We start from the raw sequence: 112,818 nt of genomic DNA, 5'->3' as shown, positions 1-112,818 counted from the left end.
AGGTCAGCGCGGATCGGTGACTCGAAGACCATCGGGACACCGTCGACCACGCGTGTCTCCTTACCCTCGGCCAGCGGGGTCCCGAAGCCGGTCGGGGTGAAGAAGCCTCCCAGGCCGGCGCCGGCCGCGCGGATCCGCTCGGCGAGGTTGCCCTGCGGCACCAGCTCGAGCTCGATCCGGCCGGCGCGATAGGCCTCGTCGAAATGCCACGAGTCCACCTGCCGGGGGAACGAGCACACGATCCGGCGCACGCGGCCCAGGTGGATGAGCCGAGCCAGAGCGTCCTCCCCGTTGCCGGCGTTGTTGGAGACGACGACGAGATCGCCGGCGCCCTGCGCCAGGAGTGCCTCGATGAGCTCGACCGGCTGACCGGCAGGCCCGAACCCGCCGATCATCACCGTCGAACCGTCGGCGACGTCGCCCACCGCTTCCAGGGCGGTCCGTGCGAGCTGGACGGTCATACGGTGGCTCGCACGTTCTCCAGCACCACTGCCATGCCCTGTCCCACGCCGATACAGATCGCGGCGACGCCCCACCGCTGGTCCTCCGCGACGAGCCGGCGCGCGAGCGTCCCCAGGATCCGGGTGCCCGAGGCGCCGAGCGGATGGCCGAGCGCCGTCGCGCCGCCCCATGCGTTGACGATGTCCAGGTCCACGCCCCAGGCGTCGATGCAGGCGAGCGACTGAGCGGCGAACGCCTCGTTGAGCTCGACGGCGCCGACGTCGGCCCAGGCGATACCGCTCTTCGACAGCGCGCGGTCGACGGCTTCCACAGGGGCGTACCCGAAGTACTGGGGCTCGTTGGCGACCGACGCTCGGCCCGCGATACGGGCGAGCGGTTCGAGGCCGGTGTGGTCGGCCGCGGACTCCGAGCCGATCAGCGCGGAGCTGGCGCCGTCCGTCAGCGGCGAGGCGTTCCCCGCGGTGATGGTGCCGCCCTCGGCGCGGAACGACGGCTTCAGAGCGGCCAGCTGCTCCACGGTGCTGCCCGGGCGAACGGGTTCGTCCCGCAGCAGATCGGTCTCGGGGTACGCGGTGACCAGGTCGTCGTACCGGCCGGCCTCCCAGGCCTCGTGCGCCAGCCGGTGGCTGCGCAGGGCGAACTCGTCCTGGCGCTCTCGCGTGACGCCGTACTTCTCCCGCAGGCGTTCGGTGGCCTCGCCGAGGGAGACGGTCCAGTCGGGCTGCATCCGCGCGTTGACCAGCCGCCAGCCCAGCGTGGTCGAGACGAGCTCGCTGTTGCCCGCCGGATAGGCGCGCTCGGGTTTGCGCATCACCCAGGGTGCGCGGCTCATCGACTCGACCCCGCCCGCGACGACCACGTCGGCGTCGCCCGACTCCACGGCGCGAGCCGCCTGGACGACTGCCTCGAGCGACGAGCCGCACAGCCGGTTCACGGTGGCCCCGGGAACCGTCAGGGGCAGCCCGGCGAGCAGGACCGCCATGCGCGCCACGTTCCGGTTCTCCTCGCCGGCGCCGTTCGCGTTGCCCAGGATGACGTCGTCGATCCGGGCCGGATCCAGGCCGGGCGCCCGGCGCGTCTGCTCCCCGACGACGAAGGCCGCGAGATCGTCCGGGCGGATCGCCGACAGCGCCCCGCCGTACCGGCCGAAAGGAGTGCGCACCGCGTCATAGACGTATGCGTGTCTCATCGATCCAGACCCCTGTCTGTTCGCTGTGCGCACACAAGTTCCATATGCGCACACTCACGCTAGCAGCCGGGCTCAGGTCCGGGTACGGGCCAGATCCGCCTCGATCTCGCGGGCCGCTCGGAGCAGCGCAGGGAGGATCTCGGTGGCCATGTGCTCGACCGGCCCACGACGGACGGGGGCGGAGACGTTGACGGCTGCCACCACCCGGCCCGTCCCGTCGCGCAGGGGTGCGGCGACGGAGCGCAGGCCCTCCTCGAGCTCCTGGTCGACGAGCGCCCAGCCTTGCTCCCGGACGGTGGCCAGCTCAGCCCGCAGTACGCCCTTGTCCGTGATCGTCCGCGGGGTGAGCGGCGCGAGGGTGACGGCAGCCAGGAGGGCCTCGCGTTCGCCGTCCGGCACGTGCGCCAGGACGGCGCGACCCATCGACGTAGCGACCGCCGGGAACCTGGTGCCGATCTGGATCGCCGCAGACATGATGCGGTGGGTCGCCACGCGAGCCACGTACACGATGTCGGTGCCGTCGAGCACCGCCACCGACGACGACTCCCCGACGTCCTCCGCCAGCTGCTCCAGGTGGGGCTGCGCCACCTCCGGCAGCGACAGGCTCGACAGGTACGCGTACCCGAGCTCGAGCACCTGGGGGCGCAGCGCGAACACCCGCCCGTCGGTCACCACGTAACCGAGCTCGACCAGGGTGTGGAGGAAGCGCCGCGCGGACGCCCGGCTCAGGTCGGCCTCGCGGGCGACCTCGCTCAAGGTCATCCGGGCGCGGTCCGTGCCGAACGCACGGATCACGGACAGGCCGCGCTCCAGCGACTGCACGAACTCGCCCGACCTGGTGCCGGCGTCGTGCACGATCTCCCTCATCCGAGGTCCTCCCTGCCAGCACGCGCGTCCGCTTCGCATCCTCGGCCGGGTCTCCGGCCGCTCCAGCTCGCACACGTGCGACCGGGGGGGTGCGTCACCTGGGCAGCACGCCCGCCCGGAACTTCCCAGGGCCGACGCCGGAACGCATCGTTGAGTTCCGACGTCCGCCCTGGCGACTCTCCGAACGGGTGTGCCGCACGTGAACGTAGCGACAGCCACAGGCCAGGTCAACAGTCGAGTGGCCTGGGTCACAACCGTGACCCGATCGGGATGCGGACTACGTACGGCTAACCGACAGGCGGGCGGGGCCTCGCCACTGTCAGGGCGGCGACCACGTCTTCCGTCGAGCCTCCGGTGCGGGCCAGCTCCACGATTCGCAGAGCGACGTCCCGTACGGCGACGTTCGTGTCGTTGGAGATGCTGCGCAGCCGCCCGAACGCCTCTTCCGCGTCGACGTTCAGGACGAAGGCGATGACTCCCTTGGCCTGCTCGATGGACGCGCGCGTCGCCGACGACGCGCGGATCGACTCGTTCGCCATCTCGTTCGCATGTGCCTTGACCGCTGCGGTCACATCGACGAAGTAGCCGACGAGCGCGCCGACCTGGCGCGTCTCAGGATCGCGGCTGCCCTGCCCGACGACGGTCAGCGTCCGCTCGCGTCCCCGGGCATCCATGATGCGGTGGACGCTGCTGAACGGCTTACCCGTCGCTGCGGCATTCGCCAGGACACGGGACACCCGGGCGCGGTCGTCGGGATGCTTGTGGGCGAGGATGAGAGCCGTGGTCACGACCACCTCGCCGGGCTCGAAGCCGTGGATCTGGAACGTCTCGTCCGACCACCACCACACTTGCGTGGCCAGGTCGTAGCGGTAGCGTCCTACTACGTGGTTCAGCCCGAGCGTGAGAGCACGCTCGATCTCCAAAGGCTCAGCGGTCATCTATGCAGTCCTCCTGCGCTGGTGCGCCGATGAGCCGCGGCCTGACTCGATCCGAGCGTAACGGTTAATCCACTGTCACCGGAACCCGTGGGGAAAATTAGTGCCCTACGAACGACGAAGCCCCGGTCAGTGTTTCCGCTGACCGGGGCTTCGTTCCTGATGTGCGCCCGAAGGGATTCGAACCCCCAACCTTCTGATCCGTAGTCAGATGCTCTATCCGTTGAGCTACGGGCGCTGGTCGTACCACTTGCTACCGGCCTGCCGTTCACACGGCCGACCGACGAGAACATTACCGCCTGTTCGGCGCGGGCCCAAACTCAAACCCACGATTCCCGAGGAGAACTCCGTCACAACCCTCCGGAGCTCGGTCCGCGAGCTGAACCGACGTTCCGAAGCCTCCCACAGAAAAGGCCCCGGGCGTCACGCGCGGCCGGGACCTTCCTGGCGGAGACGGAGGGATTTGAACCCTCGAACGGGTTGCCCCGTTACCACCTTAGCAGGGTGGCGCACTAGACCTGACTATGCGACGTCTCCTCGCGGCGGCCCCGTACACGCAGGGCCATGCCGCGCGGCCCAGGCTACCTGCCGTACGGCGAACTGAGCAAAGCGGAGCGGCCGACGGCGCCCCGATCGGCCCCGCATCGCCGTCATCCCGCCGATTTTTTCATGTGAACACGTTGCCGGCCGAGACGGGTGGAGCACCCGGACGGCTGCCCCACGCCTCAGGGCGCGCGTATTTCACGCAGCGTCAATAGCGAGTACATTCGCGGGCATGGACTACGACGTCTTGGTGATCGGGTCGGGCTTCGGTGGCAGCGTGGCCGCCCTCCGCCTCACCGAAAAGGGCTACCGCGTGGGTGTGCTCGAGGCCGGCCGAAGGTTCGAGGACCACGAGTTCGCACAGAACTCCTGGCACCTCAAGCAGTTCCTGTGGGCGCCGGCACTGGGCTGCTACGGGATCCAGCGCGTGCGCCTGCTGCGCAACGTGCTCTGTCTGACGGGCGCTGGCGTCGGCGGTGGCTCCCTGGTCTACGCCAACACGCTCTACCGTCCGCTCGACCCGTTCTACGCGGACCCTGCGTGGTCCCACATCACCGACTGGAAGACCGAGCTCGCGCCGTACTACGACCAGGCGGAGCGCATGCTCGGCGTCGTCCAGTACCACGGCCGGTCCCCCGCCGACGAGGTCATCCGGAGCGTGGCCGAGGACATGGGCGTCGGCCACACCTTCCGCCCCACTCGCGTAGGCGTGTACTTCGGGCCTGGCGGCGCCGAAGACCCGTCCCCTGGGCGGCCCGCCCCCGACCCGTTCTTCGGCGGCGCCGGCCCGGAACGCACCGGCTGCACCGAGTGCGGCGAGTGCATGACCGGCTGTCGGCACGGTGCCAAGAACACCCTGGTCAAGAACTACCTCTATCTCGCCGAGCGCGCGGGCGCCGAGGTGCACCCGCTCACCACCGCCCACGGCGTACGCCAGCTGCCCGACGGCGGCTACGAGGTACGCACCCACCGCACCGGCAAGAAGTGGGCGGGCAAGCGCACCTTCACCGCGCGGCAGGTGGTCCTCGGAGCCGGCACGCTCGGCACGCAGCGCCTCCTGCACGCGATGAAGGACTCCGGCACGCTGCCGCGGCTGTCGGAGCGGCTCGGACACCTCACGCGGACCAACTCCGAGGCGCTGCTCGGCGCGATGACGCACAAGGTCGGCGCCACGGACTACTCACGCGGCATCGCGATCACGTCGTCGTTCTACCCGAACGAGAGCACCCACATCGAACCCGTGCGCTACGGCCACGGTTCCAACGTCATGGCCGCGCTGCAGCACATCCTCGTCGACGGCGGGCCGTTCCGGTTCGCCCGCTGGATCGGCGAGCTGGGCAAGAACCTGAAGTGGCTGCCCGTGCTGATGGACTGGCGCCGCTGGTCCGAGCGGACGGTCATCGCGCTCGTCATGCAGGCCCACGACAACTCCCTGGTCACGCTCACCAGGCGTTCGCCGTTCGGCCGGTTCATGACGTCGAGGCAGGGCACCGGTGCACCGAACCCCAGCTGGATCCCCGAAGGGCACGACGCGGTGCGCCGCATGGCCGACAAGCTGGGCGACGGCGACGACGTCGAGGGCATCGCCGGCGGCACCATCGGCGACCCGTTCAACATCCCGCTGACGGCGCACATCCTCGGCGGCTGCGCGATCGGGTCCGACGCCGGGAGCGGCGTCGTCGACCCCTACCTGCGCGTGTTCGGCCACGACGGCCTGCACGTCATGGACGGGTCGGCGGTGACCGCGAACCTGGGCGTGAACCCGTCGCTCACCATCACGGCTCAGGCCGAGCGCGCCTGCGCGCTGTGGCCCAACGCCGGGGAGCCCGACGCACGGCCCGCCCTCGGTTCGGCCTACGTGCCCGTGGAACCGGTACGCCCCGCGGCCCCCGTGGTGCCCGAGGCGGCGCCGGCGGCGCTGCGCCTGCCCATCGTGGGCATCAGCTAGCCGTCAGAACCACGAAGTAGAGCGCCTGTCCGGCTACTGCTCGGGTTACCCGTGCAGAAGCCGGACAGGCGCTCTACTTCGCGGTCCTCAGCGGAGGGCGAGGGATTCGAACCCCCGGTGCGTTGCCGCACAACAGTTTTCAAGACTGTCACATTAGGCCGCTCTGTCAGCCCTCCTCGCGCCGCACGTCCCAAGAACATCGGGAAGCAACGGCGCGGCCACACAGTCTAACGTCCAGCCAGACAGCGACGGCGGGCCGCCCACCGGGTGGCCCGCCGTCCGCAGAATGCTGAAGAGTTGCTCAGCCCTGCGCCTGAGCGCCGGACCTGAGCTGACGCATCGCGAGCTGGACCAGCGCGATCAGCGTCTGCTTGGTCGCCGCACGGGAACGTGCGTCCGTGTAGAGCATCGGCACGTGCGAGGGGATCTGCAGCGCTTCACGCACGTCCTCGAGCCGGTGCTTGGCCACGCCGTCGAAGCAGTTGACGCCCACGACGAACGGGATGTTGCGCGACTCGAAGTAGTCGATCGCCGGGAAGCACTGCTCCAGGCGGTCGGTGTCGACCAGGACGACCGCACCGATCGCGCCGCGCACCAGGTCGTCCCACATGAAGAGGAAGCGGTCCTGGCCCGGGGTGCCGAACAGGTACAGCCACAGGTTGCCCGGGAGCTCGACACGGCCGAAGTCCATGGCCACCGTGGTGGTGGTCTTGCGGTCGGTGACGCCACCGGCGTCGTCGACGCCGACCGAGTGCTCGGTCATGGCTGCTTCGGTGTTCAGCGGCTCGACGTCGGAGATCGAGCCGATGAACGTCGTCTTGCCGACGGCGAAGCCACCGGCGACCACGATCTTGACGACCGTGGGCGCGGTGCGCTCGGCCGCGGGCTGAGCACCGGGAGCGGTCTGCGCGCCGGCGTTGCCGGCCGGAGCCTGCTGCATCACCGGCGGAGCAGGCTGCGCCTGCGCCGGACGGGACGCCTGTGCGGTGGGCGCCGGAGCACCGCCGCCACCACCCAGCACGCTCTGGCGCGCAGGCGTGCTGGCGGAAGCGGTCGCAGTGCCGGCGTTACCCGACACCGGGGCCCAGTTGGGACCGCTGCGGGCCCCGCCGTCAGAGGGCGGAAATGCCATTCAGAACACTCTCCAAGACGCTCAGCGACAGGCCCGAGTTCGAGCTGCCGTGGCCTGTGTGGACGTTAACCGGTGTCGAGGTGTGTACGGTCACGTGCCCTTCCTCCTGCATGTCCGCCACGAGAATCCGGACGACACCCAGGGGTAGCCGCAGAAGGGCCGAGAGCTCGGCGATCGACACATAAGTGTGCGCGGCGTGCTGGAGGATCGCGCGTTTCTCGGGTGGCAACCCAAAACTGCTGACAGCGCCTGGCAAAACCTCAACGAGGGCCTCAAGCGGCAGGTCGGAGAGCTCCGACCGTACCCGGCCTCCGGTGACCGCGTAGGGGCGCACGGTGGACGTCTCACGGACGTCCCCCTGCCCCTGGGAACCGAAAGGTGCGTACGTCATGGTCGAGTCCTCATCCCACGCTGGCGGCTCGGGTCTGCCCATCGACCGGGAGGCTGCCACGCATCTCCGAGATCAGCTGCGGCGTGAGCGTGGCTTCGGTGCGGGACACCAGAAGAGCCATCTCGTAGCCGATAAGACCGATGTCGCACGTAGCCTCCGCCACCACGCCGAGCACTGACCCGTTCGAGACATTCATCAGGAAAAGGAAGCCGTTGTCCATCTCGATGATTGCCTGACGGACATTACCGCCGTTGAGCTGACGAGATGCTCCACGCGTAAGGCTTGACATACCCGAAACGATTGCCGCGAGCTGGTCACCGCTCGTCCGGTCCAGCTGGTCGGACATCGCCATGAGCAGGCCGTCCGCCGACACGACCAGCGTGTGCCGGCTGCCAGGAACCGTACGCACGAAGTTGTCGAGCAGCCACCCGAAATTCGTTGCTTCGGTGCTGAGGGTCACTCTCTGTTCCTCCTAGTCAGAATCCACAGACGCGCTTGCTTGTCACCGCGACTGCGGCGCTGAGTCAGGGACATGATTCACGGTCGAGGGTGCCCACGTCGAGTCCCCATCGGCCTTCTTGCCGTTCGCGTTCTCGGTTTCGCCCTCTTCGACGGACTCCGAGCGACCACGGGCGGTGGCCGACTGGAATGCCGAGAGACGTGAGCGAAGCTGCTCGGGATCGCGGTCGATCCGAGCCGAGAGGCGCTCGACAGTGGGATCCGCCCCGGTGCCGGAGGCACCCCGAGTGCGGCGAGTCAGACCGCCGTTGGCAACTTCGGTGCTGACAGCTGCCGGACGGTACGAGTCGTTCTCCTTCACATCATCTTCCTGGAAGGCCCCCCGGCGAAGGAGGCTGGTCATCTCCTCGTAGAGGACCGCCGAAGCCGTCCACTCCGACCGTGCCTCCACCGAGTCCCGCACGTACTCCGGGTCGAGCGGGTCCTTGCCGTCGCCGTCCGTGCCGGCGGCCCGCTTGGCGAGCGGCGCAGGCGAACCGTACGTCGGGTCGTACACGGCACCGGTCGGGTACGGCTCGCTGAACTCGCGGATCGGCTCGCGAACCGGGGCCTCGAAGGACTGCTGCACGGCCGCCATCGGCACGGCCTGGGTGGCCGGGCCCGAGTCGAACGAGGTGGGTGCCCGCTCCGGCGCCGGGGCCGGCGCAGGTGCCGCTGCACGCGGCGCCGCGTCGACGAACGGGTTGCTGCCGTGGGCCGGAGCCGGAACGGTCGCATGCGCCTGGGTGGGCATCGGAACCGTGCCACCCGCCGGAGCGCTCGGCAGGGCAGGCATCGCCGACGTGAGCGACTCCTGGACCGCCCGCTGGTAGCCCTCCTGGTATCCCCGCTGGTAGGTCGGGTCCGCCAGGGGCTGCTGCGGCTGCGCAGGGGCAGGGGCCTGCACCGGGAAGGCCCCGGTCATCGGACCCGCCGCCTGCGGGGCTGGAACGCCCTGCGGTACGTACGGCGCCTGGAAGTCCTGCGGCATCTGCAGATCCTGGAAGTTCTGCGGCGGCAGGCTCTGCCCCTGCAGGTTCTGTGGTGGCAGGTTCTGCGCCTGGAAGCTCTGCGTCTCCACGTTCGACGCACCGAACGCCGGCACGTCCGCCGCAGGGCTGCTCACGGTCTGGATCGGACGCGATGCCGGTCGCTCCTGCGGCTGGTAGGCACGCAGCTCCCCGGTGGCCGGCTGGCCCGGCCTGCGACCGAACAGGCCGCGCTTCTGCTGGGCCGGCTTGGCACCCTGCTGGCTGCCCGAGCCGGACGAACGGCGGCTCGGGAGGTCCGCCATGAGCTCCTCGAACGCGGGCAGCGCCTCGAAGGACGAGTCCGGACCCTGCTGGGCATCCGCGCCGAAGCCGTGCGACTGCTCGTCCTCGCCCTGGAACGAGCCACCGAAGCCCGCCGGCGGTCCACCGAAGCTCCGGGCCGGTGCCGGTGCGGCAGGCGCCTGAGCGCCTCCGGCGGCCGGGAACCGCATGACGTCGGTGTCGGACATCCCCGGCAGCGCGGCCGGGTCCTGCGTCACCGGGTCGAGCTGCAGCGACTGCGGCCCACCGGCGTCGACCGGATCGATCGTGTTCAGCGAGCGGAAGCTCGAGAAGAGCGCGCTGCGCTGGTCGACGTCCACCGCGACCGGCGTGGTCTCCTCGAAGACCGGTGCGACAGGCGCGACCGGCTCCTCCGGCTGCGGCGCACGCTGACGGCTCGGGAGCGAGCTGCCCTCGGACACGTTCGACGGCGGTGCCCACGCGTTGTCGTCACCCTGGTACTCCTGCGGGAGCGACGGCGTCTGGATCTCGGGCAGGACTATCGAGCCGGTCGGCGTCGTCTCCGCCATCGGCTGCGCCGCGGTCGAGCTACGACGGCGGGCCAGGCCGAGCGCCGTCGTGCCGTCCGTCAGGGCGTTGAGGTCGACCGGCTGCGCGACGGGCGCCGGCTGCGCCGCGAAGGCGGCAGCGGCGATCTGCGACGTGCCGGTCGGGACCGGCAGGCCGCCCTGCTGCGGGAGCGAGGTCGTGGCAGGCGACGCCGCCGAGATGGACGAGCCGAAGCCGTTGGCGGGCGCACCGCGCATCGCACCGGTGCCCGGGCCGGTGGCCAGGCCGCCGTTGAACTGCGAGGCGGCCGCCTGCGTGTTGGCCTCCAGCGGGTCCGTGGGCATCGGCAGCGGCATGGCGTTGTCCGGCATGAACAGCACCGCAGGGAAGCGGACCGTCACCTCGGTACCGGTGCCGCCCTCGCCCACGCCGAACTCGACCTGGGCGCCGAGCCGGTCGGACAGACGACCGACCACGTAGAGGCCGAGGCGCTGGGCGCCGACGGCGTCCGACGCGGCGTGGCTGAGAACCTTGCGGTTGGCCTCGGCGACCTCGCCGGGGTTCATCCCGAGGCCGTGGTCGCGGACCACGACGGTGACGAACTGCTCGTCACGCGCGGTGGTGACCTCGACCGGGGTGTGCGGCTCGGAGAACATCGTCGCGTTCTCGAGGAGCTCGGCCAGCAGGTGCGCCGCGTTCAGCGCGTTGTGGCCCAGCATCATCGGGTCGACGACGAGGTTCAGGCGCACCCGGTCGTACAGCTCGATCTCGGAGGACGCCGTACGGATGACGTCGGAGACCGGCATGGGCTGGCGGACGCGACGACCCGAGTCGATGCCCGCGAGCACCAGGAGGGACTCCGCGTTGCGGCGCATCCGGGTCGCGAGGTGGTCGAGGCGGAACAGGTTCGACAGCGTCGAGGGGTCCTCCTCGGAACGCTCGAGGTCGTCGAGGAACGCGAGCTGCCGGTTCAGGAGCACCTGGTCGCGGCGGGCGACGTTGACGAACATCTCGGCGATCGAGCCACGGAGGGCTGCCTGTTCGCGGGCCACGTCGATGGTGGTCCGGTTGACGTCGTTGAACGCGGCGGCCAGCTGGCCGATCTCGTCCGACGACTCGACGGTGATCGGGTCCAGGTCGATGCTCGGGCCCTGGCCCGGCACCGAGACCTGCTCCACCAGGGTGGGCAGGCGGTCACGGACGACGCCGGCGGCCTGGGTGAGGCGGCGCAGCGGGGAGACCAGGCGGCGGGCGATGACGAGCGCCGTGATGATCGAGAAGCCGAGGGCCGCGATCGCGATACCGCCGGTGAGGTACGCGCGGTTCGCGGCGACGTCGGCCCGCTCCTGCGCGAAGGCCGACGCGTCCTCGCGGACGGCGTCACGGACGATGCGCGCCTCGTCGACCCACTTGGCCGACTCCTCGCGGAACGCCTCGCCCTGTGCCGCCTGGATGGACGCGAGGTCACCGCGCGCCACCTGGTCACGGACGGTGCCGTAGATGCCGTCCATGCCGGGGACCTGGTAGTCACCGGGGATGCGGTCGTAGAGGTCCTGCGTCTCGTCCCACTCGCGGTCACCCAGGTTCACCAGGTCCGCCGCGCGCAGCGCCAGGGACCGGGAGGCCTCCTCGCCCTGCGGGTGCTCGTTGAAGATCCCGAGCGTCAGGGCGACGACAGGGCGCTCGTAGGTGTTCGTGAGCATGAGCTGGTCCATCGAGTGGTACGCCTCGAGCCGGGTACCCAGCTGGCGGTCCTCCGACGTGTCCGCGATGGCGTCCATCACCTCGAGGGCGCCGTCGATGTAGCCGCCGTACGCCTCGGTCGCCGCTTGCTCGGTGAGCCGGCCGGCGGCGACCTTCTTCTGCACGTCGGTGATGGCAGCGCGGTCCTCGATGGTCTCTGCGACGGCCGTCTTGACGCGCTGGTCCAGCATCGAGATGTCGATGTCGAGCAGCGCCTCGTCGCGCTCGTCGAGTGCCGTGATCGTCTGCGCCTGAGCAGCTGGAGCCGCCCAGACAGGGGCGCCGTCCTTGATGACCGGCTTGCCGTTGTCGTCGAGCTCCGGCGTCCCTTGGAGCAGAGCGCGACTGGCCTGGGCACCCGAGTCACCGTTGTCGATCATCGCCACGATGTTGAGCGACCGTTCCTGCGCGAAAGTCGTGCCTGCCGCGTCCTGGTACTCCAGCGCGGCGACGAGATCGCTCGTCTGCTGCGCGCGCATCGCGTCGACCACAGACAGGCCGATGATGTACGCCGCTGCGATGACCAGGACGATGGCAGGCGTGACCAGTGTCGCAAGAACTTTCCCGCGCACTCCCAACCTGCGGAACATGCGTACCTCTCTCCATCACTGATCCGGAAGGGGGTGGCGTGCGTCTGCCCGCCGAGCATCCCTCGGTGCTGCGTACAAGTTACCGGCACCCGGTTTCCGCTGGCGACCTTCGTGAGGCCACACGGAAGTAGGCTTCATCGATGTGCGAGCCGTCACGATATCTGGACCGGGCCCATCAGGGAAACTCTCCCTTTCATCCCTGAATCCCCCGATTGCTGGCCAAAGGGACGTGGTGATCACCGTCGCTGCAGCCGGCGTGAACCGTGCTGACCTGCTCCAACGCGCCGGATACTACCCCCCTCCGCCGGGTGCGCCCGACTGGCCGGGTCTTGAGATATCGGGAATTGTGAAGCGTGTCGGCCCCGGCGTGTCGCGATGGCGCGCCGGTGACCGTGTGGTTGCGCTGCTCGAGGGCGGCGGTTATGCCGAGGAAGTCGCGGTCCGCGAGTCGCAGGTGCTCCCGGTGCCCGACGGCGTCGACCTGGTCGATGCGGCGGCACTTCCCGAGGCGGCGTGCACGGTCTGGAACAACCTCGTCGACGTCGGACGGCTGCGCGCCGGGGAGTGGGTACTCGTCCACGGCGGTTCGGGCGGCATCGGCAGCCTCGCGATCCAGGTCGCCCGGGCGCTCGGCGCACACGTGGCCGCGACGGCGGGCGGGCCGGAGCGCGCCGCCCGCTGCGCCGAGCTCGGGGCGGACCTGGTCATCGATCATCGGGAGCAGGACTTCGCCGACGAGATCCGGCGGGCGACCGACGACCGCGGTGCCGACGTGGTGCTCGACCTGCTCGGCGGCGGCGCGCTCGGCGACAACGTCCGGGCACTGGCCAGGGGCGGGCGCCTGGTGGTCATCGGCATGCAAAAGGGGCGCCGGGGCGAGCTCGACCTCAGCGACCTCCTGGCCCGGCGCGGGACGGTCACCGGAACGCTGCTCAGGTCCCGTCCCGCGGACGAGAAGGCGCGCATCGTCGCCGATACCGAACAACACGTCTGGCCGCTGGTAGCGGACGGGCGCGTACGGCCGGTGGTGCATGCCCGCATCCCGTTCGCGGAGGCGCAGTCCGCGCACGACCTGCTGGAGTCAGGGGAGGCGTTCGGCAAGGTTCTCCTGGTGCCCTGATCATCGCGTGCCTATATATAGGCATGGTCGACAATTTCGGCCGCGCCAAGATGCTGCCATGCGGACGACAGGCAATCCGGGCAAGACTGGACTCATGACCGACGAGCGAGCCATCCCCCAGACAGACGAACTGCGCGACGACCGTCGCGAAGAAGCGCCCACCGTGCACGCCCAGGTGGTGACGCCCGACGGCGCCGCGGTGCCGCCGGGACGCAAGCCAGAGGGCGCCGCAGAGGACGCGATCGACGAGGCAGAGGCCGTCGTCGGTCAGGTCGAGGAACCGGCAAAGGTCATGCGCATCGGCGGCATGGTCAAGCGGCTGCTCGACGAGGTCCGCGACGCACCGCTGGACGAAGCCGCCAGGACCCGCCTTGCCGAGATCCACGAGCGCTCGATCCGTGAGCTCGAGGACGGCCTGTCCCCTGACCTCGTCGACGAGCTGCACCGCATCACGCTGCCGTTCTCGGACGACTCCGCGCCGTCCGACGCCGAGCTCCGGGTGGCGCAGGCGCAGCTGGTGGGGTGGCTCGAGGGCCTGTTCCACGGCATCCAGACGGCGCTCGTCGCGCAGCAGATGGCGGCCCAGGCGCAGCTCTCGCAGATGCGCCGTGCGCTGCCGCCCGGCTCGGGGGCGTTCGGCCCCGGCGGCCCTGGCATGCCCGGCGCGCAGGACGAGGAGCCCGGCGGCGAGCGCCGGACGCCCGGCCAGTACCTCTGACTCGCCGGTCCTGACGCGTTCGCCCTGCCGGTCTCCTAGTGGGACCGGCAGGGCGGGTCAAGGGCGGGCACTCAGAGGTCGGAGGGGTCTACCAGAAAGCCATCCTCGTCGGCGATCTCGCCTCCCGCGGCGGCGTGGACGGCGCCGGCGAGCCGGGCAACCAGCTCCGCCGCGCGCTTCCGCGCGACTCGTAGCTCCATGGACGGGAACTCGCGCTGCGACTCGACGAGGTCCTGCGGCTCCCAGTGCACCCAGTAGCGCACGGCGCCCTGCTCGGCCCACGGCAGGCCGCGCAGCAGGCGCGGCAGCTTCTCCTCGCCGGAGATCTCCACCGCGACGATCCCGTCGACGTCGAGGTCCACGATCAGCCCGTACCCGTCGAGGACCCGCGGACCCGTGAGGGCCTTGATGTCGTAGTCGTCGGCGGCCGCGTGCAGCCTCTTGCGCAGCTCGGGGTCCAGGGGGTCGCCGGGGTAGAGCGGCTTGTCGGCGATGCCCCGGGGCGGGCCACCCCACTCCTTGCCCTCCATGTGGAGGCGGGCGCGCGGGTGCACCTTCTGCAGGATTGTGAGCGCGGCCTGCGGGTCGAGCCAGACGTCGGAGTAGACCGTCATGTCGATGGCCGCGCCGGCGTCGGGGGTGAGCACCACGCCGGCGCCGGGCTTCGCCGTCGGGCCACCGGGGGCGTCCCAGAGGCCGCCCACGTCCAGGCGCAGGGAGCCGCCCAGCCGCCGCGCGACCGAGACGAGCCACTCGACCAGGCGGCGCTCCTCGCGCTCCGGCATACCGGCCGCGAAGGCCCGTCCGATGCCGTCGCGGTCGCCCGCCGGGAACGGCACCTCGCCGCGCTCCCGGTGGCAGACGATGTCGAAGGCCATCTCGGCCCCCGGCGGGACGCCGAGATCGAAACCCTCACCCACGGGCTGGTACGGGCCGTTCATCACCGCGTGCCGCGAGACCCGCAGCACGCCGACCTCCTTGCCCTGTGCGCGACGCACCTGCGGTGCACCCGCCACGTTGCCGGGGAGGATGCCCGCGGGCACCACGTCCCAGCGGGTGGCGGAGAAGCGAGAGAGGGCGAGGACCTCGATCTCGTCCAGCTCCACGTCGCCAGGCACTGTCAGCACGTGCCGTGCCTGGTGCGCCTGCGCAACCGTGCGCGGCAGGAGCGGAAGCTGGGGAGCGGCCATCGGGGTCCCTTCTGACGTCCGGGTGGGTGCCCGGTCCGCGCCGGGCACCCGGGAGCCTACCGCTCGGCGCGCGCCCTCGGCGGCGGTGCCCGGCCCCGGCGGTCAGACCTCGGTGCGGTGGAAGTTCTTCGAGGAGCGGGACGCCGTCGGGCCGCGTTGACCCTGGTAGCGGGAGCCGTACAGATCCGATCCGTACGGGTGCTCCGACGCCGACGACAGCCGGAAGAAGCACATCTGCCCGATCTTCATGCCGGGCCACAGCTTGATCGGCAGCGTCGCTACGTTGCTGAGCTCCAGTGTCACGTGCCCGCTGAACCCTGGGTCGATGAATCCGGCGGTCGAGTGGGTCAGCAGGCCGAGCCGCCCCAGGGAGGACTTGCCCTCGAGGCGGGCGGCGACGTCGTCGGGCAGGGTGACCGCCTCGTAGGTGCTGCCGAGGACGAACTCACCCGGGTGCAGCACGAACGCCTCGTCGTTGTCCGCCTCCACCAGGCGGGTCAGCTCCGGCTGGTCGGTCGCGGGGTCGATGAACGGGTACTTGTGGTTGTCGAAGAGCCGGAAGTACTTGTCGAGGCGCACGTCGATGCTCGACGGCTGCAGCATCGACGGGTCGTACGGGTCGAGGACCACACGGTCGGCCTCGAGCTCGGCACGGATGTCACGGTCGGAGAGGAGCACCCCGACACGGTACTGGGCCCCCGTCACCACTGCAGAGGCTTGTGCTTCGCGTCCACCGACCAGTAGCCCTTCCGCATCACGAGGTAGAGGATTCCTTCGATGCCACCCCAGATCGCCGGCACGAACCACGCGTTCCCCAGCGATACCGCGGTGATGAGCAGCATGATCCAGCCAAGGCCCTTGTACCCGAGGTAGAACCGGTGCGCCCCCACCACGCCGAGCAGGATCCCGAGCAGGCCCGCGGTGATGCGGGACTTGCGTCCCGGTACGTGCTCAGCGGGCGGCGTGGGCCGGTCGTAGTCGTACTGCTGCTGATAGTTCGCCGGGGCCGCGCCCGACGGCGATCTGACAGGGCCCGCAGGGGTCTTCGGCGCCTTCATGGCGCGCGTCGCACCGGGCGGTGGCGGAGGGGGCGTCGGCCTGCTCGGCGGACGCGGGGGCAACCGCTTCGTCTCCTGGTAGATCGGCTCGGTGGGCTTCTCGCTGGGATGCTCGCTCACGACTGCTCCGGCTGCTCGGCGACACTCGCTCCGAATCCGGTTCGGGCATCCGGGCGAGGTTGGGTATGATCAGGTCGCGCGCCAGGTTCACGGGCGCTGTTGCGGAACCCTAGCGGGATTCTGAAACAGCAGATACCCGGGCAGAACCGGACGATGCGGGTGTAGTTCAATGGTAGAACTTCAGCTTCCCAAGCTGATAGCGCGGGTTCGATTCCCGTCACCCGCTCCACAGGTTCCGCCCCAGGCCAGAGGATGTTTCCTGACCTGGGGCGGAGTTGTTTCCCGAGGATCCCAGGCTGAGCAGGTATCACCTGGACAGGCCTGCGGTCAGCGGCGACTGTTGCCGGATGAGGCAAGAGGATGTCTGGGACGCAGAGGTCGCCCAGCACTACGACACGCCCGGAACCGACATGTTCGCACCCGAGGTCCTGGGCCCGACGGTGGCACGGCTTGCGCGGCTGGCGGCGGGCGGACCGGCACTCGAGCTCGCCATCGGAACTGGCCGGGTGGCCGTTCCGCTCGCCGCGCGAGGAGTCCCGGTCACCGGCATCGAACTGTCACCGCACATGGTGGAACAGCTGCGCACCAAGGTCGACGAGGCGACGATCCCCGTGGTCATCGGTGACATGGTGACGACGACGGCCCCGGGCGAGTACACCCTCGTCTACGTCGTCTACAACGCGATCTCCTTGCCGCTCACGCAGGCCGAGCAGGTCGAGTGCTTCCGCAACGCCGCGCGGCACCTCGCTCCCGGTGGCCGCTTCGTGGTGGAGCTCTGGGTGCCCGACCTGCGCAGGCTGCCCCCTGGCCCGACGGCTACCGTCTTTCGGTCCGAGCCCGGCTACATCGCGCTCGACACCTACGACGTGCTGCGCCAGCACGTCGTGTCCCATCACTTCCGGTTCGACGACACCAAGCAGGCAGAGCTGTTCCGCAGCCCACACCGTTACGTCTGGCCCGCCGAGCTCGACCTCATGGCCCAGCTGGCCGGATTCGAGCTGGAGAGCAGGCACGCGGACTGGGACGGCGCTGAGTTCACCGCCGAGTCGCGCTCACACGTCTCCGTCTACCGGATCCCGCCGGACCCGAGCTGACCCGCTCAGCCGGACGACTCGTCCGGCAGCGTCGTCAGGACGGTCAGGGACACGTGCGTCTCGCCCGGCGCGGGTTCGAGGCCGACCAGAGCGAACGCGTCCTCCCCGTCGGGGCTCAGCCAGCCCTGCGCCCACGCGTCGTCCCCCGGCTGCAGAGGTAGCGCGTCCCACCCGCGGGCGCCCGCGAGCTCGTCGTCGTAGGCGACCCGCACGTCCGCCACGTCCACCGCGGTCTCCAGGACCAGCGGGAGGGTGCGCAGACGGTCCCTGTCGACCTGCTCGGCGAGCGCGTAGTAGACCGGGTCCGTCGCGCGCAGGTCCCGGGCGGCGGTGTCGTCGCCGAAGGCGTACTCCTCCGGGACCGTCACACCGTCCGGCATGGCAGGCAGCGTGCCCGGCGGATCGGACGGCGCCCCCGCGCAGGCCGTCATCAGGCCGGCGACCAGGACGACGGTCGGGAGCCAGGCCACAGGGAGCCGGGCTGCCGAGCTCATACCGGAACGTTCTCGGCGACGCTGCGCCGACGGCGATGGGCGAGACCTCATCGCCCCAGCCTGCCCGGTCGGGGTGAACGCGGGACAACGCCGGGCCGAAGAGCTTCGCCGGTTCACCCGCTCCGTGCAGGAGCACCGCAGGCCGGACCCACCGTCGGGCCTGCGGTGCCCGTTCTTGGGGGCTGGACTCAGCCCCGCACCGGCGCGGTCAGGTGCAGCGAGACCGCCAGCCCGCGTTCGGCGGCCGGGACCCAGCCGCTCCAGCACCGCCACACCTGCGGGCCCTGGCTCTCGTGATGCCCGTGGCGCTCGGCCAGGTGGAGCATCTTCGCGAGCCGTACGGCGTCGGGCACCCGTGCGGCGACGACGTCGACGGTCAGCACGCCCACCACGTCGTCCTCGAGATCGAGGTGGTCGACGCCCGCCCGGACGTCCAGGGTGTGGATGTCGAAGATGTGCGCGATCAGCGCGGTGACCCCGACGAGCTCCGCGAGGTGCGCCCCCGGCGTCGGGCAGTGGTCGGCGCCCGGGTCCGCGTCGCAGGAGCCGCCCGTCACGTCGGCCACGCCCGGATCGACCGCGCGGTCCCTCGCAGCTCGGCGTAGACGAACATCTCCATGCCGTTCCAACGGCCCGTCCACACGGTGAAGCCCGGCTTGGTGGCCGGGTAGTCGGTGGCGACGGTGATCCCGAGCTGGGCCGCGATCTCCGCCCCCTCGGCCAGCCGTGCCGGGTGCACGACCAGATGGTCGCGAAACACCTCTACCCACTTGATCCGCGCGTCGCCCACTTCCGCCAGCAGGTCCGCCGCACCGGCCGCAGAATCGGCCAGGCTGCCCGCTTTCGTCGCCATCTTTCCCACCTCTCCGCGCCTACCTCTAGGCGCATAGACAGCCTATTGGGCGCGAACTGGGCACCGCAACCGCTACGCGGAAAAGTTGCGTATACGCACTGGCTGCGGGTTAGGTGGGTTCCGTGTCTAGAGAGGGACGTGTGACTGCCGCAAGCATCGCCAAGGATCTTCGTGCCGCGATCCGCTCCGGGACCTACAAACCGGGCGATCGCCTTCCGAGCGAAGCAGCGCTCATGTCGAACTACGGCGTGGCGCGCATGACCGCGCGCCACGGCCTGTCGATGCTCAAGGACGAGGGGCTGACCGTGACCCGGCACGGCTCCGGCGTCTTCGTCCGCGCCTTCGAGCCGATCGTGCGGGACACCACCGGCGGCAAGGCCGACGGCAGCTCCACGGTCACCGCCGAGATCGACGAGACCGGCGCCGGGCTCACCGTCCGCACGCTCGCCGTCACCGCGGAGGCAGAAGCGCCCGAGAAGGTGCGGGCGACGCTCGGGCTCGCCGACGGCGACAAGGTGACCGTGCGCGAGCGGCTGCACCTGCGCGAGCGCAAGCCCGTGCTGTTCGCGACGTCGTACCTGCCCGCGTCGATAGCTGCCAGAACGCCTATCGCTGCCCAGGAGGTCGGGCCGGGCGGAACCCACGCACGCCTCACCGAGGCAGGGCACGCGCCGGTGCGGTTCCGCGAGGACGTCGTGGGCCGGATGCCGACCATCGAGGAGATCGAGGAGCTGCGGATCGAGCCCGGCACGCCGGTGCTGTCGGTCACGCGCACCGCGTTCACCGAGGACGGCACGCCGGTCGAGGTCAGCTACGTGGTGCTCGACGCCGGTGAGTTCATGCTCCGGTACGACATCGACGGCTGAGGCGCTCGGGCCGCCGCGGCCGGTCAGCCACGGCGGCGCCGAGCGCCCCGGTCTCACACGAGCCGGAGCCGTCGCTCCGCGACCCCGATCCGGACCTCCTGTCCCCACGACACCTCGAGCCGGTCGCTCTCCATCCCGTCCCCGAACACGACGAGCCGGTCGGACTGGACGGTGACCACGAGCTCGCCGTCCTCCCCGAGCGTGCCCTCCGTCATCGTGACGCCGGTCGCGGGCGACGGCCAGGCCTCCCGGACGAACCAGGCCAGCGCCTGCTCGGTGGGTGCGGGCAGCCGTCGTCCGCCACGATCGTGCGCGATCGAGGCGGACCACCCGGTCGCGCCGGTGCCCGTGCTCACGATCAGGCCCGACGACGACTGCCGCTCCGCGCCCCCACCGACGGCCAGCACGTAGCGCGCCGACTGATGGCTCACGTGCCCCAGGAACAGCTCGTTGACTGCGCGCAGCTCCTGGCCGTCGTCGAGCCGTGCGCGCGCCATCGTGAGCTCGTCGCACCGCACGACGGGCGGCGGATCCCCGGCCCTGCCCTGCGGGTCCGCCAGGCCGGCGATGATGTCCGCGACCCCGTCGACGTCGTGCCGTACCAGGACGCCGAGGATGGCCTCCGGCTCCGGGTTCACGCCGATCACGAGCTGCCGGTCCAGGTACTTGGCCGCGTTGGCGACCAGGCCGTCCTGGCCCACCACCAGCACGACGTCCTCCGGCGCGAAGAGGAAACGGTCCAGGTCGGCGCGCTCCACCTCCGCGAGAGCCCAGTCGGACGGCACGCTCGCCGCGACCGCCCGGCGGGCCGACGCCGCGGCCTCGTGCCGGGCCTCGACATCCGCCAGGGTGCGGCCGCGGGTGCGGAGGAAGAACTCCGCCTGGCCACGTGTGGCGTGCCGGTCGAGCAGCTCGTCGAGCTCGGTGCGGCGGTGCACCAGCACCGCCCGGGTGCGCAGACCCACCTCAGCGCTCCGCGGCCGGTACGCCATCCGACGCCGGTGCACCGGCCGCAGGTGCGGTCAGCGCACCCAGCAGCCCGCTCACCAGATCCGGCGTGACGGTCAGCGAGCCCACGTTCGGCAGGTGGGCCGCGGCGTCGCGCAGGGCGAGCGCCGCGAGCACGTCGCGCCCGACGTTCGCGTAGATCTTCATGAGCGCAGCCTCCTTGGCCGCCTCGGCCTCGCCGAGCTGCCGCAAGGAGGCCGCCTGAGCAGCCGCCGCGATCTCGCGCCGCTCGGCTTCGGACCTGGCCGACACCAGGGCGGCCGCCGCGGCCTCCTCGGCCTCCCTGCGCTTGTTCGCGCCCTCCTGGGCGACGAGCTGCTCGCGCCGGGAGGCGAGCTCGATCTGGCTCGCGAGCTCGTTCTCGGCGATCTTGCGCTCCCGTTCGACGGCGACGGCGCGCCGCTCGTAGGTGGCGCGGTCAGCCTCGGACTGGAGCCGCTCGCGCACGGGCGTGCGCAACGCCTTCTCCACGTCGCCCTCCGGCCGGACCGCCAGCACGCGCACACCCAGCACCTCGATGCCGGTCGCGACCAGGCGTGCGTCGTCGCCGAGCCCGCCGAGCGCCGTCCGGACCCGTCCGATGCCGGATGCGAGCGCGTCGGCGAGGTCCAGCGTGGCGATCAGGTCGACGGTAAGGCTCTGGGCGAGCTGGCCCACGATGGCACCCACCTGCTGGCGACCGCTCGCCTCCTGGCCCGCGCCGTGGACGGGGAAGATGCCGAAGTCCAGCCGCTGGGAGGCGAGGACGGGGTCACCGAACCGGTAGGTGACGTTCGCCTGCACGCTCACGTCCTGCTGGTCACGAGTGACCGCGTGGAAGAGGACCGGGAGCTCCTGGTCGGTGGCGGGCACCTCGCTGAGCACCGACGTGTCGGGGCGGAACCAGAAGGCCTGTCCCACACCCTGGTGCCGTACCTGGCCCTTGCTGAGGTGAACCACGTAGTCGCTCGGTGAGCCCAGGAACTGGCGGACCCAGGGGTAGCGCTTGATCGTTGCCATCGTCGACCTCTCATCGGGTTATCGTCAAATTGACGATAACCGGCCCCTCGGCTTTTCGTCAAGGTGACGAGAATGTACGGTCGATGCATGGCCCGAACATCACCCGCTCGCACCGACGTACCCGACACGGCGGGCTCCTTCCCCGTGACGGTCGACGTCGTGGCGCTCACCGTGCGTGCCGGAGCGCTGCACGTGCTCGTCGTCGACCGGCTCCTGGAGCCGTTCCGGGGGCAGGCCGCACTGCCGGGCGGGTTCGTTCTGGCCGACGAGACCCTGGAACAGGCCGCGGGGCGTGAGCTCGAGGAGGAGACAGGCCTGACCGTCCCGGCCCAGGCGGCCGGAGCGGGCCCGTGGCACCTGGAGCAGCTGCGTACCTACGGCCCGCTCGGCCGAGACCCTCGCGGGCCGGTGCTGTCCGTGGCCTACCTGCTGCTCGCCCCCGCCTTCGGGCTCCCGGCGGCCGGTGGCGACGCGGCCGAGGCGCGCTGGGTCCCGGTGATCGAGGAGGGCAAACCGCTCGCCTTCGACCACGACCAGATCCTGGCCGACGGCGTCGAGCGCGCCCGGGCGAAGATCGAGTACTCACCCCTCGCCGCAGCGTTCTGCCCGCCCGAGTTCACGGTCGCGGAGCTGCGCGGAGTCTACGAGGCGGTCTGGGGCACGCAGGTGGACGCGCGCAACTTCCACCGCAAGGCGACCGGCACGCCGGGCTTCCTGGAGCCGACCGGCCGCCTCGGCGGGGGCGGCCCCGGGCGGCCGGCGGAGCTCTACCGGCTTGCGTCCGGCGTGGACCCGGCGGCCGCTGTGCTGCACCCCCCGCTGCTGCGCTCCGTCAGCCCTGGCCGGGTCGCGCCCTCGGCTTGAGCCGCAGGTCCGGTAGCGCCGGTGCCCGCAGCGGCCCGCTCGCGTAGCCCTGGACCTGGCCGAACCGGCGTCCGGTGGCACCCGCGGCATAACCGGTCGGTCCACCGTCCGGTCCCGAGGGATCCAGCTCGGCGACCAGCGCCATCCAGTCGTCGCGGGCCCGCGCGATGTCCTCGTGCGTGCGGCCCATGAAGTTCCACCACATGATGACGTCCTCGGCGAAGGGCAGACCGCCGATCAGCACCGCTCGCGCGGGTGCGCCGGCGGCGGCGCGCACCACGAGGGTGGACCGCCCGGGCGCCGCGTAGCCGAGGCCGGCCGGCGGCACCGCGCAGCCCTCGAAGGTCACGTCGCCGCTGTCCACCAGCAGGGCGTGCTCGTGGCCAGGGTCGACGTCGAGCCGGAGCTCCGCGCCCGGCTCCAGGTCGATCTGCGCTCCCACGAGCGGCGTGTACGTCGTCGCGGGCGAGTCCAGCTGCTCGCCGGCCACCGCCAGCCTCCCGATGAACACCTGCACGACGGCGCCGTCGTGCCGCGCGACCGGGAGGTCACCGTGGTGCTCGAAGTGCGGGTCGATGCCGAGGGCCGATCCGGGGAGCGCCGTCCACAGCTGCACACCGTGCAGGAGGGGCGGACGCCCCTCGGGCGACTCCTCCGAGTGCGAGATGCCCACCCCCGCCGTCATCAGGTTGAGCTCGCCCGGACGGACCGCCTGCAGCGAGCCCACGGAGTCGCGGTGCAGGATCTCGCCCTCGAAGAGCCAGCTCACCGTCTGGAGGCCGGTGTGCGGGTGCGGCGGGACCTGCATGCCCTCGCCGACCGAGACGTCGTCGGGGCCGTAGTGATCGCTGAAGCACCACGCCCCCACGAGGGACCGGGCGCGCTGCGGGATGGTGCGCCGCACGTTCATCGCCCGCGGGCCGCCCAGCGGGACGTCGCGCGGGCTGAGGAGCTCGATGCCGTCGCCCTGCTCGCCCGCCGCGCAGACCTGTTCGGCAGGCCGGGTCTCGAGGTTGCTCATGCGCCGAGCCTAGACCGCGGCCCTCCGTCCTGGACCTCCCGTCCCGGGACACGGCCAGGGCCCCCGGGGCAGGCCGGGGGCCCTGGCGCAACCGCGCACCCGTGGTCCACCCTCAGTGAGGACCAGGGCGCCGTGTCGACGTCACGGCCCCGAACCACCCGTCAGACCCGGGTCACCGGGCCTGTTCTCCACGGACGTTCGGACGCGGGCGGTCTTCCGGCCCCGTTCAGGACCTGTGGCGTCATCCACAGCCCGCACCGCGGTACGGGACGTCCTGTCGTTCTCCGGTCAACCATGTGTTCGATGCCCGGGCCGGTCGGTACTGCTGCAGCGCACCGAATCTGCACCCGAATCGTCGAACCATTGCCACGTTTCTATCCGCGTGTCGCACGGGCGGCAACTGCTCCACCGTTGTAATTTTCACCCCGTCTTTACCCACAGTTCTGTCCACAGGAACAGGCGCGGATTTCCCGCACCGCCCACAGGGCTGTGGACAAGATCTGTGGATAACTAAAGGGCGATCAAACCCAGGCACGCGAACCCGGGGCGCCGCCTGCTGTCGGGTCGCTGCGCGCGTCCAGCTCCTCCGACGCGGTGATGAAGCCGCCCTCGTCCACGAGGATCCCCCCGATCCTGCTCTGGAGCGCCACCGCGAGCCGGGCGAGGGAGGCACGCATGCGGGCCCGGGCGATGACGTGCAGTCCGGACGCCTGCTCGAGCTCGAGCTCGTAGGGGTCGGCGGGGGCCCAGCTCAGGCGGTAGGCGAACGGCCCGTAGCTGCGCCAGTCCAGCGCACCGAGCGCACGCGGCACCCGGTCGACACGTTCCACGTCGACGACGAGCGCGCCGTCGTACGCGGTGCTGCCGGCAAGCGTGTAGCGCGGCGACCCGTCCGGTGTGACCTGCTCGGCGGAGACGTCGGCGGTGGCGATGAGCGAGCGCAGCATCGGCAGCACGTCGCCCGGAAGGAGGACGTGTGCCGCGTAGAGCGCCACGTTGACCGAGGCGGCAGGGTCCGGGACCAGCGGCTGCCGACCGTCCACGAGCACTCCGCCGGCGGACTTGCGGGCGGCCGCGACCATCCACTGCACGATGCGCAGCTCCTCACCCTGCGGCAGGGCGTGCGGGAAGGCGCGGGCGATGCCGTCCCGGTCGCCGTACGACGTCGGAGCCGCGCCGCGGACGTCCCGCAGGCCGTCCGCGCGGGCCACCGAGTACGCCTCGGCCTTCGTCGCGGAGATGTTGAGCTCGGCGAGGTGTGCCTCGCCGACCTCGAACGGGCCGGTCGCCACGTGCCCTTCGCCCAGACGCATGACACCAGGCACCAGCGCGTCCGGCTGCGCCATGCCGCGGAACCGGGCACCGGCCATCCGTCGAGAACCTGAGGCGCGGGTCGGTTCTCGGAGCCACTCGATGTCGGAGAACCACGCGGCAGCAAGCTCGCTGACGGTGACGGGGCCGTTCGTACTGGGCAGGATCAGAATGTGACCCGAGGCGTGTTCCCCTGGAATCACACCCGCCAGAAATGTCATGCGCGCACTTTACTGCTGGTCACTTTCCGCGATGATGCAGGCATGTTACAGAGAGGAAACACGTTCGTGACAGCGGGTGCGGTTTATTTGGGCAGCGTCCGACATGTATGCCTTTGGATATTCACTGGCGACTGAGTCTCAGTACAAGAGCATGGAAATTCCGTCCTCGGCCTCCGAAAGGACGATGTACGACGGCTTAGCACCATCGTCACCACGAAGCCCCTCTCTGCTGCCGCTCCGGACGGGTCCGTACGACGATCCTGGGTTCCAGTTACCTGACGACGCGGGCATATGATGTCAGCATGCCCAAGATCATCGGGAAGAGCCTGCACGAGCACCGGCAGATGACCAGGCACAAGCTCTTCACCGCTCTGTCCACGCTCATGGCGGAGCGCGGGTTCGACACCATCACCCTGGCCGACATCGCCGCAGCGGCGCACGTCGGCCGGACCGCTGTCTACAACCACTTCCACGACAAGGAAGCGCTGCTCCTCGGGTTCATCACCCACGAGACGGAGCAGTACGCCCACACGCTGGAGCGCGCGCTCGACGGCGTGGACGACCCCGTGGAACAGCTGCGCACCTACATCCGCCAGCAGGCTCAGCTCACCCGCGTCTTCCACCTCGCCCCCGGCCCGGACCTCCGGACGGTGCTGTCGCGCGCCACGCAGCAGCGCCTGCGCGAGCACGCCGACATCGTCGAGGCGATCCTCCGCCGGATCCTCACGGCCGGGATCGAAGCGGGCACGTTCCCGCCCCAGGACATCGAGCCGACGGTCCATCTCGTCAACGCCTGCCTGTCCGGCCGCCTCATTCCCGACGAGCCCCTCGCCCGCGAACGCACCATCCGCGCCGCGGAGTCGTTCGTGCTGCGCGCGGTCGGCGCCCGGGAGCGCGTCCCCGCCTGAGCCGGAGCGGCACCGCAGGCTCAGGCGGAACGGGTAGAACCTGAGCCGGTACCCCCGGCGGCCGCGAGCCTGACGCTCTAGATCCAGCGCTTCCAGCGGAAGACGCCGAACAGGCCGACGCTCACGGCCAGCATCGCCACGAGGGCGACCGGGTAGCCGTACGCCCAGTCGAGCTCCGGCATGACCTCGAAGTTCATGCCGTAGACCGTGCCGACGAGCGTCGGGGCGAACAGGATGGCCGCCCAGCCCGAGATCTTCTTGACCTCCTCGCCCTGCCGGATGCTGACCTCCGACAGGTGCTTCATCTCCTCGTTCTGCCGCTGCGCGACCAGCGTCGCCGCGACCGTCAGGATGTCGCGCAGCGCGGCCCGGAAGACCTCGATGCGGTCGGCGGCCTCGGTGAGGTGGTCCGCGACGTCGCGCAGGTAGGCCTGCAGCTCAGGGTCCACGCCGTACTTGTCGGCACCCTTGGCGAGCGAGGCGCACAGCGCCTGCTCCGGCCGTACCGCCCGCTGGAAGTCGATGACCTCGCGGGACAGCTCGTAGATGCGCCGCGACACGTCCGGGGCGCCGCCCCAGACGTCGGACTCGATCTCGTCGATGTCGTGGTCCAGCCCCGCGACGACGGGCGCGTACCCGTCCACGACGCTGTCGAGGATCGCGTACAGGACGGCCTCGGGCCCCCGCGAGAGCATCTCGCGGTCCGACTCCAGGCGGCTCCGTACGGCTGCCAGGTCCGGCGAGGCGCCGTGCCGCACGGTCACCACGAAGTCGGGGCCGACGAAGACGTGCAGCTCGCCGAACTCGACCTCCTCGGCGTCGTCCAGGTAGCGGGCGGCGCGCAGCACCACGAACAGGGTGTCGCCGTAACGCTCGATCTTGGGGCGCTGGTGCGCCTGGATCGCGTCCTCGATGGCGAGGGGGTGCAGGTCGAACTCACGCGCCAGCGACGTCAGCTCGGCCTCGTCCGGCCGCTCCAGCCCGATCCAGGCCATGCCGCCGGGCCGGGAGCGGAGTGCGCTGAACGTCTCCGCGAGGTTGTCGTAGCCGGCGGTGCGGATGCCGTCGTCGTAGATCGCAGCGGCGACCACCGACGAGCGGGGGGCGGGCGCGACGGGGCGCGGGGCGACGTCGGGCACCACGTCGACGGTACGGCGCGGACGCCGGACGCCGAGCAGCGGACGAGAAGGGCGGGAGGGCAGGAACGTAGCCATGGGGAACTCCTGGGGGTCGAGCGCAGGAAAAAGGACTGCGAACGGACACCGCAGCGGAGACGGCCGAACGACCGGTGGACCTCACGCCCGAGAGGGGCGGAGCGCACCGGTGCGCGATGACCCGCGGAAAGGCGGGAGGGGAACCGTCAGCTCAGCTGCGGTTCGGACTACTCGGAGGCTCGCTACGTGTCATGCGCGCCACCTCCTTGGTCCCAGCGGCGGATCGCCGCGCCGTACGTTCTCGACGGGGGCCAGTCTAGCCACGTCGAGGCGCAGAATCGAACCCTTTCGAGAGCAGGATCACATAACTCGTCACCAGGCGTCGTGGGGACGGTGGTGCACGCCGGGCGGAGTCTGGAACTCGTGCGGCGTCGGCGACAGGTAGGCGCGTGCGAACTCCAGCGACGCGGCCAGGTCGTCGTGCCGCTCGGCGGCCGTGCGCGCAGCGCGCGTGGAGATCTCCACGCAGACGTCGCCGCTCCAGCGCCGCGCGACCAGCTCCTGGAGCACCTTCTCCGCCTGCATGCTGCCGCGGCCGGGCACCAGGTGCTCGTCCCGGGCGCCGAAGTTGCCGTCCGCCAGGTGCACGTGCCGCAGGCGGTCGCCGAACGTGTGGAGCAGCGTCAGCGCGTCCTGCTGCGCCACGCTCGCGTGCGACAGGTCGAGGGTGACGGCGTCGTAGTCGTGCTCGGCCGGGTCCCAGCCCGGCAGGTACGCCTGGAACTCGCGCTTGCCGCCGCGCCACGGGTACATGTTCTCGACGGCGATCGTGACCCCCGTCGTCTCGCTCAACGCCCGCACCTGCTCCTGGAACTGCCTGGCGTACTTGTACTGCCAGCGGAACGGCGGGTGCACCACGACGGTCCCGGCACCGAGCTCGAGAGCCATCTCCGCGGTCCGTTCGAGCTTGGCCACCGGGGACCGGCCCCAGACGCGCTGGCTCACCAGCAGCGTCGGCGCGTGCACCGAGCGCACGGGCATGCCCGTGTCGGCAGCCAGCTTCGCGAGGGACCGGGGGTTCTGGGTCACCTCCTCGGACCAGACCATGACCTCGACGCCGTCATAGCCGAGCTCGGCCGCCGACTCGAAGGCCAGCGGCACACGGCGAGGGAAGACCGATGCCGTCGAGAGCGTGACCTGCACGTCAGGTGCAGCGGGCTCGTGCGGTTCGGTCCGAATCGGTTCGGGCATGCGGGCCACCTTAAAGCGCCTACGTGAGTGGGATGTGACCAGGGGGTTCAGATCGGTTGAAGTGCGGGTTGAAGTGCGGGTTCAAGTGAGCAGACGTTCCTGGACGACGTCGCGTGCCGCCTGCGCCGTCGAGCACTCGAGCACCGTCCGTGCCAGCTCGACGCACTCGTCCCGGGACACGCCTGCCAGGGTGCCTGCGACGTCGGCCAGCGCGCGGGGGGTCATGGACAGTGACGTTACGCCCAACCCCACCAGGACGGGAGCGAGCAGCGGATCTGCCGCCGCCTCGCCGCACACGCCCACGGGAGCACCATGCATCGCGCCGCCTTCACACGCCACTCGGACGAGCTGCAGGACGGCGGGCTGCCAGGGCGTCGACAGCGCGGCGACGCCGGCCAGGTCGCGGTCCGCCGCCATCGTGTACTGCGTGAGGTCGTTGGTGCCAAGGCTCGCGAACGACACCTCGGCCAGGACGTGGCGTGCCTGGAGCGCGGCGGCAGGCGTCTCGATCATCACGCCCGACTGCTCCAGCCCGTGTGCCGAGCAGGCGGCCGCGAAGTCGCGCGCCTCGTCGACCGTCGCGACCATCGGCGCCATGACCCAGACCTCGGCGGTCTCGGCGGCGGCGGCCTGCGCTATCGCGTCGAGCTGGCGGTCCAGCACGTCCGGGTGCGCGACGGCGGTGCGCAGCCCGCGCACCCCGAGCGCCGGGTTGTCCTCGTGGTCCGGGGTGAGGAACCGGAGCGGCTTGTCGGCGCCGGCGTCGAGCGTACGGACGACGACCCGGCGGCCCGGGAAGTGGGAGAGGACCGCCCGGTAGGCGGTCACCTGCTCCTCGACGCTGGGCTCCTCGCCTCGCCCGAGGAAGCAGAACTCCGTGCGGAACAGGCCGACGCCGCACGCACCGGCCGCAGCGGCCGCCTGGGCCGCCGCGGGGTCCGCGACGTTCGCCACGAGCTCCACCTCCGACCCGTCGCGCGTGACACCCCTGCCGTCGAAGGTCGCGGCGGTGATGCGGCGTCGGGCGCCCTCCACCTCCGCGGGGGACGGGGCGCGCAGGACGACGCCGACCGTGCCGTCGACGACTATCTCCTCGCCGTCGGTGAGGTCGCCCGCTCCGGGCAGAGCCACGACCGCCGGGATGCCGAGGGCACGGGCCAGGATCGCCATGTGCGAGGTGGGGCCGCCGCGTGCTGTGACGACCGCCGTGACCACCGCCGGGTCCAGCATCGCGGTGTCGGCCGGGGCGAGGTCGCTCGCGACCAGCACGAACGGGTGCCCCGGGTCGGGCACCCCTGGCGGGGCCGCCCCCGTGAGCGCCGCGACGATGCGGTCGCGGACGTCCCGCACGTCGCGGGCGCGCTCCGACATGGGCGGGCCGAGGGCCTCGAGCTGGTTGGCCACCGAGCCGGCCGCGTCCCACACCGCACGCTCCGGGGTGAGCCGGTCCTCCCGGACCCGCCGGGCCGCACCGGCGGCGAGCGTCGGGTCGGCGGCCATGGCGGCGGTGACCGCGAGCACGTCGGCCGCGGTGCCCGACGCGCGGCTCGCTCGCTCCGCGAGGTCGGCCTCCACGCGGGCGGCGGCCTCCTCGACGGCACGAACGGCTTCGTCGGCGGAGCCCGACAGGCGGGTCGTCCTCGGCTCGGGCACGCGGGCCGGCATCCGGACCACCGGACCTGCTGCGCGCCCCGGGCTCGCCGGAACCCCCGTGAGCCTCTCGCTCGTCATCCGTACGCTCCCCAAGGCTCGTCGTCGCGTGCGCTCGGAACGTTACACGCGAGCGCCCCGCCGGGCGAGGCTCGGTTCTCCGGGAGGAGACCGCACCTGGGGGAGCCGGCGGGACGGACGTGCCGGGCGGAAGCGCAGGCCGCACCGGCAGGACCGCCAGGACAGGCAAAGGGCTGCTCTCGTGGAAGTCCGCGGTCTGGCAAGATGAAACCATGGCCGAGGCCCTGATCGTCGGATCCCCCGTCGCCGGACGGGTGGTCGCGATGCGCGACGTGCCCGATCCGGTCTTCGCAGAGAGCATCGTCGGCCCAGGACTCGCCATCAATCCCGACCCCGAGCTCGGAGGGCGCGTGGTCGCACCGTGTGCCGGGGTGGTGGTCAAGCTGCACCCGCACGCGTTCGTGCTGCTCGTGCCGTCCGCCGAACCGGCGGAGCCGGCAGGGCCGGCCGCGCCCGCCAGGCAGGTCGGTGGCCGGGGCGTGCTGGTGCACCTCGGCATAGACACGGTCCAGCTCAAGGGTGCTGGCTTCGACCTGCTCGTCGCGGAGGGCGACACGGTCGCGGCCGGGCAGCAGCTGATCGCCTGGCCCCCCGCCGAGGTGTCCGACGGCGGCCGCTCGCCCCTGGTGCCGGTCGTCGCCCTGGACCTCGGGCCGAAGGGCCTCGAGGAGCTGGTCCGGCCGGGCGCCCGGGTGCAGGCCGGTGACCCGCTGTTCCGTCTCCCGTAGCCGGCCGAGCGACCCCAACACGCTGCACGGGACCATCGGCGTGTCCCGTGCAGCGTGTTGGGGTCGCTCGGGTTGCGTCCTAAGGTCGGGCGCATGGTGCGCACAGTGGTGTTCGACGTCGGCGAGACGCTCATCGACGAGTCCCGGATCTGGCTCGGCTGGGCCGCGCGGCTCGGCGTCCCCCCGCTCACGTTCCTCGGCGTGCTCGGCGGCTGTGCCGCGCTCGACCTGCCGCACCAGGACGCGTTCGAGATGCTGCGGCCCGGTCTGGACCTCGAGGCCGAGATCGCCCGCTGGGCCCTGGAGGACCCGGACGGCCTGCGCAACGGGTTCGATGCCGACGACCTCTACCCCGACGTCCGGCCGGCCCTGACCGCGCTGCGCGAGGCGGGCTTCGACGTCGTCATCGCGGGGAACCAGCCGCCCGAGGCGCGCGCCGCGCTGGAGGCGATGGACCTGCCGGCGAGCGCGATCCGGACCTCCGACGAATGGGGAGTGCAGAAGCCGGAGCCCGGGTTCTTCGCCCGGGTCGCCGAGCTGTCCGGGGTCGCGCCCGAGGAGATCGCCTACGTGGGCGACCGGCTCGACAACGACGTCCTGCCCGCCGCCGACGCCGGGATGCGGCCGATCCTGCTGCGCCGCGGCCCGTGGGGCCACCTCCACGCGCTCCGGCCGGAGGCCGCGCGCGCGACGGTCATCGACTCGCTGACCGAGCTGCCCGGGGTGCTGGCCGTCTGACCCAGCTCCAGCTCAGCCGCGGAGCGGGAGCGTGAGCCCGGCGTCGCCGTCCGGCACCACGCGGACCGGGACGCCCCAGTCCTGCTGCGCCAGGTGGCAGGCCGGGAACACGTCGGGGTCGGGCTCGCCGTTCGGCAGAAGAGGCACCTCGTCGCACGACGCCGCCTTGGCCGTCACGTGCAGCACGCCCTCGGCCACCTCGGGGTTGATCACCAGGTCGCGGAACAGGTCGGTGCCGTTGCCGGCCCCCGACAGCAGCAGCTCCGGCGGCGTGGCGCTGACCTGGAGCGACGTCGACGGGCCCCACCGGTCGTCGAGCTTCTGGCCCGGCGCGGGCGCGAACGGCACGTCGAGCCGGAGCGGTCCGGCGCCGACGTCGGTCGCGGGCCGGGCCATCCGGTGCGCACCGCCGTCGAGCACCTCGCCCGCCAGGCTCGCCGGGAGCGCGATCCGCGTGAGCCGGTGGGCCGCCGACTCGACGACGACCAGGTGCACCGCTCCGTCTGCCACGTCGACGAGCACGTCCGACGGCTCCGCCAGGTCCTTGGCCAGGGTGGTCACCTCGGCGGTGGCGGGGTCGTACCGGCGCAGCGCGCCGTTGTACGTGTCGGCGACGACGACGGAGCCGTCAGGCAGCGTGGCCACGCCGAGCGGGTGCTGCAGCAGCGCCTGGTCGGCGGCACCGTCGCGGTGCCCGAAGTCGAAGAGGCCCTGGCCGACGACGGTCCGGATCTCCGCGCCGCCGTCGCTCCCGGGGGTGATCCGGCGCAGTGCCGACGTCTCCGAGTCCGCGAGCCAGACTGACCCGTCCGTGGCTCGCGCGAGGCCGGAGGGCTGCGCGAACCACGCACCGGCGCCCGGCCCGTCCTCGAGCCCTTCGTTCATGGTCCCGGCGAGCAGGCGCACGCTCCCGTGCCCCTCACGCGCGACGGGGTCGAACGCCCAGAGCGTGTGGGTGCCGGCCATGGCGACGATGAAGGCGCCGAGGTCGGGCGACCACTCGACGTCCCACGGCGAGGAGAGGTTCACGATGCGCGCGGGACAGTCCTCGCTGGTGTCGAACGGCATGGCCGGACCGTCCACGTCCGGGACGAGCCGGACGCCTGGTACTGGCGGGTTCTCGTCGATCTGGCCGGAGCGCAGCACGTTCTCCTGGCCGCCGACCATGAACTGGCGGCCGGTGCCCGCGACCGTGAAGACGGCACCGTCCGCGAGGCGCACGCCGCGCAGCGCGTGGTTGACGGTGTCGGCGACCACCACGTCGTAGCCGAGGCTCGCCGTGAGGTCCTCCGGCACCAGGCAGAGCCCGTTCGGCTCCGAGAACCGCGCCTCGCCGGGACCGCCGTCGACCAGACCGCGCTCGCCGGACCCGATGCGCCGCACGAGCGTCTCGCCGTCGGGCGCGAGCTCGGCCAGCGAGTGGTGCCCGGCGTCCGCGACCAGGAGGTTCCCGTTGGACAGCGTCAGAGCCTTCGCGGGGAAGCGCAGCGTGCCCGACGCCGGAGCGGGCGGCACGTACGGCCCCGCACCGCGGTGCAGCGTGCCCTTGGCCGAGTGCTCGGCGATGAGGTCGGTCACGAGGGCGGCGATCGCGGAGCCGTGCCCCTCGCCCGCCATCTGCGCCACGATGTAGCCCTCGGGGTCGATGACCACGAGCGTGGGCCAGGCCCGCGCGGTGTACGCGCCCCAGGTGACCAGCTCCGGGTCGTCCAGGACCGGGTGTCGCACCTCGTACCGCTCGACGGCGGCCGCGAGCGCCTCGGGGTCCGCCTCGTGCTCGAACTTGGGCGAGTGGACGCCCACGATGACGAGCTCGTCGCGGTGCTGTTCCTCGACCTCGCGCAGCTCGTCGAGGACGTGCAGGCAGTTGATACAGCAGAAGGTCCAGAAGTCGAGGATCAGGACACGGCCTCGAAAGTCTGCCAGCGACAGCTTCTTGCCGCCGGTGTTCAGCCAGCCGCGCCCGACGAGCTCGGACGCGCGGACCCTGGGAAGATTCTGGACTCCTGTACGCACGGGCCCATTGTCACTCTCGGGGTGGGCTGTCCTGCCCGGTGTCCGGCCTGCGGGCACGCCACTGCTCGACGAGTGTCTTGTCGGCTCGCCGGCGCGTGAGATCGCTCTTGCTGGAGTGCACTGCCGCCCGGTGCGCGAGCAGAGCGGCGCGGTCCCGCTCGAGGGCCCACATGAGGGCCTGCCGCACGTCGGCGCGGGTCACCCGCACGCTCCGCGTCTCGTCCATCGTCCCGATCATTCTCGCCGTTCCGTGTCTGCCGGCGTCCAGAGCGGGCACCGCCAACGATTCAGGAGGCTTTCCGAGGATGTTTTGTGACATCCCAGGTCTTCCTGGCTTTCACCCAGCCGTGGTTGGGTGGTAGCAGAGGAACGTACCGCGCAAACCTGGCGGGGCGATATCCGCCTATCGGATGACTTTCTGGGGCAGACCGGCGTGTCGCCCCCGTGGGGGCCGTGTGTGTTGGTGGGTGAGGAGAGGATCAGGGCATGGACCGCGACCAGGCCAGGAAGATGAAGGAGCAGCTCGCAGCCTTCGCCCGAGAGCTCGCCGAGAAGCATGGAGTAGTGGCAACACCGCGGTCCCTTGGCGCGCAGACGGAGTCGGAGGCTGCCGACGTCGTACGCGCTCCCACGCTCGCCCTGGGCCTCGTGCCCCAGGCGGGGGGCGGCTTCGGGATCGCCGTCCGCTACCGCCTGGGGATTCCCCGGGCCCGCTCGATAGTGCGCAAGGTCTCTGCGGAGATCGGCCCCGAGGCCGACGTCCGGCGGACCGGGCGCATCCGCCCCGTGAGCGAGCTGGGTCCGCGCCCGCCCGCGCCGACGTCGCAGGCCGACGGCGACACGGACCGGCGCCGTCCGCTGCGGCCGGGCATCTCGATCGGCCACGTGGGTGTGACGGCCGGGACGCTCGGCGCGTTCGTGACGCGTGCGATGCCGGGCGGCGGTGACCGCGCCGGGGACGACCTCGGGGACGGTCAGCTGTACGCGCTCTCGAACTACCACGTGCTTGCCGGTTCCCCCGAGGCCAGGCCCGGCGACGTCGTCCTGCAGCCCGGACCCGCGGACGGCGGGCTGGCACCGGGCGACCGGATCGGCGAGCTGACCCAGGTCGTGGACCTGGACGCGCTGGAGCCTGCCTACACGGACGCCGCCATCGCGCGCCTCGACCGGGTCCCTGTCGACTTCGACTACCCCGTAGGACGCGTGGTCAAGACAGCGCGTGCCCTCGGTGGCGAGATCGTCGGCAAGGTGGGCCGCACGACGTCGGTCACGCGCGGGCGGGTCACCGCCATCGAGCTGGACGACGTCATAGTGGGCTACGAGGATCTCGGCGCGCTCAGCTTCGACGACCAGATCGAGATCGAGGGCCTCGACGACCAACCGTTCTCACGGGGCGGCGACTCGGGGGCCCTCGTGTACCGGGAGGACGGCGTGGCGCTGGGTCTCCTGTTCGCGGGGTCGGAGTCCGGCGGGCCCAGCGGCAAGGGGCTCACCTATGCCAACCCGATCGACCAGGTGCTCGAGATCCTGGGGGTCGAGCTGGCCCGGGAGCCGCCGGGCCCCTTCGCATGATCTGGACCCCGTTCGAGGGCGTTCGGTATGCGCACCAGCGTTTCCCCTGCCGGGCGTGTCGGTCCTGCCGGCCGGGGACGCCGGCGTGTCCGCGCGGCGCGTCGAGCGGCGCGAACCCGCTGACCTGCGAAGGCGCTGCGGACCTCCTGAAGGGTGGCTCGACCGGCGGGGAACGGCGAGCGAGGGGGTAGACACGGGGGACACAATGGATGACCAGGAGGTGATCGGGATGGCAACACTCGACGAGGCTCGGTCCGCAAAAGCCGCATTACGGCAAAAAGTGACCGGGTTCGACGGTGTGATCGGAGTTGGCGTCGCCCCTGAGTTCACGACGTCCCTCGGGCAGCCCCCGCGTGAGTACCCCGCACAGAAGCATGCGAAGTCCGGCACGTCCGGTAGATCATCGGTCGAGGTGCTGGCCGAGGAGGTCTCGGTCGAGCAGGTGACCGGATCCGGCGGAAGCTGGGTCCTGCAGGTCAACGTGACGGACCCCCGCCTCGTGGACAAGGTCCCGGAGGAGATCAACGACGTCGCCGTGCGCGTGCGCGTCGTCGGCGCGGTCCGAGCGGGCTGAACCACCGGCATGCCGAGGTAGAGCGTCTGTCCGGACGCACGCTCTACCTCGGTGGCCCGAGGATGCACGGCCGGACAGACGCTCTACCTCGGCATGCCTGTGCTCGGGTCAGCCCAGGGTGGTCGGGAGGTCCTGCGGCTCGCCCAGGACCTGCTCGGCCAGGAAGGCCGAGACCACCTGGTACCAGACCTTGGCGTTCTGCGGCGTGAGCACCCAGTGGTTCTCGTCCGGGAAGTACAGGAAGCGGTGCTCGGTCTCGCCGTCGTCGGAGGCGGGCAGACCCGACTTCGTCAGCAGCTCGAACCACAGGCGCAGACCCTCGCCGATCGGGACGCGGTAGTCCTTGTCGCCGTGGATGACCAGCATCGGGGTGCGGATCTCCCCGACTGCCAGGTGCGGGCTGTTCTCCAGCGCCATCTCCGGCGTCATCTCACGGGCCCAGTAGTAGCCGGCGTCCGTGGTGGGGCCGAACTGGTCCAGCGCCCACAGGCTCGCGTGCGTCACCACCGCCTTGAAGCGGTCGGTGTGCCCGGCCACCCAGTTGGCCATGTAGCCGCCGAACGAGCCGCCCATGGCCGCCGTACGCGTCTCGTCGATCTCCGGCAGCCCCTCGGCGGCGTCGGTGATGGCCATGAGGTCCGTGAAGGGAGCCCCTCCCCAGGCGCCCCACCCGCGCTGGATGAACTCCTGGCCGTACCCGGTGGACAGCGCCGGGTCGGGCAGCAGCACCGCGTACCCCTGGGCGACCAGCAGCCACGGGTTCCAGCGCCAGCTCCACGCGTTCCAGGAGCCCAGCGGGCCGCCGTGGATCCAGAGCAGCAGCGGCGCCTTGGCCTCGGGCCCGGCGTCGGCAGGCAGGGCCAGCCAGGCGCGCACCCGGGAACCGTCCTCCGCGGTGGTCTCGATCTCGGTGAGGCGGCCCGGCAGCGCGGGAGCCGCCACGGGCGAGCGCAGCAGCGTGGCGGCGACCGGCGTCCGCTCCCCCGGTGCGCCCGAGGCGAGGAAGCCCGCCAGGTCGATCCGCACGGGCTCGGCCGGGGCCGCGTAAGAGGCGCGCAGTGCGAACAGCGTGGCGCCGTCGGACGTGACGGAGAGGTCGGAGAAGACCGCGTCGTCGGCGGTCAGCTTCTCGACGGTGACGTCGCTCCCCGGGAGCGCCGTCGAGAACGTGAGGACGAAGACCGGCCCGCGGCCGTCGTCGTCGGCCTGGACCAGGAGGCCACTGCCGTCCGGGAGCCAGGTGGGCCGGCCGGGCCAGCGGTCCCAGTCGTCGGCGAGGACCACCGGCTCGGCGGAGCCGTCGGTGGGCACCAGGGCCAGGCGGACCACGGGGGCCTCGGTCGGGGACGAGATGGACTCGGTCACGTAGGCGACCCAGGCGCCGTCGGGCGAGATGCTCGGGCCGCCCGCATCGGCGTCCGGGTCGTCGACGAGCACCCGGCGGTCGCCGGTCACCGTGTCGACGACGACGAGCGTGCTGCGGGTCGCGGCGCCGGCGTCGGGCACGCTCCAGGTGGTGACGAGCGTGGTGCCGTCGGCCGACAGGTCCGCCGAGTGCTCCTCGAGGTGACGGCCGGGGCCCGTGACGTCACGCAGGTCGAGGTGCTTGCCCGACGACGGGTTCTCCTCCTCAGCGGCCTCGTCCTTGGCGCCGGTGGTCCCGGGCGCGTCCGGCAGCGGCGACGCCGGCTCGTCCGTGAGCGTCGTGAGGTCGCCGGCGAAACGCCGCACCTGGTCGGGTCCGAGGTCGTGGTCCCAGAACCGCACGGGGTAGCCCGTGTGCAGGATCGCGGAGACCTTCTGGTCCTTGCGGGCCTTGCGGAGCTCGGCGTCCTGGGTCAGCCCCTTCGCGGAGGGCAGGAGGCTCGTGGCGATGCTCACCGTGTCGGTGTCGCGCGCGGCGAGCGCCCCCGAGACGCCACCGGGCGGGGTCGCGATGACGCGGGCCTCGCCGCCGTGGGCGGGCAGGAGCCAGAGGGCCGACGTCGGCTCGGTGGCCGAGCCGGCCGGGGCCCCGTCCGGGTCGGGCCTGGCCGAGGTGAAGAGGAGATCGCCCGAACGGGTGAAGACGGCGGACGACTCGCCCTTCGTGGAACGGGTGAGCCGCCTGGCCGGCGCCTCACCCGCCGGGTCGAGCTCCCAGAGGGCCGTGCGGTAGCCGGTGCGCTCGCCGTCGAGCGTCTGGACGGCCGCGACGACGCGGGTGCCGTCCGGGCTGGCCGTGAGGCCGGCGAGGCGTGGGATCGCTACGTAGTGGTCGAGGTCGTGGAACGGGGTCTGCGGGGATTCGCTCACCGGACACGTCTATCACGCACGCCTCTGGTTGTGGGCGCGATTTTCCGGCTCCGCGCCCGTCTTGGCACGGCGGCGATCCGCCCGCGTCCAGGAGGTCAGGAGTCGCGCTCCTGGGTCGCCTGTCTGGCTTTCTGGGCCAGCATCTCGTTGTACGCATCCAGCTCGGCGTCGCCGTCGCGTTCCGCCTTGCGGTCGTTCCGCTTGGCCTCACGCGCGTCGGACCGGGCCCAGGAGATCGCTACACCCACCGCGAGCAGCAGGGTCGGCAGCTCACCGATACCCCAGGCGACGGCGCCACCCTTCTGCTGGTCCTCGATCGCGCTGAGTCCCCAGGGGCGGCCCATGAGCCCGAACCAGTCGGGCACGAGCAGGGCGGTGCCGGAGGTGAGCGTGACGCCGAAGAAGGCGTGGAACGCCATGGTGGCGAACAGGAGCACGAGCCGCAGGGGGTATCCGGGGCGGGCCGGCCCGGGGTCGACGCCGACCAGGGCGTTCGCGAAGAGATACCCGACGAGCGTGAAGTGGGCGATCATCCACAGGTGACCGGCGTAGGTGGTCAGCGACAGCTCGAACAGGGGCGTGAAGTAGAAGGCGACCATCCCGCCCGCGAACAGGACCGCGGCCACCACCGGGTTCGCCGCGAACCGGCCGAAGGCGGAGTGCACGAGCACCAGCACCCACTCGCGGGGCCCGCGGGAATCGTCCTTGCGGGCGGGGACCGCGCGGAGGAGCAGGGTGACGGGCGCGGCCAGCACCAGGAACAGCGGCACCACCATCGCCAGGACCATGTGCTGCACCATGTGCCCGCTGAACAGGACGTGGCCGTAGGCGGCAGCGCCGCCGTTGGTGGCCCAGAACAGGACAAGGATGCCGAGGCACCAGGAGACCGTGCGACCGACGGGCCAGGCATCCCCCCGGCGCCGCAGCCGCAGCGTCCAGCGCACGTACACGAGGACGGCGGCCGCACACGCGAACGCGACGATGACGTCCCACTGGAACTCGGTGAGCCAGCGCAACACGGTGGGCTCGGGCGGCAGCGGGTGGCCGGTGACGAGCTCGGCCGGGGTCGGGTCGGCGATCTCGTCGTCGGGCACGGGCGGCGCGGTGGAGCCGAGGGCGACCGCCACGCCGGACACGGCGCCCATCACCCCGACCTCCACGGCGGCGAGCCGCCAGAACAGGCCGATCGCCGCGTTCCTGGTGGTGGTCGCGGCGGAGAGCCGGGCGACGACGGTACTGCGGTGCAGGTACCCCAGGCCGCCCAGGACGAGCAGCAGCGCGGCCTTGACGACGATCAGGACCCCGTAGTCGGTGCTCAGCCCGTCGAGCGAGCCGATCCGGAGCCAGGCGCTGACGATGCCGGAGACCGCCACGGCGGCGAAGCACCAGAACGCGATCTCCGAGTAGCGCCGGATCACGTCGGCGGTGGCGGCATGCCGGAGGCCGACGAAGGCGATGGCCGCGAGCCCGCCGATCCAGAGAGCGGCACCCCCGAGGTGCAGGAACAGCGCCGAGATGGCGACGTCGTGGCTGGCGGCCCCGGCGGCGTGGCCCGTAGAGGACTGCATGCCGAGAGCGAGCAGCGGCAGCGCGATGGTGCCCAGCGCGCCCACCGGGCCACGGACCAGCAGCGCGACGGCCGCCGTCAGCGCGGCGACGATGACTATCCCCAGATATGTGCGGCCCACGGAGATGGTCGTCACGTACTCGATCAGCGCGGGGCCGAACCCCTCCGCATCCAGCGGCAGGTACCAGGACCACGAGAACCGCAGCACCAGCTGCACCAGCGCCGCGAGCGTCCAGACCCCTGCGGCGACGCCTGCGACGCCGAGGGCCCGATCGACCAGCGGTCCGCGCGGCAGCACGAAGGCCGCCAGCGCGAGGGCACCGACGGTCAGTGCCACGGCCAGCTCGGTGATCACCGTCGCGACGGGAGCGCCCCAGCGCACGAGGGCGCCCGGGTCGGTGAAGTTCGCGAACGCGGTGAAGGCGCCCGAGAACGTGCCCGCTGCGAAGAGCGCGGCGAGCGCCACGAGGCCCGCGGCGGGGAGGGCGGTGACGAGCCACGAGGGACTCGTCGGGCCGCTCGCTGTGCTCGTCCGAGCAGGTCTGCTGGTCCTGTTCCGGGCGTCGGTCGGCGTCACGCAGACCAGCCTAGGCGCGGTCCGTAGCGGTTCGGACCGTCCGCGGATGTCCGGTTGACCGCGCCATGACCCCGAAAACCGGGCAATTCGACCGAGTTCAGGAAAAGTTCGGCGGATTTGTGCACCAAACCCAACCCTTTAGCCCTCCTCTGCGTTGTGACCAGTGTGGACCTCGCGAACATCATCACCGAGACCGACGACTCCGTGCCGTGCTCGGAACAGCCCGAGCTCTGGTTCGCGGAACATCCCGCGGACCTTGAGGAGGCGAAGCGCGCGTGCGCTGTCTGCCCGCTGAAGGCGCAGTGCCTCGCGGGCGCGCTCGCGCGCCGCGAGCCGTGGGGTGTCTGGGGCGGCGAGATCGTCGTCGACGGCACCGTGCGCAGCCGCAAGCGTCGTCGCGGCCGGCCTCGGTCGATCGGAGGGATGCGCGTGGCGTGACCGCCACGTGACCAGAGACTTTTCCTGAGGCACGGCGATCGAGTCCATTCGCCGTGAGATACCGGAGCAGTGCGCTCTCCGCACCGAGGATCTCCCAGACGGATCCGGACGAGCGCACTGCCCCGGTCGTACTACGAGTCAGACCCCCAGGTCACCCGACCTGGGGGTCTGACTCGTTCTCGGCTCAGCTCGGCTCAGCTCGGCTCAGCTCGGCTCAGCTCAGCTCAGCTCAGCCCCAGACGAGGCCGTGCGCCGGCTCCTCGAGCACGCGGGCGACGTCCTTGATGAACCGCGCGCCCAGCTCGCCGTCGGCCAGCCTGTGATCGAAGCTGAAGCTCAGCTGCGTGACCCACCGCGGCTTCACCTTGCCCTTGTGCACCCAGGGCTGCTTGCGGATCGCGCCGAAGGCGAGGATCCCCGCCTCCCCCGGATTGAGGATGGGCGTGCCCGTGTCGATGCCGAAGACACCCAGGTTCGTGATCGTGATGGTGCCGTCGGACATGTCCGTGACCGACGTACGTCCGGCTCGTGCGGTCGCCGTCAGCCCGGCGAGCGCCTTCGCGAGGCCGAGCAGGTCGAGCGTGTGCGCGTCCTTGATGTTCGGCACCACGAGCCCGCGGGGCGTCGCCGCGGCGATGCCCAGGTTCACGTAGTGCTTGTAGACGATCTCCTGCGCTGCGTCGTCCCAGGAGGCGTTGATCTGCGGATGCCGCTTCACGGCGAGCAGGATCGCCTTGGCCGCGACGAGCAGCGGCGTCACCTTGACGTCCGCGAAGTCACGGTCCTCCCTGAGGTTCGCGACGAGCTTCATGGTCTTCGTGACGTCGATGGAGTGCAGCACCGTCACGTGCGGAGCCGTGAAGGCGCTGGCGACCATCGCCTCGGCGGTGCGCTTGCGCACCGACCGCACCGGGACACGCGTCTGACGCCCGTCCGGTGAGACCACGCCGGAGGCGAGCCACGGCTCGTCGTCCGGGTAGTGGGTGAGGGTCCGCACCGACGAGCGCTCGGCGTGGGCGACCACGTCCTCACGCGTCACGATGCCGCCAGGACCTGACGCGTGCACGCCCGCCAGGTCCACCCCCAGGTCCTTGGCGAGCTTGCGGACCGGCGGCTTCGCCAGCACCCGCGCCCTCGCGGCGGTGGTGGTGCCGGTGTCCGACGCCGGAGCCGCCGCCCGTGCCGGAGCGACGGCCACGGGGGCCGCCGCCGGTGCGGCTGCGCGTGTCTCGGCCACCGCTACGGGTGCCGGCGCGACCGGTGCAGGGGCGGGCGCGCCCGCCTGGTGCCTGCGACGACGTCCGCTGGCCTTCGCCTCTACCGTGCCGTAGCCGACGAGCACCGATCCGGAGCTCTCGTCCTGCGCGCCCCCGGCTGCAGGGGCGCCGTCGGAGCCGGCCGCCGAACCGGACGGGGCCGACCCGACTGAGTCTCCGGTGTCGGGCACGGTGATCTCGATGATCGGGGTGCCGACGTCTACGGTGGTGCCCGCCTCGACGAGCAGGGCGGACACCGTCCCCGTCCACGGCGACGGCAGGTCGACGAGCGACTTCGCCGTCTCGATCTCCACGATCGTCTGGTTCACCTCGACGGTGTCGCCGACGGCGACCTGCCACTCGACGATCTCGGCCTCGGTGAGTCCTTCGCCGACGTCGGGGAGCGGGAACCTCTGGGTCTTCAAGCTCACTCTGGGCTCACTCTCAGCTCATCCAAACAGCTCATCCGTGGCTGGTTCATCTCTCGCTCACGGTCAGTGCGCGAAGGCGCGGTCGACGGCATCGAGCACACGATCCACGCTCGGCAGGTACTCGTGCTCGTGCTTGGCCACCGGGTACGGGGTGTGGAAGCCGCCCACGCGGAGCACGGGCGCCTCGAGAGCGTAGAAGCACTCCTCGGTGACCCGGGCCGCGATCTCGGCACCCGCGCCGAAGAACACCGGCGCCTCGTGGATCACCACGCAGCGTCCGGTCTTGCGGACGCTCGCCACGATCGCCGCCGTGTCGAGCGGCGAGATGGCGCGCAGGTCGAGCACCTCGGCGGAGCGGCCCTCCTCGGCGAGCGCGTCGGCGGCCTTGAGCGCCGTCGCGACGGACGGGCCGTAGGCGACGAACGTGACGTCGGTGCCCTGGCGGACGACGCGTGCCGAGTTCAGCGTGTCCGTGCCGACGGGAGCGCCCAGGTCGACCGCGCCCTTGCCCCAGTAACGGCTCTTGGGCTCGAAGTACAGCACCGGGTCCGGGGAGGCGATGGCCTCCTGGATCATCGTGTACGCGTCCTGCGGGGTGCTCGGCGAGACCACGCGCAGGCCCGCGGTGTGCGCGAACAGCGACTCCGGGCTCTCGCCGTGGTGCTCGACGCCGCCGATGCCACCGCCGTACGGGATACGGATGACGACGGGCATCTGCACCGCGCCCCGCGTGCGGTTGTGGATCTTCGAGAGCTGCGTGGTGATCTGGTTGAACGCCGGGAAGACGAACCCGTCGAACTGGATCTCGCAGACCGGCCGGTAGCCGCGCATGGCCAGGCCGATGGCGGTGCCGACGATGCCGGACTCCGCCAGCGGCGTGTCCACCACCCGCTGCTCGCCGAACTCGGCCTGGAGCCCGTCGGTCACCCGGAAGACGCCACCGAGCGGGCCGATGTCCTCGCCCATGAGCATGACCTTGTCGTCGTGCCGCATCGCGGCACGCAGGCCCTCGTTGATCGCCTTGCTGAACGAGAGCGTCTGGATGCCCGACGCCGGTTCCGGGGCGCCGGACGTGGTGTGCGTGCGTTCCGCCATGGTTGTCATCGTGCGCCTCCCTGCGCTGAGTCCGCTGTCGCGTACTGCGGGGCCGGCGGGTCGCCGGCGTCGTAGGCCTCGTACCAGGCACGTTCGGCGGCGACGGTGCCGTGGGGTGTGGCGTACACGTCGTCGAACATGCTCGAGACGGCCGGGCCGCCGTCGAGGGCGCGGACGCCGGTGCGCAGCTTTGCGCCCAGCTCGTCGCCCTGTGCCTTGATCTCGGCCTCGAAGTCGTCGTCGAGCGAACCCTCGGCACGCAGCAGCGCGCCCAGCCGGTCGATCGGGTCGCGGCCCCGCCACAGCTCCTCCTGCTCGGAGGTGCGGTACCGGGTCGGGTCGTCCGACGTCGTGTGGGCGCCCATGCGGTACGTGAACGCCTCGATGAAGCTCGGGCCCTGGCCCGTCCGGGCGCGCTCGAGCGCTTCCTGGGTGGCGGCGTACACCGCGAGCACGTCGTTGCCGTCGACCCGCAGGCTGGGCAGGCCGAACGCCTCGCCCCGCTTGTACAGCGGGGTCTTGGTCTGCCGGGTGGTCGGCTCGGAGATGGCCCACTGGTTGTTCTGCAGGAAGAACACCACCGGCGCGTCGTTCACCGCCGCGTAGACCATGGCCTCGTTGACGTCGCCCTGCGAGGTGGCGCCGTCACCGAAGTAGGTGATCACGGCGGTGCCGTCGTGCTTGTCGAGCGGGGTGTTGTCCCGCTGGACGCCCATGGCGTAGCCGGTGGCGTGCAGGGTGTGCGCGCCGATCACGATCGTGTAGACGCTGGTGTTGTGCTCGGTCGGGTTCCAGCCACCGTGGTCGGAACCACGGAAGAACCGCAGCCGGTCGACAGGGTCCAGGCCGCGGACGTGCAGCACACCGTGCTCCCGGTAGGACGGGAACACGTAGTCCTGCGGCCGCAGCGCGTAGGCGCTGCCGACCTGCGCGGCCTCCTGGCCACGAGCGGGCGCGAACAGGGCCAGCTCACCCTGTCGCTGGAGCGAGGTCGCCTCGTCGTCGAACCGACGAGTCAGGACCATGTCGCGGTACATGCCACGAAGGTCTTCCGTGGTCAGGGCCGCAGCGCGGTCGCGATACCCCTTGGACCCGCGCGTCGTGACGCGGTTCCCTTGGGGATCGAGTAGCTGCAACGTCGGGATCGCCTCGTTGGAGCCGTTGGTCGTAGTCACGCTTCCTCCTTCAACTGCGGACGCGAGCGCCCGCTGTTGCGGAGACGCCCGGCCCGTCCCGGGGACCTTTCCATCCTGGCACGGGTCCGGCCGGAAATTTAGCCGATCCGCAACCTACGCTGTCGTAGCCTACGCAAGCGTAGGCTACGGATCCGTAGGTAGGTCTGCCGCGATGTCGCCCAATCTCTCGGGTGACCGTTTGTCGGAACCCACCAAGGCCCGCGACGGAGTCTCGGCGCACGGACCTCGGCGGCCTCCGCGCGGCGTCTGCGTCTCGGTCGTGGACTCCGTCAGCGCGCGGCGCTGTGCCGGGCGACGCGGTGGGCCAGCAGCGCGAACACGACGGCGCAGGCCGCCTGGGCCACGAGGGCGGCCACCAGGCCGACCGCGAGACCCGACCCCGAGCCGGTGGCGTCCGCTGCGGCCGTCCCGCCGGTGGGTCCGCTCGCGGCGTCGGCCACCGCGTGGAAAAGCCCGCCGAGCAGTGCGACGCCCAGCCCCAGGCCGAGCTGCTGCAGCGTGGTGAGCAGGCCGCCGGCGACGCCCGCCGCCCAGGTCGGCGTCCGGGACAGCACCGTCTGCAGCGCGGGTCCGAACATCATCGCCTGCACGGCGCCCAGTGCGACGAGCAGCGGCTGCAGCGCCAGCGGGGCATTCTGCCCGCCGTCGACCCCGATCACCAGGGCGATGCCGAGCAGCACCACAGCCTGCACCGTCGCGGCGTAAACCATGATCCGTGGCCCGACTCGCCGCAGGATCCGGGGCAGCACCAGCGCGGTGACGACGAAGGCCCCGCCGAAACCGAGCAGGAGCACGGCGGTGCCCCACCCGTCGGTGCCCCACACGGTCTGCGAGTACTCCGAGATCTCGTAGAGGAACGCGCCATAGGTGACGAAGAAGAGCATCGTCATGACAAGGCCGATGCGGACCACCGGGACGCGCAGCACGCTCGGTGGCACCACGGGCAGCAGGCCGCGGTGCTCGGCCCGCAGCTGGGTCACCACGAACACCGCGAACATCCCCGCGGACGCGGCCAGCAGCCCGAGCGACCACGCGGGCCAGCCCGCCGTCGGGCCGATCGTCAGCGGTACGACGAGCGCCATCAGCCCGCCACCCAGGAGCGCGGCGCCGGGCAGGTCGAGCGCGAGCGGCGCGTCCGACCGGGACTCGGGCACCGCCCGCAGGCCCAGCAGGGCCGCGAGCGCGATCGCGGCGGTGACGAGCTGGACCGCGCGCCAGCCCAGGCCCTCCGGGAGCGCGACGACGACGGCGCCCGCCACCACCTGGCCCGCGATCGTGGCCACCGCGGAGGCCGCGGTGAACATGATGATCCCTCGGGCGCGCAGGCCGTCGGGCGCGGTCGCCTGGATGGTCGACAGTACCTGCGGCGTGAACAGCCCCGCCGCCAGGCCGAGCGCGGCCCGCAGCACCACGAGGTCGACGAGGCCCTGCGCGAGCGCGGTGAGCGCGGCCAGCACCCCGAAGCTGACCAGCCCGACCGTGAAGAGCCGGCGCCGGCCGTACCGGTCGCCCAGCCGACCGGAGACGACCAGGCCGGCCGCGAACGTCGTCGTGTAGGCGGACAGCACGAGCTGGCCGCCCGACGGCCCGGTGTCCAGGTCGGCGGTGATGGCGGGGACCAGCAGGTTCACCGCGCCGAACGTGAAGTTCACCGGGAGGAAGCCGAGCAGGAGGACGGCGAGGCCGGCGCCGGTCAGGGCTCGTGCCGGGCCGGCGGCGGGCGGGGCCGCTGCGGGTGGGGCGGGTGCTCGCGTGCCTGCCGTGGTGGCCGGGTGCGTGCCCTGGTCGACGGCGGCGGGGAGGGATGGCGTCATGCTTCGACGATGCGGGTACCGCGATCCTGGTACCAGGAGCCTGTTCATACGGGTACCGGCACCACCTGGTTACGCGGGCGCGGCGGGGTGACACTGGTCCGGTGACCAGAACGACACCGGAGCACCAGGCGCTCGGCGCCTTCCTGCGCGAGCGTCGCGGGCGGGTGACCCCGGCCGACGTCGGGCTGCCGCAGGCCGGTCGCCGCCGCACCCCGGGGCTGCGTCGCGAGGAGGTAGCGCAGCTCGCCGGGGTCGGCGTCACCTGGTACACGTGGCTGGAGCAGGGGCGCGCGCCCAACCCGTCGGACCAGGTGCTCGATGCCGTGGCGCGGGCGCTGCGCCTGCGGTCGGACGAACGGCGGCACCTCATGCTCCTGGCCGGGCGGACCGCCGACGTCGGGCCGCACGCCCAGAGCCCGCTCATGGAGGTGCGGCCGGAGCACGTGGCGATCCTGGAGCGGCTGCTGCCCTTCCCCGCCGCGATCCAGACCGCCGCCTACGACCTCGTCGCGGCGAACCGCACCTATCGGTTCTTCTTCGGCGACCTCGACTCGGTCGACCCCGTCGACCGGAACTGCGCATGGCTGCTGTTCACGCACGAGGAGTGGCGCGCCTGCCTCGTGGAACCCGAGGCGGTGCTGCGCGACCTCGCCGCGCGGCTGCGCGCCCGGGAGACCGAGTTCCCGCAGGACCCGCGATGGCCGGGCCTGCTGGCCGGCCTGCGCGAGCACTCACCCGAGTTCGTGCGGTACTGGGACGAGTACGAGGTGCGCGGCGACCGGACGCAGCTGCGGCGCTACCAGTCGTCGCGGGTCGGCAGGCTCGACACGGTCTTCCAGAGCCTGTGGCTCGACCGCGAGCGCGGCGAGCGCATCGTCGTGCTGACCCCCGCCGACGCCGCCTCGGCCCGCCGGCTCGAGCGGCTCGACTCGCTGGTCGGCGCGGCACCGTCGTGGACCGCCCGGGACGGCGTCCTGACAAACGCGATGATCGGCTGAAGATTCCGGTGGTCGGCAAAAGGTCAGGTGATCGGCAGTCCGAGCTACCGATCACCTGACCTTTTGCCGACCATCCGGCCGAGTCAACGCCAGGCGGACGCGACCGTCAGGAACGCGTCGTTCGCCTCCGGGTCGCCGATGCTCACCCGGATCCCGTGGCCGGCGAACGGACGCACCAGGACGCCCGCCTCCTTCGCCTCGGCGGCACGCTGCATGGTCGGCTCGCCCAGGTCGAACCACACGAAGTTCGCGTGCGTCTCCGGCAGCACCCAGCCCTGACCCCGGAGGCTCTCCACGACGCGAGCACGCTCGCCGACCAGCGCCTCGACGTGCTCCATCAGCTGGCCCTGCGCCTCCGGCTCCAGCGAAGCCAGCGCGGCGGCCTGCGCGACGTGCGAGACGCCGAACGGCGTGGACACCGCACGGATACCGGCGGCGAGGCGCGGCTCCGCGATCGCGTAGCCGACGCGGAGCCCCGCGAGGCCGTGCGCCTTGGAGAGGGTGCGCAGCAGCAGCACGTTGGGGTGGCGCGTGTACACGTCGAGACCGACCGGCGCCTCGGGGTCGCGCACGAACTCGAGGTACGCCTCGTCCAGCACGACCAGCACGTTCTTCGGTACTGCCGCCAGGAACGTCTCCAGCTCGCCCGCGTGCACCGCGGGGCCGGTCGGGTTGTTGGGCGAGCAGACGAACACCACTCGGGTGCGCGGCGTGACGGCTGCAGCCATCGCGGGAAGGTCCAGCCGGCCCGTGCCCTCCTCGAGGGGCACGGTCACGGCTTTGCCACCGGACACGGCGGCCGCGATCGGGTAGGCCTCGAACGAGCGCCACGGGAACACGATCTCGTCCCCGTGATCGACGACGGCACTCAAGATGTGCGACAGCAGCGCGACGGACCCGTTGCCGACCACCACGTTCTCGACGGCCACGCCGCTGTGTGCCGCGAGCGCCGCGACGAGCTCCTCGGCATACATGTCGGGATACCGGTTCACCTCGGCCGCTGCGCGCGTGATCGCGGCCTGGACCGACGGCAGCGGCGCGTACGGGTTCTCGTTGGACGAGAGCTTCCATGCCGGTGCGCCCGCGCCGACGCGCGCGCCGGGAACGTAGGCGGGGAGTGCCGACACGGCCGGGCGGAGCGGTACGAATGCTTCTTCCACGGGGGTCAGCATGCCACGATGGCCAGATGAAGCTCGTGGCGCGCATCCTCATCACCGCACTTGCGATCGGGCTGTCGGCCCTGATCCTCGGCTCCCACATGAACATCGTCAGCAACGACACCACCCTGGGCACGATCCTCGCCACGGTGATCATCGCGGTGATCTACGGCCTGGTGCACATGATCGTGAAGCCGATAGTCCAGCTCATCTCGCTGCCCCTCTACATCCTGACGCTCGGCCTGGTGTCGCTCTTGATCAACGCGTTCATGCTGTGGATCACGACGCTCATCACCAACCAGTCCTGGTTCTCGGACCAGCCCAACTGGGGTCTCGAGGTGACCGGCGGCTTCTGGTGGTTCGTGCTCGCGGCGCTCGTGATCTCGGTGGTGCAGACGGTCCTCCTGGCGGTCCTGCCGAACAAGGTCACTGACTGAGGTCACTGACTGAGGTCACTGACCGAGAGGTCACTGACCGACCCGTTCCGCGCGGTAGAACGTGGTGCTCACCGTCGTGCCGTCCAGTCGCGGGCCGATCCGGTCCGCCACCTCGGTCACCCTGGGGTCCCCGAGGCTGATGGCCAGGTCGAGCGTGCGGACGTGCGTGCTGACCGAGTGGGCGCGCGCCACGTCGCCCGACGCCGCGCGGTCGTCCGCGTCGGCGGAGTCGCGAAGCGACCGGACGACCGTCACCCGGTCCCGGGTGCGGGGGTTCTCCGAGGCGGACCGGCCGTCAGTGTGCGAGACGAGCTCTTCCGGGGTCTCGAGGTGCAGTGCCGGGATACCCCGCGGTGTGCTCAGCAGGCCCGTCGGTGACCCTGCTGTGACGAGCCCTCCGATCCGGTAGCGCTCCGTGAAGCCTGCCCGCGACACCAGCACCGCCGCGGCGATCCCGCCGAGGCTGTGTCCCACGAGGGTCACCGGCTCGTCGGGGCCGACGCCGGAGTCGGCGAGCGCACGCTCGACCGCGGCGGTGGCGCCGTCCGCCTGGCCTGCGACGAGCTCGACGTCGGTCCGGCCGTCCCACGGATGTTCCGCAGGCAGCGCCGACTGGGTGCCGGGGATCAGCACGGTCCACGAGACCACGCCGTCGGGCCCGGTGACCTTCTGGACCGCGACGGTGCCCGGCGGCGCGCCGCCCGTGGCCGGGTAGAGGCTGTCGATCCTGGCCACTGCCTCCTGCACGGACCGCGCGCCGGTGTCAGACCAGGCCGGGGGTGAGCCGTCCGCGAAGTCCTCCGCGGTGATCCGCGTGACCCGGACCCCCTGGTCGTCGTTTCCCAGCAGCGGAAGCTCCCGGGCCGCGTGCGCGAGCACACCTGCCCCTCCCGCGATGCCGGGATAGCCGTTGGCGAGCCCCGGCTGCGCCTGCCCGACGCCGCTGCCCAGCCCGGCGAACACCTCGTCCGAGTACGGGGCCAGGTCGCGCACGGCGGCCGAACCGAGCCGTCCGCTGACCGCCCAGGACGCGCCTCCGGTGACCAGTCCCCCGCCCATCCGACCCGCCAGATCGCCCGCGGCCAGGATGCCGACTCCTGCCAGCCCCAGCACGCCCTGGCTGCCGAGTGCCGCTCCCGTTCCGAAGGTTCCTGCGGTGACCAGGGCACCGACCACGCGCTCCGCCGTCGACTCCGCTTCCTCGTAGAGCCCTGCCGCACGCAGCAGGCGCCAGCCCAGCAGGTCGCACAGGTCGGCGTGCTGGACGAGGCTTCGTGCCACATCGAGCACAGCCTCCTCCAGCGCGCGGGCCACGGGGGCGAGCGCGGCGAGAGGCCGGCCGAGACCGTCGTCGGGCTGCCGGGACATTGCCGCTCCGGCGACGCCGGGCAGCACGACGTCCTCGCTCGCGGCAAGGCACAGTCTCGTGGCCGACCGCAGGTCATCGGCGGCGGCCGCCACCCGGGCCGCTGCTCGGCGCACCGAGTCGGACTCGACAGCTGTGACCCCCGCGCCCCCGAACACCGTGATGGTGTCCGGCGGCAGGCGCCGGCCGTCCGGCGGCACCGTCACGGATGCCGTCATGCCGGCCCGCCCGCGACACGCAGGACGGCGACCCGACTCATCGCCTCCTTCAGCCTCGAGATATCGCGTGCGACGGCGAGCGCCGCCTCGGCGACCTCTGCCCGGTACAGCTCCGCCGCGGGTGCCTCCCAGTCCACCTCGACGGCGGCGGCCAGCAGCTGGTCGTTCCCCCGGACCAGGAGCTCCACCGCGGCCGCGAACGCCGCCGTGGGATCCCCTGACCCGGGTAACGGCGATCCGCACGTGCCGGTCACCGACTCCTCCTCGTCGCTCGTCCTGCTGTGCCCATTCCTCGTGCTCCCCGTCCGGTGTGTCTCATCGGTCACGACGCTAGGCGCGGGCCGGGCACCGCCGTCGACCGGGGACGACCGCCTGTGCACAGGTCGCCGAAACGGTCGGGTGTGGTCGGGCTCGCAGCGGTGCGGCGCCGTCCTGCGGGTCTGTGCGGGCCCCCCACGGATCTCGCGTGGGAGAATGGAGAACGTGCCTGAGACGACCGCGCCCGCCGCCAGCCTGACCAGCCCCGCCACCCGCGTGACCCTCGCGGAGGTGAGCCCGGCCATCGCGCTCGGACCGCTCGACGGCCGGTATCGCAAGGCTGTCGCCCCGCTCGTCGACCACCTGAGCGAGGCCGCGCTGAACCGGGAGCGCATCCACGTCGAGGTGGAGTGGCTCATCACGCTGTGCAACGGCGCGTCCGGCATCGCGGCACCGGTGGTCCCCGGCGCACCGACCCTGTCCGCGCAGGAGATCGACTACCTCCGCGCGATCCCCGCCACGTTCGGCGCGGACGAGATCGCCGAGCTGGCCGAGATCGAGCGCGAGACGGTGCACGACGTCAAGGCCGTCGAGTACTTCATCAAGCGCCGCATCGCCGTAGCGCCCGAGGTCCTGGGCACGACCAGCCTCCCAGCGGCGAGCGAGCTCGTGCACTTCGCCTGCACCAGCGAGGACATCAACAACCTGTCGTACGCGCTGATGGTGCGGGGCGCGGTCCGCGACGCCTGGCTCCCGGCCGCGACCGCCGTCGTCGACCAGCTCGCGGGCATGGCGCGCGAGCACGCGGCGGCCCCGCTGCTGTCGAGGACGCACGGCCAGCCGGCGACGCCGTCCACCCTGGGCAAGGAGCTCGCCGTGCTGGCGCACCGCCTGCGCCGTCAGCTGCGCCGCATCGAGGGCGCCGAGTTCCTGGGCAAGCTGAACGGCGCGACCGGTACCTACGGCGCGCACACGGTCGCCGTCCCGACCGCCGACTGGCCCGCCGTGTCGAAGGCGTTCGTCGAGGGCCTCGGGCTGGACTGGAACCCGCTGACCACGCAGATCGAGTCGCACGACTGGCAGGCAGAGGTCTACGCCGACGTCGCGCGCTTCAACCGGATCCTGCACAACCTCGCGACCGACGTGTGGACGTACATCTCGCTCGGGTTCTTCACGCAGATCCCGGTCGAGGGGGCCACCGGCTCGTCCACGATGCCGCACAAGGTGAACCCGATCCGGTTCGAGAACGCCGAGGCCAACCTCGAGATCTCGTGCTCGCTCCTGGACACGCTCTCGGCGACGCTCGTGACGAGCCGCCTGCAGCGCGACCTCACCGACTCGACGACGCAGCGGAACATCGGCCCTGCGTTCGGGCACAGCCTGCTCGCGATCGACAACGTCTCGCGCGGCCTGGACCGGCTCGCCGTGAACGAGACCCTGCTGCGCGAGGATCTCGACGCCAACTGGGAGGTGCTGGGTGAGCCCGTCCAGTCCGCGATGCGCGCGGCCTCGGTCGCGGGCGTGCCCGGTATGGAGAACCCGTACGAGCGCCTCAAGGACCTCACCCGCGGCCAGCGCGTGGACGGCGCGCGCATGCGCGAGTTCGTCGCGGGCCTCGGCCTGCCGGACGACGTCGCCGCCCGCCTCGCCGCGCTGACCCCCGCCACGTACACGGGGCTGGCCGAGCAGCTGGTGAAGGACTACCTGGACTGAGGCGGAGGTGCAGCGCAGGGTGGGGGCCGAGGAACGAGGCACCCGCCCGGAGCGGAACCGCAGTCTCAGCCAGGTAGGTAGAGCCTGACCCACGGCTGAGCACGGACACCTTCCATACGATGGCTGGATGAGCCGCTCCACCCCGCCCAGCACCGCCTATCTCGACCACCTGGTCGCCGAGACCGCCGGGCGGCGGGAGGCGCTGGCCGGCGTGGCACCCGCAGGTGGCACTGACGCCGTCGGTGGGCAGGACGCTGCGCTGCCCGACGGCGGTGCGCCCGCCGCGCTCCACTCAACGATCGAGCGGGCGGCCGAGCGGCTGGAACCGGAGCTCGCCGAGATCGTGCGGCGGCTGCACGAGCACCCCGAGACCGCCTTCGAGGAGCACCGCAGTGCGGCGACGCTGATCGAGGCGCTGGCCCGGCACGGCGTCGAGGCGGAGCCGGGCGCCCACGGGGTGCCGACGGCGTTCCGGGCTGAGGTCGGCGATCCCGCCGGACCGACCATCGCGATCTGCGCGGAGTACGACGCGCTGCCCGGCATCGGTCACGCCTGCGGCCACAACGTCATCGCGGCGTCCGGCGTCGGGGCGTTCCTCGCCCTGCACGAGGTCATGATCTCCGGCGATGCGCCCGCCGGACGGGTGGTGCTGCTCGGCACACCCGCGGAGGAGGGGCACACGGGCAAGGAGGTCCTGGCCCGGAACGGGGCACTCGAAGGCATCGATGCCGCGATCATGGTGCACCCGTACGGGCTCGACGTCGCCGATCAGGTCTGGCTCGGTCGCCGTCTGCTGACCTGGACCTTCACGGGCCGGCCCGCGCACGCCTCCGCCCAGCCGTACATGGGCCGCAACGCTCTGGACGCCGCCAGCCTGGCCTACCAGGGCATCGGCCTGCTGCGGCAGCAGATGCCGCCGGTGGACCGGGTGCACGCGACGATCGCGGAGGGCGGCACCCGGCCGAGCATCATCACGGAGCGGGCGGTCGTGCACCTGTACGCCCGGTCCAAGTACGCGGACACCTTGCGCGACCTGTCGCGCCGCCTGGACGACATCGCGTACGGCGCCGCCCGCATGACGGGCACAGATGTCGAGATCACCTGGGACGACGGCGCACACCCGAGCCTGCCCGTACGCACCAACCGACGGCTCACCGACCGGTGGGTCGCGGCTCAGCGTCGCCGTGGGCGTGACCCGCTGCCCGCCGGTGTGCTCTCGGAGACGCTCGCGGCGTCGACCGACTTCGGCAACATCTCGTTTCGCCTACCCGGGATCCACCCTCTGGTGCAGGTCTCGACCCCGGACGTCGCACTGCACACCGCCGAGTTCGCCGCCGCGGCGGCAACCCCTGCAGCGGTGTCCGCTGCGGTCGACAGTGCGGCCGGGCTCGCGTCGACGGCCCTGGACTACCTGTACGACGCCGGGCTGCGGGCCGCGGTGCACGCGGAGTTCGCCGAGGAGGGCGGCGCCGTCGACGTGCCCGCGTACTTCGACTGACTGTCGGCTCAGGGCCGAGATCGACCATGCACCTGCTGCCAGCTTCTCGCGCGGCCTGGCAGCAGGTGCATGGTCGTCTCACGCTCGGACGCTCTTCGACGAGCCGAGACAGCGGCGGAAAACAGCGCGCTCCGAGACAAGGGTCGATCGTATGGTCGGGCCATGACGATGCCCGAGATCGCACCTGTCGACACCTGGCTCGCCGTCACGCGGGAGGACGGCGAGACCGTTGGCTACCTCGAACCGCTGACCGACGACTACGCCGACGTGATCCCCCGCAACCGCCTCGGGCATGCCGTCGGCGAGGCACACGACTATCACGCGGCCGAGGAGCTCGTGCTCGAACGCGGCCTGGGCGAGCTGGCGGAGTACTGGGCGCTCGACGGCGAGGGTCCTGAGCTCACGGTCATCGAGCTCTCGCCCGAAGGAATAGTGCTGCGCGACGCTTTCCTGTCCAAGGCGCTGGAGCCCACCAAGCGGGTGCACGTCCCGTGGCCGGACACGGCGCAACGCCTCCGCCGAGCCCAGCCGAGATAGAGCTCTGGCGAAGTAGAACTGGGGCGAGATGGAACCGTAGATGCTGCGGTTCCATCTCGCCCCAGTTCTACTTCGCCAGGGTTCTACGTGGGCCTCGTGGCCGGAGTCAGGCCGTTCGGAGCAGCTCCGCGACCCGGACCGTGCGCTGTCGCGCCACCGTGATCGTCGTCACCGCGAGCCCGGCGATGGCCCACAGGACCACCGAGGCGACCACCAGGCCGACGCTTCCCGTACCCGGTTCGACGAGGCGGCCCAGCCCGACGATCGCGGGACCGACCGGCAGGAACGCCGCCAGGCCTTCGAGCACCCCCGGAACCGTCGACACGACACCCGTCGCGATGACGAGCACAGCGATCAGCAGGCTGATCCCCCGCCCGACCTGTCCGAGCGCCGCTGCGAGCGCCTGGTTGACCGCGACGAAGGCGATCGAGACCAGTGCGCCGACGCCCATGGTCGCCGCCCATCCGCCGGCGTCGAGATCCTCGATCCCGGCCAGGACGGCGCCCGCCGCGAGGCCGGTGACTAGTCCGACCGCCGCAGGGAGGGCGAACGTCTCGAGCGTGAGCCGCAGCGCGCCGCGGGTCGACCCACGGGCGTGCAGCGGAACCGGCGAGAACACGATCATCAGCGCGAGCGCGCCGAGCCAGAGCGCAAGGACCGCGAACATCGGTCCGGTCGCGCCGGTGTCGAGGTCGGTGACCTCGCCATCGGTGGCGACCGGGTCGGCCACCACGGAGGCGAGTGACTTGCGCTCGTGCTCCGTGTAGGACGGAATCTCCTCGGTGGCCTGCCCAAGACCGTTCGACAGGTCCTTCGCGCCGCTGGCCAGCTCACCGACGCCGGTGGCCAGGCCGTCGACACCTGTCGCGATCTGATCGGTGCCCGTACCCAGCTTGCCGACGCCGGTGGCCAGGCCGTCCACGCCGGTCGCAATCCGGGTCGAACCCGCTCCCAGCTTGCTGACGCCGTCGGCCAGGCCATCCGCGCCCGTCGCGATTCGGTCCGAACCCACGGCTAGCCGACCAGCGCCGTCGGCGATTCGTGTCGCGCCGGAGGAGATACCACCGGCCCCGGCGGAGAGCTCGTTGGCCCCGTCCGCAAGACCGGAGACACCCGAGGCCAGCCGCGAGGAACCACCGGCCAGCTCTGTCGCCCCGGAAGCGAGCCGGACGGAGCCAGACTCCAGCTGACCGAGTCCGGCTGCGAGCTGTTGGTTGCCTGTCGAGAGCTTGTTCGCGCCACCCGCCAACTGCTCGGCGCCCTGGGCGAGCTCGTCGGCACCACCAGAGAGCCTGGACGCACCGTTAGCGAGCCCGTAAAGGCTCTGCGCACTCGTCTTGTCCGACATTGCCAGAAGGCCGTTCCTAACGGCATCCGTGGTTGCGGGAAGCCCTTCGTACTCCACGAGGCCGGCACAGAACTCGGGAATTTGGAGGGCGACCTCGGCGTCCGCGCAGATCTGCTTGGCATCCGCCAGCAGACCCTTCGCGTCCGACGAGACACCTGTTGCCACGCCCGCGAGCTCCCCGGCACCGTCCGCCGCGCCCACGGCACCCGCGGCCAGCTGGTCCGCGCCGGCAGCCAGATCATGAGCGCCGCCGGACAGAGCGGAGACCCCGCCCGCAAGCTGAGCGGCACCACCAGCCAGATCCCGTGCGCCATCAGCGCTCTGCCCCACGCCGTCCGCGACGTGTCCGGCCCCGTCCGCGAGCCCCGCGGCCCCCGAGGTCAGACCGGCAACGCCACTGGATAGCTGATCGGCACCCGCGGACCACTGGTTCGCTCCAGCGGCCCACTGGCCGGCCCCACCAGCCAGGCCGCTCGCTCCCTGGCCAACCCCGGCCATGCCGGCTGCGGTCTGGTGAGCTCCGTCGGCCAGCTCCTTCGCGCCGTTCCCGGCCTCGTTCACACCTCCGGCAACCTCGTGCGCGCCGTCGGCCAGCTCCTTCGCGCCATCACCAGCCTTGTTCGCACCATTGGCGAGTTCGCCGGCACCGTTCGCGAGCTTCTCTGCGCCCTTGCCCGCCTCGTTCGCGCCGTCGGCGAGCTGGTCGGCGCCGTCGGCGGCCTTGCCCAGCTCCTCCGAGAGCGTCGAGAAGCCGACGAGGACGTTGTCCACATAGGTCTCGGTGAGGGTGCTGCCGAGCACACCGGTAGCGGTCTGCGCCACGATCTGCGCGAGGGCGTCGTCGAGCACACGGCCGTTGGCCGGGGTCGCGACGTCGATGGTGGCCTGGCGCGCCTTCGTCGGGTCGTCGCCGCCGAACGACGTGGCCGCGGCCGAGAAGCCCTCGGGGATGGTCACGACCGCGGCGTACGTACCGTCGGCGAGGCCGTCGGCCGCGCCCGCCTCGTCCGTGATCTGCCAGTCGTAGCTCGCGTCCGACGCGGGCACCGCCGCCGCCTCTCCGGCCTTGGCGTCCGCGGTCTCACCGCCGCTCACCAGACCCGCGGCGAGCTGACGGCCGAGCGGAACGGTCTGACCGTTCACCTTCACCGGCTCGTCGAGGTTCACTATCGCTGCCTTGACGGTGTCCAGCCGGTCCTGCGGGTTCCACAGGGCGGAGATCAGCAGCCCCAGGATCATCAGCGGTAGAAGCGCCACGGCGACTGCGCGCCACGGGTTGCGGAACGGCTCGGGCCGCAGCCATCTCGTTGCGGTGCTCATGCCCGCACCTCCTGCTCTGTCATGTTGGTCGGCTGGTCACGTGGCTGGTCACGTTCTGTAGTGGAGGAATCGGCGCGCGCGCCCGCACTGACGTCCAGCACCGGGGTGCCGGACGGCGCGAGGTCGCTCGCCGCTGAACCCGTCGAGCCGAGCAGCACCGCGACGCCCGCACGCTGCGCGCCGGCCACCGCCTGCGCCAGCTCGGCCCGTGCCGTCAGGTCGCCCACCGTCTCGGTGGCATCCACGACGAGCACCCGAGGCTTGTCCCGCAGGGCGCGGCGGACCGCCTCGGCGGGGTGTCCGCCCTCGGCGGCCGAGTCGATGACGGCCACGTTGTGCCGCACGGACGACGCTCGCTCGGGCAGCACCAGCCCGGCGGTCTTCGCCACGCCCCCCGTCACGCGGAGCCGGCCGGACACCGCGAGCAGGAAGGCGCTGACCGGCGCGGTGGCGTCACCGCGGACGAGCAGCGTGCCGCCGTCGGGCACCCGCACGCTCACCGGGCCGACGATCAGGCCCGACCGGCTGCTGACCTCGAGGTCTCCGGTGGCCACCGCGTCGGTGGCACCCGGCTCGGGCCAGTCCGTGAGCGACAGCTCGCGGGTCAGACCCTCACCCTCGACGTCGAACGACGGCAGCACCCGGTCGAGCCACTTCGGCATGTACCAGGCCTTCTCTCCCAGCAGCGCGAGCACCGCCGGGACGAAGACCATGCGCACGACGAAGGCGTCGACGGCCACACCGACGGCGAGGCCCAGGGCGATCGGTTTGATGTTCATGTCGCCGTGCGGGACGAACGCCACGAAGACCGCGATCATGATGATCGCCGCCGCCGTGACGACCTTCGCCGAGCTCTGGAACCCGGTGATGATCGCGTGCTTGGCGCTGCCGCCGTGCACGAAGTCCTCGCGCATGCGGGACACGAGGAAGACCTCGTAGTCCATGGCGAGCCCGAACAGGATGCCCATGAGCACGATCGGCATGAAGCTGATGACCGGCCCGGAGCGGGTCACGTTGAGCGCCTCCCCGAAGACGCCGTGCTCGAACACGAGCGAGACGACACCGAACGCCGCGCCCACGGAGAACAGGTAGCCGATGGTCGCCTTGAGAGGCACCGCGATCGAGCGGAACACCATGGTCAGCAGGATCAGCGACAGGCCGACGACGACCAGGGCGAACGGCAGCAGGGCGGCACCGAGCTTGTCCGACACGTCGATACCGACCGCCGTGAAACCGGTGACGGAGAGGTCCACGCCGTACTCGTCGAGGAAGTGGTCGTGCTGCGCGCGGATCTCGCGCACCAGGTCCTCGGTCGCGGCGGACGTCGGGCCACCCTCGGGGATCACCTGGATGATGCCGGTGTCCGCCGTCTGGTTCGGTGTCGCCAGCGGTACGTCGGCCACACCCGGCAGGTCCTCGATCTCCGCCCCGAGGTCGTTCATCAGCGCTACGGGGTCGGTGCTGGTCACGATGGAGCCGGTGACGATCAGCGGTCCGTTGAAGCCGTCACCGAAGTGCTCGGAGACCAGGTCGTACGTCACGCGCGCCGGGTCCTCCTTTGCCATCACGCCCGCGTCCGGGAGCGCGAGGCGCAGGTCCGTCGCGGGGAAGCTGAGCGCTCCCATGGCGACGATGACCAGCACGACGGTCAGCGCGGGGACCTTGGTCACGAGCCGGACCCAGCCGGCGAAGAAGCGGTTCGGCTTCTGCTCCGGTGCGGTCACGACGTCCGCGCGATGGCGGGTCACCTCGGCCTCGTCGCCTGCCGCGACGGCGGCAGCGGCCGCCTCGGCGGCAGCCCGCCGGGCGCGCCGTGACGGCTTGGGGCGCAGCCGCTCCCCCGCGAACCCGAGCAGCGCAGGCAGCAGTGTGAGCGACACCAGCACGGTGATGCCCACCGTCACCGCAGCCGCCACCCCCATGGTGGTGAGGAACGGGATACCCGCCACACCGAGGCCGATCAGCGCGATCATCACGGTCAGGCCGGCGAACACGACCGCGGAGCCCGCGGTCCCCGTCGCCCGGGCGATCGACTCGTCGGCCCCGAGCCCCGTGCCGAGCTGTTCACGGTGCCTGGACACGATGAACAGCGCGTAGTCGATACCGACCGCCAGGCCGAGCATCACCGCCAGGAGCGGCGTGGTCGAGTTGATCGGGCCGAGCGCGGTGGCCGCGAACAACAGCGCCATCGAGATGACGACGCCGAGGAGAGCGTTGAGCAGCGGCAGGCCCGCGGCCACGAGGGAGCCGAGCGTCAGCACCAGCACCACGAGCGCGACCAGCAGGCCGATGCCCTCGGTGAGCGTCATCTTGGGGAGCTCCGACGAGAACAGCTGCCCACCCAGCTGCGCCTGCGCACCATCGGGCAGGGCCTGCGCGAGCGCGTCTGCCTCCTCGTGCAGCGCGTCCTTGGTCGCGTCGGTGATGGACCCCTGATCACCGTCGAGCTGGATCGTGAGGAGCGTGGCCTGCTCGTCGTCGGAGATCGACGCCGGCATCTGCTTGTCGTACGGCGAGGTGACCACCTCGACCTGTGACACGTCCTCGAGCGCCTCGACACCGTCGGTGATGGCCGCCCGCATCGGCTCGTCCTTGATGGACCCACCCTCGGGCGCGACCACTATCACCTGGGCAGAAGCGCCGCTGACCTGCGGGAACGTCGTCGCGAGGCGGTCGAGCGCATTCTGCGACTCGGTGCCAGGGATCGTCACCGCGTTGTCGAGGCCCTGCTGGAGCAGGCCGGCGGCGCCGCCCACGAGGAGGAGCACGACGACCCATCCCGCGACGACGAGCCGACGAGCGCGGACGGCCCAGCGGCCGAGTGAATAGAGAACGGAGGACACGCAGGCTCCAGGGGAGAGGCGGGAACGACGAAGGCGGTTCGATGCACCACTGTATCCGATACATCGGTGCATCCAATACACCGATGTATTGATAGACTGGTCACTTGACACCCCAAGGAGCTTCTGTGACATCTGAGCGTGTAGGCGACGACGGCCCCGGGTCGTCCGTCGAGCGTGCGTTCGCGGCGGCCCTGACCCCCCGCCGCGAACGGACCCGCGAGCGTCTGCTCGACGCCGCCTTCACCGTCTTCGCGCGCCACGGCATCCGTGGCGCGTCCATCGAGGCCGTGTGCGAGGCCGCCGGGTTCACCCGCGGTGCCTTCTACTCGAACTTCAACAGCAAGGAGGAGCTGTTCCTCGCGCTCGCCGAACGGGCGATGCGCAGGCAGCTCACCTCGCTGGATACCGTGGGCAAGGATCTGGAGCCGGATCTCGTCCGCGACGGCGCCGTGGACTACGACGCGATCCGCAGCATCCTCTCGGTCGTGGTCACGGATCCGGGTGACGCACGGCAGTGGGCGCTGATGCGCGCCGAGCTGGAGCTGCTTGCGATGCGGGACCCCGCGGTCGGTCGCCCGTTCCTCGCCCAGGAGGAGAGGCTCCGCGCGGAGCTGGGTGCGGCGATCAGCCGGATCCTGGACAGCTGCGGCCTGCGGTTCAAGGTCGGCGAACGCACAGCCGTGGACCTCTTGCTCAGCATCTACGAGTCGTCGGCCCGCGCCGCCGTGGCCGCGAACCCCACGCCGGAGGACGGCGATGCCGCACCCGACACCGCCGTCCTGACCGAGCTCGTCAACCTCCTGGTGACGACCACCGACTGAGCGCGCCGCTCACCAGTGGGCGTTCGCCGCGAGCTCCAGTGCGATCTCCTGCCACCACTGCCCGGCCGCGGGGCCGCCGTTGCACGCGCCGTCCGACTCGCCCGGCAGCTTGACCCACAGCAGCGCATCGAGAGCGGTGCCGTCATTCACGAACCGGGGCCGCTCACCGAGGGCGCGACCGCGCGGGTTGCACCACTCCCCGTTGGAGCCGTTGCCGTTGCGCGACGTGTCTATCACATACGGCCGACCGCCCACCTGCGATGACACCTGTTCGGCGTAGGCCTGGGTGTTCGCCGTCGTCTGGTAGTTCGACGTGTTGAGCGCGAAGCCGACGGCGTCCGTGAAACCGATGAGCTGCAGCCGCCGCGCGGCCTCGCTCGCGCTGAGCCACCCGGAGTGCCCGGCGTCGATGTAGACGCGCGCACCGGCGTCGGCCAGCGATGCCGCCGCGTACCGCAGGTAGCCGACGCGGTCACCCTGGCCGTTGCAGTCGCCGAGCTGAGCCAGCGCGTCCGGTTCGAGGACCACTACCGGGTTGCCCACGATCCCGGAGGCCACCGTGTCCACCCACCGCGCGTACTCGCTCTCGGGCACCCCACCGCCCGAGTGATTGCCGCAGTCGCGGCCCGGGATCGCGTACACGGTCAGCACGCCGGTCTGCCCGGCGGCCGCCGCACGGCCCGTGTAGTCCGCGACCTGCTGGCGGGTCTGGTCGGCGCCGGCCCAGTCGCCCACCCAGTACGACTGCGGCGTCAGGGCGATCTTGGCGAGCAGATCCTTGTTCGTCCCGCTCGCCGTCTGCCAGGCGGCGTACGCCTGGGTGGTGGGGTCCACATAGAGGTCCGCCGCCGCAGGGGATGCCCCGAGGCTGGTCACGCCGGCCGTGGCGCTCTGCGATACCGCGATGGTGCCGGTGGTCATGAGGGCGAGGGCAGCGGCCAGGGCCGCCGTTCGGGTACGACGTCGTACGCGAGACATGGCGCTCTCCGTTCGGTCGGGTTCAGCCCGGCCGTCCGGCCGAGGTGTACCCCTGTGACGCTAGGAAGCACCAGGCTGCCCCGGTAGCACGCGAATCGTTTAGGCGTTGGTCGAGCTCGGCAGGACTTGGGTCCCGCCGAGCTCGACGAACGAAGAGACCTCGGCCAACAAAGAGGGCCTCGATCGACGAGGGGACCTGGTCAGGCGAGGGCCTCGTCCACCAGGGTCTTCGCGGCCTCCTGCACCTCGGTGAGGTGCTCGGCGGACACGAACGACTCCGCGTAGATCTTGTACACGTCCTCGGTGCCGCTCGGCCGCGCGGCGAACCAGGCGTCCGCCGTCGTGACCTTCAGCCCGCCGATCTTCGCGCCGTTGCCGGGCGCCTCCGTGAGCTTCGCCGTGATCTCCTGCCCGGCGAGCGTGGTGGAGGTGACGTCCGACGGCGACAGCGCGCCGAGCCGGGCCTTCTGCTCGCGTGTGGCGGCGGCGTCGACCCGGGCGTACCAGCTTGTCCCGAAGCGCTCGACCTGCGCGGCGTGGTGCTCGGAAGGTGACTTACCCGTCGCCGCCAGAATCTCCGAGGCGAGCAGAGCGAGCAGGATCCCGTCCTTGTCCGTGGACCAGACACGCCCGTCCTTGCGCAGGAACGAGGCGCCGGCGGACTCCTCGCCGCCGAACCCGACCTCGCCCGACAGCAGGCCCGGGACGAACCACTTGAAGCCGACCGGAACCTCGAGGAGTCGCCGGTTCAGCCCGCCCGCTACCCGGTCGATGAGCGCCGACGAGACGAGGGTCTTACCGATCGCCGCATCGCTGGGCCAGCTCGGCCGATTCCCGCCGTAGAGGTACTCGATGGCGACCGCGAGGAAGTGGTTGGGGTTCATGAGGCCATCGGCCGTGACGATGCCGTGCCGGTCCGAGTCGGCGTCGTTCCCGGTGGCGATGTCGAAGGGCACCTGGCCGCCGACGCCGGTCCCGCTCATCTTCTCCACCAGCGACGCCATCGCGTAGGGGGAGCTGCAGTCCATGCGAATCTTGCCGTCCCAGTCGAGCGTCATGAACGCCCAGCGGGGGTCGACCTGCGGGTTCACGACCGTCAGGTCGAGGTCGTACCGCTCGGCGATGGCGCCCCAGTACTCGACGGACGCCCCGCCCAGGGGATCGGCGCCGATCCGCACGCCGGACGCGCGGATGATGTCCAGGTCCAGCACGCTCGCCAGGTCGTCCACGTACGACGACAGGAAGTCGTGGCGGTGCGTCGTGTCGGAGGCCAGCGCGGCGTCCAGGGACACGCGCTTCACCTGCCCGACGCCGGTGCGCAGGATCTCGTTGGCCCGGTCCGCTATCCACCCGGTCGCGTCGGAGCCGGCAGGCCCACCGTGCGGCGGGTTGTACTTGAACCCGCCGTCCCGGGGCGGGTTGTGCGACGGCGTCACCACTATCCCGTCCGCGAGGCCGGCGCCGGCGGCCGCGAGGCCAGGCGTCCCCTCGGCGAACCGCGTCTGGTTGTGCAGCAGGATCGACTGGCTGACGGCGGGGGTCGGCGTCCAGGAGTCGCGAGCATCGACCATGACATCGACGCCTGCGGCTGCGAGCACCTCCAGCGCCGTCTGCCAGGCAGGCTGGGACAGCGCGTGCGTGTCACGGCCGATGAACAGGGGCCCGTCGGTGCCCTGGCCACGTCGGTACTCCACGATCGCGGCCGTGATCGCGACGATGTGCGCCTCGTTGAAGGCGTGGTCCAGGCTCGACCCGCGGTGGCCCGAGGTGCCGAACGCCACCTGCTGCCCGGGGTCGTCAGGGTCCGGCGAGAGGTCGTAGTAGGCGCCCACCACCTGGTCGACGTCGATGAGGTCGCTGGGCTGGGCGGGAGTTCCGGCACGCGCATCCATGCAGCCGATACTGCCAGGTACCGGGCAGGTCCGTCGCCGCCGGAGCGCCGGCGGCGCCGTCGTAGGCTGGAGGCATGTTCCAGCCGATGCTGCCCGAGGTTCCCTCGGTCCACCCCACCGAGCTCGACCCGACCTCTCCCGTGCCCGACGGGTCCGTGCTCCTGGACGTCCGCGAGCAGGACGAGTGGGACGCCGGCCACGCCCCCGGCGCCGTGCACATCCCGCTCGGCGACCTGCCCGCGCGGTACGGCGAGCTGGACGCCGACGCCCAGGTCCTGGTCATGTGCCACTCCGGCGGACGCTCCGCACGCGCCACGCAGTGGCTCAACGAAGTGGTGGGCTTCGAGGCGACCAACCTCGACGGCGGCATCGTCGCGTGGCAGGGCGCCGGGCTACCTGTCGAGCGCTGAGGGTCGGCTCACCGGGGGCCCGGGAGGGGGCCCACCCGGTGGGACGGCGCCTATCGGGTGCCGCGTGGGCGGCTCGGCCCGGTCTCGTTCCAGACCCGGTCCAGCGCGGTGACGACGTAGGTGTAGTCGGTACCGGATGCGGCAGACGTGTCGAGCCACGACTGGACGCGCCCACCCACCGAGCGAAACGTCCCGATGAGGTGCGCGGGGTCGTCGACGTCCACGGAGCCGACGGTCCCGGTCACGCGGTACACCGCGAACGACGTGGCCCTGGCGGACCTGGTACCGATGTCCGCCACATGGATCCGGACGCCGTCGCGCGCCCTGCGGACGTTCGCGAGGACCGGCGCGATGACGGGCTCCGCGGGCAGGTGCGGCATCGGCGGCACCAGGGCCGGGCTCTGGTAGTGGTCCGCGACGACCTTCGACATCCCGCCCTGTGCGTCGAGCGGCACGTGCTTGGCCGAGTAGTAGACGTTGCCGTGGATCGGCCCGACGTCCCGGCTGACCTCTCGGCACAGGTCGATGTGGTTGGTCATCTCGGCCGGGTCCGTGAAGACCCCGCTCGTCATCTTGTACAGGCCCTCGCCGATGTAGAGCTGCGTGCCGGACCGCGCGGCGACCTCCGCCCACCACGGGACGAGAGCCGCGTAGTCGGCGACCGCAAGGCCGATCTGCCAGTAGATCTGCGGGTTGACGTAGTCGAGCCAGCCCTCGAGCACCCACTTGCGGGTGTCAGCGAACTGGTCGTCGTACGACTGGGAGCCCCTGGTGTCCGAACCCAGCGGGTCGGTGCCGGAGTTCCGCCAGATGCCGAACGGGCTGATCCCGAACTTCACCCAGGGCTTGGCCGCCTTGATCCGGGAGCTCATCGTCTCGACGAAACGGTCCACGTTCCCGCGGCGCCAGTCCTCGATGGAGTCGAAGTCCTCGCCGTACTGCTCGTACGTCGCGGCGTCGGGCAGCGTCTGGCCGGCCACCGGGTACGGGTAGAAGTAGTCGTCGAAGTGGACGCCGTCGATGTCGTAGCTCTCGACCGCATGCAGGATCGCGCGCTGAATATGCTCCGCCGCCTCCGGGATGCCCGGGTCGAAGTAGAGCTTGCCGCCGTACGCCCACACCCAGTCCGGGTGCTGCCGCGCCGGGTGGTCGGCGACCAGCTGGGCCGGGTCGGTCTGCATCGACACGCGGTATGGGTTGAACCAGGCGTGCAGCTCGATGTTGCGCTTGTGCGCCTCCTCGACCATGAACGCGAGCGGATCGTAGCCCGGGTCCTGGCCCTGCGTACCGGTGAGGTACTGGGACCACGGCTCGTACGGGCTGTCGTACAACGCGTCGGCCGTCGGCCGCACCTGCACGAACACGGCGTTCAGCCGGTTCTCCTCCGCGACGTCGAGCCAGTGCAGGAACTCGGCCTGCTGCGTCGCGGCGTCGAGCCCGCTCGTCGAAGGCCAGTCGATGTTGGCCACCGAAGCGATCCACATGGCACGCAGCTCGCGCTTCAGGCTCAGGGCCGACGACGGTTCGGGCGTGGCGTTACCCGTCATGGCAGGAGCACCGAGTGCCGTGGCCGGGTCGAGCGCCGCGATGGTGACGCTGATCGCGGCTGCCGCCGTACCCGCCGTCGCCATCGTGAGGAACTCACGGCGCCCGATCCCCGACATCACCCCCGACAGCCTTGCCGGCGGAAGCGACGTGGTGCGCGCATAGGCGGGCATGTGTGTCGCCTCGCGGCGGACGGGGTGCCTCACGTACTTGACCTCCGGTAATGGCTGCTGGGGGTTGGTGCCGTGGTGCGTCGTGTTGTGTTGTCGCCCTGCTAAGTTGGCCGGCGCCGATCCGGGAAACACTGAGGTGACGAACAATGCCACCGGGCGGCGCCGTGAGGAAACTCTCGCACATGTCGCGCCGGATGTGAAGTTTGCAGCGCGATCGAGATTGCGAAATTTACTTTCACCCACCGCGGGGCTCGACCCACATGCCTCAGTCCGCCGCCGGCTGGCGCAGCAGGTCGTCGTACTCGGGTGCGTGCTTCTTCACGTAGGAGCGGATGTAGGGGCACAGCGCGATGACCTTCCCGCCCGCCTCGCGCACCATGCCGAGCGAGGCCTTCGCGAGCTGCCCGGCCAAGCCACGGCCCTCGTACTCCTCGAACACCTCGGTGTGCACGAAGACGACGGCACCGCTGTCGATCTCGTAGGCGGCGAAGCCTGCCAGAGCTCCGTCCACGCTCACCTCGAAACGTGACTTCTCGGGATTGTCGGCAACTGTCACCAGTGGTTCATCGGTCATGGGGGCAATCGTGTGCCATCGGGACCGCCGCCTGCCACCCCTGCTCGCCGCTCGGCGGAACCCGGCCGCCCACCAGAAACAGCCGGACCAGTGTCAGTGGCCGGTGGGACACTCGACCCGTGCCACAGACTGCTGCCTCACCCCGTTCCAATCCCTACGCAGCGGTGCTCCGCACCCCCGGGACGCTCAGGTTCTCCGCGGCCGGAGCGCTCGCCCGCCTGCCGATGTCGATGGTCGGGATCGGCGCCGTCCTGATGGTGCAGGGTTTGTACGACAGCTACGCCATGGCGGGCCGGGTCGCGGCGGTCCTGGGGCTGGCGCAGGCGTTCCTCGCCCCGCAGCTCGCGCGCTGGGTCGACCGGCGCGGTCAGCGGACGGTCCTGCTGCCCGCGCTCGTCGTGTCGGTGATCGGCCTGGGCGGCCTCGTCACGGCCGCCGTGCTCGGCGCGCCCGAGTGGGTGCTGTGGCTGTTCGCCGTGCTCGCCGGCGGCAGCCAGGGTTCCTACGGCTCGATGGTCCGGGCGCGCTGGAACCATGCGCTCGACGACCCGCGTCGTCTGCACACCGCGTACTCGCTGGAGTCCTCGATCGACGAGCTGGTCTACATAGTGGGCCCTGTGCTCGCCACGACGCTCGCGACGGCGGTCGCGGCGCCGTCGGCCCTGGTGCTCGCCGGGGTGGCGGCGCTGGTGGGCGGCCTGCTCTTCGTGGTGCAGCGGGCGACGGAGCCGCCGGTCGTGGTGCCCGACGCCGAGGCACGGCACCGCCCGGTCGTCCTGATCCCCGGCATGCCCGTGATGGTGCTGATCTTCGTGGCCATGGGCGTCATCTTCGGCTCCGTGGAGGTCACCACGGTGGCGTTCGCCGAGGAGCTGGGCAGCAAGGGCCTGTCCGGGGTCGTCCTGGCGGTCTTCGCGCTGGGTTCGCTGGTCGCCGGGCTCGCCTACGGCGCTCGGCACTTCACCAGCCCAGCTGCCCGCCGGTTCGTGTTCGGCATGGCCGCGCTCGGCCTGGGTGTTTCCCTGGTCCTCCTGGCGCACTCGCTGTGGACGCTGGCCGCCGCGATGTTCGTGGCCGGGCTCGCCATCGCTCCGACCGTCATCACCGGGAACGGTCTGGTGCAGGACATGGTCGGCAAGCACCAGCTCACCGAAGCGCTGACCTGGGTGGGCACCTCGATAGGCATCGGCACCTCGCTGGGCGCCTCGATCGCCGGAGCACGCGTGGACGACGCGGGGGCGGCCGCGGGCTTCCTCGTCACGGTCGGCGCGGGCTGGTTCGCGACGCTCCTGACCCTCGCCGCGAGCCGAACTCTCCGGCGGCAGTCGGCAGCGAGGAACTGACCACCGAGCTACCCAGCTGAGTGCTGGGTCAGGGTTCCGGGTGGCGGGCGTCGTAGCGCCAGAAGCGTGGCGTCAGGCGGACGATCAGCCAGAGGAGCACCAGGCACGTGAGACCGCCGACGACGGCCGCCCAGCCCTCGCCGAACCACGTCGCCTCGGCCCCGAGGACCATCTCCCCGAGACGTGGTCCACCGGCCACCACCACGATGAACACTCCCTGCAGCCGCCCGCGCATGTGATCGGGCGTAGCTGTCTGCAGGATGCTCTGCCGGAACACCGACGAGACGCTGTCGGACCCGCCGGCGAGGGCCAGCGCAACCCCTGCCGCGACGACCGCCCAGACGATCGGGCCGTCCGGCGAGCCCCGTCCCACGAGCACGAGGACCAGCCCGAAGGCGGCGATCGACACGGCCCATGCGGTGATGGCCCAGATGATCACCTGCCCCTGCTTGCGGATGCGCGTCAGCCCGCCGGAGAACACACCCGCGAGGATGCCGCCGGCGGCGAAGGCCGCGGCGAGCAGGCCGGTGGTCGCCTCACCGCCGCCGAGGTAGATGACGCCGGCAGCGGGCCACAGGACGCGCGGGAACGACAGGACCATCGCGCAGATGTCGACGAGGAAGGTCGTGCGCACGTTGGGCTGGGTCGCGAGGTAGCGCAGGCCGTCCAGCACCGAGCGCAGCCCGACGACGCCCGTCCGCCCCCTGCCGCTCAGGGTCCCGGCGGTGAGCTCGGTGCCCTCGGGCGGCACGGGCGGCAGCCGGAACACGGCCCAGAGCGCCGCGAGGAACAGCACCATGTCGAGCGTGTACGCCCAGGCGTAGCCGAGCTGGGAGACCAGCAGCGCGCCGATCAACGGCCCGCCGGTCAGCGCGACGTTCCACGAGAGCGTCATCAGCGCGTTGGCCGCCGGCATGAGCTCCTTGGGGAGCAGCCGCGGGATGATGGCCGACCGTGCTGGGTTGTTGATGGCGAAGGCCGCGCTCTGCACCGCGACCAGCCCGTACAGCAGGTGCACCGACTCCAGCTCGAACCACGCCTGCGCGGCGATGCCGGCCACGACCACCCACAGCACCAGCGACGACAGCAGCGACACCTTGCGCCGGTCGTAGTGGTCCACGAGCGCCCCGCCGTACAGGCCGAGCACCACGAGCGGGACGAGAGAGAACAGGCCCAGCAGACCGACGGCGAGCGTCGATCCGGTCAGGGCGTAGATCTGCAGGCCGACGGCGACGATGGTCACCTGCGTGCCGATGTTCGAGACCGAGAGCCCGAACCAGAGCCGCCGGTAGTCGGCCGACACCTTCAACGGTGTGGTGTCGGCGAGCAGATGGCGCATGGTGCTCCGATACTAAGCCTCGCGCGGACGGCGTCGCGCAGACGACAGAGCGGGCGCTCAAGACACCCCCCGATGTCCCGAGCTCCCGCTCTGTGCTGTCCTGGTCCGCGGGCCGGGGCGCCCCCCAGCGGCGCCCCGACCCTACGAACCTGCCGACCCGGGTGTTGATCGGCCCTCGGTCATGAGTCACCGTGATGGCTCATGAACGCTGACCGCGCCCGGATCGTTGTCAACCGGCGAAGCGTGGTCTAGCCACGCTTCATCGGTGACGCGTTCGGAGCGCCGCGATCCCCAGCCCCAGAAGGAGCGAGATCAGCGAGAGCTGCCCCGTGATCATGTGGCCCGGCTCGGGGACGGTGCTGTCAGGCACCATGACTGGTGCCGCCTCCGCCTCCGCCTCGGGCTCTGTGGTGACGTTCAGGTCCTCGCCCAGGCCCCCGGAGAGGTAACTTCCCTCGTAGGTCCGCGGGGCCGGGCCGGACTGGTCGCCCCAGCCGATGTCGACACCCGCGCCGGGGTGGTCCCGGCCCGTGTCCGACCCGGCCGTGTCGTCGTCGACGCTGGACGTCGAGCTGGCGCCGACGCTGGTGCCATACCCGCCTCCGACCGTGACGCTGCCGGTCATCTGGCCGTATCCGGCTCCCGGTGTGGGGACGTCGGAACCGTCTGTCCCATACCCGCCGGTGCCGGGACGCTCGGTGCGCGGACCGCCCTCGTCGCCACCGCTACCCGGTCGGCCCGTACCGGAGCCGCCCGTACCGGGGCGGTCGGTTCCAGGTCCATCGGTTCCAGGTCCGCCGGTTCCGGGCTCCTCAGTACCAGGCTCTTCCGTACCGGGCTCCTCGGTTCCAGGCTCCTCGGTTCCAGGCTCCTCAGTACCGGGCTCCTCAGTACCGGGCTCCTCAGTTCCAGGCTCCTCGGTCCCAGGCTCTTCCGTACCCGGCTCCTCCGTGCCCGGCTCCTCGGTCCCAGGCTCGTCGACGCCACCCGTCAGCAGGTCGTCGACCAGCCCGTCCTCGCCCAGCGCCCCGTCGACAACCCCTGCGACGTCGGCATCCAGGAGCGATCCGATGATGCCCTCGCGGCCGACGAGGTCGCCGACCAGGCCATGGTCATCGGTAGCGGCACCGGCGTCCGCGGCATCGGCTCCTGTGCCCGCCGGGGCGCTCTCGACCGCGTCGAGGTCACCGCGCGCGGCGGGCTCTTCCTCTACCGAGTCGATGGCTCCCTGAGTGACTGGATCCACCAGACCTTCCTCGGCGGCGTGCGCGGAGGAAGCGCCGACGACCATGAGGCCGCCCGCAACAAGTGCCGTGTAGAGCACGCGTCGGAAGTTTTTGTCCATGGGTCTCTCCTTGCCTGGCGTGGAGCCGACGGCAGATGCACCGTCGGGCGGTGCCGCACGCGAAGGCGCGGCCCAGCCAGGTCAGGCAGGAGAGACAGGGATATCCGTGTAGCTGCTCGAAAGCTTCGCGCGCGCCTCGTCGGTCGCGACGCGCCAGGAGCGGGCCCGGAAGACCAGCAGGGCGGAGAGCGCCGCGAGGAGCTCGCCGCCGGGCACCTTGAGCTGGGGTGCACCGCCGCCGAGGAGGCCTGCGGTACCCGCGGCCACCGCGTTGCCGACGCCACCGGCGCCGAACGGGAGCTCCGCGCCGAGAAGGCCGGCGCCGCCCGAGTGGACGACGTCCGCCGTCGCGGCGCTCGGCGCCACGGCCGATGCGGCGGCGCCGACGGGGGCGCTCACCTGCATCAGGTCGAGCATCGCGTGCTGGACCCCCGCAGAGGTCCAGACCACGACTGCGACGTCACCGGGAGCCTGCAGCGACCCCGGGTACGTCGACTCGGTGCCCTCGGCCTGCTCCGCCGGGACCACCGTGCTTGGGTCGCCCGGCCGCGAGGGCTCGGCGACAGGAGGCTCCGGCACCACGACACCCGGCACCGGAACGGTCGGCTCCACGATCGGAGTCAGCGGCTCGACGATCGGAGTCAGGGGTTCGAGGATCGGAGCCACCGGCTCGACGATCGGAGCGACGACCTCGACGACCGGCGTCAGGACCGGGTCGAGAAGATCGGTGACGGGGGCGGTGACGGGCTCGAGCGCCCCCACGATCGGAGTGGTCACGCCGCCCACGATGTCGGTCACCGGGGAGACCACGTCGACGACGGGCGTCAGCAGGCCGCCGGTGACGGGAGCGAGCGACTCGGTCACCGGCTTGACGACCCCGCCGACCTGCTCGGTGACCGGCTTGAGGACCGGGTCGAGGATCGGGTCGGAGACCTGCCCGACGATCTCGGTCACCTGCGCGACGGGCTTGGTGACCTGCGTGACCGCGTCGCCCACCGGCTTCGTCACCGCGTCGCGGACGGGCTCGGTCAGCGGCTCCAGCACGCCGCCGGTGACCGTCTCGACCGCACCCTGGACGGTCCCCGTGACCGGCTCGGCCACTGTCCCGGCAGGTTCGGGCGCCGGCTTCGGTGCCGGGACATCGGGCTCCGTCACAGCGGCGGGCGCCTCGTGCGGCTCTGCCTCGGCGGCCTGGCCGGACGTGGGAGCGGTCGGCTCCGGCGCGGGCGGCTCCGTTGCCGCCGAGGGGCTGTCCGCCGTGGCCTGGCCGGCCACGGTCCTGGTCAGCCCGAGCAGGTCGGTGGTCCGCGTGACGGTCTGCGTCGTCGCCTCGACCGTGTCGCTGAGAACGGCATCGAGCGGGCCGCGTTCAGCGGCGCTCGAAGGGGCCGCGAGAGTGACGCCGAGCGCGAGGCCCGCCGCACCGAGGGCCACGGTTCCGACGGCGCGCGCGACAGCACGACGGAGGTGATCCCCCGTGCTCGTCAGCGCGTCCTTCGACATCGGTCTCCCGGCTCTCCGGCCCCTGGCGGGCCGCTGTCAGAGATGCATGCACATTCAATCTGGTGGGGGTTCCAGACATCGGCAACTGCAGACCTGCGGTTTGCAGATCGCGACTTTTGTGCTTAGGAACTGCGACATGTCAGGAGAGGCGCGCCATCTCGCCCTTCCCGTGCTTATCCACACTATTGGAACACGGTAGAAGGACCCTGGGGGTGAACTCTCAAATCACCCCACAGTGGCCCCGAAGACGAGGCCGAGCACATAGGTGACGCCCGCCGCCCCGAGGCCGATGGCGATCTGGCGCAGCGCCCGCGTGAGCGGAGAGGTACCCGACAGCAGCCCGACGACGGCGCCCGTCACCAGCAGCGCGAGCCCGACAAGAGCCGTGGCGACGACCACTGCCGCGAGGCCGTCGAGGCCGAGCAGATAGGGCAGCACCGGAACCACCGCGCCCGACGCGAAGAAGCAGAAGGACGAGAGCGCCGCACCCCACGCGGTCCCGTGCGTCTCGAGATCGTCCACGTCGGCCGCGGGGTCCGCCGCACGCTCCTCGGTCGGCGCCTCGTGCACCCGCAGGAGCGGTCCCTGCTGCTCCGTGGGTGTGACCGCGAGCCTGGCGAGCACCGCGTCGGCGTGCGCCGTAGCGTCCTCGATGTTCATCCCCCGGGCGCGGTACACGAGTGCCAGCTCGTTCGCGTCGACGTCGAGGTGCGGCAGCGCGGCGTCGGCCTCGGCCGACGGCGACGACGCCTCGAGCAGCTCGCGCTGCGAGCGCACCGACACGAACTCCCCCGCGCCCATCGAGAGCGCACCCGCGAGGAGGCCGGCGAGCCCGGACAGCAGCACGGTGCTCGTCGCCACACCGGACGCACCGATGCCGAGCACCAGCGCAAGGTTCGACACGAGCCCGTCGTTCGCGCCGAACACCGCGGCACGGAACGTGCCGGAGAGCCGGTTCCGGCCTCTGGTGGCCAGCGCGCGCACCACCTCTTCGTGGACCTGCTCGTCGGCGGCCATGGTCATCGTGGCATCGGCGTCGTGCGCGTACGACGACCTGGCCTCGGCGCGCTGCGCGAGCGCGAGCACGAAGACGCCGCCGAAGCGGCGCGCGAGGAACCCGAGCGCACGCGTGCGCAGGTCCCCGCGTACCGGCGTGCCGACGTCGGGGCCGAGGAGGTCGAGCCAGTGCGACTCGTGTCTCTTCTCCGCGCGGGCGAGCGCGAGCAGGATCTCGCGCTCCTCGCCGGCGCGCCGCCCGGCGAGGTCACGATAGACCGCTGCCTCGGCACGTTCGTCGGCGAGCAGCCGGCGCCACCGCCGGATGTCGGCTCGGGTCCGACGGCGGGAGGGGTGCAGCTCCTGCGCGCGCTCGGCGGGCGTCGGAGTGCTGGCGGACGGGCGTCGGGGCGGGTCGGACGGTACGTGAGGCACTACGTCATCATGCCCACGGATCACCTGCCGCGGGTTTCGTGGCTCCAGTGCGCAAGATTCGCTCCGCCGAACTCTGCGCGCGGCCGGGTCCGAACGTGCCGTTCCCCGGCCTGCCGTACGGATTCTCGGGCAGAAGGAGGCACAATGGACGCCGTGATCATCGTCAGCACGCACGGGTCGGCCGCACCCGGCGGCGCGATCGGATGGGCGTGGATCAACCACGCGGGCGGTCAGTTCGACTCGGGCGGCGCTGCCCGGGGAAACGACCAGGTCGCAGCGCTCTCAGCCCTGCTACGAGCCATCGAGGCGCACCCCGGTGACGAGCCCTTGCTCGTGGAGTCGGGCTCGCAGTACGCCATCCGATCAGTGTCCGAGTGGTCCGAAGGATGGAAGCGCAACGACTGGCGCTCCCCGTCCGGCGACCCGGTCCCGAACCTCGACCTGGTGCAGGGCATCGACCGCGCCGTCACGGAACGCACGGGCCCGGTCCGGTTCCACTGGGTACGGGGACACGTGGGCAACCCGTACAACGACCGCGTCGACCAGCTCGCCGGCTTCGCCGCCGAGGAGTGGGACGCGGGGCGGGGCGGCGTCGGCGAGATGCTCGTACCCGACGCCGGGATGATCCCCGACGCCGAGCTGCGCGGCGCCGGCTTCACCGCCGAGCCGCCAGAGGCTCCCGTCCGGGTGACGCCGCCCGCCCCGGTCGGGACGAGCGCCGGGCGGACCTGGGTGGCGGAGACCCTGTTCGACTGAGCGATGTCCCCGGACGCGACAGACCCCCAGGCCACCTCGGTGGCCTGGGGGTCTGTCATGTCCGGGCGTCGGCCGATCAGAGGCCGACGAGCAGGAGGTCCTCAGGGGTTCGAGCGACGCGGGCCATCCGGTCGGAGTCCGGGCCGATGTCCGAGTCGGAGTCGATGTGGATGCCGGTGTCATGGATGCCGGCGTCCGTGGCGACCGGGTCGGCGTCGCCGCCGTCCTTGGTGGCCGTCTCACGCAGGAAGTACGGGACGGGCTTGGCCGTGCGGGCGCTGAACTCGAGCCGGTCGGCGACGGCGCGCGCGTGCTGCGCCATCTCGAGCGCGATCGCGACACTCTCCCCCAGGTACGCGCGCGGGTCGATCAGCCGCCGGATCTCGTCCCTGTCGAAGTAGGCGCTGACCGTCGCGTTCCGCACGAGCAGGTCGAGGAACTGCGCGTCGCCGCACGCCGACTCCTGCGCGACCTCGTACACGACCTCGTGCGCCTTCTGCCGGCCGATGCGCTCGCCCAGCTCCATCATGAGCGACTCGGAACCGATGAGACCCTCGCTGAGGGCGAGGTTGGCACGCATGCGCTGCTCGTCCAGCTCCAGGCCGTCGAGGATCACGTCGAGCCGGGTCAGGATGTCGCCGCCGAGAACGGTGGCCCGCTTGACCGTCTCCTCCAGGAGGTCGGTCATGCCACCGTTCGCCTCGTGGTCGTGCTGCATCGCCTCGAGCGCCGGCGCGGCGAGCGCGCGGAGCTGAGCGCTCATCGACAGGAGGTCGAGGGCGAGCTGCGGGTTGCGCTTGTGCGGCATGGTCGAGCTGCCGACGGTGCCGTCGGGGATGGGCTCGAACGCCTCGCCGAATTCCGGCTGCATCATCGAGTAGATGTCCTTGCCGATCTTGCCCGCGGTCCCGGCCACCTGGCCGAGCACGAGGACGAGCTCGACGATGCCGTCGTTGATCGCCCGCGACGGGACCGGCATGGTGCCCAGCCCGAGGTGGTTGGCGACGCGGCGCTCGACCTCGCGCCCGGCGGGCCCGAACGACGCGAACGTGCCGACGGCGCCTCCCATGAGGACGCGGAACAGCCGGTCCTCGAGACGCTCCAGGCGGTCGGTGTGGGCCGTGAGCTCGTCGATCCAGACCGCCACCTTGAAGCCGAAGGTGATCGGGACGGCGTGCTGGCTGTGCGTGCGGCCCGCCATCGGCACCGCGGCGCTGGCCTCCGCCTGCTTCGACATCCCGCGCAGCACCTTGGCCAGCAGGTCCTTGAGCGCCCGGTGCGCGTCACGCAGCACCAGCACGTCGGCGGTCTGCGTGATGTTCTGCGTGGTGGCGCCCCAGTGCACCCAGCCGCCGTGCTCCCGCCCGACCACGCGGGCGAACTCCTCGATGAGCGGCATCAGGGGGTGGCTCGCCGACACCGTCTCTGCGGCCACGCGGACGAGGTCCAGCTTCTCGATCTGCGCGGCCTGCGCGATCGCCTCACCGGCGGGCTCAGGGATGAGGCCTACCTCGGCCTCGGCCAGTGCGAGTGCGGCCTCGACGTCGAGCCGCGCCTGGAATCGGTTCTCGACGCTGAAGAGGTGCGCGATCCCGGCATCGGGCACGCGTCCGTCAGTAAAGTGTCGAATCGATTCGTCATTCATCCCTGGGTTCCCCACTCAGTTTTCGTCGCCGTACGTATCTGGACTTGCTCCGGCCGGCCTGCCCCTCGCGGGACCGCGCGGCGGCGAGTTCCTACTCCACGTCGTACCGACCGCTGCGGGGCCTTGCCCGCATGCCGAACTCGCTGTACCCACCTGTGTGTCGCATCAACCTGCTGTACCGAATTGTGGAAGAAGATGCTTGTCAAGGCTACCGGAATTGTTTCCGGAATGTAACGCCAGTGAGGTCCGTCACAGGATCCGTTCCCGTCGTAGCCGCCCAGACCGGCAGGTCTGGGCGCCGGCTCGAGCGCAGCGGGTGAACTTTGGGCAACCCTGCCCTTGTCTCGCATGATGGACGACACCGACGCAGAGAGCCCGGCCGCACCCACCACGAGGGGGCGTGCGGCCGGGCTCGCTGTCGAGCACCAGCTGTTCGGCGCGAGCGGGCTGCGGTCAGCTCGCGGCGGCTTCGTCGGGGGCTTCGCGGTCCTCGCGTTGCGACCCATATGTGTCGCTGACGCTCCGATGCAGGAGCGTGATCCGGCGAGGGTTGGCGATGGAGTGGTACTGAGCGTCGTCGGCGTCCGTCATGGTCCTCCTCCGGTGCAGGCGTACAAGCTACGGTGCACGTGGTTCTCCGCTGGTGTGCGGGTCTACCAGTTTCGTTGATACCGAGTCGCGGCGTCGACCGAAGAAGCTGTGACATCGCCCTCACCGCACCGTCGCAACTTATGTGCGGGCGCGATCGTTGCGGCTACCTGCTCGTTCCTGGCGCACCGGTCGCGCCCGCGGCGAAGGGGTGGGTGCGGTAGGTGGTCGGGAAGAGCTGGTAGCTGCCGGCGACCAGGCCCCAGAGGCCACGGGGCGCCAGAAGGACCACCGCCACCGCCACCGCACCGAGCACCACGAGGTACCAGGTGCCGAGTGGCGCCAGGACCTGCTGCAACGCCCAGTAGAGGACGGCACCGACGAGTGGGCCCTCGATGGTCCCGATACCGCCGACCACCACGATGAAGATCATCGCGGCGGTCCAGTTCACGGAGTAGATCGACCCTGGCGTGACCCCGAGGGTGCTCAGCGCGATCAGGGCTCCCGCGAGCGCAGCTCCGCCCGAGCCCGCGACGTACACGAGGCGGCGCCCGCGGTCCACGGCCACACCGAGGCTGCTCGCCGCGACGCGGTCGTCGCGGATCGCGGTGAGCCCGAGTCCCACGCGAGAGCGCATCAGCAGGTACGTCCCGAGCACGACGGCGGCCATGAGCCCCAGCGCGAACCAGTAGACGAACGCGACGCGCTCCACCCGGTCGGTGCCGCGGAAGGCGCTCAGGGACAGTCCCGCCCCGCCGCCGAGGCCGTCGATCCGCATGGTGACGAGGCGGAACACCTCCGCCACCACCCACGTACCGATGGCGAAGTACCCGCCCGCCAGACGGAACACCAGGTAGCTCGTCGGCAGGGCGATCGCGGCGCCGATCAGGCCGGCGACAGGCACGGCCAGCCACGGCGGTGCGCCGACGGCATCGGCGAGCTGGATCAGGGCGTAGCCGCCCACCCCGACGTAGGCCTGCTGGCCGACGCTCACCATGCCGCCGTATCCGGCGAGCAGGTTCCAGGTGGTACCGAGTATCACCAAGGCGAAGAGCATCACCAGGCTCGACAGCGCGCCGAGGGTCACCACATAGGGCACGACGGCGGCGAGCAGCACGACGACGAGCAGCAGGATGCCACCGCCGATCAGGGATCCGCGACCACCCCGGGTGACCGTGGGGTTGCTCATGCCTGCACGCTCCTCGGCATCAGGCCGCCCGGCCGGACCACGAGGACGGCGAGGAAGACCAGGTGCCCGGCGAGCACCCCGGACTGCGGGTCGATCTGCGCGCCGATCGTCTGGGCCAGGCCCAGGACCATGCCGCCCGCGAGGGTGCCCCACAACGAGCCGAGGCCGCCGATGATCACCGCCTCGAACGCGAACAGCAGCACGAGGTCTCCGTAGCCCGGCGAGAACTGGGTGCTCATGCCGACGAACACACCCGCGAGCGCCAGCGTGGCGAAGGCGAGGGCGGTCGCCACCGCGTACAGGTGTCTCGGGTCGACGCCCGACATGGCGGCGGCCTCGGCGTCGTCGGCGACCGCGCGCATGGCGCGGCCGGTGGTGGTGCGGGCCAGGACGAGCTGGACCGCCGCGATGACCGCCACCGCGACGGCCAGGGTGATCAGCGGCAGGACACCCACCGAGAGACCGCCGACGGGCAGCCCCGCCGAGGCGAGATCACCGGTGGGAATCTTGCGGGTGTCGGCGCTGAACACCTCCTGGAGCAGGTTGGTGAGCGCCACGGCGACGCCGAACGACACGAGGAGCGGCGCGAGCTCGCCCGCCCCGCGCGCCCCATCCGCCGCGCCGACCTGCGCGAGCGCCGGGTTGAACAGGCCGCGCTGCACCGCGTAGCCGAGCGCGGCGAACACCGGGACCACCACGACGACCGCGAGCCACAGCGGCAGCCCCTGCTGCACCAGGACCAGCGAGAGGTACGCGGCGAGCACCGCGAGCACGCCGTGCGCCAGGTTGACGATGCGCATCACGCCGAAGATCAGCGACAGGCCGCAGGCCAGCAGGGCGTACTGCCCGCCGAGCAGCACACCCTGCACGCTTGCGTTGAGCCAGTCCATCAGGCCTCCGGTCTCTCGCCCTGGTTCTACTTCGCTGCGGTTCTACTTCGGCGAGCCGTGGCTGATGCCGAAGTAGGCGTCGGCCACGGTCTCGCGGTCGAGGCCGGCGGCCGGAGCCTCCAGCACGGTCCGGCCGCCGAGGAGGCACTGGACCCGGTCGGCCACGCGCAGCGCCTGATCCAGGTCCTGCTCGACGACGAGTGCGGTGGTGCCCGCCGCCGTGATCCGCCGGACGGCGTCGTAGAGCTGGGTCACGACGGTAGGCGCGAGCCCGAGCGACACCTCGTCGAGCAGCAGGACCCGCGGGTTCGTCAGCAGCGCCCTGCCGATCGCCACCGCCTGCTGCTGGCCGCCGGACAGCACGCCGCCTGGCCGGTCCCGCATCTCTGCCACCAGCGGGAACATGTCGTACACGGCGGGCAGGTCCCACGGTCCGGAGCGCTTCGGGTAGCGGCCCATGAGCAGGTTCTCCTCGACGGTGAGCGAACCGAAGATGCGCCGCCCCTCGGGGACCAGCGCGACTCCGCGCCGGACGCGCCGGTGGGCGGGCACCCGGGTGACCGGCTCGCCGTCGAGCAGCACGCTGCCCGACGTCGGAGGGTGCGTCCCCGCGAGCGCCGCCAGCAGCGTGGACTTGCCCGCGCCGTTGGCACCGAGCACCGCGAGGGTCTCCCCCTCGGCCAGGGACAGGGACACGTCGTCCACCGCGAGCAGGTCGCCGTACCGGACCTCCAGGCCGGTCGCCTCCAGGACGTTCATGCGGTCCCCGCGTCGACCGTCGAGCCCAGGTAGACCTCGATCACCTGAGGGCTCCGGATCACCTCGTGCGGGTCGCCCTGCGCGATCACCTCGCCTCCGGCCAGGCACATCAGCCGGTCGACGACGTCGAGCAGCGCGTGCAGCACGTGCTCTATCCAGACGATCGCCACGCCGTCGTCCCGCAGGCGGCGCACGAGGCTCACGACGTGTGGCAGCTCGCGGTCGGTGAGGCCTCCGGCGATCTCGTCCAGCAGGAGCAGGCGCGGACCGGCCGCGAGCGCCCGTGCGACCTCCAGTCGCTTGCGGTCGAGCAGGCGCAGGCTGCCCGACGGAGTGTTGGCCGCCTCGGTCATGCCCGTCACCTCGAGCGCATGCCAGGCCTGCGCGTGCGGGTCTCGTGCCGGACCGCCCCCGACGTGCCGCCGCCCCGCGAACGACGCCCCGACCAGCACGTTCTCGTACACGGTCAGGCCACCGAAGGGCCGTGGCACCTGGTACGACCTGGCGATCCCCCGGTCGGCGCGGGCCGCGGCGCCGAGCCGGGTGACATCGCGCCCGTCGAGGACCACCGTCCCGGCGTCGGCCCGCAGCGTGCCCGCGACGATGTCGAGGAGGGTGGTCTTGCCCGCGCCGTTCGGGCCGACGAGGCCGAGCGCCTCGCCGGCGGCGACCTCGAAGGACACGTCGCGGGCGGTGACCACGCGACCGAAGCGCTTGGCGACGGCCGACACCTCGAGCAGGGGCATCGCACTCCTTTCAGGGTCTCGACTGGCTCGACCGAACGGGGACGGGGGTTACTGGAGCGGCTCGACCTGGCCGCCCGTCGGGATCTCCGGGGCCAGCTTGTTGGAGACCACGACGAGCTCGTACGGGTGGCCGCCGTCGCCGTCGTCCAGCCGCCACTGGCCGCCGACCAGCGGCGTCTTGGCGACGTACGGCGGGACCGTGTCGTCGGCACCCCAGGCGATGTCGCCGACCACCGTGGAGACCTCGAGCGTGGACAGGGCCTCGGTGATCGCGTCGGGCTCGGTGGACCCGGCCTCCTCCACCGCGGCGACGGTGATCTCGAAGAGCGCCTCCGCGAAGCCGAGCGGCTGCGTCCACTGCTTGCCCGTGTCTGCCTCGTACTGGTCGGCCAGCTCCTGCGCCGTCTGCCCGGTCAGGGAGGAGGAGAACGGCGCGGTCGGGTGCCACCACACCTCGGAGGTGAGACCGTCGCCCGCGTTGCCCAGCGCTTCGACCGCCGAGGGGAAGAGCAGCGCCTTGCCGATCGTCGCGACCTTCGGCTGGTAGCCCTGCTGCCCGGCCTGCTGCCAGAAGGTGGTGAAGTCCGGCGGGATCGGCACGCCGACGAGGATGTCGTGGCCCTTGAACGCGGAGAGCTGCGCCGAGAAGTCCTGGGTGCCGTTCGGGTACAGGCCCGGGTCGTCGATGGTGACGCCCGTGTCCGCGGTGAGGGCGGGGAAGTTGGCGCTCCAGGCCTGGCCGTCCGGGTCGTTCGGGAACAGGCCCGCCGCCTGGGAGTTGGTGTCGACCTGGCTCCAGATGTCCGCGTAGACCGCGGAGACGTCCTCCAGACCCCAGAACGCGTGATAGCTGTACCTGAGGTCGGCCGGCTGGTCGCCCTCGCGGATCGCGAAGGGCTGCCAGGGCGCGACGGTCGAGATGCACGGGACCGAGTTGGCCTCGCACTGCTCCGAGACGGGGTTGGTGATGTCCGGCGTGGACGAGGTGAGCACCAGGTCGACGCCGTCGGTGTTGATCAGCTCTGCGGCGACCTCACCCGCTCGCGCGGAGCTGGACTGGGAGTCCTTCACGATGATCTCGACCGTGTGCTCGCTCCCGTCGACGGTGACCGGGTTGTCCGCGAACCACTTCTCCATCGCCTCGATCACGTAGGCGTTGGCCTCGCCGAACGGCGCCGACGGACCCGTCTCGGTCGAGACGAAGCCGATCTTCAGTACGTCGTCGTCCCCGCCGTCACCGCCGATCGTCCCGCCGCCGACGCCGCCGCAGGCCGCGAGCGTTCCCGCGAGCACCGCCGTCGACGCCCAGGCCGCTGTCGCCCTGGCCGTCCGGACCCGTCCGTTGCGAACCATCGTCGTCACTCCAAGTCAGTAGTTGTACGTGCTACGTCGGTGGTGCCGTGACTCTGACTTTCTGGTGGTGCAGGTAGCGCGAGTGGTGCAGGTGGTGCGGGTTACTCGCGTGGGGCGAGCACCATGTCGAACCGGGTGCGCGACCACGTGCCCTCTACGGCGCGGCCGTCCGGCGTCGGCGTGCCGGCCGGCAGCTCCTCGAAGTCCATGACCAGCGAGTCCTTGACCCCGAACACGGAGTCCGAGGCGAGCTGCTCGTCGCCGCGCACGAAGATGTGGGTCACCAGGGTGCGCAGGTCCGGCGCGGTCACCATGAAGTGCAGGTGCGCCGCGCGCATGGGTGACCGGCCCGACGCCGCGAGGAGCGCGCCCACAGGCCCGTCGTGCGGGATCGGGTACGGCGTCGGCGTGATGCCCCAGAACCGGTAGCCGCCGTCGTCGTCCGAGTAGAGGTGTGCGCGGCCGGCGGTGCGCTCGTCGCTGTACTGGACGTCGTAGAAACCGTCCTCGTCGGCCTCCCACACCTCGATCCGTGCCCCTCGCACCGGCCTGCCGGACGTGTCGGTGACGGTGCCCTCCACCCAGCAGGGCTGCCCCGTGGCACCACCGGCGATGTCGCCGCCGTTCTCGATGCGCGGGGCGTCGTCCACGAAGAACGGGCCGAAGACCGTTGCCTCCGTGGCGTTCGCGTAGGCCTCGTTGTTGATGGCGATGGTCTGCATGGAGGCGCCCAGCACGTCGGACAGCAGGATGAACTCCTGCCGCTTGTCGTCAGTGATGTGCCCGGCGGCCGTCAGGAACTCGATGCCCTTGTTCCACTCGTCCTCGGTGAGGCGCACCTCGCGCAGGAACGCGTGCAGGTGCCGGGTGAGGGCCTGCAGGACGGTCTTCAGCCGCTCGTCGCCCGCGCCGTCGAAGGACGCCGCCACCCGGTCGGTAAGCTCCTGCTCCCGGGCGGCCTGCTCCTGGGCTGCCTGCGCCCCGGCCTGCTCCTCCGCCTGCTCAGTCATCGTGCTCGCTCCGCCCGAGCACCGTCCTGAGCGCGTCGCCCAGCGCACGCGCCGGGTCGTCGGCGAGAGTCTGCGCGCGCCACGCCACGTGCGAGTCGGGGCGGACCAGGATCGCGCCCGACTCCTCGACGCCGCGCATCTTCGCCCAGTCGTAGTAGGTGTCGATGACCTCGCGGCCCGGCCCGATGACCACGGACCCGAGGGGCACGCCGAGCTCCTCGGCGACCTTCGCCGCGGCGTCGGCCCAGGCCTCGCCCGCGATGCCGGTCACGAGCGTGAACTGCCCGTACGGGACCAGGTCGTGCGTGGAGCGCTTGTGACCGTCCGGGTCCGCGACCCACACGTGCGGGAACCGCGCGCCCGGGACCGTGGACTGCTTGTAGTACAGCTCGGGGTCGCGCTCGTCCACAGGCTGGGGAGAACCGTCGGGGACGATCGCGGCGGACTCGTAGAACTGCCCCATGTCCACGCCGTGCGCGTTGAACTCGTAGTGCTTGAGGTCCATCGCCTCCACGAGCGCCGCACGCTTGGCCGCCCCTGCCGCGGTGTTCGCCTTGCGCTCGTCGATGGCGGCCTGCATCGCCTCGGGCGTCTCGGCGTCCAGGACGCCCAGCACCTCCATGAACCGGAACTCGCCGCCGGACTTGTTGGCCCGCAGCACTATCTGCTCGGCGACCGGCGCGCGCTCGGTCGAGTAGGTCTCCAGCAGGGACGGCGCCGCGTAGCCGTTCAGCACCGCGGCGATCTTCCACGCCAGGTTGTACGAGTCCTGGACCGACGTGTTCGAGCCCAGGCCGTTGCTCGGCGGGTGCCTGTGCACGGCGTCGCCGGCACAGAAGACGCGGCCCTGCTGGAGGTGCGTCGCGTACATCTGGTTGTTGCCCCACAGGGAGTAGCCGGTGATCTCGACGTCCAGGTCGTCGACGCCGACGAGCTGCCGCACGATGTCGGCGGCCGCTGCGTCGTCGAGCTGCGGCGGCTCGCCGGAGATGTCGTAGCCCCAGACGATCAGCCACTCGTTCCACGGCCGGACCATGCGGACCAGGCCCGCCCCGATGCCGCCGACGTCGGACCCGGGCTGCAGCACCCAGTACAGGACCGACGGGCGGTGGCCCACGAGATGCGTGAGGTCCGCCGTGAACGTGATGTTCATGGAGCCCGCGATGTCCATCGCGCCCTCCATGGGCAGGCCGATGTCGGCGGCCACCTGGGAGCGGGCGCCGTCGCCGCCGATCAGGTACTTCGAGCGGATCGTGTACTCCGTGCCGGTGACGCGGTCGAGCACCCGGGTGCTGACGCCGTCGGCGTCCTGGGTGTGGCTCAGGTACTCCGTGGAGAACCGCGACTGCGTGCCGCGCTGGGTCGCGTTCTTGACCAGGATCGGCTCGAGGTAGGTCTGCGGGATGTCCACGGTGAGCGACGGCGAGGCGAGCCGCGCGTCCGCCTCCCGGGCGGGGTGCGTCTCCCAGGTGAGGATGCGGCCGATCTCCTCGCCCGCGATCGTCGTGCAGAACACCGTGTCGCCCACCAGCTCGTGCGGTGTGGCGTCCGCGAGCACCTGGTCCTCGATGCCCAGGTCGCGGAAGATCTCCATGGTCCGCTGGTTCGTGATGTGCGCGCGCGGGGTGTTCGCCGTCCAGCGGTACTTGGTGATCATGATGGTGCTGATCCCCAGGCTGGACAGGAACAGGGCGGCGGAAGCGCCCGCCGGCCCCGAGCCCACGACCAGCACGTCGGTCTCGACGACGACGTCGGTGGGCGTGGCGCCGGCAGGGCTGCTGGGCAGTGCGGTCTCGGTCAGACCGTCGTCGAACTCAGGCATGCGCACAGGCTGCCGTGGCCTCTCACCTGGGAAAAGGGATGACCACGAAAGTCGGCGGAAATCCTCAAGAACCGATGGCGAGGGTGTCGAGCGGCCCCGTGGACCGGCGGGCCTCCGACGGCGACATGCCCGACTGCTCCCGGAACACACGCGAGAACTGCGCGGCCGACGAGAAACCGCAGCGCAGCCCGATGGCCTCGACGGTCTGCTCGGCGTAGGACGGCATGCGCAGCATGCGGCCCGCCAGCTCCACCCGACGTCGGGCGACGAACCGCGGCACGCTCGTGCCGCACTCGGCGAAGACCCGCGAGAGCTGCCGTTCGCTGAGGCCTATCGCGTCGGCGATGCGGCGTGCGGACAGCGTGGGGTCGCGCAGCCACTGCCGCACGTACTGCTCGGCGGCGGCGAAGTGGGCGCCCGTCGTCGGCGTCCGCGTCGCGGGCGGTGGGTCGGCGGCGTCCGGCTCGGTCAGCACCGCGGCGACCAGCTCGAGCAGTGCGTCCTCGTTCACCGAGCCGTCGCCCTGGGCGCCCACGGCGCGCGCGACCAGTGCGGCCAGGGCCGCCGCGTAGGTGTCCTTTCCCCGGGCCTGTGCCGACCGTCCTCCCGGGCCGACTCCCCTGCGGAAGTCGATCACCCTGGCGGCGCGCGGCGTGGTGGCGCCCACCGACCGGAGCACGTCGTAGGGCACCTTGACCGCCAGCTCCTCCAAGCCGTGCGCGAAGCCGCGCAGGAACGGCCGGTCGGCGTCGCACACGAGGAGCTGGCCGGGGCGCAGCGTCCGGGTGCCGTCGTCGTCCGCGAAGGTCGCCTCGCCCGCGAGCGTGAAGTACAGGGCCACCGACTCGGTCGGGCGGGCGCGGACCGTACGTGCAGTGCGTTCGACGGCGTGCGGGTTGGCCGCGACGTGCGCCAGGTGCAGCCGGTCCAGCTGGAGGTTCGCCTCCGCGGCCTCGAGCGCCGACTCGTCGAGCATGCGGGCCTGCAGCGCCACCAGGGCGTGCGCGTTGTGCCTCTCCCAGAGCTCGATCCGCCGCGTTGCGGGCAGGCCTCGTGTGGAGAAGCGGTCCACGGCGTCGTGCGACGCCGGTGTGCCTCGGGTCACGCTGCTCAGAGTAGGTCCGGCGGGTGTGGGCGCACCAGGATCATCGGTGATCCCCCGGCGTGTTGGCCTGGCGTGTTCGGGCAGGTCAGAGGCGGTCTCGACAAGCTCGACCCACGGGGGCACGTCGCGGCGCCCCGGCGAGCCGCGCGTGCGGGCGGCCGTCAGGCGCGGGATGCTCCACCTATGTCTGACGCATCCGGCACCGAGCCACGGCCGCAGGCCCTGAAGCCCTCCCGCGACCCACAGCTCGTGCTCCTGCGGCACGGCGAGACCGAGTGGAGCGCGAGCGGACAGCACACGGGGCGCACCGACATCCCGCTCACCCCGGCCGGTGAGAAGCAGGCGCGGTACGCCGGGGGCGCCCTCGCGGACTACGAGTTCGCCGCCGTGTACACGTCACCTCTGGTCCGGGCACGGCGGACGGCGGAGCTGGCGGGCTACCCGGACGCCGTCGTCGACGAGGACCTCGCCGAGTGGGACTACGGGCCCGTCGACGGCCGCACCTCGCACGACGTCTCCGCTGAGCTGGGGCGAGAGTTCCTCATCTTCGACGACGGTGTGCGCGTGCTGCCACCGTCGGCCGAGCACGGCGACGGACGCCTCGGGGAGACGCTGGACGACGTGGCGACCCGGGCGGCACGGGTGGTGGCGAGGGCGGAGGAGACGCTCGCCCGCCAGGCCGAGGACGGCGGCGGTGACGTGCTGCTCGTCGCGCACGGGCACCTGCTGCGGGTGCTCGCCACGGTCTGGCTCGGCGTCGACCCGCGGCTCGGGTCCCGGTTCGAGCTGGGGACCGCCGCCGTCTGTCTGCTGGGCTACGGGCACAGCCTGCGCACCGTAGAAGGATGGAACCTGGCAGCCCAGTAGGGCAGTATTCGCGGAATGAGGGAAGAGCACCTCGCCGAAGGCGAGACCATCGTGATGCAGCTCCGGACCCACCCGAAGAAGGTCATCAAGCCGATCCTGCTGCTCGTGGTGCTGATCGTCGCCCTCGTCGCACTGTGGGTGGTACCGCTGCCGGTGGACGGCATGGTGCTTGGGTTCGCGACGCTCGCGCTGGTGGTGCTCGGCCTGGCCGCCGCGGCCGGGCCTTTCCTGCGCTGGCGCACCACGCGCTACATCATCACCAACCAGCGCGTCGCGCTGCGCACCGGCGTCCTCACGCAGACCGGCCGGGACATCCCGCTCTACCGGATCAACAACGTGACGTTCGAGAAGCAGCTCAGCGACCGGTTCTGGGGCTGCGGCACCCTCGTGATCTCCGACGGCACCGACCAGCCGGGCATGGTGCTCGACGACGTACCCGACGTCGAGAAGGTGCAGCGCGCGCTGCAGGACCTGGTGCGCCAGGGCAAGCAGCTCAGCGACGACTGACACGTCACCCGCCCTCCTGCTGCCACACCTCGTCGAGGACCGCGGCCAGGTCGGCGCCCGCGCGGAGCAGTGCGACCGTGCGGGCGGCGATCTGGTCGAGGCGTCGGTCCAGTATCTGCTCCGCCCGGACGGCTCCTTCGGCGGCGCCGCCGACCTGACGCAGCGTCGCGACGACGTCCCGCACGGCCGGGATGCCGTACCCGCTGCTGCGGAGGGCCGCGACGATGCGTGCCTCCTGGATCGCCCCGGTGCCGTACTGCCGAGCGCGCAGGGTCGTCACGCGGTCGGGGACAGCTAGCCCCTCCTGCTCCCAGAAGCGGAGCGTGGACGTGCGTACGCCGAGCGCGGCGGCAAGCTCGGTGATCGTCATCGTGTCGTCAGCACGGCCGGGCGAAGGGTCGGCGGCAGGATCGGCGTCGGCGTCCGGTGTGGCGGCCTCGGCTTGGATGGCGCGGAGCGCCTCCCGCGCGCGGAGTGCCTCGTCACGCTCCCGTGCGAGCCGGACGTGCACGGCACCGATCGCGGCGGCGGCATCGGCGAGACGCGCACCCGGCTCTGCGGCATCACCCTGTGCCGCGTCGAACGTCGTGGCGAGCAGGCGCCGGGCGTCCACCGGCCCGGCGGCGCTCGCCAGCCCCCGGTAGGCACGCAGCGCCCGGACGTGCGCGGCCGTGTAGGCCCGGTACCCGTTGGCCGCCCTCCTGGCAGGCGGGAGGACGCCGAGCCGTTCCAGGTCCCGGACCTGCTGCACGGAGTATCCGGACTCCCGCGCGACGTCGGCGGTCCGGAGCGGTGAGCGGTCCTCTCGCGTCATCCAGCCAACCCCACACAAGCACTTGAAGGTGATGCTTGAACCATGAGCACCCACCTGAGTATCGACCAGATCATCGACACCGTGCGGGATCTCGACGGCTCGCTCGTCGTGGCGCCCGCCGTGGGAGACGCCGACTTCCCCGAGCTGGCCTGGGGCGACGCCTTCTTCTACTACGCCCCCGACGGCCGGATGCCCCGGACCGTCCAGCCCTACGGCACCGTCGTCACGAAGAACTACCCCGACGACGCCTCGTCCGACCTCGACCCGGCCGGGCGCTGGCGCGTGAACATCCATGTCGACCGCGCGACGTTCCGCGAGCTCACGGCCGCCCAGGACGCTTCCGCGATCGACCCGGCCACGCCCGACGTCGTGCTGCCGCACCCGGTCTACGGGTCCGCCGGCTGGATCGCCGTCGTCAACCCGGGCCCGGCAACCGCCGACGCGGTCCTCCGCCTCCTCCGCGAGGCACACGACGCCGCCCGCACCCGCTACGCCCGCCGACACTGACGCCTCACCGGGCCGAGCGAGAACGGGGTTGTGACCGCGATAGTCCCCCCGCACGAACACAACCCCGTTCTCGCTCGGCCCCGGACGTCAGGTCAGTCGACCGGGATGGTCGCCGCCTGGGTGGTCCGGCGGAGCATGCCGGCGCTGAGCCGGATCTCGCCGAGGGTGTGCGCGTCCAGGAGGCGTCGCGACAGCTTCTCCAGCGCGTCCGGGTCGGGTGCGCCCCGGTCGTCCGTGGTGTCCACGGCGGCGCCGGCCTCCTGGCGGGCGACGCCGTAGCTCGCGGCGAACCAGTCCGCGACCGTCACCCCGTGCACGGGCGTGCGCACGACGTCGACGGTGTCGCCCGCGCCGATCTCACCGTTCTCGATCACGCGCAGGTAGGCGCCCGTGCGGTTCGCCTGCGTGAACCGGCGCACCCAGCGCTGCTCGCCCAGCCGGCGGCCGAAGGTCTGGCAGGGCACGCGGGGGTGCGTCACCTCGAGCAGCGCCGTGCCGACGCGCCAGCGTTCCCCGATCACCGCGCGGTTCACGTCCAGCCCGCGTACGCGCAGGTTCTCGCCGAACAGCCCGGGCGTGACGTCGCGGCCCAGCTCGGCGGACCAGAAGTCGGCGTCCTCCTGCGCGTACGCGTAGACAGCCTGGTCGAGGCCGCCGTGGCTCGCGCGGTCCGCCTGGACATCCGCGTACAGGCCGTACGGCCGGACCTTGACGCGGCCCTCGACCGGGCGCTTGTCGATGGCCGTGACGCCCACGGTGCCGGCATCGGGAAGCAGGACGTGCACGCGGCACACCGCGAGGAGCTCAACCATGCGCACATGCTCCCACCCCCCGAAAACCCCCGAAAACCTCTTTATGCGGCTGTCGGACCCCCGGGGCACGTGGTGCCCCGGGGGTCCGACACGCAGGAGGGTCGGGCTCACTTGCCCTTCGGCAGCGGGAGCGGCTCCATCCACTGGTCGTTGGCCGTGAGGTCGATGCCGAACTCGGCGGCGAACCGCATGCGCGTGCCGGTCAGGACGCCGTCCGCCGACTCGTCGAGGTCGTAGACGCGCGCACCGCGCAGGCGGTTGCGCTCCGGACCCGACAGGCCGTACGTGCCGAACCCGGTGTTCCCCGCGTAACCGAGCAGCACGCCGTAGTAGTCACCCGAGTAGGTGTTCACGTGGTCGTGGCCGCAGAACACGCCGCGCACGTCGCCGCGCTGCTGGATCGCCGAGAACATGCCCGAGTTGAACGGCCCGGGGCACTCCTCCTCGTTCCGCTCGCCCTCGATACGGTGCCGGGCCTTGCCCCGCTCGTGGTCGGCGTCGGTGCGGCCGTCGACCGAGCCGAACCACATGAACCGGTACTCCCACAGCGGGATGTGGATGAACATCAGCGCCGGGACGACGTGCCCGACCTTGCGCTCGATCTGCACCGACGTGTCGTAGTACCACTTGACCTGGTCCATGCGCAGCCAGTCCCACGTCGGGTAGCCCTCGAAGTCCTGGCCTGCCAGCAGCTCGGGGGCGTAGCGCCCGGAGTCGAGCAGCCAGACGTTGAACGCCGGGCGCCCGTTCGAGCCGTCGATCAGGAGGTTCGAGTTGCCCTGGCCGGTGACGCCGCGCGCCGTCGGGCCGTTCACGTTGTACCGGTAGGACCGGTAGAAGGCCAGCATGTCCGTCTCGTCGACGCCGCTCTTCGGCGTCGAGTCCTCGTCGTGGTTGCCGAAGGTGATGGCCCACGGCACCGCGCGCTCCTCCATCGGCTGCACCACGTTGTTCATCGCCTGGTGCATCTCGAGCGGGGTGTCGCAGCCGCCCGTGATGTTGTCGCCGTTGAGGATCACGAGGTCGGGCCGCTCGTCGTCGAGCACGGCGCGCATCAGCTCGAGGGTGCGGCGGTCGACCTTCTCGTCGTCCTGCGTGTCGTTGAACTGGACGATCTTGAACTTGCCGTCCCGCCCGAACCGCAGCCCGCGCTGCGGGTGCCTGCTGAGCTCCGTCGCGGCGGCGGGCGCGGCCGCCGCGACGGTCGCGGCGGTCGCGACCCCGGCCGCGCCGAGGCTGCTCAGGGACAGGAACGTCCGGCGGTCGACGGCGGACGCCCCGCTCTCCGCGGTGCCGCTGTCGGCCGGGTTGATCTCGCTCGGCATGTCGCCGGCAGTCTTCTCGCTCATGCCGACGACGATCGGGGGCCGGGCTGGCGACCGTCCGACCGGCGGATGGACCCCTGGTGACGGTCTGCTGAACGCCTACCGCTGAGTGCGCGCGCCCGGCCCGGCGGCTGTCCGCCGTACGGCCCGGGCGATCGCGTAGACCGCAAGGATCACGACGACCAGGCCGGCGGTCGCGGCGATCTGCGGCCGGGCGGCGGCGTCGGACAGCATGAGACCCACCACCGCGACGAGCGCCACGAGCGTCACCCAGGAGAGCCAGGGGTAGCCCCAGGCGCGCAGGCGCAGCGTCTCGCCACGTTCGGCGGCCGCGGCCTCCAGCTGCGGTCGCAGCCGCAGCTGCGAGACGACGATCAGCAGCCACACCACGAGCAGCGCCGAGCCGACGGCGTTGAGGAGCACCCCGAGCAGCGACTCCGGGAGCAGGTAGTTCAGGAGCACCGCGACGACGCCGAAGAACACCGAGACGAGCACCGCCACCCACGGGACGTCGCGGCGGGAGACCCTGGTCGCGAGCGCCGGCGCGTCACCGCGCCCACCGAGCGAGAACAGCATGCGCGACGTCGCGTACACGTTGGCGTTGAAGGCGCTCAGGAGCGCGAGCACCACGACGACCTCCATGAGCCGGGCGGCGCCGTCGAACCCGGCCATCTGGAGCACGGACACGAACGGCGACTCGAGACGGGCGGCGTCGGTCCAGGGGATCAGGGCGACCATGATCGCGACGGAGCCCACGTAGAAGAACAGGATGCGCCAGAGGATCGTGCGGGTGGCGGTCGCGACCGCGGACTGCGGGTCCCGCGCCTCCGCGGCAGCGATCGTGACGATCTCGATGCCTCCGAACGCGAACACCACGGTGAGCAGGCCGGCCGCGATACCGGGCAGGCCGGCGGGCGCGAAGCCGCCGTGCGCGGCCCAGTCCCCCAGTGCGCTGCCCGCCACCGGCACGACGCCGGTCACGATGAGCACGCCGAGGATCAGGAACCCGACGATCGCCGCGACCTTGATGGTCGCGAACCAGAACTCGGCCTCGCCGAACTGGCGCACGCCGACGAGGTTGATCGCGCCGAACACCGCGACGATGACGGCGGCGACCGCCCACTGCGGGACCGCGGGCCACCAACCGTGCACGATCCCGGCCACGCCGGTCACCTCGACGCCGAGCACCATGACGATCGTGAACCAGTAGAGCCAGCCCAGCAGGAACCCGGCCCAGCGGCCGAGCGCGGCCTCCGCGTAGACGGAGAAGGACCCGCTCGACGGGAGTGCCGAGGCCATCTCCGCGAGCATCCGCATGACGAGCACCACGATGGCGCCGGCTATCGCGTAACTGAGGAGGACGGCTGGCCCGGCGGCGGCGATGCCGAGGCCGGAGCCGAGGAACAGGCCTGCTCCGATGGCGGAACCCAGGCCCATCATCGTCAGGTGCCGGGGTCGTAGTCCATGGGCCAGCTGGCGGCTCAGTTCGTCGGTGGTGCTCACGACCGACCACGGTAACCCGAGCGACCGGGTGCCGGTCCACAGCGGATGTGAGTGGCTCGTCTCCGGTGAGAGACTTTAGGGCGTGACCGACTCCGCACAGACCCCCGTGCACGCAGGTGAGGCCCGCTCCGTCGAGAACGAGGACTACGGCCTCGAGACACCCCTGGAAGGGCACCCGGAACCGCTGCCCCACGTGGTGGTGGTCGGCGGCGGATTCGCCGGCATGGCCGTCGTGAAGGCGCTGCAGGACGCACCGGTGCGGATCACGCTGATCGACCGCCGGGTCTACAACACGTTCCAGCCCCTGCTGTACCAGGTGGCGACGGGCGGGCTGAACCCGGGCGACGTCACCTACTTCCTGCGCGGCCTGCGGCTCAAGCAGAAGAACGTGCACGTGGTCCACGAGCACCTCGTGGAGGCGGACCACCAGGCGAAGAAGATCCGGCTCCTGAACGACCACTGGGTCAGCTACGACTACCTCGTGGTGACGGCGGGCGTGACCACCAACTTCTTCGGGACGCCGGGCGCCAAGGAGTTCGCGTTCCCGATGTACTCGCGGTCGCAGGCCATGCGGATCCGCGACAACCTCTTCATCCGCCTGGAGAAGGCGGCCAAGTCGAAGCGGCTGGACGACGGCCTGCGGGTCGTCGTCGTGGGCGGCGGAGCCACCGGCGTCGAGGTGGCCGGCGCGCTCGCCGAGCTGCGGACCGCCGGCCTGGCACCCGCCTACCCCGAGATCCACGGTGACGCGTTCGAGGTCAAGATCGTGCAGCGCGGCGGCGAGATCCTCAAGGCGTTCGCGCCCAAGCTGCGCACCTACGCCGCCAAGGAGCTGGCCCGGCGCGGGGTCTCGCTGCACCTGGGCGCCGGCGTCGCCTCCGTCGAGCGGGACGCGGTGGTGCTCACCGACGGCAAGCGCATCCACGCCGACCTCACCGTCTGGTCCGCGGGTGTGCACCCGCACGAGGAGGTCGCGGACTGGGGCCTGCCGCAGGACGAGTACGGCCGCATCAAGGTCGGCGAGGACATGCAGGTCGAGGGGCTGCCCGGCGTCTTCGCGGCGGGCGACATCGCCGTCTCGCCGTCGGACCTGCCGCAGCTGGCCCAGCCCGCGATCCAGGGCGGCACCGTGGTCGGACGCAACATCAAGGCGCTCCTCGAGGACCGGCCTCTGCAGCAGCTGCGTTACGTCGACAAGGGCACGATGGCGGTGATCGGCCGGCGCGCCGCGATCGCCGAGATCAACCTGCCGGGCGGCAAGTCCCTGCGGATCACCAAGGGCTTGGCGTGGCTGGTCTGGCTGTTCGTGCACATCATGTCGCTGGTCGGCCCGCGCAACCGGGTCACGACGCTCGCGGGCCTGGCCACGCGCTACGGGTTCCCGTTCCACCGGCGCCCCGTGCCGATCGTGGGCGACGTCCCGACGGTACGGCCGCCCAAGCCCGCGACACCGGCGGTTCCCGAGGCCTGAACCCGGTCGGCTTAAGCGTTTCGCGTCCTGTCTTTCCCACGGGCGCGTGGGAGACCCTTCGAGGACCGTAATCGATGTACACCTCGAAGGGGAGGCACCATGAGACCCACGCGCGCGACCATCTCCGGTATTGCAACGGCCGCGATGTTCGGCCTGCTGCTCGTCCCGCTGCTCGCCCAGTCGGCAGGTGCGGCGACGCCCTCCGCCCCCGACGGTGGCGCCGACGACGGCGGGGTGGACGCCGTCGGCATCCACGTCTCCGGCGGGCAGCTCGTCGAGAGCGACGGCTCGCCCCTGCTGCTGCGCGGCGTCAGCCACGCCCACACCTGGTACGCCTCGGAGATCGGCTCGTTCGCCGACATCGCCGAGGCCGGCGCCAACTCGGTACGGGTGGTCCTCAGCGACGGGACCCGCTGGAACCGCAACGAACCGGCCGACGTCGGACAAGTCGTCAGCCTGTGCGAAGGGAACCGGCTGATCTGCGTCCTGGAGGACCACGACACGACCGGCTACGGCGAGGAGGCAGCCGCGAGCACCCTCGACACCGCCGCCAGCTACTGGATCTCGCTGCTGCCCACGCTGCGGGGCACCGAGGACCGCGTGCTCATCAACATCGGCAACGAGCCCTACGGCAACAACGCCGCGGTCAACGCGAGCTGGGCCGCCGACACCTCCGCCGCGATCCAGCGGCTGCGCGACGCCGGGTTCGAGCACACGATCGTCGTGGACGCGCCGTCCTGGGGCCAGGACTGGCAGGGCATCATGCGGGACTCCGCGGCGGACGTCCTCGCGGCCGACCCGGACGGCAACACCGTGTTCTCCGTGCACATGTACGGCGTGTATGACACCGCCGCCGAGGTCACGTCCTACCTCGACGCCTTCACGAGCCAGGGCCTGCCGATCATCGTGGGCGAGTTCGGGCACGACCACTCCGACGGCAACCCCGACGAGGACACGATCATGTCGTACACCCGGTCGCAGGGAATCGGCTGGTTCGCATGGTCCTGGAGCGGCAACGGCGGCGGGGTCGAGTACCTCGACATGGTGACCGGCTTCGACCCGGCGCAGCGGACGGCGTGGGGCAACCGGGTCATCACCGGACCGGACGGGCTCGCGGAGACGTCGGTGCGGGCGCGAGTGTTCGCCGACGTCTCGTCCTGAGGCCTCGGCAGGGCTGACCATCCCGGCAGAAGTCCCGGCAACGCTGGTGCTCTGCTCGGCGAGGTAGCCTCGCTCCTGGCGCTCGGCCACACCGCGCCAAGGAGAGATCATGACCCCGGACGAGCTGCGCTCCGCGCAGAAGCTGACGATGGCGAACCCCGAACGGTTGCGCCTGCTTGCCCGTATGCTCACGCATCCGGCGGGCCGCGCGACCGCCGAGGACCTGGTCCGGTACGCCGCGGCCGACGCGCCGCGAGACGCCGTCGACGTACCGGCCGTCGCGGACGTGGAACAGGACCTCGACGCGCTGGTGGCGGTGGGCCTGGTCGCCGTCGTGGGGCCGGTGCCGTCGTACCGGGTGTCGTCGCGCGGGATCGCGCGCTTCGGCGCGGCGGCCCTCGCGGCACCCCGGCACCCGGGCGAGATGGCGCTCGACGTGCACGACCACGAGGCTCTGCTCGACCGGGTGGTCGAGACCCTTGCCGCCGGGTTCGCCGCGAACGCGGGCGCTGGAACCGTGGATCGGCTCGTCCGGGAGTGCTACTCGTCGCTGAGCCGGCGGATCGGGTCGGTAGGGCATGTGCCCGCGCTGGCCGCGTGGCTCGCGACCGACCGTCTCGCCGCGATGACCGAGGTGACGCATGGCTCCCCGCGTGACGTGCTCTTCGTCTGCGTCCACAACACCGGCCGGTCCCAGATCGCGGCTGCGGTCACCCGGCGCCTCGCGGGCGACCGCATCCGTGTGCGCACGGCTGGGACGAGGCCGGTGGCCGAGCCCGACCCGATGACGGAGACGGTCCTGGCCCGCCGCGGCCTCGACGGGCTCATCGAGTTCCCGCGTGAGCTCACGGACGACATAGTGCGCGCCTCCGGCGTCATCGTCACGATGGGCTGCGGTGACTCCTGTCCCGTCTACCCGGGACGCCGCTACCTCGACTGGCCGCTCGACGACCCCGCAGGCCGTCCGATCGAGGAGGTCGAGCGGATAGTCGACGACATCACCGCCCGGGTCCGGGTACTGCTCGCGGAGATCGACGCCGCGGACGAGGCCGGGTCGCTCGACGCCTCACCGGCGTGGATACCGCGCGACCGGCTGCCGCGTGCGGCCCGGCGTCCGTGGTCTACCGTCGCGGCCGTGCTGGGCGCGAAGGGTCAGCGGAAGGCCCGGTAGCCGGTCGTCTCGACCTCGGGACCCCAGGTCTCGAGCGCCCAGCCGGCGGCAGCGCCCATGGCCGCCGCGAGCTGTGGGAAGTCGTCACGCAGGTTGAGCGCCCCCCCAGCGCCAACGGGACACCATGAGCTGCCGGTACGACGGCGCCAGACCCTCCGGCCCCACGTACGGGCGCCCCTCGACCGTGCTCAGCCACAGCCACCCGGTGACGAGCACCACGTAGAGCGCGCACGCCTGCCGGACGGCGAGGCTCCAGCCCGGCTCGGCGACGACGTCGGGCGCGTGCTCGGCCAGGCCCTCCGAGAACTCGGTGAGCAGCATGTCGGTAAGACCAGGGGGCGGGTCGAACACGCACCAGCAGGTGGCGAAGGGCAGCATCGCGTACGCCGCCGCGAACGCTGCGTGCTCCACGTCGGTGCCCTCCAGGTCGAGGAACCACCAGCCGTCCGGCCCGAGCACGGCGTTGTCGGGGCAGGTGTCCGTGGGCGAGACGATCGCGGATCCTCCCGGCGTGCGGAGGTGGAGGGCGGCGGCGAGCTCGGCCTCGATGGCGGCCCTCGTCGGTGCCGCGGTCCCGCTCCCGGCCGCGGCTGCGGCTGCTGCCTCGAGCAGGCGGTCGACCCCGTTGCGCAGGTCGGCGTCCGCGTCCCACCGCTCGGCATCGGCAAGGCGGTGCTCGGCCTCCGCGACCCGGCCGCGGGAGACGCCCGCGCTCCTCCCGAGCGCTCGCGCCCAGGTCCGCGCACCAGCCCAGGCCGCGTCGTGGTCGTCGCCGAGGAGCAGGTCCGCGAGGGTGGGCAGGGTGCCGAGGTCGGACATCACGATCAGGTGCTGCTCCCCGTCCCGCGCGAGCAGGCTCGGCGTGCGCGGGCACACGTCGAGGCCGACGCTCTCCCGTACGAACCCACCGGTGTCGGACAGGAAGTGCTTGACGACCACCGTGGCCGGGACCTCGGTGCCCGCCCCGGAGAACTCGTCGTGCGGGCGGGGGTCCAGCTCGACCCTGCAGCGCAGCACGCGCGAACGCTCGGAACCGCCGAGGTCGACCGGGTCCACGAGGTGGAGACCTGCTGCCGGCAGCTCCCGTGCTGCGGCGAGGGCCTGCTCGGCGAGGGAGATGGTGTCGTGCACCGGGCAAGTGTGCAGGTCGCACCGCGGGGGCCGCCAACCTATTCACAGGGCTGTGGACGACGCCTGTGGATAACTCCGGGGTACCGGTCCGGTGGGGAGTGTCAGTGGCTCGGTGCATGGTGGAGGAGCGAAACATTCTCCGTGAGACGACCTCTTGAAGGGCTGAGTCAATGACCGCACCAACTTCTGCCGTGCCCGCTCCTGGCGGAGTCGGCACCCTGGACTCCGTCGTCCTGGACGTCCCGAACCTCACTGCCGAGGCGGACTTCTGGAAGGCGCTGACGGCCGGCACCGTATCGAAGGCGGACGACGACTGGATCACCGTCGTGACCCCTGACCGCTGGGGCATCGCGTTCCAGCTGGCGCCCGACCACGTGGCGCCGCAGTGGCCGGGCCAGGAGCACCCGCAGCAGGCACATCTCGACCTCTACGCGGCGGACCTGGCGTCCGCGAGCGCCCGCGCGGTGGAGCTCGGGGCCACCGTGCTGCGGGAGGGCGAGCAGTGGATCACTCTCGCCGACCCGGCGGGGCACCCGTTCGACATCTGTCTCAAGGAGGAGGCGGAGGGCGTCACCGTCATGGGCGCGACCTTCGACTGCCCTGACGCGTCGCAGCTCGCCCGGTTCTGGTCGGGCGTGGTGGGCGAGCCGGTCACCTACGACGCGGACGGGGTCGCCATGCTGGGCGGTCCGAAGCCGCTGCTCTTCCAGTCGGTGGAGGGGTACAACGCGCCGCGTTGGCCCGATCCCGCGTACCCGCAGCAGCTCCACCTCGACATCGAGGTGCCCGACCTCGATGCCGGCGAGGCAGCGGTCCTCGCCCTGGGTGCGACACGTCTTCCCAGCCACGAGGAAGGGTTCCGGGTGTTCGCCGACCCGGCGGGCCACCCGTTCTGCCTGGTGCACTGACTCACTGGTGCACGAGGGCCGGGTGGTCCGGGTGGTCGACCCGGACCACCAGGTCCGGTGCGCCCTCGATCTCCTGGGCGTAGTGCTCGTAGGCGGGGATGGTCCAGGCCTCTGCGGGCTGCGTCCGACGACGGAGCGTCGCCGGCTTGAGCGCGAGATGTACCACGAGGTCGACGTCGAGCCCGCGTCCGACGGTGAGCGCCCCGTCGAGCACGACGACGGTGCCGGGCGCGGCGGACACGTAGCCGACCCGGGTGGCACGGTCGGTGTCGGGGTCGCGCAGGCTGGGCAGATACTCCTGCCGGTCGACGACACGCGTCAGCACCTCACGATTCAGCGCCCCGACGTCGATCCAGTCGTGGAGCAGGCTGTCGGAGTCCTCGCGCCCTCGTTCCAGCCGGAGGGACCGCGGGCGGAGAAAGTCCCTGACACCGACCCGCGCCACGGGACGACCAGCAGCCTCGAGCGGCACCACCAGCGCATCGGCCAGCAGCTCGGGGTGGGTGGACGGGTGCCCGTCGACGAGCAGACGGAGCGGCGTCCCGGCAGTGTCATGGACGCCCGGGTCCTCTACGCGCGCGAGGACGAGCTGGACGACCCGCTCGACGAGAAGCGCCTCGCTGACCGGTTCTACGCGTGTGCTCATCGAGGTCTGACTCTAGGCCGTGCCGACATCGCGCCGGCCCCTCCGACGGTGCCACAACCGAACGAACCCGACCACAGGTCCCTGATTCGCCCCCTCGTCCACAGATGACGAAGCACCGCTCCTCAGGTGGTTCCAGCCGGTCGAGGATCGTGCCCGGACGGGTGCGGAGCACCATCACGATCACAGGCCGACCTGCAGGGGGACACATGCAAGGAGCGCAGGAAGCACCGGTCATCGACCTGGAGGCACGCCGACAGGACCGGGACCGCCGTCATGCACTTGGGGTCGCCACCGCTCACGACGACGCACCTGGCTGGTTGCTGCGGTCCCCCGCGTACCGGGTGGTGGAGAACCTTGCGCCCTGGGCGGGACTCGCCGACGGCAGCAGCTTCGCCACCCTGCTCGGCGACCCGATCGACGCACACCTGATCCGCACCACGTTCCCGCTCCATGCCCTGGCACGCAGCTTCTGCGGCGGGCCCACGCTCGAACAGGTCACACACGCCATCACCACGGAGCCGCGGCGGATCAAGGCGCGGGTGTGGGTCGGCGGCTACGGGACACCCGACGAGGGCGTCAGCGTCGCCGCGGTCTACGTCCGGTTCGAGGGCGACCGTACCGACGCCGACGCGCGAGTCGCGCAGCATCCCGCACTCTGGGCCTGGCTGGTCGGCCGGCTGGGGCGGGACGGTGCCCGGTCCCGCTGGCCCGGGCCCGACGAGATCGCCGCGGACAGCGCGGACGTGCCGGAGTCCGGAAGCTGGTGGCGTCTGCGATGGGGTCCGTCGCGCACGCCGCCCGCCCGGGACGGCGGGGTACGGCCCTAGTGGTCCGCGCGCCGGGAGCTGATCACACCGGTGTCGAACCCTGCCAGGTGCAACCCACCGTGGAACCGCGCGTGCTCGATCTTGAGACACCGGTTCATCACCACGTCGAGCCCGGCGGCCTCGGCCCCGCGCGCTACGTCCTCGTGCCACAGGCCGAGCTGCAGCCAGAGCGTCTTGGCACCGACGGCCACCGTCTCGTCCAGCACGCCCGGCAGGTCGTCGTGCCGCCGGAAGACGTCGACGAGGTCGGGCACCACGGGCAGGTCGGCCAGGCTCGGGTACACGGGGTGGCCGTGGATCTCGGTCGCTCGCGGGTTCACGAAGTACACGTCGTACGAGGAGGAGGAGAGCAGGTATGACGCCACGAAGTAGCTCGCGCGCGCAGGATTTTCCGACGCCCCGACGATCGCGACCGAGGTGGTCGTACGCAGGATCCGCATGCGGTCCTGGAGGCTCGGCCCCTGCCAGGTCTCGCTCATCGGTTCGCTCCCGTCGCCTTGGTCAGGGCCTGGTCGAGGTCCCAGAGGATGTCCTCGACGTCCTCCAGCCCCACGGAGATACGGATGAGGTCCTCGGGCACGCCTGCCGCCTCGAGCTGCTCGTTGCTCAGCTGCTGGTGCGTCGTCGACGCCGGATGGATGACCAGCGTGCGGGAGTCACCGACGTTCGCCAGGTGCGACGCGAGCTGCAGCGACTCGATGAACCGCCGTCCCGCATCCCTGCCGTCGGGTGCACCACCGCCGTCGGGCACGTCGTTTGCCGCCGGGACCCGCAGGCCGAACGCGAAGACCGAACCCGGCCCGAGCGGCAGGTACTTCTGCGCCCGCTCGTGATGCGGGTGCGACGGCAGGCCGGCCCAGAGCACGTACGAGACCCGCGGGTCGGTGTCGAGCCACTCGGCGACGGCCCGGGCGTTCGCCAGGTGCGCGTCCAGGCGGTACGACAGCGTCTCGACCCCCTGCAGCAGCTGGAACGCGGACTGTGCCGAGAGCGCTGGACCGATGTCACGCAGCTGCTCGGACCGCAGCTTGGTGAGGAACCCGTACTCGCCGAAGTTCGCCCACCAGCTCACGTCCCCGTAGGACGGGACGGGCTCGGTCATCTGGGGGAACTTCCCGTTGCCCCAGTTGAACCGGCCGGACTCCACGACCACACCGCCGAGCGTGGTGCCGTGCCCGCCGAGGAACTTCGTCGCCGAGTGGATCACTATGTCGGCGCCGTGCTCGATCGGGCGCACGAGGTAGGGCGTCGCGAGCGTCGCGTCCACGACCAGCGGGATGCCGGCGGCGTGGGCCACCTCTGCGAGCCCCTCGAGGTCGGCGACCTCGCCCGACGGGTTCGCGACGACCTCGGTGTACAGGACCTTCGTCTCGGGCGTGATCGCGGCCGCGTAGTCGGCGGGGTCGGTGCCAGGCACGAAGGTGGTCTCGACCCCGAACCGGCGCAGCGTCACGTCGAGCTGCGTCACGGTCCCGCCGTACAGCTGCGCGGACGCGACCACGTGGTCGCCCGCCCCGACGAGCGCGGCGAAGGTGATGAACTCGGCGGACATGCCCGACGCGGTGGCAACGGCACCGATGCCGCCCTCCAGCGAGGCGATGCGCTCCTCGAGCGCCGCCACCGTCGGGTTGCCGATGCGCGAGTAGATGTTGCCGTACTTCTGCAGTGCGAAGAGGTTCGCGGCGTCCTCGGTGTCCCGGAACACGAACGACGTGGTCTGGTAGATGGGCACCGCTCGTGCCCCGGTCGCCGCGTCGGGGATGCCCCCCGCGTGCAGGGCCCGCGTGCGGAACCCGAAGGTGTGCTCGGTCATCGTTCTCACCGTAGTGGCCCCGGCGCGGCCCCCGGAGCAGCACCCGCCGCCTCACCTGCTGCCCTGAGCGATTTCCGATGACGGGTGTCGGACCGCGCGAGTACGTTGAACCGGTGACCCAGCCCTATCTCCGCTTCCCTCATGTCCATGGTGACCAGGTGGCCTTCGTAGCCGACGACGACGTCTGGCTGGCCCCGGTCTCCGGCGGCCGCGCCTGGCGGCTGACCAGCGATCACGCCCCCGCGGCCACCCCGCGCTTCTCCCCCGACGGCACACGTCTCGCCTACGTGTCGCACAAGGACGGCCACCCCGAGGCCTACGTGGTCGAGCTGGCCGACGGCGCCACGCGACGCCTCACCTGGCTCGGCGGAACCACCACCATGGTGCTCGGCTGGGACGACGCCGGGCGGGTGCTCGTCGCCTCCAACGCCGGAGCGCACGAACGCTCGCTGACCGTGGTGCGTGCGGTGGGCCTCGACGGCACCGTCGAGACCCCGCGCTACGGACCCTCGTGGGGCGTGGCCGAGCACCAGGGTCCGGACGGCGCGCGCACGACCGCCCTCGTCTCCGCCGGCTACCGGACCCCCGCCTACTGGAAGCGATACCGGGGCGGCACTGCCTCGGTGCTCTGGATCGACCGCGGTTCGGGCGACTGGGAGCGCCCGCTGCCGGACGACGAGGCAGGCAGCTACGACCCGCTCTGGATCGGCGACGCGCTGGTGTTCACGTCGGACCGGGCGGCCACGTTCCCGGACCACGCCGACGAGCAGGCGAACCTGTGGGTGCTCGACGGTCTCGCGACCGGCACGGAGACCCCCGAACCGCGCCGGCTCACGACACAGTCGGAGGCGGAGGGCTACGTCCGCGACGCCACCTCGGACGGCTCGCGCATCGTGTGGCACAGCCGCGGCGATCTCTGGTTGCTCGACGGCCTGGACGGCACGCCGCGCCGGCTCGACATCACGCTCACGGGCGCGCTGCCGCAGCCGTACTGGGCCGACCCGGAATCGAGCCACGCCAACGTCGACGGTCTGGCCGTGGACAGGACCGGCGACGCGAGCGTCGTCGGCTGGCTCGGCACCGCGTACTGGGTGACCCATCGTGCGGGTCCGGCCCGGGCACTCGTGGCCGACCCGTCGGTCCGTGTGCGGGAACCAGTACTGCTCGGCGACACCGGGCGTGCGGTAGTCGTGACGGATGCGCCCCGCAGCACCCCGCACGGCGAGAGCAGGGAGGACGCGCTCGAGGTCCACGCCTTGCCTGATGGCTCCACCGACAGCCCGGACGCCGGGCCCCAGCGTTTCGCGGCCGGTGAGCTCGGTCGGGTGCTGCACCTCGCCGCGAGCCCCGCGGGAGACAAGGTGGCAGCCATCTCGCACGACGGTCGCATCAGCCTGGTCGCCATGCCTGCCGTGGACGGTCCGGACGGCGCCGACCAGGTCGAACCTGGCACGATCACCCCGCTCGGCCGGTCGGGCAACGGAGAGGCCGCGTCGCCGACGTTCTCCCCGGACGGGCGGTACCTCGTCTGGTCGAGCCCCACGGGGAGCGAGGGTGACCACCACCAGCTCCTCGTCGCGGACCTGCACGCCGAGAACCCCACGGGGACGGCACTGACGTCCGGCCGGTTCCACGACTTCTCCCCCGCGTTCAGCGACGACGGCAAGTACGTGGTGTTCCTCTCGGACCGCACGTTCGACCCGTCCTACGACTCCCACGAGTTCGCCCTCTCCTTCAGCGCCGCCACCCGGCCGTGGCTGATCCCGCTGGCAGCCACCGAGCCCGCGCCGTTCGGTCCCAGCGCCGACGGATGGCGCCTGGCCAAGCCCGACGACAAGTCGGACGACAAGGACGACGACAAGGACACCGGTAAGGACGGCGACCAGACGGGTGACGCCGGCGAGAAGCACAAGGCCGAGAACGCCTCGCCCAACCTCGACTTCGACGGTGCGGAGGAACGCGTCGTGCCGTTCCCGGTCGTGTCGGGCCGGTATCGCGACCTGCTCGCCGCCAAGGGCGGGGTGCTCTGGATCCACGAGACCGACGACGCCGGCGTGCTCGGCTCGCGCCACGCGGGCTCGGAGGCCGACCCGGTACCCAACGTGCTGCAGTTCTGGTCGTTCGAGGCGCGCAAGGCGACCGACGTCGCGGAGAAGGTCGGCGCCTACGCGGTGTCGGGCGACGGCGAGCGGGTGGTGATCCGCACCGGGTACGGGCTCAGCACGCAGTCCGCGACGAGCAAGCCGGGCGACGACGACCCCGGTGCGTTCGACATCGACCTGTCGCGCGTCCGCTACGAGGTGGAGCCCCGCGCGCAGTGGCACCAGATGTTCGACGAGAACGCCCGCATCATGCGCGACCACTACTGGCGGGCGGACATGAACGGCGTCGACTGGGACGGCGTGGTGGCGCGCTGGCGCCACCTGGTCGACCGCGTCGCCACGCACGACGACCTCGAGGACGTGCTCTGGGAGACCGTCGCCGAGCTCAACACCTCGCACGCGTACGTGCGCAAGCCGCACGAGCCGGGCGACACGTCCCGCAAGCTCGGCCTGCTCGGCGCGGACCTCTCCCGGACCGCCGACGGCTGGCGGATCGACCGCGTCCTGCCGAGCGAGTCGTCGGACCCGGGGGCGCGGTCGCCGCTGCGCGCCGCCGGTGTCGACGCCCAGCCCGGCGACCTGATCATCGCGGTGGACGGGCGGCCCGTCGACCCGACGGCAGGCCCGTCGGCGAACCTGGTCGGCGCGGCCGAGATCCCGGTCGAGCTGACGTTGCGGCGACCCGCCGTCGGGCGGGACGACGCTGCTCCGGACGGTGACCAGGCGAGGCCCGCCGACCGTCGCGTCGTCGTCGTGCCCCTCGCGAGCGAGGCCGACCTGCGCTACCAGGACTGGGTACGGTCACGCCGCGAATACGTCGCCGAGAAGTCCGGCGGGCGCCTCGGCTACGTGCACGTCCCGGACATGATGAGCACGGGCTGGGCGCAGCTGCACCGCGACCTCCGGCTCGCCACCGACTGCGAGGGCATGGTCGTGGACGTGCGGTTCAACGGTGGAGGCCACACGTCGCAGCTCGTGATCGCACGCCTCGCCGCACGCGTCGCCGGCTGGGGCCTGAACCGGCACTACGACCGTCCCAGCTCCTACCCGGACCGCGCACCCCGCGGACCGGTCGTGCTGGTCACCAACGAGTACGCCGGATCCGACGGTGACATCGTGAACGCGGCCGCGCAGGCGCTCGACGTCGGACCGGTGGTCGGCGTCCGGACCTGGGGCGGCGTGGTCGGCATCGACGGTCGCTTCGACCTGGTGGACGGCACGGGGATCACCCAGCCGCGGTACGCCTTCTGGCTCGAGGACAAGGGTTTCGACGTCGAGAACCACGGTGTCGACCCCGATATCGAGGTGCGGCACACGCCGGCGGACTACTTCTCCGACGTCGACCCGCAGCTCGAGGCCGGTATGGCCGAGGCGTTCCGCCGGCTCGCGGAGCGCCCCGCCGCGGCTCCGCCCGCGATGCCGGAGCCGCAGGTCCGCCGCCGGTAGCCCCGACGCCGGTCCTCCGTTGGCCGGCCGGCGGTGGCGGTCGGCCAACGGTGATGTCCCGCCGGTCAGGGCCGCGTCGCCTGGACGAACGTGATCGGCCCGAAGCGGTGCTCCACGTGCTCCACCTCGCGGACGTCGGTGAACCCGGCGTCCGCGAGGAGGCGCACCAGGTCGGCCTGACCGTGCCCGCGCGGCATGCCGTGCCCACCACGGTGGCCAGGCCCACGACCGTGCCCGGACCCGTGACCGTGACCGCTGCGGCCCGCGCCGCCCGCATGGTCCGCCCCGTCCGCCCCGTCCGCACCCCCGAAGTCCACGATCGTCACCTTCCCTCCTGGGCGCAGCACCCGAACGGCCTCGCGGGCGAACAGGCCTCGGCCCTCCTCCGGCACATGGTGCAGCGCGAGCGCCGACACGATGTGGTCCAGCGACCCGTCCCCGTTCGGGAGCCGGTCGGCGAAGCCCTGCACGAGCGTGATCGGCAGCCGGCGCCGGGTCGCCTTGCGGGCGGCGACGCGTAGCGCACCCGCGTCGGGGTCGAGGCCGGTGACTCGCGCGGCCGGCTGCGCCCGCAGCACGGTGAGCGCAAGGTTCGCCGTACCGCAGCCGACGTCGAGCACGGACTGGCCGGGCGCGACGTCCGCGAGCGCCACCGCACGCTCGTGCAGGGCGCGTGCTCCGACGCGGCGCGAGAACAGGTCGTAGAACGGGAGCAGCCAGGGCTTGCCCATGCCGGGCAGGAACTCGCGCTCACGTTCCTCGGGGGTGCGATGGTCGAGGATCCGCACGGTCGTGCTCATCCGGGAGGCCTTCCGTCCGGTGATGACGCGGGTGGGCATGCCGGTTCCTGCCGCGCAGGTCCCGCCACCCCAGCATCGGACGTTCTGCGGAACTGATGCAGCACATAAGTCGGTGGCGATAGCACGATCCTCGGTCTCGGCCGCCGGATGGGCCCACCGCCGAAGGCAGGCACTCCCACCGGGACGGCGGTAGCGTCGAACGGGGCACGACGAAGGGGGAACGCATGGCGCGGGACAGGGGCGGCTCGGCGCTGACCGTGGTGATCGCCTTCGCCGCCAACTTCGCGGTGGCGACGGCCAAGACGATCGCGGCGGTCCTGACCGGATCGGCGTCGATGGTGGCGGAGGCCGCCCACTCATGGGCCGACACCGGCAACGAGGTGTTCCTCCTGGTCGCCGAGCGGAAGTCGGGCCGCGCGCCCGACACGGACCGCCCGCTCGGCTACGGCCGGGAGGCCTACGTCTGGTCGATGCTCGCCGCGCTCGGCCTCTTCGTCGCGGGCGGTGTGGTGTCCGTCTATCACGGCATCCAGGAGTTCGACTCCACGGGCGAGACCGGCTCCTACACGGTCGGGTACATAGTGCTCGCCGCCGCCTTCTGCCTCGAAGGGGTCTCGTTCCTGCAGGCCTACCGTCGCACCCGGACGGAGGCTCGGGCGCTCGGCCGGGACCTGCTCGACCACGCACTGGCCACCTCGGACCCGACGCTGCGCGCGGTGCTCGCCGAGGACGCCGCGGCTCTTGTCGGCCTCGTCATCGCGGCCGGCGGTATGGCGATGCACCAGGTGACCGGCGACGGCAGGTACGACGCGATCGGTTCGATCCTCGTCGGGCTGCTGCTGTGCGTGGTGGCTGTGGTGCTGTTCGACCGCAACCGGCGGTTCCTGACCGGCGAGGTGGCGGACGAGCGGATCCACCAGGCGGTCCGTGACCGGATCGAGGCCCTGCCCGGTGTCCACCGGGTGGGCCGCCTACGGCTCGAGTTCGTCGGACCGCGGCAGATCCTGCTGGTCGCCAGCATCGACCTGCCCGGCGACGAGTCCGAGTCGCACGTGGCGGTCCGGCTGCGTGACCTCGAGGAGCGGCTCGAGCGCATCCCGCAGATCGTCGACGCGGTCCTGACGCCCGCTGTGCCGGACGACCGGTGAAGCGCGCCGAGGCCCGCCTGCGCACCGTCCGCCCGGACGGCACCCCGGTGTACCGGCACCCGACGCGTGCGGGCGCGCTGCCCGTGCAGGTGACGCAGATCGACTTCGACGCCGATCACCCGCACCACCCGCGGGACCACAGGCACGCGCACGACTTCCTGGTGCTGGTCTACGTGGAGCGGGGCGGGGGCACCATCGCGTTGGGCGACCGGCACACGCCGCTGCACGACGGCGACGTGCATGCCATCCCGCCGGGGCAGGCGATCGACTCCACGACGCTGGCCGACCTGCACCACTGCCGCGCCTGGAGCGTCGCGTTCACGCCCGACGCCGTCCCCTCGCTCGCGGCGGTCTCGCCCCTCGCCTGGGCACACCACCCGGTCCTCGCGCTGTTCGCGCTCGCGACGCCGCCCGCCGGGGCCGGCGCGAACGTCCCGGACGCGGAACGCTCCCGCTGGTCCGGGTGGCTGACGGAGCTCGAGGAGGAGCTGTCGGAGCCGGGCCGACTGGGGGCACGCGAGGCGGCGTCCGCCATGCTGACCCGGATCTTGATCGCGGCGGCGCGCCTGGCGCCGTCAGCCCCGTTGCCGCCAGACCCACTCGTGACACGCGTCTTCGACGAGATCGAGGCGACGTTCCGGGAGCCGGTGTCGGCGTCCGACGTCGCGCGGGCGCTGGGCTACACGCCCGGGCACCTGACCACCGTCGTCCGCGAACGGACGGGTCGCACGCTGCTCGACTGGATCACCGAGCGCCGCATGACCGAGGTGCGCCGGATGCTCCGCGACACCGACCTGCCGCTCGGGGTCGTGGCCGCCCGGACCGGCCTGCGGGACGCGACCTATCTGGTCCGGCGGTTCAAGGACCGGTACGGGACCACCCCCGACCGGTGGCGTCGGAGCGAGCGTGTGTGAGTTCCCACCGACTATCAGTTAGTTTTGGGGCGCGCATCGGCAATGTCGATGTGTGTCAACCGTCGAACGGAGCCTCCACCATGTCTCGCACCCGCATCCTCCTCACGGCCGCCGCAGCCTCTGCTGCCCTCCTGGCCCTGACCGGCTGCGGAAGCTCCGGCGAGCCCGGCGGCGCCGGCGAGGAGCTAGGACTCGTGTCCGGCGACACGCTGACCGTCGCCACCGAGGGCACGTACCGGCCGTTCAGCTACCACGACGAGTCGGACAAGCTGGTCGGGTACGACGTCGAGGTCGCCGAGGCCGTCGCCGAGAAGCTCGGCGTGGAGATCGAGTTCCAGGAGACCCAGTGGGACGCGATCTTCGCGGGCCTCGACGCGGGCCGCTTCGACACGATCGCGAACCAGGTGACCATCACCCCGGAGCGCGAGGCCGACTACGTCTTCTCGACGCCGTACACGGTGTCGACGGGCGTGCTCGTCGTGACCGCTGACAACGACGACATCAAGAGCTTCGCCGACCTCGACGGCAAGACCACCGCCCAGTCGCTCACGAGCAACTGGAACGACCTCGCCAAGGAGAACGGCGCCAACGTCGAGGCCGTCGAGGGCTGGGCGCAGGCCGTGGCGCTGCTGGAGGAGGGCCGCGTGGACGCCACGATCAACGACAGCCTGACCTACCTCGACTACGCGAACACCGAGGACGCCTCGGGCATCAAGGTCGCAGCGGAGACCGAGGAGGAGTCGCAGTCGGCGTTCGTCGTGACGCCCGAGCGCGAGGCTCTCGCCACGGCGATCGACGGCGCCCTGGACGAGCTGCGCGCCGACGGCACCCTCGCGGAGCTGGGCGAGAAGTACTTCGGCGAGGACGTCTCCGAGTAACGCTCCGCGCCACACGTCTCCGCTGATCGCGGGGAGAGGGATACATGGACTGGCAGCTCGCCGTCGACTCGTTCTGGCCGCTCCTGCGGGGCGCCCTCATCGGCACCATCCCGCTCGCTCTCGTGTCGTTCGCCTTCGGGCTGGTGCTCGCGCTCGTCGTAGCGCTGCTGCGGCTGTCGCCGAACGCGGTGCTGTCGTGGATCGGCCGCGCGTACGTGTCGGCCATCCGCGGCACTCCGCTCCTTGTGCAGCTCTTCATCATCTTCTACGGCCTGCCGCAGCTCGGCATCCGGCTCGAACCGTGGCCCAGCGCGATCATCGCGTTCTCCATGAACGTCGGTGGCTACGCGGCCGAGGTGATCCGCGCGGCGATCCTGTCCGTGCCCAAGGGGCAGTGGGAGGCGGGCTGGACTGTCGGCATGTCGCCCACCAGGACGCTGGGCCGGATCATCCTGCCGCAGGCCGCGCGTGTCTCGGTGCCTCCGCTGTCGAACACGTTCATCTCGCTCGTCAAGGACACGTCGCTGGCCGTGGTGATCCTGGTGACGGAGATGTTCCGCAAGGCGCAGGAGATCGCCGCGTCCTCCAACGAGTTCCTGCTGATCTACGCCGAGGCGGCCCTGATCTACTGGATGTTCTGCACAGTGCTCGCCGCCGGCCAGAACGCTATCGAGAAGAGGCTGGACCGGTATGTCGCGCACTGAGGACGCCCCGATCACGAACCTCCTGACCGCCCGCGGCATCCAGAAGTCGTTCGGCAGCAACCACGTGCTGCGCGGGGTGGACCTGCAGGTCCAGCGCGGCGAGGTGGTCGCACTGATCGGTGCGTCCGGCAGCGGCAAGACGACGGTCCTGCGCTCGCTCAACGGGCTCGAGACGCCCGACGCCGGGCTCCTGGAACTCGACGGCGGGCCCACCGTCGACTTCGGCGCCCAGGCCGCCGCGTCGGGCGGCGGCTGGGGCACCCGGCGCACCGGCGCCCGGCTGGCGAAGGCGAACCGTGCCGCCCTGCGCGACCGGTCCGCCATGGTGTTCCAGCATCACAACCTGTTCCCGCACCGCACGGTCCTTGAGAACGTGATCGAAGGCCCGACGCAGGTCAAGCGGATCCCCCGCGCGACGGCGGTCGGCCGCGCCGAGGAGCTCCTGGCCCGCGTCGGGCTCGCCGACAAGCGCGACGCCTACCCGCACGAGCTGTCCGGCGGCCAGCAGCAGCGCGTCGGCATAGTGCGCGCGCTGGCGCTCGAGCCGGACCTCCTGCTGTTCGACGAGCCGACGTCGGCCCTCGACCCCGAGCTGGTGGGCGAGGTGCTGACCGTGATGAAGGAGCTCGCGGACGAGGGCTGGACCATGGTCGTGGTGACGCACGAGCTGCAGTTCGCGCGCCAGGTCGCGGACGAGGTGCTGTTCCTCGACGGCGGCGTGGTGGTCGAGCGCGGTGCACCCGCGCAGATCTTCTCCCAGCCGGCCGAGGAGCGCACCCGGCGCTTCCTCGACCGGATCCTGCACCCCCTCGACTAGCCCACACCCCCGCAGGTCGAGCCTGTCGAGACCCGGTGTCCCTCAGTACTCCAGCGCCGCCAGCACCTCGGCCCGGGTCGGGCCCGCCGCGTCCAGCACCACCCGGCCCGGCCGTGCGCTGAGCACCACGACGCGGTCGGCCAGGGCGAGCGCCTCGTCGACGTCGTGCGTCACGAGCACCACCGCCCGCTGCCCGACGCCGGGAGCGGCGTCCCCGACCAGGCCGCCGGCCAGCCCCACCCCCGCGAGCCACTCGTTCATCCGCCGCCGCGTGATCGGGTCGAGCGCGCCGAACGGTTCGTCGAGCAGCAGCACCGGCCGCCCGGCCAGGCACGTCCGCAGCAGCGCGAGCCGCTGCCGCATGCCGCCGGACAGCTCGTGCGGCCAGGCCCGCTCGAAGCCGCTCAGGCCGAACGTCTCGAACAGCTCGGCGGCGCGCGCCTCGGCGTCGGGCCGAGGAACCCTGGCGATCCGGGCGCCGAGCAGCGCGTTGGACCACGCGCGGCGCCACGGCAGCAGCCCGTCCCGCTGGGGCATCCAGGCGGTGGCGGCTCCGCCGTCGGGCAGGCTGGGGATACGCAGCGTGCCCGAGACCTCCGCGCCCGGCGGCAGCATGCCGCCGAGCGCGCGCAGGAGCGTCGACTTGCCGCACCCCGACGGCCCGACGACGGCGACGAACTCGCCGTCGGCCACCGCGAGCTCCACCCCCTCCAGGGCGGCCACGTCACCGAACCGGACGCTCAGCCCGTGTGCGGCGAGCACGCTCACGGCTGGTCGCCCGCCCCGCCCGGGAGGAACTCGTCGGTCCAGGCCGCCTCGGTGTCGAAGCCGGGCTCGGTGAGCCCCTCCTCCTCGAGGAACGAGACGAACCCGTCCCACACCTCGGCCCGCTGCGTCCCCCAGTCGCCCGACGCGTACTGCGGGCCCAGCCACAGCGCGCTCGCCTCGACCAGCTCCGGGTCGAGCTCGGGCGCCGCCGCCAGCAGTGCCTGCGCTGCCCGCTCGGGGTCTGCGGCCGCCTCGTCGTACCCGCGCGACAGCGCCGCGAGGAACCCGCGTGCGACGTCCGGCTCGTCGTCGAGCAGGGAACGGGACGTCGCGACCAGAGGCGTGTACCAGTCGGGGATGCAGTCGAAGTGGTCGCGGAACGCGATGGTCTCGACGTCGAGGCCGTCGACCTCACCCAGCCGGACGGTGTCCCACGCGTCGAAGACCCATGCCGTGTCGAACTGGTCCTCGGTGAGGCCGATCCGGAAGTCGTCGCTGACCAGGGGTGTGAACTCGACCTTCGCGGGATCGCCGCCGTCGCACTCCACGAGCTTGCTGATCAGCGCCCTCTCCAGCTCCGACTCGTACGAGCCGTACCGCTTGCCCTCGAGGTCGCGGGGCTGGGTGATGCCGTCCTCCGACAGGCTGATCAAGGACGACGTGTTGTGCTCGATGACCGTCGCCACCGAGACGACGTCGGCCCCCGCCTCCCGCGCCGGGACCAGGCCCTCCGCGACGGAGTAGGCGAAGTCAGCCTGGCCGGCCGCGACGAGCTGCAGGCCGGACGTCTCGCCGGGCTCGATGATCTCGACGTCGAGCCCCTCGTCCTCGAACCAGCCCTCGGCCTGGGCGAGGTAGAGGCCCGAGTGGTTGGTGTTGGGCGTCCAGTCGAGCACGACGGTGACCTTGCGGAGGTCGCCGCCGTCGTCACCGACCACGAACTGCGGGTCGTTGGGGAGGCCGGCACCGCAGCCGGCGAGCGCCAGGGGCACCACCGCCGCGAGGGCCGTCGAACGGACGAGGAAGGTCGGGGAGTGCTTCATGATTTTCCTCTCTGCCACGGCGTCGCGACGCGCGTGAGCACGGCGACGAGGGCGAAGAACAGGCCGGACAGCAGGGCGATCAGAACAACGCCCACGAAGATCTGGTCCACGGCGTAGGCCTTGCGGGACCGCTGCACGAACACGCCGAGCCCGGACTGCCCGGCGAGGTACTCGGCGACGACCGCCGCGCCCACCGCGTAGGTCGCGGCGACCCGGAGGCCCGCGAGCGCCCCTGGGATCGACGCCGGCAGCCGGACCAGCAGGAACTGGTCCAGGCGGGTGCCGCCCAGGCCCGCCACCATGTCGGCGTGCTCGGCGTCGACGGCGCGCATCGCGCCGACCGCCGAGACAAGCACAGGGAAGAAGACGGTGAGCGCCACCAGGACGACCTTGGGCAGCAGGCCGAAGCCCGTCCACAGGATCATCAGCGGCGCGAGCACCACCACCGGCACCGTCTGCGTCAGCACGACCAGCGGGTACACGGCGTCTCCGGTCACCCGCGAGGCGGTGACCAGGATGCTCAGGACGAGGCCTGCGACGGTGCCGAGCACGAGCCCGGCGACCGCCTCGGTGAGCGTCGTCAGCACGTGCGGGCCGAGCAGGGGCGCCACCTCGACGGCGGTGCGCGCCACCTGCGACGGCGCGGGCAGCACGAACTCGGGTACGCCGGTCAGGCGCACCCCCGCCTCCCAGACCGCCAGCAGGACGACAACGGTGAGGAGCGGGGCGATCACCCTCCGCGCCCCCCACCGCCGGACGCCCGTGCTCACGCCCGGAACTTGGTGATGAGTTCCGAGATGGTGGGGCCACCGTTGTCGGCGGTCTCGCTGACCTTGATGTTGGACTGGACGCCGTCGGCGCCCGCCTCGATCGTCGCCTCGTGGACGGCGCGCAGCAGCGCCCACACCTCGTCGGGGTTGCCCTGCACGAACGTGCCCATGGCGCCCACCTCGTAGGTGAGTCCGGACGCCTGGATGACGGCGATGGCGGCGTCGACGTACGCGTACTTCGCGTCGGGCGTGCCGCTGGGGCGGGGAGAGACCTGGATCTCGGCGAGCATGTGTGCGACCTCCGTGCACGGGCACGCCAGAGGTCGCCGGTTCCTGACAGGGGGCGCCGCCGTCGTCCCCCTCCGGGGACAGCATCGACCGAACGCCCGCGCCGTCAGGCACGTCCTTCCGCTGGCATTACCCAGTTCAAGTGATCGGGTCGACGGCGTCGGGCGCGATGCCCAGGCCATACCTCTCAGCCCGGCTACCCCGAGCTCCCCGCGTTGGCGGACACACCGTACAGCTCCGACTCGCGGGGAGGAAAGCCGCGGTCACGACAACCCGCCGGTCGAGCTTGTCGAGACCTTGGTCTCGACCCGCTGCCGTGCCGCTGGCCCTGATCGCGCTGCTCTGCGTCTCCCTCATCAAGGAGGTCC

The 112,818-nt window shown here is 71.6% G+C and carries 100 protein-coding genes, 4 tRNA genes and 1 riboswitch (1 of these 105 only partly in view); of the genes, 36 read left to right on the top strand and 68 right to left on the bottom strand.

Annotated elements, in window-relative coordinates; genetic code table 11:
* The 6 genes from AB0I32_RS17995 to AB0I32_RS17970 form a co-directional block, all read right to left on the bottom strand.
* On the bottom strand, positions 1 to 461 hold the 5' portion of the coding sequence (locus AB0I32_RS17995) for a 3-oxoacid CoA-transferase subunit A (protein ID WP_357508390.1). Its footprint begins 253 nt before the window's first position; 461 of the gene's 714 nt are visible here — the first part of the coding sequence; its start codon is at positions 459 to 461; the stop codon falls past the left edge of the window.
* Positions 458 to 1,651, bottom strand: coding sequence for a thiolase family protein (locus AB0I32_RS17990; RefSeq protein ID WP_357508388.1), 1,194 nt, complete (start codon positions 1,649 to 1,651; stop codon positions 458 to 460). Before AB0I32_RS17990 ends, AB0I32_RS17995 begins: the two co-directional genes overlap by 4 nt.
* Positions 1,652 to 1,723: 72 nt before the next feature.
* A complete protein-coding gene (locus AB0I32_RS17985) occupies positions 1,724 to 2,518 on the bottom strand; it encodes an IclR family transcriptional regulator C-terminal domain-containing protein (RefSeq protein WP_357508386.1) in 795 nt (264 codons plus the stop codon).
* A 287-nt stretch (positions 2,519 to 2,805) separates the two neighbouring features.
* Entirely contained in the window at positions 2,806 to 3,456 is a 651-nt protein-coding gene (locus AB0I32_RS17980; protein ID WP_357508384.1) for a PAS and ANTAR domain-containing protein, read from the bottom strand.
* Between the two features lie 162 nt (positions 3,457 to 3,618).
* A tRNA-Arg gene (locus AB0I32_RS17975) sits at positions 3,619 to 3,691 on the bottom strand.
* Positions 3,692 to 3,898: 207 nt separating this feature from the next.
* Positions 3,899 to 3,990 (bottom strand) — tRNA-Ser (locus AB0I32_RS17970).
* 238 nt (positions 3,991 to 4,228) lie between these two features.
* Between AB0I32_RS17970 and AB0I32_RS17965 the strand changes: the two genes are divergently transcribed.
* Positions 4,229 to 5,944 (top strand): GMC family oxidoreductase, encoded by a 1,716-nt coding sequence (locus tag AB0I32_RS17965; protein ID WP_357508382.1) that lies wholly within the window; start codon positions 4,229 to 4,231, stop codon positions 5,942 to 5,944.
* 91 nt (positions 5,945 to 6,035) lie between these two features.
* On the opposite strand, the gene AB0I32_RS17960 is transcribed toward AB0I32_RS17965, so the two are convergent.
* The 5 genes from AB0I32_RS17960 to AB0I32_RS17940 form a co-directional block, all read right to left on the bottom strand.
* A tRNA-Ser gene (locus AB0I32_RS17960) sits at positions 6,036 to 6,120 on the bottom strand.
* Positions 6,121 to 6,245: 125 nt separating this feature from the next.
* Positions 6,246 to 6,965 carry an ATP/GTP-binding protein gene (locus AB0I32_RS17955; RefSeq protein ID WP_357449571.1) on the bottom strand — a complete coding sequence of 240 codons (720 nt, stop codon included), beginning with the start codon at positions 6,963 to 6,965 and terminating at the stop codon, positions 6,246 to 6,248.
* Between the two features lie 91 nt (positions 6,966 to 7,056).
* Positions 7,057 to 7,467: a DUF742 domain-containing protein gene (locus AB0I32_RS17950; protein WP_020017526.1), complete on the bottom strand. Its 411-nt coding sequence runs from the start codon at positions 7,465 to 7,467 to the stop codon at positions 7,057 to 7,059.
* A gap of 10 nt (positions 7,468 to 7,477) precedes the next feature.
* Positions 7,478 to 7,927 carry a roadblock/LC7 domain-containing protein gene (locus AB0I32_RS17945; RefSeq protein ID WP_020017525.1) on the bottom strand — a complete coding sequence of 150 codons (450 nt, stop codon included), beginning with the start codon at positions 7,925 to 7,927 and terminating at the stop codon, positions 7,478 to 7,480.
* A gap of 42 nt (positions 7,928 to 7,969) precedes the next feature.
* Complete coding sequence (locus tag AB0I32_RS17940) at positions 7,970 to 12,121, bottom strand: ATP-binding protein (protein ID WP_357508380.1); 4,152 nt, start codon at positions 12,119 to 12,121, stop codon at positions 7,970 to 7,972.
* A 142-nt stretch (positions 12,122 to 12,263) separates the two neighbouring features.
* On the opposite strand from AB0I32_RS17940, the gene AB0I32_RS17935 reads away from it, so the two are divergent.
* On the top strand, positions 12,264 to 13,241 hold the full coding sequence (locus AB0I32_RS17935) for an NAD(P)H-quinone oxidoreductase (RefSeq protein ID WP_357508378.1): 978 nt from the start codon (positions 12,264 to 12,266) through the stop codon (positions 13,239 to 13,241).
* A gap of 94 nt (positions 13,242 to 13,335) precedes the next feature.
* Positions 13,336 to 13,959 carry a bacterial proteasome activator family protein gene (locus AB0I32_RS17930; protein WP_357508376.1) on the top strand — a complete coding sequence of 208 codons (624 nt, stop codon included), beginning with the start codon at positions 13,336 to 13,338 and terminating at the stop codon, positions 13,957 to 13,959.
* A gap of 71 nt (positions 13,960 to 14,030) precedes the next feature.
* Here the strand turns inward: AB0I32_RS17930 and AB0I32_RS17925 are convergent, their stop codons facing one another.
* The 3 genes from AB0I32_RS17925 to AB0I32_RS17915 form a co-directional block, all read right to left on the bottom strand.
* Positions 14,031 to 15,149, bottom strand: a complete 1,119-nt coding sequence (locus AB0I32_RS17925) for a hypothetical protein (protein ID WP_357508374.1) — start codon at positions 15,147 to 15,149, stop codon at positions 14,031 to 14,033.
* 102 nt (positions 15,150 to 15,251) lie between these two features.
* Entirely contained in the window at positions 15,252 to 15,827 is a 576-nt protein-coding gene (gene dcd / locus AB0I32_RS17920; RefSeq protein ID WP_357508372.1) for a dCTP deaminase, read from the bottom strand.
* A gap of 23 nt (positions 15,828 to 15,850) precedes the next feature.
* The gene (locus tag AB0I32_RS17915; RefSeq protein ID WP_357508370.1) at positions 15,851 to 16,327 is read right to left on the bottom strand and encodes a TM2 domain-containing protein; all 477 of its coding nucleotides are present in this window, start codon (positions 16,325 to 16,327) and stop codon (positions 15,851 to 15,853) included.
* Between the two features lie 155 nt (positions 16,328 to 16,482).
* On the opposite strand from AB0I32_RS17915, the gene AB0I32_RS17910 reads away from it, so the two are divergent.
* Positions 16,483 to 16,556 (top strand) — tRNA-Gly (locus AB0I32_RS17910).
* A 118-nt stretch (positions 16,557 to 16,674) separates the two neighbouring features.
* Positions 16,675 to 17,421 carry a class I SAM-dependent methyltransferase gene (locus AB0I32_RS17905; RefSeq protein WP_357508368.1) on the top strand — a complete coding sequence of 249 codons (747 nt, stop codon included), beginning with the start codon at positions 16,675 to 16,677 and terminating at the stop codon, positions 17,419 to 17,421.
* A gap of 5 nt (positions 17,422 to 17,426) precedes the next feature.
* Here the strand turns inward: AB0I32_RS17905 and AB0I32_RS17900 are convergent, their stop codons facing one another.
* From AB0I32_RS17900 to AB0I32_RS17890, 3 genes are all read right to left on the bottom strand, one after another.
* The gene (locus AB0I32_RS17900; protein ID WP_357508366.1) at positions 17,427 to 17,915 is read right to left on the bottom strand and encodes a hypothetical protein; all 489 of its coding nucleotides are present in this window, start codon (positions 17,913 to 17,915) and stop codon (positions 17,427 to 17,429) included.
* 188 nt (positions 17,916 to 18,103) lie between these two features.
* Positions 18,104 to 18,481: a hypothetical protein gene (locus AB0I32_RS17895; protein ID WP_357508364.1), complete on the bottom strand. Its 378-nt coding sequence runs from the start codon at positions 18,479 to 18,481 to the stop codon at positions 18,104 to 18,106.
* Positions 18,469 to 18,768, bottom strand: a complete 300-nt coding sequence (locus tag AB0I32_RS17890; protein WP_357508362.1) for a hypothetical protein — start codon at positions 18,766 to 18,768, stop codon at positions 18,469 to 18,471. Before AB0I32_RS17890 ends, AB0I32_RS17895 begins: the two co-directional genes overlap by 13 nt.
* A gap of 140 nt (positions 18,769 to 18,908) precedes the next feature.
* Here AB0I32_RS17890 and AB0I32_RS17885 point away from each other — a divergent pair, with 140 nt between their 5' ends.
* On the top strand, positions 18,909 to 19,634 hold the full coding sequence (locus tag AB0I32_RS17885; protein ID WP_357508360.1) for a GntR family transcriptional regulator: 726 nt from the start codon (positions 18,909 to 18,911) through the stop codon (positions 19,632 to 19,634).
* 53 nt (positions 19,635 to 19,687) lie between these two features.
* Here the strand turns inward: AB0I32_RS17885 and AB0I32_RS17880 are convergent, their stop codons facing one another.
* Positions 19,688 to 20,593, bottom strand: coding sequence for a hypothetical protein (locus AB0I32_RS17880; protein ID WP_357508400.1), 906 nt, complete (start codon positions 20,591 to 20,593; stop codon positions 19,688 to 19,690).
* Between the two features lie 7 nt (positions 20,594 to 20,600).
* Entirely contained in the window at positions 20,601 to 21,641 is a 1,041-nt protein-coding gene (locus tag AB0I32_RS17875; protein ID WP_357508358.1) for an SPFH domain-containing protein, read from the bottom strand.
* Between the two features lie 87 nt (positions 21,642 to 21,728).
* On the opposite strand from AB0I32_RS17875, the gene AB0I32_RS17870 reads away from it, so the two are divergent.
* Complete coding sequence (locus AB0I32_RS17870; RefSeq protein WP_357508356.1) at positions 21,729 to 22,505, top strand: NUDIX domain-containing protein; 777 nt, start codon at positions 21,729 to 21,731, stop codon at positions 22,503 to 22,505.
* On the opposite strand, the gene AB0I32_RS17865 is transcribed toward AB0I32_RS17870, so the two are convergent.
* Together AB0I32_RS17865 and AB0I32_RS17860 are read right to left on the bottom strand one after the other, a co-directional pair.
* Positions 22,474 to 23,526, bottom strand: a complete 1,053-nt coding sequence (locus AB0I32_RS17865; RefSeq protein WP_357508354.1) for a pirin family protein — start codon at positions 23,524 to 23,526, stop codon at positions 22,474 to 22,476. The genes AB0I32_RS17870 and AB0I32_RS17865 overlap by 32 nt on opposite strands.
* Before the next feature lie 521 nt (positions 23,527 to 24,047).
* Entirely contained in the window at positions 24,048 to 24,896 is an 849-nt protein-coding gene (locus AB0I32_RS17860; protein WP_357508352.1) for a hypothetical protein, read from the bottom strand.
* A 464-nt stretch (positions 24,897 to 25,360) separates the two neighbouring features.
* Here AB0I32_RS17860 and AB0I32_RS17855 point away from each other — a divergent pair, with 464 nt between their 5' ends.
* Positions 25,361 to 25,966 carry a TetR/AcrR family transcriptional regulator gene (locus tag AB0I32_RS17855; RefSeq protein ID WP_357508350.1) on the top strand — a complete coding sequence of 202 codons (606 nt, stop codon included), beginning with the start codon at positions 25,361 to 25,363 and terminating at the stop codon, positions 25,964 to 25,966.
* Between the two features lie 77 nt (positions 25,967 to 26,043).
* Here the strand turns inward: AB0I32_RS17855 and AB0I32_RS17850 are convergent, their stop codons facing one another.
* From AB0I32_RS17850 to ptsP, 3 genes are all read right to left on the bottom strand, one after another.
* On the bottom strand, positions 26,044 to 27,180 hold the full coding sequence (locus AB0I32_RS17850) for a magnesium and cobalt transport protein CorA (protein ID WP_116677252.1): 1,137 nt from the start codon (positions 27,178 to 27,180) through the stop codon (positions 26,044 to 26,046).
* A 312-nt stretch (positions 27,181 to 27,492) separates the two neighbouring features.
* Positions 27,493 to 28,371, bottom strand: coding sequence for a sugar phosphate isomerase/epimerase (locus AB0I32_RS17845; RefSeq protein WP_357508348.1), 879 nt, complete (start codon positions 28,369 to 28,371; stop codon positions 27,493 to 27,495).
* Between the two features lie 81 nt (positions 28,372 to 28,452).
* Positions 28,453 to 30,102, bottom strand: coding sequence for a phosphoenolpyruvate--protein phosphotransferase (gene ptsP / locus AB0I32_RS17840; protein WP_357508346.1), 1,650 nt, complete (start codon positions 30,100 to 30,102; stop codon positions 28,453 to 28,455).
* Positions 30,103 to 30,314: 212 nt separating this feature from the next.
* On the opposite strand from ptsP, the gene AB0I32_RS17835 reads away from it, so the two are divergent.
* Positions 30,315 to 30,830: a PTS glucose transporter subunit IIA gene (locus AB0I32_RS17835; RefSeq protein WP_357508344.1), complete on the top strand. Its 516-nt coding sequence runs from the start codon at positions 30,315 to 30,317 to the stop codon at positions 30,828 to 30,830.
* A 93-nt stretch (positions 30,831 to 30,923) separates the two neighbouring features.
* Positions 30,924 to 31,568, top strand: a complete 645-nt coding sequence (locus AB0I32_RS17830; RefSeq protein ID WP_357508342.1) for an HAD family hydrolase — start codon at positions 30,924 to 30,926, stop codon at positions 31,566 to 31,568.
* Positions 31,569 to 31,580: 12 nt separating this feature from the next.
* Here the strand turns inward: AB0I32_RS17830 and AB0I32_RS17825 are convergent, their stop codons facing one another.
* Both AB0I32_RS17825 and AB0I32_RS17820 read right to left on the bottom strand, forming a co-directional pair.
* Positions 31,581 to 33,584: an NHL domain-containing thioredoxin family protein gene (locus AB0I32_RS17825; protein ID WP_357508340.1), complete on the bottom strand. Its 2,004-nt coding sequence runs from the start codon at positions 33,582 to 33,584 to the stop codon at positions 31,581 to 31,583.
* Positions 33,585 to 33,594: 10 nt separating this feature from the next.
* Positions 33,595 to 33,810, bottom strand: a complete 216-nt coding sequence (locus AB0I32_RS17820; protein ID WP_357508338.1) for a hypothetical protein — start codon at positions 33,808 to 33,810, stop codon at positions 33,595 to 33,597.
* A gap of 260 nt (positions 33,811 to 34,070) precedes the next feature.
* Here AB0I32_RS17820 and AB0I32_RS17815 point away from each other — a divergent pair, with 260 nt between their 5' ends.
* Positions 34,071 to 35,156 (top strand): hypothetical protein, encoded by a 1,086-nt coding sequence (locus AB0I32_RS17815; RefSeq protein ID WP_357508336.1) that lies wholly within the window; start codon positions 34,071 to 34,073, stop codon positions 35,154 to 35,156.
* A 298-nt stretch (positions 35,157 to 35,454) separates the two neighbouring features.
* The gene (locus AB0I32_RS17810; protein ID WP_357508334.1) at positions 35,455 to 35,730 is read left to right on the top strand and encodes a hypothetical protein; all 276 of its coding nucleotides are present in this window, start codon (positions 35,455 to 35,457) and stop codon (positions 35,728 to 35,730) included.
* Positions 35,731 to 35,838: 108 nt separating this feature from the next.
* Here AB0I32_RS17810 and AB0I32_RS17805 read toward each other — a convergent pair whose 3' ends face one another.
* Positions 35,839 to 38,025 (bottom strand): prolyl oligopeptidase family serine peptidase, encoded by a 2,187-nt coding sequence (locus AB0I32_RS17805; RefSeq protein WP_357508332.1) that lies wholly within the window; start codon positions 38,023 to 38,025, stop codon positions 35,839 to 35,841.
* 95 nt (positions 38,026 to 38,120) lie between these two features.
* A complete protein-coding gene (locus AB0I32_RS17800) occupies positions 38,121 to 40,169 on the bottom strand; it encodes a cytochrome c oxidase assembly protein (RefSeq protein ID WP_357508330.1) in 2,049 nt (682 codons plus the stop codon).
* 165 nt (positions 40,170 to 40,334) lie between these two features.
* Here AB0I32_RS17800 and AB0I32_RS17795 point away from each other — a divergent pair, with 165 nt between their 5' ends.
* Positions 40,335 to 40,607, top strand: a complete 273-nt coding sequence (locus tag AB0I32_RS17795; RefSeq protein WP_129787518.1) for a WhiB family transcriptional regulator — start codon at positions 40,335 to 40,337, stop codon at positions 40,605 to 40,607.
* Positions 40,608 to 40,836: 229 nt separating this feature from the next.
* Here the strand turns inward: AB0I32_RS17795 and AB0I32_RS17790 are convergent, their stop codons facing one another.
* From AB0I32_RS17790 to AB0I32_RS17775, 4 genes are all read right to left on the bottom strand, one after another.
* Complete coding sequence (locus tag AB0I32_RS17790; protein WP_357508397.1) at positions 40,837 to 42,288, bottom strand: dihydrolipoamide acetyltransferase family protein; 1,452 nt, start codon at positions 42,286 to 42,288, stop codon at positions 40,837 to 40,839.
* Between the two features lie 69 nt (positions 42,289 to 42,357).
* Positions 42,358 to 43,389 carry an alpha-ketoacid dehydrogenase subunit beta gene (locus AB0I32_RS17785; protein WP_357508328.1) on the bottom strand — a complete coding sequence of 344 codons (1,032 nt, stop codon included), beginning with the start codon at positions 43,387 to 43,389 and terminating at the stop codon, positions 42,358 to 42,360.
* 5 nt (positions 43,390 to 43,394) lie between these two features.
* Complete coding sequence (gene pdhA, locus AB0I32_RS17780; RefSeq protein ID WP_357508326.1) at positions 43,395 to 44,564, bottom strand: pyruvate dehydrogenase (acetyl-transferring) E1 component subunit alpha; 1,170 nt, start codon at positions 44,562 to 44,564, stop codon at positions 43,395 to 43,397.
* 290 nt (positions 44,565 to 44,854) lie between these two features.
* Positions 44,855 to 46,399, bottom strand: a complete 1,545-nt coding sequence (locus tag AB0I32_RS17775; RefSeq protein ID WP_357508324.1) for an MFS transporter — start codon at positions 46,397 to 46,399, stop codon at positions 44,855 to 44,857.
* A 101-nt stretch (positions 46,400 to 46,500) separates the two neighbouring features.
* Between AB0I32_RS17775 and AB0I32_RS17770 the strand changes: the two genes are divergently transcribed.
* A complete protein-coding gene (locus tag AB0I32_RS17770; RefSeq protein ID WP_357508322.1) occupies positions 46,501 to 47,397 on the top strand; it encodes a helix-turn-helix transcriptional regulator in 897 nt (298 codons plus the stop codon).
* Positions 47,398 to 47,480: 83 nt separating this feature from the next.
* Here AB0I32_RS17770 and hisC read toward each other — a convergent pair whose 3' ends face one another.
* Positions 47,481 to 48,569: a histidinol-phosphate transaminase gene (hisC, locus tag AB0I32_RS17765; protein WP_357508320.1), complete on the bottom strand. Its 1,089-nt coding sequence runs from the start codon at positions 48,567 to 48,569 to the stop codon at positions 47,481 to 47,483.
* A 14-nt stretch (positions 48,570 to 48,583) separates the two neighbouring features.
* Here hisC and AB0I32_RS17760 point away from each other — a divergent pair, with 14 nt between their 5' ends.
* The gene (locus tag AB0I32_RS17760; RefSeq protein WP_357508318.1) at positions 48,584 to 48,991 is read left to right on the top strand and encodes a phage holin family protein; all 408 of its coding nucleotides are present in this window, start codon (positions 48,584 to 48,586) and stop codon (positions 48,989 to 48,991) included.
* A 30-nt stretch (positions 48,992 to 49,021) separates the two neighbouring features.
* On the opposite strand, the gene AB0I32_RS17755 is transcribed toward AB0I32_RS17760, so the two are convergent.
* Both AB0I32_RS17755 and AB0I32_RS17750 read right to left on the bottom strand, forming a co-directional pair.
* Positions 49,022 to 50,575, bottom strand: coding sequence for a hypothetical protein (locus tag AB0I32_RS17755; RefSeq protein WP_357508317.1), 1,554 nt, complete (start codon positions 50,573 to 50,575; stop codon positions 49,022 to 49,024).
* A complete protein-coding gene (locus AB0I32_RS17750) occupies positions 50,572 to 50,829 on the bottom strand; it encodes a hypothetical protein (RefSeq protein WP_357508315.1) in 258 nt (85 codons plus the stop codon). The genes AB0I32_RS17755 and AB0I32_RS17750 overlap by 4 nt, the downstream gene beginning before the upstream one ends.
* A gap of 220 nt (positions 50,830 to 51,049) precedes the next feature.
* On the opposite strand from AB0I32_RS17750, the gene purB reads away from it, so the two are divergent.
* From purB to AB0I32_RS17735, 3 genes are all read left to right on the top strand, one after another.
* Entirely contained in the window at positions 51,050 to 52,546 is a 1,497-nt protein-coding gene (purB, locus tag AB0I32_RS17745; RefSeq protein ID WP_357508313.1) for an adenylosuccinate lyase, read from the top strand.
* A 127-nt stretch (positions 52,547 to 52,673) separates the two neighbouring features.
* Positions 52,674 to 54,044, top strand: coding sequence for a M20 family metallopeptidase (locus tag AB0I32_RS17740; protein WP_357508311.1), 1,371 nt, complete (start codon positions 52,674 to 52,676; stop codon positions 54,042 to 54,044).
* Positions 54,045 to 54,206: 162 nt separating this feature from the next.
* Positions 54,207 to 54,581, top strand: a complete 375-nt coding sequence (locus AB0I32_RS17735; RefSeq protein ID WP_357508309.1) for a hypothetical protein — start codon at positions 54,207 to 54,209, stop codon at positions 54,579 to 54,581.
* A gap of 106 nt (positions 54,582 to 54,687) precedes the next feature.
* On the opposite strand, the gene AB0I32_RS17730 is transcribed toward AB0I32_RS17735, so the two are convergent.
* Together AB0I32_RS17730 and AB0I32_RS17725 are read right to left on the bottom strand one after the other, a co-directional pair.
* Positions 54,688 to 57,249 carry a YhgE/Pip domain-containing protein gene (locus tag AB0I32_RS17730; protein WP_357508307.1) on the bottom strand — a complete coding sequence of 854 codons (2,562 nt, stop codon included), beginning with the start codon at positions 57,247 to 57,249 and terminating at the stop codon, positions 54,688 to 54,690.
* Entirely contained in the window at positions 57,246 to 60,092 is a 2,847-nt protein-coding gene (locus tag AB0I32_RS17725) for an MMPL family transporter (RefSeq protein ID WP_357508305.1), read from the bottom strand. The genes AB0I32_RS17730 and AB0I32_RS17725 overlap by 4 nt, the downstream gene beginning before the upstream one ends.
* 125 nt (positions 60,093 to 60,217) lie before the next feature.
* Here AB0I32_RS17725 and AB0I32_RS17720 point away from each other — a divergent pair, with 125 nt between their 5' ends.
* On the top strand, positions 60,218 to 60,913 hold the full coding sequence (locus AB0I32_RS17720; protein ID WP_357508303.1) for a helix-turn-helix domain-containing protein: 696 nt from the start codon (positions 60,218 to 60,220) through the stop codon (positions 60,911 to 60,913).
* A gap of 9 nt (positions 60,914 to 60,922) precedes the next feature.
* Here AB0I32_RS17720 and AB0I32_RS17715 read toward each other — a convergent pair whose 3' ends face one another.
* Together AB0I32_RS17715 and pgm are read right to left on the bottom strand one after the other, a co-directional pair.
* Complete coding sequence (locus AB0I32_RS17715; protein WP_357508301.1) at positions 60,923 to 61,891, bottom strand: glycoside hydrolase family 6 protein; 969 nt, start codon at positions 61,889 to 61,891, stop codon at positions 60,923 to 60,925.
* A gap of 200 nt (positions 61,892 to 62,091) precedes the next feature.
* On the bottom strand, positions 62,092 to 63,783 hold the full coding sequence (gene pgm / locus AB0I32_RS17710) for a phosphoglucomutase (alpha-D-glucose-1,6-bisphosphate-dependent) (RefSeq protein WP_357508299.1): 1,692 nt from the start codon (positions 63,781 to 63,783) through the stop codon (positions 62,092 to 62,094).
* 74 nt (positions 63,784 to 63,857) lie between these two features.
* Here pgm and AB0I32_RS17705 point away from each other — a divergent pair, with 74 nt between their 5' ends.
* Complete coding sequence (locus AB0I32_RS17705) at positions 63,858 to 64,193, top strand: rhodanese-like domain-containing protein (RefSeq protein ID WP_357508297.1); 336 nt, start codon at positions 63,858 to 63,860, stop codon at positions 64,191 to 64,193.
* Positions 64,194 to 64,243: 50 nt separating this feature from the next.
* Here the strand turns inward: AB0I32_RS17705 and AB0I32_RS17700 are convergent, their stop codons facing one another.
* On the bottom strand, positions 64,244 to 65,944 hold the full coding sequence (locus AB0I32_RS17700; RefSeq protein WP_357508295.1) for a family 10 glycosylhydrolase: 1,701 nt from the start codon (positions 65,942 to 65,944) through the stop codon (positions 64,244 to 64,246).
* A gap of 232 nt (positions 65,945 to 66,176) precedes the next feature.
* The gene (locus AB0I32_RS17695; protein WP_357508293.1) at positions 66,177 to 66,485 is read right to left on the bottom strand and encodes a GNAT family N-acetyltransferase; all 309 of its coding nucleotides are present in this window, start codon (positions 66,483 to 66,485) and stop codon (positions 66,177 to 66,179) included.
* Positions 66,486 to 66,604: 119 nt separating this feature from the next.
* Between AB0I32_RS17695 and AB0I32_RS17690 the strand changes: the two genes are divergently transcribed.
* Positions 66,605 to 67,828 (top strand): MFS transporter, encoded by a 1,224-nt coding sequence (locus AB0I32_RS17690; protein ID WP_357508291.1) that lies wholly within the window; start codon positions 66,605 to 66,607, stop codon positions 67,826 to 67,828.
* Positions 67,829 to 67,856: 28 nt separating this feature from the next.
* On the opposite strand, the gene AB0I32_RS17685 is transcribed toward AB0I32_RS17690, so the two are convergent.
* The 4 genes from AB0I32_RS17685 to AB0I32_RS17670 form a co-directional block, all read right to left on the bottom strand.
* Positions 67,857 to 69,167, bottom strand: coding sequence for an MFS transporter (locus AB0I32_RS17685; RefSeq protein WP_357508289.1), 1,311 nt, complete (start codon positions 69,165 to 69,167; stop codon positions 67,857 to 67,859).
* Between the two features lie 259 nt (positions 69,168 to 69,426).
* The gene (locus AB0I32_RS17680; protein WP_357508287.1) at positions 69,427 to 70,512 is read right to left on the bottom strand and encodes a hypothetical protein; all 1,086 of its coding nucleotides are present in this window, start codon (positions 70,510 to 70,512) and stop codon (positions 69,427 to 69,429) included.
* An 81-nt stretch (positions 70,513 to 70,593) separates the two neighbouring features.
* Entirely contained in the window at positions 70,594 to 72,015 is a 1,422-nt protein-coding gene (locus AB0I32_RS17675) for a hypothetical protein (RefSeq protein ID WP_357508285.1), read from the bottom strand.
* A gap of 225 nt (positions 72,016 to 72,240) precedes the next feature.
* A complete protein-coding gene (locus tag AB0I32_RS17670; RefSeq protein ID WP_357508395.1) occupies positions 72,241 to 73,371 on the bottom strand; it encodes a VIT1/CCC1 family protein in 1,131 nt (376 codons plus the stop codon).
* A 219-nt stretch (positions 73,372 to 73,590) separates the two neighbouring features.
* Here AB0I32_RS17670 and AB0I32_RS17665 point away from each other — a divergent pair, with 219 nt between their 5' ends.
* Positions 73,591 to 74,202: a ribonuclease H gene (locus tag AB0I32_RS17665; RefSeq protein WP_357508283.1), complete on the top strand. Its 612-nt coding sequence runs from the start codon at positions 73,591 to 73,593 to the stop codon at positions 74,200 to 74,202.
* Positions 74,203 to 74,278: 76 nt separating this feature from the next.
* Here AB0I32_RS17665 and AB0I32_RS17660 read toward each other — a convergent pair whose 3' ends face one another.
* The 10 genes from AB0I32_RS17660 to AB0I32_RS17615 all read right to left on the bottom strand — a co-directional run bounded on the left by AB0I32_RS17660 (position 74,279) and on the right by AB0I32_RS17615 (position 85,309).
* Positions 74,279 to 75,808: an adenylosuccinate lyase family protein gene (locus tag AB0I32_RS17660; protein ID WP_357508281.1), complete on the bottom strand. Its 1,530-nt coding sequence runs from the start codon at positions 75,806 to 75,808 to the stop codon at positions 74,279 to 74,281.
* A 492-nt stretch (positions 75,809 to 76,300) separates the two neighbouring features.
* Complete coding sequence (locus AB0I32_RS17655; RefSeq protein ID WP_165827337.1) at positions 76,301 to 76,438, bottom strand: hypothetical protein; 138 nt, start codon at positions 76,436 to 76,438, stop codon at positions 76,301 to 76,303.
* 163 nt (positions 76,439 to 76,601) lie between these two features.
* On the bottom strand, positions 76,602 to 77,624 hold the full coding sequence (locus AB0I32_RS17650) for a branched-chain amino acid ABC transporter permease (protein ID WP_357508279.1): 1,023 nt from the start codon (positions 77,622 to 77,624) through the stop codon (positions 76,602 to 76,604).
* On the bottom strand, positions 77,621 to 78,514 hold the full coding sequence (locus tag AB0I32_RS17645) for a branched-chain amino acid ABC transporter permease (RefSeq protein WP_357508277.1): 894 nt from the start codon (positions 78,512 to 78,514) through the stop codon (positions 77,621 to 77,623). The genes AB0I32_RS17650 and AB0I32_RS17645 overlap by 4 nt, the downstream gene beginning before the upstream one ends.
* Positions 78,515 to 78,556: 42 nt before the next feature.
* Positions 78,557 to 79,273 (bottom strand): ABC transporter ATP-binding protein, encoded by a 717-nt coding sequence (locus AB0I32_RS17640; RefSeq protein WP_357508274.1) that lies wholly within the window; start codon positions 79,271 to 79,273, stop codon positions 78,557 to 78,559.
* Positions 79,270 to 80,019, bottom strand: coding sequence for an ABC transporter ATP-binding protein (locus AB0I32_RS17635; protein ID WP_357508273.1), 750 nt, complete (start codon positions 80,017 to 80,019; stop codon positions 79,270 to 79,272). The genes AB0I32_RS17640 and AB0I32_RS17635 overlap by 4 nt, the downstream gene beginning before the upstream one ends.
* Positions 80,020 to 80,067: 48 nt before the next feature.
* Positions 80,068 to 81,372 carry an ABC transporter substrate-binding protein gene (locus AB0I32_RS17630; RefSeq protein WP_357508271.1) on the bottom strand — a complete coding sequence of 435 codons (1,305 nt, stop codon included), beginning with the start codon at positions 81,370 to 81,372 and terminating at the stop codon, positions 80,068 to 80,070.
* Between the two features lie 101 nt (positions 81,373 to 81,473).
* Complete coding sequence (locus AB0I32_RS17625; RefSeq protein ID WP_357508269.1) at positions 81,474 to 82,382, bottom strand: intradiol ring-cleavage dioxygenase; 909 nt, start codon at positions 82,380 to 82,382, stop codon at positions 81,474 to 81,476.
* Positions 82,375 to 84,204 carry an FAD-dependent monooxygenase gene (locus AB0I32_RS17620; protein ID WP_357508267.1) on the bottom strand — a complete coding sequence of 610 codons (1,830 nt, stop codon included), beginning with the start codon at positions 84,202 to 84,204 and terminating at the stop codon, positions 82,375 to 82,377. The genes AB0I32_RS17625 and AB0I32_RS17620 overlap by 8 nt, the downstream gene beginning before the upstream one ends.
* 64 nt (positions 84,205 to 84,268) lie before the next feature.
* On the bottom strand, positions 84,269 to 85,309 hold the full coding sequence (locus tag AB0I32_RS17615; RefSeq protein WP_357508265.1) for a helix-turn-helix domain-containing protein: 1,041 nt from the start codon (positions 85,307 to 85,309) through the stop codon (positions 84,269 to 84,271).
* A 183-nt stretch (positions 85,310 to 85,492) separates the two neighbouring features.
* On the opposite strand from AB0I32_RS17615, the gene AB0I32_RS17610 reads away from it, so the two are divergent.
* Both AB0I32_RS17610 and AB0I32_RS17605 read left to right on the top strand, forming a co-directional pair.
* Positions 85,493 to 86,176 carry a histidine phosphatase family protein gene (locus AB0I32_RS17610; protein WP_357508263.1) on the top strand — a complete coding sequence of 228 codons (684 nt, stop codon included), beginning with the start codon at positions 85,493 to 85,495 and terminating at the stop codon, positions 86,174 to 86,176.
* A gap of 15 nt (positions 86,177 to 86,191) precedes the next feature.
* Positions 86,192 to 86,683: a PH domain-containing protein gene (locus AB0I32_RS17605; RefSeq protein ID WP_357508261.1), complete on the top strand. Its 492-nt coding sequence runs from the start codon at positions 86,192 to 86,194 to the stop codon at positions 86,681 to 86,683.
* A gap of 4 nt (positions 86,684 to 86,687) precedes the next feature.
* Here AB0I32_RS17605 and AB0I32_RS17600 read toward each other — a convergent pair whose 3' ends face one another.
* The gene (locus tag AB0I32_RS17600) at positions 86,688 to 87,497 is read right to left on the bottom strand and encodes a MerR family transcriptional regulator (RefSeq protein ID WP_357508259.1); all 810 of its coding nucleotides are present in this window, start codon (positions 87,495 to 87,497) and stop codon (positions 86,688 to 86,690) included.
* Between the two features lie 42 nt (positions 87,498 to 87,539).
* Here AB0I32_RS17600 and AB0I32_RS17595 point away from each other — a divergent pair, with 42 nt between their 5' ends.
* Complete coding sequence (locus AB0I32_RS17595; protein WP_357508257.1) at positions 87,540 to 88,004, top strand: DUF6194 family protein; 465 nt, start codon at positions 87,540 to 87,542, stop codon at positions 88,002 to 88,004.
* Positions 88,005 to 88,096: 92 nt separating this feature from the next.
* Here AB0I32_RS17595 and AB0I32_RS17590 read toward each other — a convergent pair whose 3' ends face one another.
* The 3 genes from AB0I32_RS17590 to AB0I32_RS17580 form a co-directional block, all read right to left on the bottom strand.
* Complete coding sequence (locus AB0I32_RS17590; protein WP_357508255.1) at positions 88,097 to 88,816, bottom strand: MOSC domain-containing protein; 720 nt, start codon at positions 88,814 to 88,816, stop codon at positions 88,097 to 88,099.
* 107 nt (positions 88,817 to 88,923) lie between these two features.
* Positions 88,924 to 90,165, bottom strand: coding sequence for a metallophosphoesterase family protein (locus AB0I32_RS17585; RefSeq protein WP_357508253.1), 1,242 nt, complete (start codon positions 90,163 to 90,165; stop codon positions 88,924 to 88,926).
* A 75-nt stretch (positions 90,166 to 90,240) separates the two neighbouring features.
* Positions 90,241 to 91,581 carry an amino acid permease gene (locus tag AB0I32_RS17580; protein WP_357508394.1) on the bottom strand — a complete coding sequence of 447 codons (1,341 nt, stop codon included), beginning with the start codon at positions 91,579 to 91,581 and terminating at the stop codon, positions 90,241 to 90,243.
* A gap of 145 nt (positions 91,582 to 91,726) precedes the next feature.
* On the opposite strand from AB0I32_RS17580, the gene AB0I32_RS17575 reads away from it, so the two are divergent.
* The 3 genes from AB0I32_RS17575 to AB0I32_RS17565 all read left to right on the top strand — a co-directional run bounded on the left by AB0I32_RS17575 (position 91,727) and on the right by AB0I32_RS17565 (position 95,447).
* Positions 91,727 to 93,115 carry an NAD(P)/FAD-dependent oxidoreductase gene (locus tag AB0I32_RS17575; RefSeq protein WP_357508251.1) on the top strand — a complete coding sequence of 463 codons (1,389 nt, stop codon included), beginning with the start codon at positions 91,727 to 91,729 and terminating at the stop codon, positions 93,113 to 93,115.
* Between the two features lie 99 nt (positions 93,116 to 93,214).
* A complete protein-coding gene (locus AB0I32_RS17570) occupies positions 93,215 to 94,276 on the top strand; it encodes a glycoside hydrolase family 5 protein (RefSeq protein ID WP_357508249.1) in 1,062 nt (353 codons plus the stop codon).
* A gap of 109 nt (positions 94,277 to 94,385) precedes the next feature.
* On the top strand, positions 94,386 to 95,447 hold the full coding sequence (locus tag AB0I32_RS17565; RefSeq protein WP_357508247.1) for an ArsR family transcriptional regulator: 1,062 nt from the start codon (positions 94,386 to 94,388) through the stop codon (positions 95,445 to 95,447).
* 84 nt (positions 95,448 to 95,531) lie between these two features.
* Here the strand turns inward: AB0I32_RS17565 and AB0I32_RS17560 are convergent, their stop codons facing one another.
* The gene (locus AB0I32_RS17560) at positions 95,532 to 96,578 is read right to left on the bottom strand and encodes a hypothetical protein (RefSeq protein WP_357508245.1); all 1,047 of its coding nucleotides are present in this window, start codon (positions 96,576 to 96,578) and stop codon (positions 95,532 to 95,534) included.
* A 170-nt stretch (positions 96,579 to 96,748) separates the two neighbouring features.
* Between AB0I32_RS17560 and AB0I32_RS17555 the strand changes: the two genes are divergently transcribed.
* Positions 96,749 to 97,486, top strand: a complete 738-nt coding sequence (locus AB0I32_RS17555; RefSeq protein WP_357508243.1) for a VOC family protein — start codon at positions 96,749 to 96,751, stop codon at positions 97,484 to 97,486.
* Position 97,487: 1 nt separating this feature from the next.
* Here AB0I32_RS17555 and AB0I32_RS17550 read toward each other — a convergent pair whose 3' ends face one another.
* Complete coding sequence (locus AB0I32_RS17550; protein WP_357508241.1) at positions 97,488 to 98,132, bottom strand: uridine kinase; 645 nt, start codon at positions 98,130 to 98,132, stop codon at positions 97,488 to 97,490.
* A gap of 206 nt (positions 98,133 to 98,338) precedes the next feature.
* Here AB0I32_RS17550 and AB0I32_RS17545 point away from each other — a divergent pair, with 206 nt between their 5' ends.
* Positions 98,339 to 98,959 carry a hypothetical protein gene (locus AB0I32_RS17545; RefSeq protein WP_357508239.1) on the top strand — a complete coding sequence of 207 codons (621 nt, stop codon included), beginning with the start codon at positions 98,339 to 98,341 and terminating at the stop codon, positions 98,957 to 98,959.
* On the opposite strand, the gene AB0I32_RS17540 is transcribed toward AB0I32_RS17545, so the two are convergent.
* Positions 98,956 to 99,438 carry a CoA-binding protein gene (locus AB0I32_RS17540; RefSeq protein ID WP_357508237.1) on the bottom strand — a complete coding sequence of 161 codons (483 nt, stop codon included), beginning with the start codon at positions 99,436 to 99,438 and terminating at the stop codon, positions 98,956 to 98,958. The two genes, AB0I32_RS17545 and AB0I32_RS17540, sit on opposite strands and share 4 nt — an antisense overlap.
* Positions 99,435 to 100,772: an O-acetylhomoserine aminocarboxypropyltransferase/cysteine synthase family protein gene (locus tag AB0I32_RS17535; RefSeq protein WP_357508235.1), complete on the bottom strand. Its 1,338-nt coding sequence runs from the start codon at positions 100,770 to 100,772 to the stop codon at positions 99,435 to 99,437. The genes AB0I32_RS17540 and AB0I32_RS17535 overlap by 4 nt, the downstream gene beginning before the upstream one ends.
* Positions 100,773 to 100,930: 158 nt before the next feature.
* Here AB0I32_RS17535 and AB0I32_RS17530 point away from each other — a divergent pair, with 158 nt between their 5' ends.
* Entirely contained in the window at positions 100,931 to 104,320 is a 3,390-nt protein-coding gene (locus tag AB0I32_RS17530) for a S41 family peptidase (protein WP_357508233.1), read from the top strand.
* Positions 104,321 to 104,385: 65 nt separating this feature from the next.
* On the opposite strand, the gene AB0I32_RS17525 is transcribed toward AB0I32_RS17530, so the two are convergent.
* Positions 104,386 to 105,159, bottom strand: a complete 774-nt coding sequence (locus AB0I32_RS17525) for a methyltransferase domain-containing protein (protein ID WP_357508231.1) — start codon at positions 105,157 to 105,159, stop codon at positions 104,386 to 104,388.
* A 185-nt stretch (positions 105,160 to 105,344) separates the two neighbouring features.
* On the opposite strand from AB0I32_RS17525, the gene AB0I32_RS17520 reads away from it, so the two are divergent.
* The 5 genes from AB0I32_RS17520 (at position 105,345) to AB0I32_RS17500 (ending at position 109,581) form a co-directional block, all read left to right on the top strand.
* The gene (locus AB0I32_RS17520) at positions 105,345 to 106,268 is read left to right on the top strand and encodes a cation diffusion facilitator family transporter (protein ID WP_357508229.1); all 924 of its coding nucleotides are present in this window, start codon (positions 105,345 to 105,347) and stop codon (positions 106,266 to 106,268) included.
* Positions 106,265 to 107,182 carry an AraC family transcriptional regulator gene (locus AB0I32_RS17515; RefSeq protein WP_357508227.1) on the top strand — a complete coding sequence of 306 codons (918 nt, stop codon included), beginning with the start codon at positions 106,265 to 106,267 and terminating at the stop codon, positions 107,180 to 107,182. The genes AB0I32_RS17520 and AB0I32_RS17515 overlap by 4 nt, the downstream gene beginning before the upstream one ends.
* 80 nt (positions 107,183 to 107,262) lie before the next feature.
* A complete protein-coding gene (locus tag AB0I32_RS17510) occupies positions 107,263 to 108,060 on the top strand; it encodes an amino acid ABC transporter substrate-binding protein (protein WP_357508225.1) in 798 nt (265 codons plus the stop codon).
* 44 nt (positions 108,061 to 108,104) lie between these two features.
* Complete coding sequence (locus tag AB0I32_RS17505) at positions 108,105 to 108,764, top strand: ABC transporter permease subunit (protein WP_357508224.1); 660 nt, start codon at positions 108,105 to 108,107, stop codon at positions 108,762 to 108,764.
* The gene (locus tag AB0I32_RS17500; RefSeq protein WP_357508222.1) at positions 108,751 to 109,581 is read left to right on the top strand and encodes an amino acid ABC transporter ATP-binding protein; all 831 of its coding nucleotides are present in this window, start codon (positions 108,751 to 108,753) and stop codon (positions 109,579 to 109,581) included. Before AB0I32_RS17505 ends, AB0I32_RS17500 begins: the two co-directional genes overlap by 14 nt.
* 42 nt (positions 109,582 to 109,623) lie before the next feature.
* Here AB0I32_RS17500 and AB0I32_RS17495 read toward each other — a convergent pair whose 3' ends face one another.
* From AB0I32_RS17495 to AB0I32_RS17480, 4 genes are read right to left on the bottom strand one after another with little or no spacing between them, the layout of a single operon-like run.
* Positions 109,624 to 110,349: an ABC transporter ATP-binding protein gene (locus AB0I32_RS17495; RefSeq protein WP_357508220.1), complete on the bottom strand. Its 726-nt coding sequence runs from the start codon at positions 110,347 to 110,349 to the stop codon at positions 109,624 to 109,626.
* The gene (locus tag AB0I32_RS17490) at positions 110,346 to 111,392 is read right to left on the bottom strand and encodes an ABC transporter substrate-binding protein (protein WP_357508218.1); all 1,047 of its coding nucleotides are present in this window, start codon (positions 111,390 to 111,392) and stop codon (positions 110,346 to 110,348) included. The genes AB0I32_RS17495 and AB0I32_RS17490 overlap by 4 nt, the downstream gene beginning before the upstream one ends.
* A complete protein-coding gene (locus AB0I32_RS17485) occupies positions 111,389 to 112,162 on the bottom strand; it encodes an ABC transporter permease (RefSeq protein WP_357508216.1) in 774 nt (257 codons plus the stop codon). The genes AB0I32_RS17490 and AB0I32_RS17485 overlap by 4 nt, the downstream gene beginning before the upstream one ends.
* A complete protein-coding gene (locus tag AB0I32_RS17480) occupies positions 112,159 to 112,452 on the bottom strand; it encodes a thiamine-binding protein (RefSeq protein ID WP_357508214.1) in 294 nt (97 codons plus the stop codon). Before AB0I32_RS17480 ends, AB0I32_RS17485 begins: the two co-directional genes overlap by 4 nt.
* A 96-nt stretch (positions 112,453 to 112,548) precedes the next feature.
* Positions 112,549 to 112,673, bottom strand: a riboswitch (TPP riboswitch).
* Positions 112,674 to 112,818: the final 145 nt, after the last annotated feature.

This window comes from Promicromonospora sp. NPDC050249, from assembly GCF_040656015.1.
In the GTDB taxonomy this organism is placed as follows: domain Bacteria; phylum Actinomycetota; class Actinomycetes; order Actinomycetales; family Cellulomonadaceae; genus Promicromonospora.
The sequence above is the reverse complement of the archived record's forward strand: the minus strand, read 5'-3'. Positions and strand labels throughout refer to the sequence as shown.

Excerpts from the sequence above, each read along its gene's own strand:
- AB0I32_RS17990 (WP_357508388.1), bottom strand. The coding sequence starts at position 1,651 with ATGAGACACGCATACGTCTATGACGCGGTGCGCACTCCTTTCGGCCGG.
- AB0I32_RS17985 (WP_357508386.1), bottom strand. The coding sequence starts at position 2,518 with ATGAGGGAGATCGTGCACGACGCCGGCACCAGGTCGGGCGAGTTCGTG.
- AB0I32_RS17980 (WP_357508384.1), bottom strand. The coding sequence starts at position 3,456 with ATGACCGCTGAGCCTTTGGAGATCGAGCGTGCTCTCACGCTCGGGCTG.
- AB0I32_RS17965 (WP_357508382.1), top strand. The coding sequence starts at position 4,229 with ATGGACTACGACGTCTTGGTGATCGGGTCGGGCTTCGGTGGCAGCGTG.
- AB0I32_RS17950 (WP_020017526.1), bottom strand. The coding sequence starts at position 7,467 with ATGACGTACGCACCTTTCGGTTCCCAGGGGCAGGGGGACGTCCGTGAG.
- AB0I32_RS17940 (WP_357508380.1), bottom strand. The coding sequence starts at position 12,121 with ATGTTCCGCAGGTTGGGAGTGCGCGGGAAAGTTCTTGCGACACTGGTC.
- AB0I32_RS17930 (WP_357508376.1), top strand. The coding sequence starts at position 13,336 with ATGACCGACGAGCGAGCCATCCCCCAGACAGACGAACTGCGCGACGAC.
- AB0I32_RS17925 (WP_357508374.1), bottom strand. The coding sequence starts at position 15,149 with ATGGCCGCTCCCCAGCTTCCGCTCCTGCCGCGCACGGTTGCGCAGGCG.
- AB0I32_RS17905 (WP_357508368.1), top strand. The coding sequence starts at position 16,675 with ATGAGGCAAGAGGATGTCTGGGACGCAGAGGTCGCCCAGCACTACGAC.
- AB0I32_RS17900 (WP_357508366.1), bottom strand. The coding sequence starts at position 17,915 with ATGAGCTCGGCAGCCCGGCTCCCTGTGGCCTGGCTCCCGACCGTCGTC.
- AB0I32_RS17890 (WP_357508362.1), bottom strand. The coding sequence starts at position 18,768 with ATGGCGACGAAAGCGGGCAGCCTGGCCGATTCTGCGGCCGGTGCGGCG.
- AB0I32_RS17875 (WP_357508358.1), bottom strand. The coding sequence starts at position 21,641 with ATGGCAACGATCAAGCGCTACCCCTGGGTCCGCCAGTTCCTGGGCTCA.
- AB0I32_RS17870 (WP_357508356.1), top strand. The coding sequence starts at position 21,729 with ATGGCCCGAACATCACCCGCTCGCACCGACGTACCCGACACGGCGGGC.
- AB0I32_RS17865 (WP_357508354.1), bottom strand. The coding sequence starts at position 23,526 with ATGAGCAACCTCGAGACCCGGCCTGCCGAACAGGTCTGCGCGGCGGGC.
- AB0I32_RS17860 (WP_357508352.1), bottom strand. The coding sequence starts at position 24,896 with ATGGCCGGTGCCCGGTTCCGCGGCATGGCGCAGCCGGACGCGCTGGTG.
- AB0I32_RS17855 (WP_357508350.1), top strand. The coding sequence starts at position 25,361 with ATGCCCAAGATCATCGGGAAGAGCCTGCACGAGCACCGGCAGATGACC.
- AB0I32_RS17850 (WP_116677252.1), bottom strand. The coding sequence starts at position 27,180 with ATGGCTACGTTCCTGCCCTCCCGCCCTTCTCGTCCGCTGCTCGGCGTC.
- AB0I32_RS17845 (WP_357508348.1), bottom strand. The coding sequence starts at position 28,371 with ATGCCCGAACCGATTCGGACCGAACCGCACGAGCCCGCTGCACCTGAC.
- ptsP (WP_357508346.1), bottom strand. The coding sequence starts at position 30,102 with ATGACGAGCGAGAGGCTCACGGGGGTTCCGGCGAGCCCGGGGCGCGCA.
- AB0I32_RS17835 (WP_357508344.1), top strand. The coding sequence starts at position 30,315 with ATGGCCGAGGCCCTGATCGTCGGATCCCCCGTCGCCGGACGGGTGGTC.
- AB0I32_RS17830 (WP_357508342.1), top strand. The coding sequence starts at position 30,924 with ATGGTGCGCACAGTGGTGTTCGACGTCGGCGAGACGCTCATCGACGAG.
- AB0I32_RS17820 (WP_357508338.1), bottom strand. The coding sequence starts at position 33,810 with ATGGACGAGACGCGGAGCGTGCGGGTGACCCGCGCCGACGTGCGGCAG.
- AB0I32_RS17815 (WP_357508336.1), top strand. The coding sequence starts at position 34,071 with ATGGACCGCGACCAGGCCAGGAAGATGAAGGAGCAGCTCGCAGCCTTC.
- AB0I32_RS17785 (WP_357508328.1), bottom strand. The coding sequence starts at position 43,389 with ATGGCGGAACGCACGCACACCACGTCCGGCGCCCCGGAACCGGCGTCG.
- AB0I32_RS17775 (WP_357508324.1), bottom strand. The coding sequence starts at position 46,399 with ATGACGCCATCCCTCCCCGCCGCCGTCGACCAGGGCACGCACCCGGCC.
- hisC (WP_357508320.1), bottom strand. The coding sequence starts at position 48,569 with ATGCTGACCCCCGTGGAAGAAGCATTCGTACCGCTCCGCCCGGCCGTG.
- AB0I32_RS17760 (WP_357508318.1), top strand. The coding sequence starts at position 48,584 with ATGAAGCTCGTGGCGCGCATCCTCATCACCGCACTTGCGATCGGGCTG.
- AB0I32_RS17755 (WP_357508317.1), bottom strand. The coding sequence starts at position 50,575 with ATGACGGCATCCGTGACGGTGCCGCCGGACGGCCGGCGCCTGCCGCCG.
- purB (WP_357508313.1), top strand. The coding sequence starts at position 51,050 with ATGGAGAACGTGCCTGAGACGACCGCGCCCGCCGCCAGCCTGACCAGC.
- AB0I32_RS17740 (WP_357508311.1), top strand. The coding sequence starts at position 52,674 with ATGAGCCGCTCCACCCCGCCCAGCACCGCCTATCTCGACCACCTGGTC.
- AB0I32_RS17735 (WP_357508309.1), top strand. The coding sequence starts at position 54,207 with ATGACGATGCCCGAGATCGCACCTGTCGACACCTGGCTCGCCGTCACG.
- AB0I32_RS17730 (WP_357508307.1), bottom strand. The coding sequence starts at position 57,249 with ATGAGCACCGCAACGAGATGGCTGCGGCCCGAGCCGTTCCGCAACCCG.
- AB0I32_RS17715 (WP_357508301.1), bottom strand. The coding sequence starts at position 61,891 with ATGTCTCGCGTACGACGTCGTACCCGAACGGCGGCCCTGGCCGCTGCC.
- pgm (WP_357508299.1), bottom strand. The coding sequence starts at position 63,783 with ATGGATGCGCGTGCCGGAACTCCCGCCCAGCCCAGCGACCTCATCGAC.
- AB0I32_RS17705 (WP_357508297.1), top strand. The coding sequence starts at position 63,858 with ATGTTCCAGCCGATGCTGCCCGAGGTTCCCTCGGTCCACCCCACCGAG.
- AB0I32_RS17695 (WP_357508293.1), bottom strand. The coding sequence starts at position 66,485 with ATGACCGATGAACCACTGGTGACAGTTGCCGACAATCCCGAGAAGTCA.
- AB0I32_RS17685 (WP_357508289.1), bottom strand. The coding sequence starts at position 69,167 with ATGCGCCATCTGCTCGCCGACACCACACCGTTGAAGGTGTCGGCCGAC.
- AB0I32_RS17680 (WP_357508287.1), bottom strand. The coding sequence starts at position 70,512 with ATGGACAAAAACTTCCGACGCGTGCTCTACACGGCACTTGTTGCGGGC.
- AB0I32_RS17675 (WP_357508285.1), bottom strand. The coding sequence starts at position 72,015 with ATGTCGAAGGACGCGCTGACGAGCACGGGGGATCACCTCCGTCGTGCT.
- AB0I32_RS17665 (WP_357508283.1), top strand. The coding sequence starts at position 73,591 with ATGGACGCCGTGATCATCGTCAGCACGCACGGGTCGGCCGCACCCGGC.
- AB0I32_RS17655 (WP_165827337.1), bottom strand. The coding sequence starts at position 76,438 with ATGACGGACGCCGACGACGCTCAGTACCACTCCATCGCCAACCCTCGC.
- AB0I32_RS17650 (WP_357508279.1), bottom strand. The coding sequence starts at position 77,624 with ATGAGCAACCCCACGGTCACCCGGGGTGGTCGCGGATCCCTGATCGGC.
- AB0I32_RS17645 (WP_357508277.1), bottom strand. The coding sequence starts at position 78,514 with ATGGACTGGCTCAACGCAAGCGTGCAGGGTGTGCTGCTCGGCGGGCAG.
- AB0I32_RS17640 (WP_357508274.1), bottom strand. The coding sequence starts at position 79,273 with ATGAACGTCCTGGAGGCGACCGGCCTGGAGGTCCGGTACGGCGACCTG.
- AB0I32_RS17635 (WP_357508273.1), bottom strand. The coding sequence starts at position 80,019 with ATGCCCCTGCTCGAGGTGTCGGCCGTCGCCAAGCGCTTCGGTCGCGTG.
- AB0I32_RS17630 (WP_357508271.1), bottom strand. The coding sequence starts at position 81,372 with ATGGTTCGCAACGGACGGGTCCGGACGGCCAGGGCGACAGCGGCCTGG.
- AB0I32_RS17625 (WP_357508269.1), bottom strand. The coding sequence starts at position 82,382 with ATGACTGAGCAGGCGGAGGAGCAGGCCGGGGCGCAGGCAGCCCAGGAG.
- AB0I32_RS17620 (WP_357508267.1), bottom strand. The coding sequence starts at position 84,204 with ATGCCTGAGTTCGACGACGGTCTGACCGAGACCGCACTGCCCAGCAGC.
- AB0I32_RS17610 (WP_357508263.1), top strand. The coding sequence starts at position 85,493 with ATGTCTGACGCATCCGGCACCGAGCCACGGCCGCAGGCCCTGAAGCCC.
- AB0I32_RS17605 (WP_357508261.1), top strand. The coding sequence starts at position 86,192 with ATGAGGGAAGAGCACCTCGCCGAAGGCGAGACCATCGTGATGCAGCTC.
- AB0I32_RS17600 (WP_357508259.1), bottom strand. The coding sequence starts at position 87,497 with ATGACGCGAGAGGACCGCTCACCGCTCCGGACCGCCGACGTCGCGCGG.
- AB0I32_RS17595 (WP_357508257.1), top strand. The coding sequence starts at position 87,540 with ATGAGCACCCACCTGAGTATCGACCAGATCATCGACACCGTGCGGGAT.
- AB0I32_RS17590 (WP_357508255.1), bottom strand. The coding sequence starts at position 88,816 with ATGGTTGAGCTCCTCGCGGTGTGCCGCGTGCACGTCCTGCTTCCCGAT.
- AB0I32_RS17585 (WP_357508253.1), bottom strand. The coding sequence starts at position 90,165 with ATGAGCGAGAAGACTGCCGGCGACATGCCGAGCGAGATCAACCCGGCC.
- AB0I32_RS17580 (WP_357508394.1), bottom strand. The coding sequence starts at position 91,581 with ATGATGGGCCTGGGTTCCGCCATCGGAGCAGGCCTGTTCCTCGGCTCC.
- AB0I32_RS17570 (WP_357508249.1), top strand. The coding sequence starts at position 93,215 with ATGAGACCCACGCGCGCGACCATCTCCGGTATTGCAACGGCCGCGATG.
- AB0I32_RS17565 (WP_357508247.1), top strand. The coding sequence starts at position 94,386 with ATGACCCCGGACGAGCTGCGCTCCGCGCAGAAGCTGACGATGGCGAAC.
- AB0I32_RS17555 (WP_357508243.1), top strand. The coding sequence starts at position 96,749 with ATGACCGCACCAACTTCTGCCGTGCCCGCTCCTGGCGGAGTCGGCACC.
- AB0I32_RS17550 (WP_357508241.1), bottom strand. The coding sequence starts at position 98,132 with ATGAGCACACGCGTAGAACCGGTCAGCGAGGCGCTTCTCGTCGAGCGG.
- AB0I32_RS17545 (WP_357508239.1), top strand. The coding sequence starts at position 98,339 with ATGCAAGGAGCGCAGGAAGCACCGGTCATCGACCTGGAGGCACGCCGA.
- AB0I32_RS17540 (WP_357508237.1), bottom strand. The coding sequence starts at position 99,438 with ATGAGCGAGACCTGGCAGGGGCCGAGCCTCCAGGACCGCATGCGGATC.
- AB0I32_RS17535 (WP_357508235.1), bottom strand. The coding sequence starts at position 100,772 with ATGACCGAGCACACCTTCGGGTTCCGCACGCGGGCCCTGCACGCGGGG.
- AB0I32_RS17525 (WP_357508231.1), bottom strand. The coding sequence starts at position 105,159 with ATGCCCACCCGCGTCATCACCGGACGGAAGGCCTCCCGGATGAGCACG.
- AB0I32_RS17520 (WP_357508229.1), top strand. The coding sequence starts at position 105,345 with ATGGCGCGGGACAGGGGCGGCTCGGCGCTGACCGTGGTGATCGCCTTC.
- AB0I32_RS17510 (WP_357508225.1), top strand. The coding sequence starts at position 107,263 with ATGTCTCGCACCCGCATCCTCCTCACGGCCGCCGCAGCCTCTGCTGCC.
- AB0I32_RS17505 (WP_357508224.1), top strand. The coding sequence starts at position 108,105 with ATGGACTGGCAGCTCGCCGTCGACTCGTTCTGGCCGCTCCTGCGGGGC.
- AB0I32_RS17500 (WP_357508222.1), top strand. The coding sequence starts at position 108,751 with ATGTCGCGCACTGAGGACGCCCCGATCACGAACCTCCTGACCGCCCGC.
- AB0I32_RS17490 (WP_357508218.1), bottom strand. The coding sequence starts at position 111,392 with ATGAAGCACTCCCCGACCTTCCTCGTCCGTTCGACGGCCCTCGCGGCG.
- AB0I32_RS17480 (WP_357508214.1), bottom strand. The coding sequence starts at position 112,452 with ATGCTCGCCGAGATCCAGGTCTCTCCCCGCCCCAGCGGCACGCCCGAC.